The 112,475-nt window shown below is 56.4% G+C and carries 113 protein-coding genes and 2 tRNA genes (2 of these 115 only partly in view); 44 read left to right on the forward strand and 71 right to left on the reverse strand.

From position 1 onward, the window contains the following. The 4 genes from pykF to LRM19_RS05050 form a co-directional block, all read right to left on the reverse strand. Positions 1-480, reverse strand: partial view of a pyruvate kinase PykF gene (pykF, locus tag LRM19_RS05040; RefSeq protein ID WP_115874849.1) — the start only. It extends 942 nt beyond the left edge of the window; only the first 480 of its 1,422 coding nucleotides appear in the window; it begins with the start codon at positions 478-480; the stop codon falls past the left edge of the window. A 7-nt stretch (positions 481-487) separates the two neighbouring features. Beyond that, complete coding sequence (ynhH, locus tag LRM19_RS21175) at positions 488-784, reverse strand: protein YnhH (protein WP_420889903.1); 297 nt, start codon at positions 782-784, stop codon at positions 488-490. 73 nt (positions 785-857) lie between these two features. After that, positions 858-2,003, reverse strand: coding sequence for a trans-sulfuration enzyme family protein (locus tag LRM19_RS05045; protein WP_127732769.1), 1,146 nt, complete (start codon positions 2,001-2,003; stop codon positions 858-860). An 11-nt stretch (positions 2,004-2,014) separates the two neighbouring features. Beyond that, positions 2,015-3,385, reverse strand: a complete 1,371-nt coding sequence (locus LRM19_RS05050; RefSeq protein ID WP_271367728.1) for a cystathionine beta-synthase — start codon at positions 3,383-3,385, stop codon at positions 2,015-2,017. 400 nt (positions 3,386-3,785) lie between these two features. Here LRM19_RS05050 and LRM19_RS05055 point away from each other — a divergent pair, with 400 nt between their 5' ends. The 4 genes from LRM19_RS05055 (at position 3,786) to fumD (ending at position 6,625) form a co-directional block, all read left to right on the forward strand. Next, entirely contained in the window at positions 3,786-4,808 is a 1,023-nt protein-coding gene (locus LRM19_RS05055; protein WP_045910313.1) for a methionine ABC transporter ATP-binding protein, read from the forward strand. Next, on the forward strand, positions 4,801-5,469 hold the full coding sequence (locus LRM19_RS05060) for a methionine ABC transporter permease (RefSeq protein WP_008500617.1): 669 nt from the start codon (positions 4,801-4,803) through the stop codon (positions 5,467-5,469). Before LRM19_RS05055 ends, LRM19_RS05060 begins: the two co-directional genes overlap by 8 nt. Positions 5,470-5,492: 23 nt before the next feature. Further along, entirely contained in the window at positions 5,493-6,305 is an 813-nt protein-coding gene (locus tag LRM19_RS05065; RefSeq protein ID WP_008500616.1) for a MetQ/NlpA family ABC transporter substrate-binding protein, read from the forward strand. Between the two features lie 110 nt (positions 6,306-6,415). Beyond that, positions 6,416-6,625, forward strand: coding sequence for a fumarate hydratase FumD (gene fumD, locus LRM19_RS05070; protein ID WP_008500615.1), 210 nt, complete (start codon positions 6,416-6,418; stop codon positions 6,623-6,625). Here the strand turns inward: fumD and LRM19_RS05075 are convergent. From LRM19_RS05075 to LRM19_RS05090, 4 genes are read right to left on the reverse strand one after another with little or no spacing between them, the layout of a single operon-like run. Beyond that, on the reverse strand, positions 6,606-7,292 hold the full coding sequence (locus LRM19_RS05075) for an amino acid ABC transporter permease (RefSeq protein ID WP_127730515.1): 687 nt from the start codon (positions 7,290-7,292) through the stop codon (positions 6,606-6,608). The two genes, fumD and LRM19_RS05075, sit on opposite strands and share 20 nt — an antisense overlap. After that, positions 7,276-8,052 (reverse strand): amino acid ABC transporter permease, encoded by a 777-nt coding sequence (locus LRM19_RS05080; protein ID WP_127730517.1) that lies wholly within the window; start codon positions 8,050-8,052, stop codon positions 7,276-7,278. Before LRM19_RS05080 ends, LRM19_RS05075 begins: the two co-directional genes overlap by 17 nt. Then, entirely contained in the window at positions 8,052-8,867 is an 816-nt protein-coding gene (locus LRM19_RS05085) for an amino acid ABC transporter ATP-binding protein (RefSeq protein WP_271367729.1), read from the reverse strand. The genes LRM19_RS05080 and LRM19_RS05085 overlap by 1 nt, the downstream gene beginning before the upstream one ends. Before the next feature lie 2 nt (positions 8,868-8,869). Beyond that, positions 8,870-9,700, reverse strand: coding sequence for an ABC transporter substrate-binding protein (locus LRM19_RS05090; protein ID WP_181899764.1), 831 nt, complete (start codon positions 9,698-9,700; stop codon positions 8,870-8,872). A 245-nt stretch (positions 9,701-9,945) separates the two neighbouring features. On the opposite strand from LRM19_RS05090, the gene LRM19_RS05095 reads away from it, so the two are divergent. Further along, a complete protein-coding gene (locus LRM19_RS05095) occupies positions 9,946-10,113 on the forward strand; it encodes a hypothetical protein (RefSeq protein ID WP_038419198.1) in 168 nt (55 codons plus the stop codon). A 92-nt stretch (positions 10,114-10,205) separates the two neighbouring features. On the opposite strand, the gene LRM19_RS05100 is transcribed toward LRM19_RS05095, so the two are convergent. Further along, a complete protein-coding gene (locus LRM19_RS05100) occupies positions 10,206-10,346 on the reverse strand; it encodes a hypothetical protein (protein WP_003857665.1) in 141 nt (46 codons plus the stop codon). 125 nt (positions 10,347-10,471) lie between these two features. On the opposite strand from LRM19_RS05100, the gene LRM19_RS05105 reads away from it, so the two are divergent. Next, positions 10,472-11,254, forward strand: coding sequence for an MBL fold metallo-hydrolase (locus LRM19_RS05105; RefSeq protein ID WP_271367730.1), 783 nt, complete (start codon positions 10,472-10,474; stop codon positions 11,252-11,254). A gap of 72 nt (positions 11,255-11,326) precedes the next feature. Further along, entirely contained in the window at positions 11,327-11,962 is a 636-nt protein-coding gene (locus LRM19_RS05110) for a carbonic anhydrase (RefSeq protein ID WP_109844381.1), read from the forward strand. Positions 11,963-11,990: 28 nt separating this feature from the next. On the opposite strand, the gene LRM19_RS05115 is transcribed toward LRM19_RS05110, so the two are convergent. The 4 genes from LRM19_RS05115 to mdtK all read right to left on the reverse strand — a co-directional run bounded on the left by LRM19_RS05115 (position 11,991) and on the right by mdtK (position 15,390). Next, the gene (locus tag LRM19_RS05115) at positions 11,991-13,586 is read right to left on the reverse strand and encodes an FAD-NAD(P)-binding protein (protein WP_271367731.1); all 1,596 of its coding nucleotides are present in this window, start codon (positions 13,584-13,586) and stop codon (positions 11,991-11,993) included. Between the two features lie 119 nt (positions 13,587-13,705). After that, positions 13,706-13,782, reverse strand: a tRNA-Val gene (locus tag LRM19_RS05120). Positions 13,783-13,786: 4 nt separating this feature from the next. After that, positions 13,787-13,863: transfer RNA gene (locus tag LRM19_RS05125), tRNA-Val, on the reverse strand. 153 nt (positions 13,864-14,016) lie between these two features. Beyond that, the gene (gene mdtK / locus LRM19_RS05130) at positions 14,017-15,390 is read right to left on the reverse strand and encodes an MdtK family multidrug efflux MATE transporter (protein WP_133294238.1); all 1,374 of its coding nucleotides are present in this window, start codon (positions 15,388-15,390) and stop codon (positions 14,017-14,019) included. Between the two features lie 225 nt (positions 15,391-15,615). On the opposite strand from mdtK, the gene LRM19_RS05135 reads away from it, so the two are divergent. Beyond that, positions 15,616-16,257: a riboflavin synthase subunit alpha gene (locus tag LRM19_RS05135; RefSeq protein WP_095442481.1), complete on the forward strand. Its 642-nt coding sequence runs from the start codon at positions 15,616-15,618 to the stop codon at positions 16,255-16,257. Positions 16,258-16,288: 31 nt separating this feature from the next. On the opposite strand, the gene cfa is transcribed toward LRM19_RS05135, so the two are convergent. Both cfa and punC read right to left on the reverse strand, forming a co-directional pair. Then, entirely contained in the window at positions 16,289-17,437 is a 1,149-nt protein-coding gene (cfa, locus tag LRM19_RS05140) for a cyclopropane fatty acyl phospholipid synthase (RefSeq protein WP_111965647.1), read from the reverse strand. Between the two features lie 298 nt (positions 17,438-17,735). Then, the gene (punC, locus tag LRM19_RS05145; protein ID WP_115874858.1) at positions 17,736-18,935 is read right to left on the reverse strand and encodes a purine nucleoside transporter PunC; all 1,200 of its coding nucleotides are present in this window, start codon (positions 18,933-18,935) and stop codon (positions 17,736-17,738) included. Positions 18,936-19,049: 114 nt separating this feature from the next. On the opposite strand from punC, the gene punR reads away from it, so the two are divergent. Further along, complete coding sequence (gene punR / locus LRM19_RS05150; RefSeq protein WP_133294241.1) at positions 19,050-19,961, forward strand: DNA-binding transcriptional activator PunR; 912 nt, start codon at positions 19,050-19,052, stop codon at positions 19,959-19,961. Between the two features lie 17 nt (positions 19,962-19,978). Here punR and purR read toward each other — a convergent pair whose 3' ends face one another. Then, positions 19,979-21,004, reverse strand: coding sequence for an HTH-type transcriptional repressor PurR (purR, locus tag LRM19_RS05155; protein WP_008500597.1), 1,026 nt, complete (start codon positions 21,002-21,004; stop codon positions 19,979-19,981). Between the two features lie 297 nt (positions 21,005-21,301). Between purR and cydH the strand changes: the two genes are divergently transcribed. After that, on the forward strand, positions 21,302-21,391 hold the full coding sequence (gene cydH, locus LRM19_RS05160; protein ID WP_008500596.1) for a cytochrome bd-I oxidase subunit CydH: 90 nt from the start codon (positions 21,302-21,304) through the stop codon (positions 21,389-21,391). 163 nt (positions 21,392-21,554) lie between these two features. Continuing rightward, the gene (locus tag LRM19_RS05165) at positions 21,555-22,721 is read left to right on the forward strand and encodes an MFS transporter (RefSeq protein ID WP_115874859.1); all 1,167 of its coding nucleotides are present in this window, start codon (positions 21,555-21,557) and stop codon (positions 22,719-22,721) included. Between the two features lie 38 nt (positions 22,722-22,759). Here LRM19_RS05165 and sodB read toward each other — a convergent pair whose 3' ends face one another. Together sodB and LRM19_RS05175 are read right to left on the reverse strand one after the other, a co-directional pair. Further along, positions 22,760-23,341 (reverse strand): superoxide dismutase [Fe], encoded by a 582-nt coding sequence (sodB, locus tag LRM19_RS05170; protein ID WP_149366746.1) that lies wholly within the window; start codon positions 23,339-23,341, stop codon positions 22,760-22,762. A 122-nt stretch (positions 23,342-23,463) separates the two neighbouring features. Further along, complete coding sequence (locus LRM19_RS05175) at positions 23,464-24,237, reverse strand: C40 family peptidase (RefSeq protein ID WP_271367732.1); 774 nt, start codon at positions 24,235-24,237, stop codon at positions 23,464-23,466. Between the two features lie 338 nt (positions 24,238-24,575). Here LRM19_RS05175 and grxD point away from each other — a divergent pair, with 338 nt between their 5' ends. Then, entirely contained in the window at positions 24,576-24,923 is a 348-nt protein-coding gene (gene grxD, locus LRM19_RS05180; protein ID WP_003832760.1) for a monothiol glutaredoxin 4, read from the forward strand. A 44-nt stretch (positions 24,924-24,967) separates the two neighbouring features. Here grxD and rnt read toward each other — a convergent pair whose 3' ends face one another. From rnt to eptA, 5 genes are all read right to left on the reverse strand, one after another. After that, positions 24,968-25,618: a ribonuclease T gene (rnt, locus tag LRM19_RS05185; RefSeq protein WP_061098432.1), complete on the reverse strand. Its 651-nt coding sequence runs from the start codon at positions 25,616-25,618 to the stop codon at positions 24,968-24,970. Between the two features lie 95 nt (positions 25,619-25,713). Next, positions 25,714-26,121 carry a lactoylglutathione lyase gene (gene gloA, locus LRM19_RS05190; protein ID WP_008500591.1) on the reverse strand — a complete coding sequence of 136 codons (408 nt, stop codon included), beginning with the start codon at positions 26,119-26,121 and terminating at the stop codon, positions 25,714-25,716. Positions 26,122-26,221: 100 nt separating this feature from the next. Next, complete coding sequence (locus tag LRM19_RS05195; RefSeq protein WP_115874861.1) at positions 26,222-27,319, reverse strand: alkene reductase; 1,098 nt, start codon at positions 27,317-27,319, stop codon at positions 26,222-26,224. 54 nt (positions 27,320-27,373) lie between these two features. Then, positions 27,374-27,973, reverse strand: coding sequence for a TetR/AcrR family transcriptional regulator (locus LRM19_RS05200; RefSeq protein ID WP_111965654.1), 600 nt, complete (start codon positions 27,971-27,973; stop codon positions 27,374-27,376). 41 nt (positions 27,974-28,014) lie between these two features. Further along, entirely contained in the window at positions 28,015-29,640 is a 1,626-nt protein-coding gene (gene eptA, locus LRM19_RS05205; RefSeq protein WP_271367733.1) for a phosphoethanolamine transferase EptA, read from the reverse strand. Between the two features lie 149 nt (positions 29,641-29,789). Between eptA and LRM19_RS05210 the strand changes: the two genes are divergently transcribed. The 3 genes from LRM19_RS05210 (at position 29,790) to sodC (ending at position 31,573) form a co-directional block, all read left to right on the forward strand. After that, positions 29,790-30,029, forward strand: a complete 240-nt coding sequence (locus LRM19_RS05210; RefSeq protein WP_008500587.1) for a DUF1289 domain-containing protein — start codon at positions 29,790-29,792, stop codon at positions 30,027-30,029. A gap of 48 nt (positions 30,030-30,077) precedes the next feature. Further along, complete coding sequence (locus LRM19_RS05215) at positions 30,078-30,974, forward strand: aldo/keto reductase (RefSeq protein ID WP_032638255.1); 897 nt, start codon at positions 30,078-30,080, stop codon at positions 30,972-30,974. Between the two features lie 80 nt (positions 30,975-31,054). After that, positions 31,055-31,573 carry a superoxide dismutase [Cu-Zn] SodC gene (gene sodC / locus LRM19_RS05220; RefSeq protein WP_115874864.1) on the forward strand — a complete coding sequence of 173 codons (519 nt, stop codon included), beginning with the start codon at positions 31,055-31,057 and terminating at the stop codon, positions 31,571-31,573. Here the strand turns inward: sodC and LRM19_RS05225 are convergent. Genes LRM19_RS05225 through LRM19_RS05235 form a run of 3 tightly spaced genes read right to left on the reverse strand, consistent with a single transcriptional unit; the run spans position 31,552 to position 34,684 of the window. Further along, a complete protein-coding gene (locus LRM19_RS05225; protein ID WP_271367734.1) occupies positions 31,552-33,585 on the reverse strand; it encodes an FUSC family protein in 2,034 nt (677 codons plus the stop codon). The genes sodC and LRM19_RS05225 overlap by 22 nt on opposite strands. Beyond that, positions 33,585-34,445 (reverse strand): efflux RND transporter periplasmic adaptor subunit, encoded by an 861-nt coding sequence (locus tag LRM19_RS05230; protein WP_271367735.1) that lies wholly within the window; start codon positions 34,443-34,445, stop codon positions 33,585-33,587. Before LRM19_RS05230 ends, LRM19_RS05225 begins: the two co-directional genes overlap by 1 nt. A gap of 2 nt (positions 34,446-34,447) precedes the next feature. Then, the gene (locus LRM19_RS05235; protein WP_111965660.1) at positions 34,448-34,684 is read right to left on the reverse strand and encodes a DUF1656 domain-containing protein; all 237 of its coding nucleotides are present in this window, start codon (positions 34,682-34,684) and stop codon (positions 34,448-34,450) included. A gap of 186 nt (positions 34,685-34,870) precedes the next feature. Here LRM19_RS05235 and slyA point away from each other — a divergent pair, with 186 nt between their 5' ends. After that, positions 34,871-35,311: a transcriptional regulator SlyA gene (gene slyA / locus LRM19_RS05240; RefSeq protein ID WP_111965661.1), complete on the forward strand. Its 441-nt coding sequence runs from the start codon at positions 34,871-34,873 to the stop codon at positions 35,309-35,311. A gap of 35 nt (positions 35,312-35,346) precedes the next feature. Here the strand turns inward: slyA and LRM19_RS05245 are convergent, their stop codons facing one another. Further along, entirely contained in the window at positions 35,347-36,708 is a 1,362-nt protein-coding gene (locus tag LRM19_RS05245; protein WP_271367736.1) for a sensor domain-containing diguanylate cyclase, read from the reverse strand. 198 nt (positions 36,709-36,906) lie between these two features. Further along, positions 36,907-37,374: an outer membrane lipoprotein SlyB gene (slyB, locus tag LRM19_RS05250; protein ID WP_271367737.1), complete on the reverse strand. Its 468-nt coding sequence runs from the start codon at positions 37,372-37,374 to the stop codon at positions 36,907-36,909. Positions 37,375-37,628: 254 nt separating this feature from the next. On the opposite strand from slyB, the gene anmK reads away from it, so the two are divergent. From anmK to pdxY, 5 genes are all read left to right on the forward strand, one after another. Next, the gene (anmK, locus tag LRM19_RS05255) at positions 37,629-38,753 is read left to right on the forward strand and encodes an anhydro-N-acetylmuramic acid kinase (protein WP_111965663.1); all 1,125 of its coding nucleotides are present in this window, start codon (positions 37,629-37,631) and stop codon (positions 38,751-38,753) included. Positions 38,754-38,846: 93 nt separating this feature from the next. Continuing rightward, entirely contained in the window at positions 38,847-39,170 is a 324-nt protein-coding gene (mliC, locus tag LRM19_RS05260; protein ID WP_023335447.1) for a C-type lysozyme inhibitor, read from the forward strand. 57 nt (positions 39,171-39,227) lie between these two features. Further along, on the forward strand, positions 39,228-39,884 hold the full coding sequence (pdxH, locus tag LRM19_RS05265; RefSeq protein WP_111965664.1) for a pyridoxamine 5'-phosphate oxidase: 657 nt from the start codon (positions 39,228-39,230) through the stop codon (positions 39,882-39,884). Between the two features lie 126 nt (positions 39,885-40,010). Beyond that, positions 40,011-41,285 (forward strand): tyrosine--tRNA ligase, encoded by a 1,275-nt coding sequence (gene tyrS / locus LRM19_RS05270; RefSeq protein WP_080327312.1) that lies wholly within the window; start codon positions 40,011-40,013, stop codon positions 41,283-41,285. Positions 41,286-41,351: 66 nt separating this feature from the next. Further along, entirely contained in the window at positions 41,352-42,212 is an 861-nt protein-coding gene (gene pdxY / locus LRM19_RS05275) for a pyridoxal kinase PdxY (RefSeq protein ID WP_271367738.1), read from the forward strand. Positions 42,213-42,299: 87 nt separating this feature from the next. On the opposite strand, the gene gstA is transcribed toward pdxY, so the two are convergent. From gstA to blr, 12 genes are all read right to left on the reverse strand, one after another. Then, positions 42,300-42,905: a glutathione transferase GstA gene (gene gstA / locus LRM19_RS05280; protein WP_223581976.1), complete on the reverse strand. Its 606-nt coding sequence runs from the start codon at positions 42,903-42,905 to the stop codon at positions 42,300-42,302. 105 nt (positions 42,906-43,010) lie between these two features. Beyond that, a complete protein-coding gene (gene dtpA / locus LRM19_RS05285; RefSeq protein ID WP_063409046.1) occupies positions 43,011-44,519 on the reverse strand; it encodes a dipeptide/tripeptide permease DtpA in 1,509 nt (502 codons plus the stop codon). Positions 44,520-45,110: 591 nt separating this feature from the next. Further along, positions 45,111-45,746 carry an endonuclease III gene (nth, locus tag LRM19_RS05290; protein ID WP_008500570.1) on the reverse strand — a complete coding sequence of 212 codons (636 nt, stop codon included), beginning with the start codon at positions 45,744-45,746 and terminating at the stop codon, positions 45,111-45,113. Next, a complete protein-coding gene (locus tag LRM19_RS05295; protein ID WP_023617347.1) occupies positions 45,743-46,429 on the reverse strand; it encodes an electron transport complex subunit E in 687 nt (228 codons plus the stop codon). Before LRM19_RS05295 ends, nth begins: the two co-directional genes overlap by 4 nt. A 2-nt stretch (positions 46,430-46,431) precedes the next feature. Then, complete coding sequence (rsxG, locus tag LRM19_RS05300) at positions 46,432-47,052, reverse strand: electron transport complex subunit RsxG (protein WP_271367739.1); 621 nt, start codon at positions 47,050-47,052, stop codon at positions 46,432-46,434. A 10-nt stretch (positions 47,053-47,062) separates the two neighbouring features. After that, positions 47,063-48,115, reverse strand: a complete 1,053-nt coding sequence (rsxD, locus tag LRM19_RS05305; RefSeq protein ID WP_111965669.1) for an electron transport complex subunit RsxD — start codon at positions 48,113-48,115, stop codon at positions 47,063-47,065. After that, the gene (gene rsxC, locus LRM19_RS05310) at positions 48,116-50,137 is read right to left on the reverse strand and encodes an electron transport complex subunit RsxC (protein ID WP_271367740.1); all 2,022 of its coding nucleotides are present in this window, start codon (positions 50,135-50,137) and stop codon (positions 48,116-48,118) included. It abuts the gene before it with no gap. Further along, positions 50,130-50,708: an electron transport complex subunit RsxB gene (rsxB, locus tag LRM19_RS05315; RefSeq protein ID WP_149366757.1), complete on the reverse strand. Its 579-nt coding sequence runs from the start codon at positions 50,706-50,708 to the stop codon at positions 50,130-50,132. Before rsxB ends, rsxC begins: the two co-directional genes overlap by 8 nt. Further along, the gene (gene rsxA / locus LRM19_RS05320; RefSeq protein WP_063438368.1) at positions 50,708-51,289 is read right to left on the reverse strand and encodes an electron transport complex subunit RsxA; all 582 of its coding nucleotides are present in this window, start codon (positions 51,287-51,289) and stop codon (positions 50,708-50,710) included. The genes rsxB and rsxA overlap by 1 nt, the downstream gene beginning before the upstream one ends. A gap of 76 nt (positions 51,290-51,365) precedes the next feature. Continuing rightward, the gene (locus LRM19_RS05325) at positions 51,366-51,806 is read right to left on the reverse strand and encodes a DUF2569 domain-containing protein (protein ID WP_111965671.1); all 441 of its coding nucleotides are present in this window, start codon (positions 51,804-51,806) and stop codon (positions 51,366-51,368) included. Positions 51,807-51,892: 86 nt separating this feature from the next. Next, positions 51,893-52,108 carry a transcription modulator YdgT gene (gene ydgT, locus LRM19_RS05330; RefSeq protein WP_013096896.1) on the reverse strand — a complete coding sequence of 72 codons (216 nt, stop codon included), beginning with the start codon at positions 52,106-52,108 and terminating at the stop codon, positions 51,893-51,895. Between the two features lie 231 nt (positions 52,109-52,339). Beyond that, positions 52,340-52,465 carry a division septum protein Blr gene (blr, locus tag LRM19_RS05335; protein WP_168112406.1) on the reverse strand — a complete coding sequence of 42 codons (126 nt, stop codon included), beginning with the start codon at positions 52,463-52,465 and terminating at the stop codon, positions 52,340-52,342. 243 nt (positions 52,466-52,708) lie between these two features. Between blr and LRM19_RS05340 the strand changes: the two genes are divergently transcribed. After that, a complete protein-coding gene (locus LRM19_RS05340) occupies positions 52,709-53,749 on the forward strand; it encodes an oxidoreductase (protein WP_271367741.1) in 1,041 nt (346 codons plus the stop codon). Between the two features lie 52 nt (positions 53,750-53,801). Here LRM19_RS05340 and add read toward each other — a convergent pair whose 3' ends face one another. From add to malX, 3 genes are all read right to left on the reverse strand, one after another. Beyond that, a complete protein-coding gene (add, locus tag LRM19_RS05345) occupies positions 53,802-54,803 on the reverse strand; it encodes an adenosine deaminase (protein ID WP_127730541.1) in 1,002 nt (333 codons plus the stop codon). Positions 54,804-54,899: 96 nt separating this feature from the next. Further along, entirely contained in the window at positions 54,900-56,072 is a 1,173-nt protein-coding gene (locus LRM19_RS05350) for a MalY/PatB family protein (RefSeq protein WP_271367742.1), read from the reverse strand. A gap of 48 nt (positions 56,073-56,120) precedes the next feature. Continuing rightward, positions 56,121-57,713: a maltose/glucose-specific PTS transporter subunit IIBC gene (gene malX, locus LRM19_RS05355; protein ID WP_133294255.1), complete on the reverse strand. Its 1,593-nt coding sequence runs from the start codon at positions 57,711-57,713 to the stop codon at positions 56,121-56,123. A 178-nt stretch (positions 57,714-57,891) separates the two neighbouring features. Here malX and LRM19_RS05360 point away from each other — a divergent pair, with 178 nt between their 5' ends. Next, positions 57,892-58,920 (forward strand): Mal regulon transcriptional regulator MalI, encoded by a 1,029-nt coding sequence (locus LRM19_RS05360; RefSeq protein ID WP_271367743.1) that lies wholly within the window; start codon positions 57,892-57,894, stop codon positions 58,918-58,920. A 2-nt stretch (positions 58,921-58,922) separates the two neighbouring features. Here the strand turns inward: LRM19_RS05360 and LRM19_RS05365 are convergent, their stop codons facing one another. Next, on the reverse strand, positions 58,923-59,819 hold the full coding sequence (locus LRM19_RS05365; RefSeq protein WP_271367744.1) for a LysR family transcriptional regulator: 897 nt from the start codon (positions 59,817-59,819) through the stop codon (positions 58,923-58,925). Positions 59,820-59,927: 108 nt separating this feature from the next. On the opposite strand from LRM19_RS05365, the gene LRM19_RS05370 reads away from it, so the two are divergent. Together LRM19_RS05370 and LRM19_RS05375 are read left to right on the forward strand one after the other, a co-directional pair. Continuing rightward, positions 59,928-60,908, forward strand: a complete 981-nt coding sequence (locus tag LRM19_RS05370; protein ID WP_271367745.1) for an MBL fold metallo-hydrolase — start codon at positions 59,928-59,930, stop codon at positions 60,906-60,908. A gap of 15 nt (positions 60,909-60,923) precedes the next feature. Continuing rightward, a complete protein-coding gene (locus LRM19_RS05375; protein WP_271367746.1) occupies positions 60,924-61,778 on the forward strand; it encodes an alpha/beta fold hydrolase in 855 nt (284 codons plus the stop codon). A 39-nt stretch (positions 61,779-61,817) separates the two neighbouring features. Here LRM19_RS05375 and LRM19_RS05380 read toward each other — a convergent pair whose 3' ends face one another. Together LRM19_RS05380 and manA are read right to left on the reverse strand one after the other, a co-directional pair. Continuing rightward, complete coding sequence (locus LRM19_RS05380; protein WP_271367747.1) at positions 61,818-63,332, reverse strand: YdgA family protein; 1,515 nt, start codon at positions 63,330-63,332, stop codon at positions 61,818-61,820. Positions 63,333-63,430: 98 nt separating this feature from the next. Continuing rightward, positions 63,431-64,606, reverse strand: a complete 1,176-nt coding sequence (manA, locus tag LRM19_RS05385) for a mannose-6-phosphate isomerase (protein ID WP_127730547.1) — start codon at positions 64,604-64,606, stop codon at positions 63,431-63,433. Between the two features lie 199 nt (positions 64,607-64,805). Here manA and fumA point away from each other — a divergent pair, with 199 nt between their 5' ends. Further along, a complete protein-coding gene (gene fumA, locus LRM19_RS05390; RefSeq protein WP_024909338.1) occupies positions 64,806-66,452 on the forward strand; it encodes a class I fumarate hydratase FumA in 1,647 nt (548 codons plus the stop codon). Between the two features lie 182 nt (positions 66,453-66,634). After that, entirely contained in the window at positions 66,635-68,029 is a 1,395-nt protein-coding gene (gene fumC, locus LRM19_RS05395; RefSeq protein WP_271367748.1) for a class II fumarate hydratase, read from the forward strand. Here fumC and tus read toward each other — a convergent pair whose 3' ends face one another. The 7 genes from tus to ydgH form a co-directional block, all read right to left on the reverse strand. Next, on the reverse strand, positions 68,030-68,959 hold the full coding sequence (gene tus, locus LRM19_RS05400; protein ID WP_127730550.1) for a DNA replication terminus site-binding protein: 930 nt from the start codon (positions 68,957-68,959) through the stop codon (positions 68,030-68,032). A gap of 73 nt (positions 68,960-69,032) precedes the next feature. Beyond that, positions 69,033-70,331, reverse strand: a complete 1,299-nt coding sequence (gene rstB / locus LRM19_RS05405) for a two-component system sensor histidine kinase RstB (protein WP_045910344.1) — start codon at positions 70,329-70,331, stop codon at positions 69,033-69,035. A 75-nt stretch (positions 70,332-70,406) separates the two neighbouring features. Further along, positions 70,407-70,667 (reverse strand): hypothetical protein, encoded by a 261-nt coding sequence (locus LRM19_RS05410; protein ID WP_271367749.1) that lies wholly within the window; start codon positions 70,665-70,667, stop codon positions 70,407-70,409. Positions 70,668-70,904: 237 nt separating this feature from the next. Further along, on the reverse strand, positions 70,905-71,621 hold the full coding sequence (rstA, locus tag LRM19_RS05415) for a two-component system response regulator RstA (RefSeq protein ID WP_021241154.1): 717 nt from the start codon (positions 71,619-71,621) through the stop codon (positions 70,905-70,907). Between the two features lie 110 nt (positions 71,622-71,731). Then, positions 71,732-72,454 carry a dihydromonapterin reductase gene (folM, locus tag LRM19_RS05420; protein WP_111965687.1) on the reverse strand — a complete coding sequence of 241 codons (723 nt, stop codon included), beginning with the start codon at positions 72,452-72,454 and terminating at the stop codon, positions 71,732-71,734. 39 nt (positions 72,455-72,493) lie between these two features. After that, complete coding sequence (locus LRM19_RS05425) at positions 72,494-73,876, reverse strand: amino acid permease (protein ID WP_115874886.1); 1,383 nt, start codon at positions 73,874-73,876, stop codon at positions 72,494-72,496. Between the two features lie 185 nt (positions 73,877-74,061). Then, positions 74,062-75,006 (reverse strand): DUF1471 family protein YdgH, encoded by a 945-nt coding sequence (ydgH, locus tag LRM19_RS05430; protein WP_271367750.1) that lies wholly within the window; start codon positions 75,004-75,006, stop codon positions 74,062-74,064. 534 nt (positions 75,007-75,540) lie between these two features. On the opposite strand from ydgH, the gene pntA reads away from it, so the two are divergent. Beyond that, entirely contained in the window at positions 75,541-77,070 is a 1,530-nt protein-coding gene (gene pntA / locus LRM19_RS05435) for a Re/Si-specific NAD(P)(+) transhydrogenase subunit alpha (protein ID WP_133294265.1), read from the forward strand. A gap of 10 nt (positions 77,071-77,080) precedes the next feature. Then, positions 77,081-78,469, forward strand: a complete 1,389-nt coding sequence (pntB, locus tag LRM19_RS05440) for a Re/Si-specific NAD(P)(+) transhydrogenase subunit beta (RefSeq protein WP_032668239.1) — start codon at positions 77,081-77,083, stop codon at positions 78,467-78,469. Positions 78,470-78,532: 63 nt separating this feature from the next. Here pntB and uspE read toward each other — a convergent pair whose 3' ends face one another. The 7 genes from uspE to LRM19_RS05475 form a co-directional block, all read right to left on the reverse strand. Beyond that, entirely contained in the window at positions 78,533-79,483 is a 951-nt protein-coding gene (gene uspE / locus LRM19_RS05445) for a universal stress protein UspE (protein ID WP_032640084.1), read from the reverse strand. 109 nt (positions 79,484-79,592) lie between these two features. After that, positions 79,593-79,775 carry a hypothetical protein gene (locus tag LRM19_RS05450; protein WP_014883604.1) on the reverse strand — a complete coding sequence of 61 codons (183 nt, stop codon included), beginning with the start codon at positions 79,773-79,775 and terminating at the stop codon, positions 79,593-79,595. A gap of 147 nt (positions 79,776-79,922) precedes the next feature. Beyond that, a complete protein-coding gene (gene fnr / locus LRM19_RS05455) occupies positions 79,923-80,675 on the reverse strand; it encodes a fumarate/nitrate reduction transcriptional regulator Fnr (RefSeq protein ID WP_006174991.1) in 753 nt (250 codons plus the stop codon). A 183-nt stretch (positions 80,676-80,858) separates the two neighbouring features. Next, a complete protein-coding gene (gene ogt / locus LRM19_RS05460) occupies positions 80,859-81,374 on the reverse strand; it encodes a methylated-DNA--[protein]-cysteine S-methyltransferase (RefSeq protein ID WP_115874888.1) in 516 nt (171 codons plus the stop codon). 10 nt (positions 81,375-81,384) lie between these two features. Then, positions 81,385-82,911, reverse strand: coding sequence for a p-aminobenzoyl-glutamate transporter (gene abgT / locus LRM19_RS05465; RefSeq protein ID WP_271367751.1), 1,527 nt, complete (start codon positions 82,909-82,911; stop codon positions 81,385-81,387). Positions 82,912-82,952: 41 nt separating this feature from the next. Continuing rightward, complete coding sequence (locus LRM19_RS05470) at positions 82,953-84,398, reverse strand: M20 family metallopeptidase (protein WP_271367752.1); 1,446 nt, start codon at positions 84,396-84,398, stop codon at positions 82,953-82,955. Continuing rightward, complete coding sequence (locus tag LRM19_RS05475; protein ID WP_271367753.1) at positions 84,398-85,708, reverse strand: M20 family metallo-hydrolase; 1,311 nt, start codon at positions 85,706-85,708, stop codon at positions 84,398-84,400. The genes LRM19_RS05470 and LRM19_RS05475 overlap by 1 nt, the downstream gene beginning before the upstream one ends. 175 nt (positions 85,709-85,883) lie before the next feature. On the opposite strand from LRM19_RS05475, the gene LRM19_RS05480 reads away from it, so the two are divergent. Beyond that, complete coding sequence (locus LRM19_RS05480) at positions 85,884-86,795, forward strand: LysR family transcriptional regulator (RefSeq protein WP_111965698.1); 912 nt, start codon at positions 85,884-85,886, stop codon at positions 86,793-86,795. Positions 86,796-87,151: 356 nt separating this feature from the next. Then, entirely contained in the window at positions 87,152-87,715 is a 564-nt protein-coding gene (gene smrA / locus LRM19_RS05485) for a DNA endonuclease SmrA (RefSeq protein ID WP_271367754.1), read from the forward strand. A gap of 27 nt (positions 87,716-87,742) precedes the next feature. Here the strand turns inward: smrA and tcp are convergent, their stop codons facing one another. After that, positions 87,743-89,404 (reverse strand): methyl-accepting chemotaxis citrate transducer, encoded by a 1,662-nt coding sequence (gene tcp, locus LRM19_RS05490; protein WP_111965700.1) that lies wholly within the window; start codon positions 89,402-89,404, stop codon positions 87,743-87,745. Between the two features lie 144 nt (positions 89,405-89,548). Between tcp and LRM19_RS05495 the strand changes: the two genes are divergently transcribed. The 3 genes from LRM19_RS05495 (at position 89,549) to umuC (ending at position 92,255) form a co-directional block, all read left to right on the forward strand. After that, positions 89,549-90,415 (forward strand): aldo/keto reductase family oxidoreductase, encoded by an 867-nt coding sequence (locus LRM19_RS05495; protein ID WP_271367755.1) that lies wholly within the window; start codon positions 89,549-89,551, stop codon positions 90,413-90,415. A 159-nt stretch (positions 90,416-90,574) separates the two neighbouring features. Continuing rightward, positions 90,575-91,009, forward strand: coding sequence for a translesion error-prone DNA polymerase V autoproteolytic subunit (umuD, locus tag LRM19_RS05500; RefSeq protein ID WP_271367756.1), 435 nt, complete (start codon positions 90,575-90,577; stop codon positions 91,007-91,009). Continuing rightward, positions 90,993-92,255, forward strand: a complete 1,263-nt coding sequence (umuC, locus tag LRM19_RS05505) for a translesion error-prone DNA polymerase V subunit UmuC (RefSeq protein WP_111965703.1) — start codon at positions 90,993-90,995, stop codon at positions 92,253-92,255. Before umuD ends, umuC begins: the two co-directional genes overlap by 17 nt. 12 nt (positions 92,256-92,267) lie before the next feature. On the opposite strand, the gene LRM19_RS05510 is transcribed toward umuC, so the two are convergent. Next, on the reverse strand, positions 92,268-92,537 hold the full coding sequence (locus tag LRM19_RS05510) for a hypothetical protein (RefSeq protein WP_271367757.1): 270 nt from the start codon (positions 92,535-92,537) through the stop codon (positions 92,268-92,270). Between the two features lie 82 nt (positions 92,538-92,619). Further along, complete coding sequence (locus LRM19_RS05515) at positions 92,620-93,507, reverse strand: LysR family transcriptional regulator (protein ID WP_271367758.1); 888 nt, start codon at positions 93,505-93,507, stop codon at positions 92,620-92,622. Positions 93,508-93,604: 97 nt separating this feature from the next. On the opposite strand from LRM19_RS05515, the gene LRM19_RS05520 reads away from it, so the two are divergent. Next, a complete protein-coding gene (locus LRM19_RS05520; protein ID WP_271367759.1) occupies positions 93,605-94,660 on the forward strand; it encodes an SDR family oxidoreductase in 1,056 nt (351 codons plus the stop codon). Between the two features lie 40 nt (positions 94,661-94,700). Here LRM19_RS05520 and LRM19_RS05525 read toward each other — a convergent pair whose 3' ends face one another. After that, a complete protein-coding gene (locus LRM19_RS05525; protein ID WP_271367760.1) occupies positions 94,701-95,681 on the reverse strand; it encodes an NAD(P)H-dependent flavin oxidoreductase in 981 nt (326 codons plus the stop codon). A 135-nt stretch (positions 95,682-95,816) separates the two neighbouring features. Between LRM19_RS05525 and LRM19_RS05530 the strand changes: the two genes are divergently transcribed. Next, positions 95,817-96,701, forward strand: coding sequence for a LysR family transcriptional regulator (locus LRM19_RS05530; protein WP_271367761.1), 885 nt, complete (start codon positions 95,817-95,819; stop codon positions 96,699-96,701). Here the strand turns inward: LRM19_RS05530 and LRM19_RS05535 are convergent. Continuing rightward, positions 96,673-98,127, reverse strand: a complete 1,455-nt coding sequence (locus LRM19_RS05535) for an aminotransferase-like domain-containing protein (protein WP_271367762.1) — start codon at positions 98,125-98,127, stop codon at positions 96,673-96,675. The genes LRM19_RS05530 and LRM19_RS05535 overlap by 29 nt on opposite strands. Positions 98,128-98,223: 96 nt before the next feature. Here LRM19_RS05535 and LRM19_RS05540 point away from each other — a divergent pair, with 96 nt between their 5' ends. Then, a complete protein-coding gene (locus LRM19_RS05540) occupies positions 98,224-98,991 on the forward strand; it encodes an arylamine N-acetyltransferase family protein (protein ID WP_271367763.1) in 768 nt (255 codons plus the stop codon). Between the two features lie 22 nt (positions 98,992-99,013). On the opposite strand, the gene LRM19_RS05545 is transcribed toward LRM19_RS05540, so the two are convergent. From LRM19_RS05545 to LRM19_RS05560, 4 genes are all read right to left on the reverse strand, one after another. Further along, positions 99,014-102,091, reverse strand: a complete 3,078-nt coding sequence (locus LRM19_RS05545; protein ID WP_271367764.1) for an efflux RND transporter permease subunit — start codon at positions 102,089-102,091, stop codon at positions 99,014-99,016. After that, positions 102,088-103,236 (reverse strand): efflux RND transporter periplasmic adaptor subunit, encoded by a 1,149-nt coding sequence (locus LRM19_RS05550; protein ID WP_271367765.1) that lies wholly within the window; start codon positions 103,234-103,236, stop codon positions 102,088-102,090. Before LRM19_RS05550 ends, LRM19_RS05545 begins: the two co-directional genes overlap by 4 nt. A gap of 78 nt (positions 103,237-103,314) precedes the next feature. Continuing rightward, on the reverse strand, positions 103,315-104,511 hold the full coding sequence (locus tag LRM19_RS05555; RefSeq protein WP_271367766.1) for a sensor histidine kinase: 1,197 nt from the start codon (positions 104,509-104,511) through the stop codon (positions 103,315-103,317). Continuing rightward, positions 104,508-105,203 carry a response regulator gene (locus tag LRM19_RS05560; RefSeq protein WP_271367767.1) on the reverse strand — a complete coding sequence of 232 codons (696 nt, stop codon included), beginning with the start codon at positions 105,201-105,203 and terminating at the stop codon, positions 104,508-104,510. Before LRM19_RS05560 ends, LRM19_RS05555 begins: the two co-directional genes overlap by 4 nt. A gap of 123 nt (positions 105,204-105,326) precedes the next feature. Between LRM19_RS05560 and LRM19_RS05565 the strand changes: the two genes are divergently transcribed. Next, positions 105,327-106,112: a MipA/OmpV family protein gene (locus LRM19_RS05565; RefSeq protein WP_271367768.1), complete on the forward strand. Its 786-nt coding sequence runs from the start codon at positions 105,327-105,329 to the stop codon at positions 106,110-106,112. Positions 106,113-106,149: 37 nt separating this feature from the next. Here the strand turns inward: LRM19_RS05565 and yajD are convergent, their stop codons facing one another. Next, positions 106,150-106,497, reverse strand: a complete 348-nt coding sequence (gene yajD, locus LRM19_RS05570; RefSeq protein ID WP_023617218.1) for an HNH nuclease YajD — start codon at positions 106,495-106,497, stop codon at positions 106,150-106,152. A 178-nt stretch (positions 106,498-106,675) separates the two neighbouring features. On the opposite strand from yajD, the gene LRM19_RS05575 reads away from it, so the two are divergent. Further along, positions 106,676-107,701, forward strand: a complete 1,026-nt coding sequence (locus LRM19_RS05575; RefSeq protein ID WP_008500518.1) for an LLM class flavin-dependent oxidoreductase — start codon at positions 106,676-106,678, stop codon at positions 107,699-107,701. 25 nt (positions 107,702-107,726) lie between these two features. Further along, positions 107,727-108,674, forward strand: a complete 948-nt coding sequence (locus tag LRM19_RS05580) for a zinc-dependent alcohol dehydrogenase family protein (RefSeq protein ID WP_271367769.1) — start codon at positions 107,727-107,729, stop codon at positions 108,672-108,674. Between the two features lie 3 nt (positions 108,675-108,677). Here LRM19_RS05580 and LRM19_RS05585 read toward each other — a convergent pair whose 3' ends face one another. After that, on the reverse strand, positions 108,678-109,712 hold the full coding sequence (locus tag LRM19_RS05585; protein WP_111965717.1) for an AI-2E family transporter: 1,035 nt from the start codon (positions 109,710-109,712) through the stop codon (positions 108,678-108,680). Positions 109,713-109,845: 133 nt separating this feature from the next. On the opposite strand from LRM19_RS05585, the gene LRM19_RS21180 reads away from it, so the two are divergent. The 4 genes from LRM19_RS21180 to LRM19_RS05600 all read left to right on the forward strand — a co-directional run. Continuing rightward, a complete protein-coding gene (locus tag LRM19_RS21180) occupies positions 109,846-110,016 on the forward strand; it encodes a protein YdgV (RefSeq protein ID WP_085930315.1) in 171 nt (56 codons plus the stop codon). 117 nt (positions 110,017-110,133) lie between these two features. Beyond that, positions 110,134-110,496: a multidrug/spermidine efflux SMR transporter subunit MdtJ gene (gene mdtJ / locus LRM19_RS05590; RefSeq protein ID WP_029739354.1), complete on the forward strand. Its 363-nt coding sequence runs from the start codon at positions 110,134-110,136 to the stop codon at positions 110,494-110,496. Then, positions 110,483-110,812 carry a multidrug/spermidine efflux SMR transporter subunit MdtI gene (gene mdtI / locus LRM19_RS05595; protein ID WP_045910373.1) on the forward strand — a complete coding sequence of 110 codons (330 nt, stop codon included), beginning with the start codon at positions 110,483-110,485 and terminating at the stop codon, positions 110,810-110,812. The genes mdtJ and mdtI overlap by 14 nt, the downstream gene beginning before the upstream one ends. Positions 110,813-110,895: 83 nt before the next feature. Further along, positions 110,896-112,475, forward strand: the 5' portion of a protein-coding gene (locus tag LRM19_RS05600; protein WP_271367770.1) for a bifunctional diguanylate cyclase/phosphodiesterase. The gene runs 583 nt beyond the window's last position; only the first 1,580 of its 2,163 coding nucleotides appear in the window; it begins with the start codon at positions 110,896-110,898; its stop codon lies beyond the right edge, outside the window.

The following is a 112,475-nucleotide window of genomic DNA, read 5'->3' on the forward strand; positions in this document are numbered from 1 at the left end:
CAGGTTAACGCCTTTGTTTTCGCCCAGGTCGCCGTTGTTTAGCACTTTACAGATAACCTTGTTGCCTTCGATCGCGGTGACTTCCATACCGATCAGACCATCGTCTACCAGCACGGTGTTACCGACGGACAGGTCGTTGGTGAAGCCTTCATAGGTCACTGCAACGATTTCGCTGTTGCCGACAACGGATTTGTCGGTGGTGAAGGTGAAGGTCTGGCCTGCTTTCAGAGAGACATCGTTACCGCCTTCCAGTTTGATAGTACGGATTTCTGGACCTTTGGTATCCAGCAGGATCGCGGCTTTTTTACCGGTCTTGCTCATCACGTTGCGCAAGTTCTGGATACGCTGACCGTGTTCTGCGTAGTCACCGTGGGAGAAGTTCAGACGCATCACGTTCATGCCGGCATCCAGCATTTTGCTCAGCATCTCTTCAGATTCGGTTTTCGGGCCGATAGTACAAACAATTTTCGTCTTTTTCATGACAGTCTTAGTCTTTAAGTTGGGAAGGATATGGAAATCTCGCTCCGGGGGCGCACCGCCGCGGAGTCAAACCTGTGTTGCAAAAGAGTATATGACACGCACTAAGGATAGGAGACATCAAATGAGCGTGCAGAAGAAAGTGTGCCTGAGTGACAGCCCAACGAAGGAGAGGAGAAGTTGTACGTTGTTTTTTGTATTCCAAGCGCTGAAACCATTCACCAGGGATTAGGCGCGCATTATACGCTGATTTGAAGATAAAAGGAAAATGGAAACGGTGTTTCAGAAATAATCTGTGCAGTTTCACATAATATTGTTATCAATGCGTTAAGCCATGATGACAACTTGTGGCGGCAGGTGAGGGACCTGCCGCATTTTGCTTATTTTTGCAGCGCCTGGCTGAGGTCGGCAATCAGGTCTTTGGGATCTTCAATCCCGACTGACAGGCGGATCAGCTGCGGCACAATGCCGTTTGCCAGGCGTTGCTCGAGCGGAATCGACGCGTGGGTCATGCTGTAAGGCTGGCTCACCAGACTTTCCACGCCGCCCAGGCTCTCCGCGAGGGTGAACAACTTCAGGTTGCGAATCACCTCGGCGGCGCGTTGCGCATCGCCTTTTACCACGACGGAAATCATGCCACCGGGCAGGGCCATCTGGGTGCGGGCAAGCTGATATTGCGGATGCGACTCCAGGCCGGGATAGAACACCTTTTCGACCAGAGGGTGTTGCTCCAGCCATTGCGCAATCGCCAGCGCGTTGGTGCTGTGCTTTTCGACCCTCAGCGCGAGCGTGCGAATACCGCGCAGCGTCAGGAAACTGCTGAACGGATCCAGAACGCCGCCCACCGCGTTTTGCAGATAGCCCAGCTTGTCCGCCAGTTCCTTGTTATCCCCGACAATCGCCAGCCCGGCGACCACGTCAGAGTGGCCGTTAAGGTATTTGGTGGCGGAGTGCACCACGATATCGAAACCCGACTCCAGCGGACGGTGGATCACCGGCGACGCGAAGGTGTTATCCGCCACGCTGATGACGTTATGACGACGGGCGATTGCCGCGATGGCCGCCAGATCCGCCAGCTTCAGCAGCGGGTTGGTCGGCGTCTCGACCCACACCATTCGCGTATCCGGGCGGATGGCGGCCTCGAGCCCGGCGAGGTCGTCCGGTTTAACCCAGCTGACCTGCAGGCCGGTGCTGCGCTTGCGCACGTTTTCGATCAGGCGGTACGTCCCGCCGTAAACGTCATCAATGGCAACGATATGGCTGTCTTTATCCAGCAGTTCGAGCACCGTGGAGATGGCCGCCAGACCGGAGGCGAAGGCGTAGCCGCGCGCGCCGCCCTCCAGTTCGGCGATCGCGGTTTCCAGCGCGTGGCGGGTAGGGTTGCCGCTGCGCGAATACTCATAGCCGGTATGCTCGCCGGGTGACGGTTGCGCAAACGTCGAGGTGGCGTAAATCGGCGGCATGACGGCGCCGTGCTGGTCGTTGAACTCGCCGCTGTGGACGCTCAGGGTAGCCAGGTTTTTCATCATCTGTTCCTTTATTGCTGAAGACGGTTGCGCCAGGCGGTCAGAACGTCGCTGCGCGTAATCAGACCGAGAAAACGGTCGTTGTCATTAATGACGGCCACCAGGCCGCGGTCGAAGATGGCGTGCAGGGCGCTTTCCGGGGCGTGTTTATCAAGAAACTCCACCTGACGCGTCATGGCTGCCGTCACCGGCAGCGCGAAGCGATCGCCGTCGCCGCCGATATGCCGCAGGAGATCCCACTCGTCGATAATGCCGACCACCTTGCCGTTCTCCAGCACCGGCAGCTGGGAGATGTCATACAGACGCATGCGTGCCAGAACGGTGGAAAGCGTGTCGTCCGGGGCCGCGGTAACGGTGGCGCCTTCATCGTGGCGCAGGGCGATGTAGTCAGAGAGGTCGCCGGCCTGAGGACGCGTGATGAGCCCCTGCTGTCGCATCCAGTCGTCGTTGAACATCTTCGAGAGATATTTATTGCCGCTGTCGCAGGCGAAGGTCACCACGCGCTTCGGCGTGGTCTGCGCCTGGCAATACTTCAGCGCGGCCGCCAGCAGCGTGCCGCTGGAGGAACCCGCCAGAATGCCCTCCGTTTTCAGCAGCTCGCGCGCGGTGGTGAAGGCTTCGCGGTCGGTGATGCGCCAGGCGCGATTCACCCCTTCAATGTGGGCCAGCGGCGGAATAAAGTCTTCACCAATTCCCTCAACCAGCCAGGAGCCCGCGTCGTGGTAGCGTCCGGTTTCCACCTGGTCGGCCAGAACGGATCCGGCCGGGTCTGCCAGGACAAATTCAGTATGCGGAGAGTGCTCGGCGAACCACGCCTGCAGGCCGCCCAGCGTGCCGCCTGAGCCGACGCCCACGACGATGGCGTCGATCCGGCCGTCAAGCTGTTCATACAGTTCCGGCGCCGTGGTGGTGCGGTGCGCCAGCGGGTTGGCTTCGTTGTTGAACTGGTCGATGTAAAACGCGCCGGGCAGCTCACTGGCCAGGCGCTGGGCGTAATCCTGGTAATAGGCCGGGTGGCCCTTATTGACGTCGGAGCGGGTCAGCACCACCTGGGCACCCAGCGCGCGCAGGTGGAAAATCTTCTCGCGGCTCATTTTGTCCGGCACCACCAGAATCAGCGAGTAGCCTTTCTGGGCGGCGATCAGGGCCAGGCCGAGACCGGTATTGCCCGCCGTAGCCTCAATTATCGTGCCGCCAGGCTTCAGCCTACCGGTACGTTCCGCTTCGTTAATCATTGACAGCGCAACGCGATCCTTAATCGAACCGCCCGGGTTCTGGTTTTCCAGCTTCAGAAAGAGCGAGCAGGGACCGGTATCAAGCTTATGCAGCTGGATCAGCGGGGTACGACCAATCAGTTCGGTGACGGAGTGATAAATCGTCATGATGTTTTCCTTTCTGGATGTCATGACGGGATGATAGGGCGGTGAAATTTTCTCAATAAAGAACCATTCACTGCCGTTTAGAACAGAAAGGAATATAAATGCCATTTCTGGATGGCAGGACAGCAAGACGTAAAGTTGTCTGGATGTGAGGATGGCTATATCGGGATAAAATGCTGCAAAAATGACCGTTTTTTGCGCCCGTCCGCCAGCAGATATGCATCCGGCAGATAATCATTGCTGAAATTGGTCTAAATGCTTCCCACCCGGTAAATCCGCTGTTTATTTCGGAAAGTTATAACACATTCTTTTTTGTTCATTTAAAAGCGGGTAACGGCTGTTTACTATCGTTTGGACATCCATACTGCTAAACCGCCACGGGCGGCACGGATAATGAATAAGAATGATTGTACTGAGCAATATTTCGAAGGTTTTTGACAACGGAAAGGTGGCACTCACAGCCGTTGATAACGTCAATTTGACGATAGCACAGGGACAGATATACGGGATCATTGGTTACAGCGGCGCAGGTAAAAGTACGCTTATCCGCCTGCTCAACGGGCTGGAAAAACCGAGCAGCGGCAGCGTAACCATCAACGGGCAGAACATTTCTGCCGCAAAAGGTGAAGCGCTGCGCCAGGCGCGTCTGAAGATCAGCATGGTGTTTCAGCACTTTAACCTGCTGTGGTCGCGCACGGTCAGCGAGAATATTGCGTTCTCGATGCAAATTGCCGGCGTACCGAAAGCCGAAATTAAGGCCCGCGTGGCCGAGCTTATTGAACTCGTTGGCCTGAAAGGCCGCGAGCATGCCTATCCGTCGCAGCTGAGCGGTGGTCAAAAGCAGCGCGTGGGTATTGCGCGTGCGCTGGCTAATCGCCCGGATGTGCTGCTCTGCGATGAAGCCACCTCCGCGCTTGACCCGCAGACCACCGATCAGATCCTCGATCTGCTGCTGGATATTAACCGCCGCTTTAAGCTGACCATCGTGCTCATCACGCACGAGATGCACGTGGTGCGCAAAATCTGCGACCGCGTGGCGGTAATGGAGAACGGTAAGGTGGTGGAAGAGGGAGACGTGCTGAGCGTCTTTACCCATCCGCAGCAGCCGATTACGCAGCAGTTTGTGCGTCAGGTGAGCCAGTACGCTGAAGAAGAAACGTTCAATACCGAACTGGCAAACGATCTGGAAGGGACGGTCATCAGGCTGACCTTTACCGGGCACAGCACGCATAAGCCGATTGTGGGCGAACTGACGCTGCGCTACGGCCTGCCGTTTAACATCCTGCACGGAAAAATGACCCAAACCGCTCACGGCGTGTTTGGTCAACTCTGGGTGCACGTCGTGGCATCTGACGAACAACTGAACAATATCCTCGCCGACCTGCAGCACAGCGATATTGAAGGCGAGGTGATTAAACATGGCTGAGAATCTCTTTCCGCACCTCAAGTGGGATCAGCTCTGGGCGGCGACGCTTGAGACGCTGTACATGACCGCGCTGTCCGGCGTGGCGACCTTTGTGCTGGGCATCGTGCTGGGTCTGGCGCTGTTTTTAACCGCGCGCGGCGGTCTGTTCCATAACCGCACGGTCTACAGCGTGATTTCGATCGTGGTGAACGTGTTCCGCTCGATTCCGTTCATCATTTTGATTGTGCTGCTGATCCCGTTCACCAAGACCGTCGTCGGCACCATTCTTGGCGCCAACGCGGCGCTGCCGGCCCTGATAGTGGGTGCCGCACCGTTCTACGCACGCCTGGTGGAGATCGCCCTGCGTGAAGTGGATAAAGGCGTGATTGAAGCGACGCGCTCGATGGGCGCACGACTGAGCACGCTCGTGTTTCGGGTTTTACTGCCGGAATCATCACCCGCACTGGTATCAGGTATTACGGTGACGCTGATTGCGCTGGTGAGCTACAGCGCAATGGCGGGGGTGATTGGCGCCGGTGGTTTGGGAAATCTGGCTTATCTGGAAGGATTCCAGCGCAACCATGGTGACGTCACGCTGGTGGCAACGGTGACCATTCTGATCATCGTTTTCATTATCCAGTTCTGCGGCGATGTCATTACTTCACTGTTAGATAAACGCTAATAAATACACACAGGAACCACATCATGAAAAAGACACTGACACTGATCGCCGCAGCAACCCTGAGCGCCCTGAGCTTCGCCTCCTGGGCCGACACCCTGACCGTGGGTGCATCCAACACGCCGCATGCGGAAATTCTGGAGCAGGCAAAGCCGATTCTGGCGAAGCAGGGTATCGACCTGGAGATTAAACCGTTCCAGGACTACATTCTGCCGAATACCGCGCTGGCGGGTCATGACATCGACGCGAACTATTTCCAGCATATTCCTTACCTGAACAGCGTGCTGAAAGATCATGCGGGCGATAAGGACTACGATTTTGTCAGTGCGGGCGCGATCCACATTGAGCCAATCGGCATCTACTCCAAAAAATACAAGTCGCTGAAAGACCTGCCGGAAGGCGGCAAGATCATCATGCGTGACGCGGTTTCTGAAGAGGGCCGTATTCTTTCCATCTTCGAGAAAGAGGGCGTGATCAAGCTGAAGCCGGGCATCGATAAAGTGACCGCGCGCATCAGCGACATCGTCGAGAACCCGAAAAAGCTGAAGTTCACGCCTAACGTTGAAGCGTCTCTGCTGCCGCAGATGTACAACAACAACGAAGGCGATGCGGTGGTGATCAACGCCAACTACGCGATTGACGCCGGTCTGGATCCGGTTCACGACCCGATTGCGGTAGAGAGCGGTGAAAACAACCCGTACGCCAACATCATTACCGTACACCGCGGTGACGAGAAGAAGAAAGATATCGTCGCGCTGGTGAACGTGCTGCACTCGAAAGAGATTCAGGACTGGATCCGCACCAAGTACAAAGGCGCGGTTATTCCTGTAAACAACTAATTTACTGATTTTACTGATGAAGCCCGGCGAGTCTCTCGCCGGGCTTCTTTTTTGTATCCGGCTGGAGAATCATTTAAGCTCAACGTTTAAAAGGCAATGGAGTGATGACGATGGGTAACGTGACCAAAGATGAAGCGCTGTACCAGGAGATGTGCCGGGTGGTCGGAAAGGTGGTGCTCGAGATGCGTGATTTAGGGCAGGAGCCAAAGCATATTGTCATTGCCGGAGTCCTGCGTACCGCGCTGGCGAACCAGCGCGTTAAACGCAGTGAATTGACAACCGAAGCAATGGAAACGGTGGTTAAAGCGCTGGCCGGGTAAGGCGCCAGCGCTTCGCAAGCTGCTCGAGCGAGCAGCAGAGCAGGTAGTAAACCACGCCCGTAAAGATAAAAATGGCCGCCGGGTAGATTTGCACCCGGTTGTTGACCTGTCCCGCCACCGTGGTCAGTTCAGGGACGTTCACGATAAACGCCAGCGACGTATCCTTCAGCAGGCTGATAAAAATCCCCACCAGCGACGGCAGAATATTCCTCAGCGCCTGCGGCAGCAGCACGTGCAACAGGGTTTGTTGGGTGCTGAAGCCCTGAGACAGCGCGGCCTCGTACTGCCCGGTCGGCAGTGCGCTCAGCCCGGCCAGCACCGAGTGCATCACGGTGGCCGCCGTAAACCAGGCCAGTGCCAGCGTGACGGTCAGCGCCCCGGGCAGATCGCCCCCGGTGATGAGCGGCAGGAGATACCACATCCAGAAAATTACGAAGATGAGCGGGATACCGCGAATCAGCTCTGCCCATAAAAAGAGGACTTTTCGCACGAGCCCGGTAAAGCGCCAGGCCAGGCACGCGAGCAGTATCCCTCCGGGCAGAGCGATAACCGCAGCGCCTGCTGCCATCATTAACGAAAGCAGTACGCCTCCCGGTTCACCCGTTGCCGCGCGTCCCCACAGCAGATAATCGAGGTTATCGGTGATGACATTAAGTCCGGCAATCATGTTTTTCACTCCCTGCGATGACGACGTTCGGGCGTTTACGTTTCGCCTGTGGCCCAAGGCGTACCAGCACCATCCCCATGACCAGGCCGGTCAGCAGATAGAGCACGGTACCGAGGGTAAACGCCTCCAGCGCGTGCGCGTTATAGCTTTCGATCTGCCTGACCTGATAGGTGAGCTCGGCGAAGCCAATCCCGCTGGCGAGCGAGGAGAGCTTCATCAGATTGAGATACTGGCCCACAACGGGCTGCCAGGCGTTGGCCAGGCCCTGCGGCAGAAGGATGAAGCGAAACAAGCGCCACGCGGAGAATCCCTGGGCGAGCGCCGCCTCCCGCTGCCCGGCGGGCACGGAACGCAATCCTGCTTCCACCTCTTCGATTAAAAACGCCGAGGTAAAAACGCCCAGCCCCCAGGCAGAGCATAAAAATTCGGGCGTAAACCACCAGACGTCGCCGGGCAGAATCGACCAGCTGTGATCGGCGTTGACCGCTTCGCGAAACGCCTGTGGCAGCCCGTTCCAGGCGGCAAAATACCAGAACAGTAGCTGCACCAGCAGCGGGGTATTGCGAAAGAGTGATACCCAGCCGCTGACGATCGCTTTCCCGACGCGTCCCCCGGAAAGGCGCAGGAGCATAAAGAGCAGTGCGAGCAGGCTGGCCAGCACGATCCCCGCCAGCGTCACCCACAGGGTGGTGAGGAATCCGGAGAGTATCCACTGCAGAGGCTGCCCGGTCAGTACCCCCTGCCAGTCGAGCGCGGGCATTACAGATGCTCCTGATGCAGCGGGTTGAGCATCTTTTGCAGGAAGCGCTGCGCGCGCGGATGCGCTGGCTGGCTGAAAAACTGCGCCGGCGGCGCGGTTTCCAGAATTTGCCCGCCGTCGATAAAGACAATCCGGTCGGCAATTTCACGGGCAAACTGCATCTCATGGGTCACCACGATCATCGTGATCCCGCTGTGGGCGAGGGCTTTCATCACGTACAGCACTTCACCAATCATCTCCGGATCCAGCGCGGAGGTGGGTTCATCAAACAGAATGATTTGCGGTGAAGAGGCGAGGGCGCGGGCTATCGCCACGCGCTGCTGCTGCCCGCCGGAAAGCTCTGCCGGGTAATGGTGGGCCTTTTCCAGCATCCCGACTTTCTCCAGCAGGGCCAGCGCACGCTCCTGAGCAGGATGCGGCTTCCAGCCGTGAACGTGCTCCAGTGCCAGGGTGATGTTCTGGCTGGCGGTGAGATGGGCGTAAAGATTGAACTGCTGGAACACAAACCCCACGCGGCTTCGCAGCTGACGCAGCCCGGTACCGGAGAGCTTTCCGGTAGGCTTGTTGTCGACCAGAATCTCCCCGCCGCTCAGGGTTTCAAGCTGGTTGATAAGACGGATCAGGGTGGATTTACCGGAGCCTGAAGGGCCGAGGATGGCAACCACTTCACCGGGCGTGATGGTGAGGTTAATGTCGTTTAAAACCTGATGGTCACCGTAGCGTTTGTCCACATGACGAAACTCGACGCTGGCCTGTTCCAGATGTGAAAAATCCGCGGCACCGGCCGCGGAGTGTGAAAATAAACCTGAGAGCATAATTACCTGGCTTCTATTTTAAAGGCGCGCGGCTGTGGAGCAGGGGTGCCAGGACCAAACCAGACATCATAGATTTTTGCCGCCTGACCGGTCTTCTCGAGATTAACCAGTTCGTCGTTAACGGCCTTCAGCAGCGCCGTTTCACCTTTCTTCACCCCCACGCCAATCTCTTCTTTACTGAGCAGGTCGGGCAGGATTTTGAAATTGGCTTTGTCCGGCGCCTGCGCCAGCAGGCCGGCCAGAATGGTGCTGTCCTGGGTAATGGCCTGGACGTTGCCATTGCGCAGTGCGGTCAACGCCAGCGGGATGTCGTCATAAGAGAGGACGCGGGACTGCGGGAAACGCTGGTGCAGCGCCTGCTCGCCCGTCGTTCCTTTGACTGCGCCAATGCGCGCCCGGCTATAGTCATCAAGCTTGTCCGGTGATTTTGCCGGAACGAGGAACTGCTGGCCGGTAACGAAGTAAGGCGTAGAAAAATCAATGACCTGTGCGCGTTCCGGGGTGATGGTGATATCCGCCACGATCAGGTCGGCTTTGCCGGACTGCAGCAGCGGAATGCGGTTGGCCGGATTGGTGGCAACCAGTTCAAGCTTCACGCCGAGCGATTTTGCCAGCGCTTTGGCAAAGTCCACGTCATAACCCACGATCTCATGCGTTTTTGCATCAATCGAGCCAAACGGCGGGTTGGCGTCAAACGTGGCCACTTTCACCACCCCTGCTGCCTTAATATCCGCCAGCTGATCGGCCTGTGCCTGAGCTGAAAGCAGGCTCCCCGCCGCCAGTAATCCCAGAACCAGTGTCCGTTTGGTAAACCCTTTCATATTTGCTGCCATAGTCATTCGCCATCCCGTTGTTTTTGTTTTACCCCGTTACGCTCCCATAAGGGAAAGCTATCGCCAAATAAGAAATCGTTCTTTGCTATGAGCAAAAAAGCATTAGTGAACAAGGTGTTAATGAAGCGTGAAAAGGACGGGGTGCTATTTGCAGATCCTGCACATAGACAGTGGATTTTGGTATTTCCCCTGCACGGGATTTGGGTGCTTAACTGAGGTCAGACACGGCGAGAGAGGGTAAGACGATGAAAAAGTGGATCAGCACGTTACGGCGGTTTTTTGCGGCCCGGCCAGCGAATGCGGAGAACAGCGCGCAACGTGTTCTTGAGTCGATACTGCCTGTCGCCAGCCTGTATGGCGTAGACGTTGCCAACATTGACCCGGAGTGGTTCCATGATAAAACGTCACGCTGAACTGCGCCGCACGCGCGAAACCTACTGGAACGAGGTGTGCGTGACGTTTAACGAGTGAAATAAAAAAGCACCGGTTTCCCGGTGCTTTTTTATTAGATCTTGCAGGCGTCGCCGCAGTCATCGTCGGCGACAATCGCCTGCGCTTTTTTGTCTGCATCGTCCAGACGTTCCGCATTACGCTCTTCAGCTTCATCCAGACCGTTAAAGACTAAGTTATCGAGATCAATTTCCATGTTGCACCTGCTCTGTTCAGTTTTCGATACTGGCACAGTATAGGGCAAAAAAAGCCAGCAATGTACCTCGCAGCACATAAGGATAATCCCTGCCATACTCAGTGCTTTATCGCTGAGGAGAGCACATGATTACACTCTGTAAAACCTGTGGAACCGCCTACGATACGCAGCCGGACAGATGCCCGATTTGTGAGGATGAACGCCAGTATGTGCCCATCACGGGGCAGGCGTGGACCGATCTTGATACCGTCACCGCGGCGCACAGCAACAAATGGCAGCAGCTGGAGCCGCGATTATTCGGTATCAAAACGGTTCCTGCGTTTGCGATTAACCAGCGGGCGCTGCTCCTGCAAACGCCCCACGGCAATATCCTCTGGGACTGCATCGCCAACCTCGATCCCGCAACCCAAACCCTCATTACCGCCCTTGGCGGCATCAGCGCGATTGCGATTTCACACCCGCACTATTACACCACGATGCAGGAGTGGGCTGCGGCGTTTGACGCGCCGGTGTACCTGCACGCCAGCGACAAAGAGTGGGTCATGCGCGACAGCCCGGCCATTCATTTCTGGGAGGGGGATACGCTGGAGATTTTCCCGTCGGTTACCCTGCTGCGTCTGGGCGGGCATTTTGCCGGGGGAACGGTGCTGCACTGGCTGGAGGGGGGCGGGGTATTGCTGGTGGGCGATATTCTGCAGGTCACGCCGGGTAAAGACGCCGTCTCGTTTATGTGGAGCTACCCGAATTATCTCCCGCTGCCGGCCCGAACGGTGGCGTCGGTGGTGAGTCATCTCGAAGGCAAAACCTTTGAACGTCTTTACGGCGCGTTCGAAGGGCAGAACATCCTGGCCAGTGCGGACGAGATCGTGCAGCGGTCGGGCCAGAAATATATTGCTTGTCTGAAGTAAACCACGATGGGTAAACTTTACGAGTGTGATCTCGATCATGCCTAAACTAAAACAGATAAAAGAGACATTGCTATGCAACATATCATTGAAGGTTTTCTCAGCTTTCAAAAAGAGATTTTCCCGCAACGTAAAGAACTCTTCCGCAGTTTAGCGTCCAGCCAGAATCCCAAAGCGCTGTTCATCTCATGCTCCGACAGCCGTCTGGTCCCGGAACTGGTCACCCAGCAAGAGCCAGGACAACTCTTTGTCATTCGTAATGCTGGCAACATCGTGCCGCCGTTCGGACCGGAGCCTGGCGGCGTGTCCGCAACCATCGAATACGCCGTGGTGGCGCTGGGCGTCACGGATATCGTGATTTGTGGTCACTCCAACTGTGGCGCAATGAAGGCGATTGCCGATAACGCGAACCTGGAGCCGATGCCTGCGGTGTCACACTGGCTGCGCTATTCCGACGCGGCGAAAGCCGTGGTTGAGAAGAAAACCTGGGATAAGCCGATCGATAAGGTCAATGCGATGGTGCAGGAAAACGTGTTTGCGCAGCTGAGCAACATCAAGACCCATCCGTCCGTTGCGGTGGGCCTGCGTAATAACTCCATCCGACTGCACGGCTGGGTGTACGATATTGAAAGCGGCGAAATCCTCGCGCTGGATAAAGCGACGAAAAGTTTCGTTTCGCTGTCGGAAAACCCGGAAGTCTTCTTCGAGTAATTACCAACAGCAGGGCATGGAAGCCCTGTCAGATCTCAATATACGGTAACCTTCTCCGCGATCCCGACGCGGGTTTTTCAGCCGCCTTCGCCATCGCTTCTGCAATCTCTGCACATTCTGCCAGCCCCTGAACGAAGGGACGGTCGTGCATCAGCCACGGTATCGCGCCGAAGGCGATGCGTCCGCGCACGGTGTCAGGCGCTTTTAAGGTGTAATCCTCGCCGATATCGGGTATCCGATCTCCCGTTGCTTCCAGCTGTTTTCGCAGCGTCGGGAAGGGCAGATCTTTCGTTTTGAGCGGCTTTTGTCCGCGTGCGTCAATAAATACGTCGAAACGATAGACGGTCTCTTTTGTGGTTATCACCGTTCGATCGCTGCCAACGTCGAGCGTGTAGTCGTCACCGAGCGCGGCCACGCTGATGATGCCGGCTTCGCGAAGTGCGAGCAGCCTGCGGATAGACTGCGGAGGAATGGCGGCATAATTGTCGATAAATACCCGAGCCAGCCCCTGACTGAAGCGTTCACCGTCTTGCTCATCGAGATGGGGGACGATCTCCTGAACCACTTCATGCAGCCGAAGCACGGTATAGCGCCAGGCCACGGTACGGCGTTCCCGTTTGTTGCGTTCAACCTCGTTGAGATTCTCTTCCGCCCAGGTAAAGGGGCCGTGGCGTTTACGATCCTCAAACCAGGCCTCACGAATAGTGTCCGCATTCAGCGTATGCAGAGACATTTTCTCGCACCATGCCGGATCGGCAAGCTGAAGCTCTTTGACCATCAGGGCAAAAATGCGGTCAAGCAGGCCATCCGGTCCTTTGGCTATCTCGCTTTCCACCACGAATTCGGTCAAAACCGACAGCGGTTCGTAAGGAATAGGGCAGTAAAAATCGGCTTCCGGCAGAATGCCCGTCCGGGACATCAGCGTAATGTGTAACCCTTCGCTGCCGTTGTCGAGGATGAATTTACCGTCACGAAACTCACCGTGCTGCATCACCACCGCCATAGCCGCGTCGAGACCGCTCAACGAGGTGCCCATAATGCCCACGCGGCAAGGGGGAATGCGGGCATCCATCAGGCCGGACCACGGGCTTGGGAAGAACGTGCGCGTGGCTTCATCCTCGTCTGGCCAGACGTGGCCGGTGGCGATAACCGCCAGGTCGAATTTATCCGGTAGGGCACGGTCGTTGACCGAAATCGTCACGCCGGTTGTCGAAGGGGTGATGTCGGTGACCTTCGCTGATTCATGGATCTCAACCTGGAACCCCAGCTTTTTCGCCTCTTTTACGATTGATCGAAAGCTGTCGCGAAAATACTCCCCCAGCAGGATCCTCGGCAGGAACTGCCGATCGTGCAGGCTGGCTTTATCCACCTTAAAGCGTGCGAGATGGGCGTCGCTCTGTTCCTTGAGCCAGTCGAGGTAGGTCATAAAAATGGGCGGGATTTCAATGCTCGCAATGTTCGCCAGCATCAGCCGGGAATTATCGTCGTCGTTATAGGGCATACCCACGCCGGCTTCATCGGCCTGTTCGAAAACGGAAACGGAGAGCGGCGTGCTGTTCTTAAGCAGGTGATAAAAGGTGTAAATCCCTGTGGGGCCGGAGCCGATAATCGCGATCTTCTTCATCAACACGTTTCCTGTGTTTTTTTCCATAGGAAAAGCGTAGCAGGAGAACAATGAAGAAAATAAGGGATTAGGAAAATTCAGGATATCAGAAGAGGAGTTGCACCATTTCAGGACTGAAATGGTGCGTCCGAGTGGACTCGAACCACCGACCCCCACCATGTCAAGGTGGTGCTCTAACCAACTGAGCTACGGACGCAGAATGGTGCGTTCAATTGGACTCGAACCAACGACCCCCACCATGTCAAGGTGGTGCTCTAACCAACTGAGCTATGAACGCAACGTGTTGTCGGTGACAACGGGGACGAATATTAGCGGCACAGCATCGAGGTGGCAAGAGGGAAAATGCAATTTTCTCTCTGATTTCACGCGATTGCTGTATTACCGCGCAAAGTGAAGAGAAAGTAGCCGCCAGGCGGCGGCTACTGCGTCGTTAACGTGCAGCGCGTTGTAAAATGACCGTTGATGGCTGGCGCTGCAGGAAGCGCATGCGCATCATCATCATAATCGCCGCCGAGGTCAGGCCGATGATAAAGCCCATCCAGAACCCTGCCGGCCCCATGCGCTCAACCACCAGGTCGGTCAGGGCCAGAATATAGCCACACGGCAGACCCAGCACCCAGTAGGCGATGAAAGTGATAAAGAAGATGGAACGCGTATCTTTATAGCCGCGCAGCACGCCGCTGCCAATCACCTGAATGGAGTCAGAAATCTGGTAAATCGCGGCCAGCAGCATCAGGTGCGATGCCAGCGTGACGACTTCCGGATTGTCGTTATAGAGCAGGGCGATCTGCTCGCGTAATGCAACGGTAAAGAGCGCAGTACAGATCGCCATGCAGACGCCGACGCCCAGTCCGGTTCGGGCGGCCGTTTGCGCATCGAGCGTTGAGCCCTGGCCCAGGCGGAAGCCTACGCGAATCGTCACCGCCGCCGCCAGCGACATCGGCAGGACGAACATCAGGGAGCTAAAGTTCAGCGCGATCTGGTGCCCGGCGACGTTCACAATGCCCAGCGGGGAGACCAGCAGGGCGACCACGGCAAACAGGGTCACCTCAAAGAACAGCGCGAGGGCGATCGGCAGCCCTAACTGCACCAGACGCGTCATGATGTTCCAGTCCGGCATGCTGAATCTGTGCTCGTTACGAATATCGCGCATGGAGCGGGCGCGCTTCACGAAGGTAAGCATCGAGAAGAACATTACCCAGTAAACGGCGGCCGTCGCCACGCCGCAGCCGACGCCGCCCAGCTCCGGCATCCCGAAATGACCGTAAATAAAGATATAGTTAACGGGAATGTTGACCAGCAGCCCGATAAAGCCCATCACCATGCCGGGCTTGGTTTTCGCCAGGCCTTCACACTGGTTACGCGCCACCTGGAAGAAGAGGTAGCCAGGCGCACCCCAGAGCAGCGCGCGCAAATAACCCACGGCTTTGTCCGCCAGTGCCGGGTCAATATTATGCATAGCGCGAATGATATGGCCCGCGTTCCAGAGCACGACCATAATCAGCACCGAGACAAATCCTGCCAGCCAGAAGCCCTGGCGGACCTGATGGGCAATGCGCTCGCGGCGCCCCGAACCATTGAGCTGAGCGATAACAGGCGTGAGCGCGAGCAGCAGACCGTGGCCGAACAGGATGGCCGGAAGCCAGATTGACGTACCGATAGCTACGGCCGCCATGTCGGTGGCGCTGTAGCCACCCGCCATTACCGTATCCACAAATCCCATTGCGGTCTGGGCCACCTGCGCGACGATCACTGGTATAGCCAGTGCCAATAGCTGGCGCGCTTCATTCATGTACTTCTGCACGTGAACACCTTTATTTTGTAGTTATATGAGAGACTAAAAAAGCCGCCGAAACTGGCAGCAAGAAGAAAATGCAGGGGGGTGCCAGCTATTGTAGCGGGCTTTAGCTATTTATCTAGTGAAAAAATCGCCAGAAAATGCGCTCTGCTGGCAACCTGTTTTTCCAACTGTTATTGTGGAGGGATTAAACGGTGTCATCACCGTTCGGAAAAAACAGGAGTTGTAAGCATGTTTACTGGTATTGTGCAGGGCACTGCCAAAGTGGTGTCCATTGATGAAAAACCTAATTTCCGTACTCATGTTGTTGAGCTGCCGGAATATATGCTTGAGGGCATTGAAACCGGCGCGTCGATTGCCCATAACGGCTGCTGCCTGACCGTGACCGAAATTAACGGCAACCAGATTAGCTTTGATTTAATGAAAGAGACGCTGCGCATCACTAACCTGGGCGAGCTGGTGGTAGGCGATACCATCAACGTTGAGCGCGCGGCGAAGTTCAGCGATGAGATTGGCGGTCATCTTATGTCGGGGCACATCATGACCACCGCCGAAGTGGCGAAAATCGTGACCTCGGAAAATAACCGTCAAATCTGGTTTAAAATGCAGGACCCGTCATTAATGAAATACATCCTCTATAAAGGATTTATTGGCATTGACGGGATTAGCCTGACGGTAGGGGAAGTGACGCCAACGCGTTTTTGCGTGCATTTAATTCCTGAAACGCTGCAGCGCACCACGCTGGGCGCGAAAAAACTGGGGCATCGCGTGAATATCGAAATCGATCCGCAGACCCAGGCTGTGGTGGATACGGTTGAGCGCGTGCTGGCAGCAAAAGAAGCCGCAATAATAAAGACCGCCGAAGAAGAATAAAAAATAACCCCGGATATCCGGGGTTATTTTTTTAGCGTGCGACACGCAGTCCGTGTTCTATCCCACGGCTGAATACCACCTGCCAGAGCTGAATATCCCGTGCGCGAAACGCCCCCGCGCAGGCATTCAGATAATAGCTAAACATTCGTTTGAATCGTTCAGAATAGTTGTCCGCAATCTCTGGCCAGGCTTTCTGGAAACGTTCATGCCATGCCATTAAGGTGGTGTCGTAGTCCGCGCCAAAGTTATGCCAGTCTTCCATCACGAAATGGGGTTCACTGGCGTTGGCAATCTGGCGAACGGACGGTAAACAGCCATTCGGAAAGATGTATTTGTTGATCCACGGGTCAACGTTATTGTCGGTCCGCTTAGAGCCGATGGTGTGCAGCAGGAAGATGCCGTCCGGTTTCAGATTCCGGTCCACCACCTCAAAATAGGTATCGTAGTTTTTTGGCCCCACGTGCTCGAACATGCCGACGGAAACAATCCGGTCAAACTGTTCATTCAGGTCACGGTAGTCCTGCAGCCTGATATCCACATCGAGATCCTGGCAGCGCTCCCGCGCCATTTTTTGCTGTTCCGCTGAGATCGTCACGCCGACCACGCTGACGCCATAATGCTTCGCCATAAAATATGCCAGCCCACCCCAGCCGCAGCCGATATCCAGCACGCGCATGCCGGGCTGTAGCTGCAGCTTCTCGCTAATCAGACGCAGCTTCGCCTGCTGAGCCTCTTCAAGCGTCGAGGCCTCTTTCCAGTAGGCGCAGGAGTATTGCATGAAAGGGTCCAGCATACGGCTGAACAAATCATTGCCAAGATCGTAATGTTCTTTGCCAACGATCCACGCGCGTTTTTTACTCTGGAGATTGAAAAGTCGGGCAGAGGCGACGCGCAGGGTGTCTTTCAGGTTGCGAGGGAGTTGATTTTCAAGACCGGCACGCAACACGCTGGCGAAAAAGGTATCCAGACGCTCACACTCCCACCAGCCGTCCATGTAGCTTTCTCCCAGGCCTAACGACCCTTCCCGCAACACGCGTTTAAAAAAGTCGGGATGCTTAACCTGAGGATCGGATGGCGATGATCCATTGATAGTGATGCCTGCACGACCTAACAGTTCACTGACGATCCGGGACCAGTTATCGTCCGGAACGCTGACTTCTTCTATACACGATGAACTCATAGCTTCTCCATCACCCTACTGTGATCAGAACCTTAAAACAGCGTAGACGCTTTTTTTGGTTTGTGAGAAATCTCACGGTAAATACCGCGAGGCTAGTATCCGACGTAGAACAGAGGAAGGGAGATAACCCTTGCCGAAATGCCTTCCATGGTAAAACGGGAGCACTCCGGCTCCCGTTAACACTTAATATTTATCGTATTTAATCGAACCAAATTTAGTATAGGCTTCAAAATTTGGTGATTCAATAGAAAATTGTTAGCAACCTAATCACTGAAATATAACATGATTTCTGGCGCAATCAGGCATGCGAGGTTTCCACCTGAGCACCGTTATCCTGCTCACGCTGCGCGGAGGCCTGCATGCGATAGCCCAATACCGCCAGCGCTACGGTGAACAGCATCACGCTGGTGGTGGTCAAAAGCGGCGTAGCAATCAGCGCCGAGACCACCAGGCTTGCCAGGAAGCACAAACCCAGCTGCAGGGTGTTCTGCAGCGCGGCGGCGCGGCCTGTTGCCTGCGGGAATGGACGCAGCGCCTGCGCCACAACGATAGGGTAAATCGCCCCGTTCGCAATGGCCATCACGCAGAACGGGATCAAAATTTCGGCCAGACCGGCACCCGGAATAAAGCCAACGGCCCAGGTCCCGATGACGCTCAGCGCATACAGCACCAGCAGCCACGGCAGCATCTGCTGACCTTCCCATTTTTGCAGCGCCGCGCGACAGCCGTACCCGCCCACAAGGAACGCGATTGTCTGCGGAACATAGCTCAGGCCGATGGCTGCCGGGCTGTAGCCCATATCGTGCAGAATGAACGGCGAGCCGGTGAGCCATGCGAAGAAGCTTGCCGAGCAGGCGGCATAGATCAGGACATTCCCGCGATACGCTTTGGCGCTCAACAGTGAGGTGAAGGTAATCGGCTTCGCGTCGGCATGCGCCTCTTTTTTATGCGCAGGCTTGAGGGCAAACGCCGGCAGCATCAGCACCAGCGTGATGGCAAACAGCGTGGCAAAAATGGCCTGCCAGTCAAAGTGCGCGAGGATCCAGCTGCCCAGCAGCGGAGCCAGGGCAGGGGAGAGGCCCACCAGCGGCATAATGGTGGCGAAAATACGGTTTGTGCGGTTAGCCGGGTAGTAGTCGGTCACCAGCGCCTGCCAGGTCACGGCCGCGGCACAGACGCCCACGGCCTGAACGAAGCGCAGCACCAGCAGCCAGGTGGCGTCGCGTACCCATAACATCCCCAGGCAGCCCGCAGCAAAAATGGCCAGGCCCAGCAACAGTACCGGTTTACGACCAAAGCGATCCGAGAGCGGTCCCCACAGCAGCTGCGCGAAAGCAAAACCGGCGAGGAACAAACTCAGGCTAGCACTGATGGCGGCAGCGGGGGTTTGCAAATCTTCCTGCATCGCGGCAAAAGCCGGCAGGTACATATCGGTAGCCAAAAAGCCCAGCACGCTTAAGCCGCCGAGCCAGACTAAAAAACCGTTCCTGGGTTGCATTATTTTATTCTCCTGAGGAGGCAGGTATACATTGGCGCTGAGTGTAGGGAGTGCAAAGCCGCTTGTGAAACGCTAATATTTGGCGGGTGCATTCAAATTTTTTGCAGGCAGAAAATGTGGTCAGATTATTCTCTTGAAGTGGTCGATGCTGTCGCGCGTAACGGCAGCTTCAGCGGTGCGGCGCAGGAGCTGCACCGCGTCCCTTCGGCCATCAGCTACACGGTGCGTCAACTGGAGGAGTGGCTGGCGGTTCCGCTGTTTGAGCGGCGGCATCGTGACGTGGAATTGACGCCCGCTGGGGCGTGGTTTTTGAAGGAAGGGCGTTCTGTTATCAAAAAAATGCAGATCACCCGCGAACAGTGCCAGCAGATCGCCAACGGCTGGCGGGGACATCTTTCCATCGCGGTGGATAACATCGTGAAGCCGGAACGCACCCGACAGATGATTGTCGATTTCTATCGTCACTTCTCTGACGTCGAGCTGCGGGTCTCGCAGGAGGTGTTCAACGGCGTCTGGGATGCGCTGGCGGACGGCAGGGCGGAGATGGCGATTGGCGCGACGCAGGCGATTCCGGTCGGGGGACGTTACGCCTTTCGCGACATGGGTATGCTGAGCTGGAAATGCGTGGTGGCCAGCGATCATCCTCTGGCAGCGATGGAAGGTCCGCTTAGCGACGAAACGCTGCGCAACTGGCCCTCGCTGGTGCTGGAGGATACGTCCCGTTCATTGCCCAAGCGTATCACCTGGCTTCTGGACAACCAGCGGCGGGTGGTGGCTCCGGACTGGGAATCGTCGGCGACGTGCCTCAGTGCCGGACTGTGCGTCGCGATGGTGCCCGTTCATTTTGCGCGTCCGCGCATCGATACCGGCGAATGGGTTGAACTGACGCTGGAAAATCCGTTCCCGGACGCGGCCTGCTGCCTGACCTGGCAACAAAATGATGTCTCGCCCGCCATGGCCTGGCTGCTGGATTATCTGGGGGACAGCGAAACGCTGAACCGGGAATGGTTACGGGAGCCAGCGTAGCTGGCCCCGTAAAGGGATTAACGACGGTAGTCGCGGAACGGACCGTCCGCAACGGAACGGCGTTCAATCAGGCGCGGGTGAACTTCAATGGACTGCGACTCTTCGCGCTTGTTGACGATCCTGTCGAGCAGCATATTGAAGGCCGTTTCGCCCAGCGAATCTTTCGGCTGGTGAATGGTGGTCAGCGCTGGGGTGAAGAAGCGCGCGTTACGCACGTTGTCATACCCGATCACGGAAATATCCTGCGGTACGCGCAGACCCAGTTCATCGGCGGCGCAGAGCGCGCCCATGGCCATGATGTCACCCCCGCAGAAAACGGCGGTCGGACGGTGCGGCTGGGAAACGATCTGCTGCATTGCGCGGTAACCTGATTCCGGCTCAAAGTCGCCCTGCACGATCCAGTTTTCCGGCACGGTTATCAGCGCTTCTTCCATCGCTTTCATAAAACCGGCAAGACGGCCCGCCCCGGTGTTGCGCTCCAGCGGACCCGGGATCACGCCAATCTCGCGGTGACCGCGTTCGATCAGGTAACGGCCGGCCATGTAACCGCCTTCAAAGGCATTGTCGATAACGGAGTCGGTGAAATCCGCACGCGCTTCGCCCCAGTCCATAACGACCATGGGGATGTGGCGATACTCTTCGAGCATCGACAGCACGGATTCCGGATACTCGGAACACATTACCAGCAGGCCGTCAACGCGCTTCTGCGCCATCATCGACAGGTAGGCGCGCTGTTTTTCAATGCTGTTCCACGCGTTGCCCAGAATCAGGGTATAGCCTTTCTGGAAGCAGTTTTTCTCAACAGCTTCAATGATCTCGGCAAAATAGGCCGCTTCACTGCTGGTCGCCAGCAATCCAATGGACTTGGTGTGATTAACCTTGAGGCTACGTGCAACCGCGCTTGGCGAATAGTGCAGCTCCTTGATCGCTGCCCAGACGGCGTTGCGCGTCTCTTCCGCCACAAAGCGGGTTTTGTTAATTACATGTGATACGGTTGTAGTGGAAACGTTTGCGCGTTTTGCTACGTCTTTAATTGTTGCCATTAAATGTCACTCCAGACCATATCCTAAGCTCCTGAAAAACTTGAAGGTAAACGTTTGCCTTCTCTCACCCTTATCACGCAATCTTGAATTGCGGCACGCCGGGAAAACGACACGGGACGTCAGGAGGGGGTCAATGGCCGGTACGCTAATAAATTTAGCGTGGAATTTTGTCCTATCTTGATGAAAAGGGGAAGAGGTAAAGTGGTTATCAGTATAAATCCAGGAAGATTTTTGACGTAATCTGTGCAAAAATGAGCAAGCTCACTTTTCGTGTGGGGATTAAAAGGAGAAAAATTGATGAGTTCCGATCTTAAGTTTTCGCTGTTCACCACCGTTGTTGTGCTGGCTCTGATTGTTGCGGCCGGTCTGACGGCTGCGCTGCACTGATTTACGCGGAGGGAGAGCCTTCTCCCTCCCGACTCCCCGGATTGTTACTTCTCTGGCAAAAAACTTTTGCCATTTTGTTAACTTCTCATTTTTTGTGATTGATGTCATGCTTTCCGCTTCTTTGTTCTGTGTCACCACATGACACGGCATCCGGAGTTGACGCATGAAAATCAATTTTCCCCTACTGGCCCTGGCGATTGGCGCTTTTGGGATTGGCACCACTGAATTCTCCCCGATGGGGTTACTGCCCGTCATCGCCCGCGGCGTGGACGTCTCGATCCCTGCGGCTGGCATGTTGATCAGCGCCTACGCTATCGGCGTGATGGTGGGAGCGCCGCTGATGACGCTTCTCCTTTCTCATCGCGCGCGCCGCAATGCGCTGATTTTCCTGATGGCGATTTTCACCCTCGGCAATGTGCTTTCGGCCATTTCGCCGGACTACACCACGCTGATGCTGTCGCGTATTCTGACAAGCCTCAACCACGGCGCGTTCTTTGGGCTGGGGTCGGTCGTGGCGGCAAGCGTGGTGCCAAAACATAAGCAGGCGAGCGCCGTGGCCACCATGTTTATGGGTCTGACCATCGCTAACATCGGCGGTGTTCCTGCTGCAACCTGGCTGGGAGAAGCGATCGGCTGGCGTATGTCTTTCCTGGCGACGGCCGGGCTGGGCGTGGTCGCGATGGTGGCATTGTTCTTCTCCCTGCCGAAAGGCAGCGCAGGAGAACGTCCGGAAGTGCGTAAGGAGCTGGCGGTGCTGATGCGCCCGCAGGTGCTTTCCGCGCTGCTTACCACCGTTCTCGGGGCAGGGGCGATGTTTACCCTCTATACCTATATTTCACCGGTACTGCATGACATTACCCACGCAACGCCTCTCTTTGTGACCGCGATGCTGGTGCTGATTGGCGTGGGCTTCTCGATTGGCAACTATCTCGGCGGGAAATTTGCCGACCGTTCCGTGAGCGGGACGCTGAAGGGCTTCTTAACTCTGCTGATTGTCATCATGATTGCCATTCCGTGGCTGGCGCGTAACGAGTTTGGCGCCGCGATGGCGATGGTCGTCTGGGGTGCAGCAACGTTCGCCGTGGTGCCACCGCTGCAGATGCGCGTGATGCGTGTTGCGCATGAAGCGCCGGGCCTCTCATCCTCGGTCAATATCGGTGCCTTTAACCTGGGCAATGCGCTCGGTGCGGCGGCCGGTGGGGCCGTGATTTCAGGTGGTCTGGGATACAGCTTTGTGCCGGTGATGGGGGCAATCATTGCCGCGCTCGGCCTGCTGTTGGTGATGATGTCGGGGCGTAAACAGCCAGAAGCAGCCTGCGCTGCGGAATAAACCAAAAACGCAGAAGGGCGAACCCTTCTGCGTGTCTTTTACGCGGCGAAGTTCTTCGCCACAAAGTCCCAGTTAACCAGTGCCCAGAAGTGTTCCAGGTAGTTCGGGCGCGCGTTACGGTAATCGATGTAGTAAGCGTGTTCCCATACGTCCACGGTCATCAGCGGCTTCGCGCTGGAGGTCAGCGGGGTGCCCGCGTTAGAGGTGGATACGATAGCCAGTTTGCCATCCGCCTCTTTAACCAGCCACGTCCAGCCTGAACCGAAGTTCTTGATGGCGGCATCGGTGAATTTCGCCTTGAAGTCCGCGAAGCTGCCAAATGCGGCGTTGATGGCGTTAGCCAGTTCACCGACAGGTTCACCGCCGGCATTCGGCGCTAGGCAGTGCCAGTAGAAGGTGTGGTTCCACACCTGAGCGGCGTTGTTGAATACGCCACCCTCTGAGCTGCGGACGATCTCTTCCAGCGTTTTGCCTTCAAAATCGGTGCCCTTGATCAGGTTGTTCAGGTTGGTGACGTAAGTCTGGTGATGTTTGCCGTAGTGATATTCCAGGGTTTCCGCAGAAATGTGCGGGGCCAGGGCGTCTTTTGCATACGGTAGTGCAGGTAATTCGAACGACATTGCTTCTCTCCTTATTGTATTTTGCGTTGCCAATAACCACACAGATAACAAGGACAGGATAGCAAATTGAAAGGGTATGCAAAAGAGGAACTTACCCTGCCACGGGTGTGGCAGGGCAGGGGTTAGCGAATGGTTTTCGGCGTCATCACGCGACGCGCGCCGACGTAGTGGCGTACCCAGTAGTCTTCACTGAGAGAGGTGATCTGAATATCCTGACCGCTACGTGGAGACTGGATGAATTTTCCGTTGCCGACATAGACGCCGACGTGGTCAGCCGTGCCGCGACCCTGGGTGCGGAAGAACACCAGATCGCCATTTTCCAGCTCACCGCGGTCAACCGGTGAGGCATCGCGGAGGTGGTACATCTCATTGGCGGTACGAGGAATGCGGAACTTGACCAGATCTTTATAGGCGTAATAGACGAGGCCGCTGCAGTCAAAACCGGTACGCGGCGAAGTCCCACCCCAGTGATAAGGTTTACCAATCTGCCCCATCAGCTTATTCATTGCGGTTTTTTGCGCTTTCTGTACGCGCACTTTATGCACTTCCGCGATTTTCGTGACCTTCGTGCATTTCGCCTTATGGCCTTTACGCGTGATGCATTTTTCAGTAACGAGGTTAGCGGCGGTTTGCGAAGCTTTACTTTTGGCAGAGTGGGCAGTGCGGGAAGGTTTTGTTTTTGTTTTGCTGGAAGCGGTCCGTTTCGTCTGAGCCGGTGTTTTTTTCTTGTCGTTCTTAGCGGTGGTTTTTTTCTTACGTTCTGTGGCTTTCACCAGATGGTTTTTTTGTACAGCAGAATGCCGCGCCTGCTGAGAGGCGTTTGCCACTGGCGTGAAAGTGAGTGAAGTAAACAGTAAAGCACAGAGCGTGATCGAGATTTTATTTATCCGCGCCACTGGGCAGTCCCCTGATAAATGCAGGTCATCAATAATACCCGCGTGTGATTTACAAAGCCCGTCGATTCTAATCTATAAAAAGCCAGAAAGTTAATAGCATTTTTCAATCTACAATCGTGTTTCGTTAGCAAGTGCAAAAAAATTCATCGTTCTGTCGCACATTTGCCCGCTCCCTAAGCAAAACCCTGAATGCGGCAGGGGTAAACACCATTTGCAATGCAACTTTTCGTGACTCGGGGTAGAATGTATAAACGTGACAAAAATGTTATTTTCCGATGCCAGTCTGAACCGCTACAATGTCAGACGAATGCCGTAACAGAAGTTAAAGGAAGCAAGACATGAGCACCACTATTGAAAAAATCCAGCGCCAGATCGCTGAAAACCCGATTCTGCTGTATATGAAAGGTTCTCCGAAGCTGCCAAGCTGCGGCTTCTCCGCACAAGCGGTTCAGGCGCTGTCAGCCTGTGGTGAGCGTTTTGCTTACGTTGATATCCTGCAGAATCCGGACATCCGCGCTGAGCTGCCTAAGTACGCTAACTGGCCGACTTTCCCACAGCTGTGGGTTGACGGCGAACTGGTTGGCGGCTGCGATATCCTGATTGAAATGTATCAGCGCGGCGAACTGCAGCAGCTGATCAAAGAGACGGCGGCGAAGTATAAAACGGAAGAGCCGGACGCAGAGTAATTTTCTGCGCAAATAAAAAAGCGACCAGATAAGGTCGCTTTTTTTTATTCTTCGCTGTCACCCATCGGCAGCGGCCAGCCGCCAAGACGCTTCCAGCGGTTGACGATCTCACAGAACAGCTCTGCGGTGCGCTCCGTATCGTATAGAGCGGAGTGCGCCTGCGTTCCGTCGAACGGAATGCCAGCCGTAATGCAGGCTTTAGATAACACCGTTTGTCCCAGCGCCAGGCCGCTCAATGCGGCGGTGTCGAAGGTGACAAAAGGGTGGAAGGGGTTGCGTTTGAGCGACGCGCGCTCCGCGGCAGCCATGGTAAAGCTGTGATCGAAGGTGGCGTTATGGGCCACCATAATGGCGCGGCTGCAGTTGCTCTCTTTCATGCCTTTACGCACCATTTTAAAAATGGCGTGCAGCGCATCATATTCACTGACGGCACCGCGCAGCGGGTTATGCGGATCGATACCGTTAAACGCCAGCGCTTCCGGCTGTAAGTTTGCCCCTTCGAAAGGTTCAACGTGGAAATGCAGCGTGGTGTCCGGTGTAAGCCAGCCCTGTTCATCCATCTTCAGCGTGATGGCGGCAATTTCGAGCAGCGCATCGGTTTTAGCGTTAAATCCGGCTGTTTCTACATCAATGACAACGGGATAAAAACCACGAAAACGGTCGCACAGACCGCTAAATTGAGCGTTATCGGACATCAGGGTCTCTTACATGGGGAAAAAGCAGAGGGCATTATGGCAAATTTTGCGGGGTGATGCAGTAAAACTACGGGCGCACGTTGCGCCCTGAGGGATCAGTTGCCCAGACCGCGACCGGCGTCTTTGGCTTCAATCAGCTCGATTTTGTAACCGTCCGGATCTTCCACAAACGCAATCACGGTGGTGCCGCCTTTTACCGGGCCCGCTTCGCGCGTGACGTTACCGCCATTTTTGCGAATGCGTTCGCACGCATCGGCCGCGTTATCCACTTCCAGCGCGATATGGCCGTAGGCCGTGCCCAGCTCATAGCTGTCAACGCCCCAGTTGTAGGTCAGCTCGATCACTGCTTCATCCGTTTCCGGGCCGTAACCCACGAACGCCAGCGAGTATTTGTATTCCGGGTTTTCGCTGGTGCGCAGCAGCTTCATGCCCAGGACGTTAGTGTAGAAATCGATAGAACGTTGCAGGTCGCCAACGCGCAGCATGGTGTGAAGTAGGCGCATAATTTCCTCATTAACCAATGGAATAAAAAAGCTTTTTGATCAGAAACGATGTTTTAGTATAGCGGCGAACTGTCGCCGCTATCAATGAACAATGGCGAGATTACAGTGAAGGGTAGTCGGTGTAGCCTTCCGCGCCGCCGCCGTAGAAGCTTTCCGGACGCTGCGGGTTGAGCGCTGCTTTTTTCTGCAGACGAGCAACCAGATCCGGGTTGGCGATGTAGTCACGGCCAAACGCGACGGCATCAATCAGCCCTTTATTAATCAGATCTTCGGCTTTCTCCGGCGTATACGCCCCTGCACCGATGATCACTCCGTGGAAACGTTCGCGCACTTTCTGACGGAAAGCCTCAGTGTATGGCTTGCCGCCGGCCCAGTCCGGCTCGGACATGTGCAGATAAGCGATGCCACGTTTAGCCAGTTCTTCGATCAGGTACAGTGCATCGGCTTCTTCGTTCGGACCGTTGTCGACGTTCTGGAAAGAACCGATTGGGGAAACGCGGATCCCGATACGATCTGGGCTCCACTCCTGACATACGGCATCAACCACTTCCAGTACCAGGCGAGCGCGATTTTCGACGCTGCCGCCGTACTGGTCGGTGCGATGGTTAGACGACGGTGACAGGAACTGGTGCAGCAGGTAGCCGTGCGCGGAGTGCAGCTCAATCAGGTCAAAACCGGCTTCACGAGCGTTGGCCACTGCCTGGCGGAAGTCGTTAACGATACCCGGGATTTCATCCAGCTCCAGGGCACGTGGCATAGAGGTATCCACGCGGATCGCATTACCGTTTTCATCACGCAGGGAAGTGCGGGTATTTGCACTCAGGGCCGAAGCGGAGACCGGAGCCTGGCCGCCAGGCTGAATGCTGCTGTGAGAGATACGACCGGTATGCCACAGCTGGACCGCAATGCGACCCTCTTCAGCGTGAACGCCTGCGGTAATTTTCTGCCATGCGGCGATCTGTTCCGGGCTGTGAAGGCCCGGCGCGCCCGCATAACCCTTCGCCTGAGCAGAAATCTGTGTGGCTTCCGTAATGATCAGGCCAGAGCTTGCGCGCTGACGATAGTATTCGCCCATCAGGGGGGTGGGGATGTCACCCGGCTCAATGCTGCGCAGACGGGTCAGCGGAGCCATAAACACGCGGTTTGGCGCCGTGACGGCACCCACTTTCAATGGGGTAAACAGTTTTTCAGCTGACATAAAGACTCCTGAGTAGACCAGTCGACTAGTAATAAGGTAAATAAAAAGCGCCCGTTATACGCCTGGCGCAGTAATACTGTTTTTCACATGTGCCAGTGCGCTTTCCAGCGGCAGGGCACTGCGCGAAATTTTTGCCTGCAGGTTGGCTCCTAACCAGAGGGAGTAGAGCACCTGAGACTGCATTAAGGGGTCGCCGGAAAAGGCCAGCGTTTTTTCTTCGCGGCCTTTTTCCAGCGCCTGGGCCAGCAGGGCGATTACGCCGCGGGCACCCTTATCCATCGCCGAGCGCATATCTTCGGAAAGATCGCACACTTCGGCAGACAGTTTGACCGTCAGGCATCCGCTGATAATGCCCTGCTGACAGAACTGGTTCAGCGTTTCCTGATAGTAATTCAGAACACGATCCCGGTAGTTCCCCTCACCCGACGCAAAGTGGGTCGCCAGACGCTGGTGGTAGCCAGCATAATGACGCTCCAGCATCGCCACGCCAAAGGCCTCTTTGGACCGGAAGTAGTGATAAAACGACCCCTTCGGTACCTCAGCGGTTTTTAATAACTCGCTCAACCCCATACCGGTAAACCCGCGATGCATGCAAAGCTGCTCGCCGGTTGCCAGTAGATGTTCGCGGGTATCGTGTTCAGTATTTCTGCTCATGGCCGCACTCTAATAGACCGTTCGGTCTAATGCAAGCGAGTTTACTGACGACATGCACTCAGTATATCCAGCTGCGGTTGATAAACCGTTGATTTCACGTCCATCATACCCAATACGGTTGAGAACAAATTGTCCTGGGAAACCGCATTTTTTGCTGCCTGGTCACGCAAACACTGTCCGTTGATGCCAAAGTTTTTTGCATAATCCGGTGACAGCCAGAACATAAACGGAATATGCGTTTGCTGCTCCGGCGCCAGCATGTACGGCGTGCCGTGCAGATAAATACCGCTTTCACCCAGTGATTCACCGTGATCCGAAAGGTAAATCAGCGCGGTGTTCATGCTTGCCTGTCGCGCTTTCAGCGCATCAATGGTTTTGCTGACCATGCTGTCGGTATAGAGGATAGTGTTGTCATAGGTGTTTACCAGCGCCTGATGGTCGCAATCCTGAATTTCATTGGTGTCGCAGGTTGGGGTGAATTTCCGGAAATTGTCCGGGTAACGGCGATAGTACGCCGGTCCATGACTCCCCATCAGGTGGATAACCAGCACCGTATCTTGCTTCACGCCATCCAGCACGTTGTCCAGACGGTAGAAGTTCACGTCGTCAATACAGGATTTATCTTTGCAGAACTGATCCAGATTCCACTGCGTCATATCGGTATGGGGGATGCGATCGCAGGCACCTTTACACCCGCCATCGTTGTCGCGCCACAGCAGATTGATTCCCGCATGCTTCAGCACATCGAGCAGACCTTCCTGATGGTGTGCCAGGTCGGCATCGTACTTGCTGCGCGTCATGCCGGAGAACATGCACGGAACGGAAACCGCGGTTTCAGTGCCGCATGAGGAGGCCTGCGGGAAGTTAATCACATCCTGCTTTTTTAGCTCCGGGTTGGTTTCACGATCGTAACCGTTCAGGGAGTAGTTTGCCGCGCGAGACGCTTCGCCGACGACAAGCACCAGAACGGTTTTCTTTTGTTGACCGGAAATCAGTGGCCCTTTATGGGCATCTTCACCAATCCGCACCAGCGTCTGATCGCCGGCAAACCAGCGCATCTTGCTGTACTTCACCACGGCGCTGACATAGTTCGCCGGAGTGACCATTTTGACGATGCTTTTGTTATTGCGGAAAAGCGACGCGTAATCTTTATAAAACAGCGCGGCCACCAGGATAATCACCAGCAGAGCGCCGAGCATCGCGGCAACCCGCGTCAGCAGGGCATACCACCATTTCCCGGTACGAATGCGGGTAAGAGCCAGCACCACCGAGGGAACGAGGCCTGCGATAACAATCCACAGAATCATCTGCGGGGTCACCAGGGCGGTCGCTTCCTGAGAGTTGGTTTCGAAGACGTTCACAATCATATTCTGATCGATCACCGCGCCGTAGGTGTACATAAAATACGTCGCAGCGGCGCAACCGATGGTTAAAACAATCAGCAGCGGTTTACGGATATACGGGATATTAAGCAGGCTAAAGACAATCACCCAGCCGCAAAACAGCACCAGCGGTACGGAGGCGGCAAAGAGGAAGTCGTGCAGATGGACTGGGCCGATGATGGCCCAGCTGCGCTGGATAAACAGCCCGTTGATTAACGTAAAGAAGAGAGCACAACCCAGAGTAAATTTAATGTCGTTACAGTGTAACTTTTTGATTGACCACATCGATCGGTAAACCTGTTATTGTCATGATGGGCCGAGTATAGAGAGGGAAGATTAGTGAAACCTTAATGCCACAAATCTGTGATATAGGCCTTGCACGTGGCGCGTTTAGCGTCTTCACTGTAGGTGAGAGTGGCTATCTGGAGGTGAGTGTGGCAGAGCAGCTGGAGTTTTTCCCCATCCAGAGCCCGTGCCGGGGTATTTGTCAGGTGGATGAACGCGGATATTGCCGTGGATGCATGCGTACCCGTGACGAGCGTTTCAACTGGCAAAACTTTAGCGACACGCAAAAGCAGGAGGTACTACGCCTCTGTCGACAGCGCCTTCTGCGCAAAATACGCGCAAACAAAGCGGGTGAGACCGAAGAACCCCAGCAACCTTCACTTTTTTAACACGGTAATTGCGTATACTCATGACATCACGTCCTTGAGGAAAATGTTATGGTTCAGCGAATTACCCTTGCCCCCCAGGGGCCAGAATTCTCCCGTTTTGTGATGGGCTACTGGCGCCTGATGGACTGGAATATGTCTCCGCTCCAGCTGGCGAGCTTTATTGAAGAGCACCTCGATTTAGGCATCACCACGGTCGATCATGCTGATATTTACGGTGGCTACCAGTGCGAGGCCGCGTTCGGCGAGGCGCTTAAGCTGGTTCCGGCACTGCGCGATCGCATGGAAATTGTCACGAAGTGTGGGATCGCCACCACGGCAAAACCTGAACACGCCCTCGGTCATTACATCACCGACAGCGCGCATATCATCAAGAGCGCCGAGCAGTCGCTGGTCAATCTGGCGACCGATCGTATCGACCTGCTGTTAATCCACCGCCCCGACCCGCTGATGGATGCTGACGAGGTGGCCGAAGCTTTCCTGAACCTGCATCAGAGTGGGAAAGTGCGTCATTTCGGCGTTTCTAACTTTACCCCGGCGCAGTTTGCGCTTCTTCAGTCTCGTCTGCCGTTTACCCTGGCCACAAACCAGGTTGAGATCTCCCCGGTTCACCAGCCGCTGCTGCTGGATGGTACCCTCGATCAGCTACAACAGCTGCGCATTCGCCCGATGGCCTGGTCCTGCCTGGGGGGCGGACGCCTGTTTAATGATGATGAATTCCAGCCGCTGCGCAACGAGCTTGAGACGATCGCCCGCGAACTGAACGCGGAAAGCATCGAACAGGTGGTTTACGCGTGGATCCTGCGCCTGCCGTCAAAACCGCTGCCCATTATCGGTTCCGGCAAAATAGAACGCGTGCGTTCTGCACTGGCCGCTGAAGAGCTGCAGATGACCCGCCAGCAGTGGTTCCGCATCCGCAAAGCCGCTCTGGGTTACGACGTGCCATAAACCGCCAGAAGGTGACTTTCCGGTGAAATCTTTGCCCCTGGTATACACTTAAGGGGCAAAAAATAACCCGCGGAGGTCATATGAAGCGTTTTGCTCTGGCACTGATCACGCTGGTTGTTTGCGCAGGGGCGCAGGCAGCCAGCGATGAAGTGGAAATGAATCTCGTCACCCCACAAGGAGTGGGTCAGTCCATCGGAACGGTGAAAATCACGGAAACCGATAAAGGACTGGAGTTTGCCCCCAGCCTCAAAGCACTCCCGCCCGGTGAGCATGGTTTCCATGTTCATGCCAAAGGCAGCTGTCAGCCCGCTTTAAAAGAAGGTAAACCGTCGGCGGCGGAAGCGGCAGGGGGGCACCTCGATCCCCAGCATTCCGGTAAGCATGAAGGCCCGGATGGAATGGGGCATTTAGGCGATCTGCCCGTGCTGGTGGTCAATAACGACGGTAAAGCCACCGAACCCGTCGTCGCGCCGCGTCTGAAAAAGCTGGATGAGGTGAAAGGCAAAGCGCTGATGATCCATGTCGGCGGCGACAATATGTCCGATCGGCCTAAACCGCTTGGCGGCGGAGGGGCACGCTATGCGTGCGGCGTGATATGATCTCCAATCGTTCCCGGCGGTGGTGCCTGCTCCAGCTGCGACAGCGAGCAGTGCAGCCGCCAGATTATCGAGGCCAAATCACGGGCTGCGGGCAGATGATGCTGTGCAAGCGTATCGCAGATCCGCTGCAGTTCATTCAGCGTGGTTGCCAGCGGGCGCTGCTGAACACCGCGTTCGCTCATCACATCGCGCAGCAGGGATATGCAAACATCACGAACCTGCGATAGCGGGTCGGAACGCGTTTCCCACCCGCGAAGCTGCCAGACCACGTGCGAGCAGTTCAACAGCACCACGCCCCAGCGCAGCAGCCAGCGCCGGGAAAGTGCGTCCTGGCTGCTGTTCAGCTGGCTGACGTGATGATAAACCAGCGATTCATATTCGTTTTCACTCATGTGTGGTTTACGGCTGAGCTGGTCGACAAACCCTCTGCGTAACTCCCGGATATGCCTGCGGCTCTTGCGTGCATCGGAGCCGGGACGCAACACCGCGAATGCCAGCCACGCCAGCCCCACGCCAAGGATCTTTGCCAGGTTGTCATTGAGAAAGTCGGCGTAATCATAAACCGGCGGATTCGTTACGGAGATAAACGAGCCCATAAAGACAATCAGCTGTCCCCAGAGGCCCGCCAGCTTCGGCATCTGCAGCTTCAGAAGCTGCATGGTGGTCAACAGGGGAAACAGGAACAGCAGGAACTGCCAAAGATCGCTTATCTGCACCATCAGGCCAAATTTCACCACGAAGCTGAACAGCGATAGCAGCACCAGCGTGCGCAACAGGAGAGTCAGAGAGTTGAACGGCGATGCCGCGACGGAGTAAAGCACGCAGCTGATGGCGGCAAGCGTCAGGGCCGCCGTACCGGACTCCCACTGCGTGGTAATGCTCCATGCTCCCACCAGCATCAGCGCACAGAAGGTGCGAAAACCGCTCCACAACGCTTCAAGATAGTCGGTATGGCGTGCAAGTGCCGGGCTGCCGGGGACGTTGAACTCCGTCAATGGGGTCGCATTCTCGACGGCCATAATCCAGCGGCTGCTGCGCAGGTACAGACGGCAGAAGTAATTCAGGCGCTGCCAGAAGGCGCGATGGCGGTAGTCGTACTCATCAACAGGGGCGAGCGGGGCGATGATCTTCGCAACGGTGTAGATGTCCGCATCCGGGCGCGCAAGTGCCGCGAGCAGCGTTTCGATAACGGCACGGGTGTTATCCGGAGGCGTCGGCCAGTTGAGCAGCATCCGGCGCAGGCTGGATATGGCGCTGGTCATGCGCAGCTGCTGATGCAGCAAATAGTTAAGCAGGGTGTTCTGGCGGCGAAAGCGGTAGTGACTCCAGAACGCCTGAATACGCAACAGATTCATCGTCAGAATCTGTCCGATAACCTTTTCATGCGCGAGGCGGATATCGTCGCTGTTATCCGGTTGCCACAGCAGGCTCGCGTGTTCCAGTAGCCGGGTGTGCATGGTTTTTAGCGCAGTGATAAGCGTTGTGCCGTCGGATGTGCTGGGGAGGATCATCATCATAAAGCCGCCGCTGAGGATCCCGACAATCACTTCACAGACGCGCGCCTGGGCGATATTCCACAGCTCGGTGGTGTCGAGCACGTTAACTACCGGAAAGGCGATAATGGCGGCGGTATAGCCCGCCAGCTGAAAAGCGTAGGCGACGTTATTTGTAAAATGGGCGCAGGCCCAGGTACAGCCCCCCAGCCATGCCGCCATACTGAGCAGGAACAGCCACGGATCGTTCAGCGTATGCCCGGCGATAATTAACGCTGCGGTGGCGCCCAGCAGGCTGCCTGCGATACGGCCAAGGCTTTTACTGATCACCCCGCCCACCGTTGGGAAACTAACCACCGCCGCAGACGTCATCGCCCAGTAGGGCTCATCCAGGTTCAGGTAATAGGCGACGGTCAGCGCCAGACACATGGCAATGCCGTTACGTAGGGCGTAGCGCCACTGTGGGCGCGTCGCTTTCATCCACGGCGTGTTTTGCCAGGCGATCCCCTGCAGCTTCATTAACGGGTTCCGATGGAGACTGTGCAGGTGGTGCCGGACACCAGCGTAATGTCCTGCGGTAAACGGTCAAACTCCACGCGAACCGGAACGCGCTGGGCCAGACGTACCCAGGGCACGTTCGGCTTAATGTCCGGCACAAGACCTGAATCCGTTTCAACGCTTTGATCGTAAATGGCACGGCCAACGCTGGATACGTGACCCTGTAACCTCTTAGAGCCGCTGTAAAGCGTTATCGCGGCTGGCGAGCCCTCGCGAATATGCCGAAGCTTGGTCTCTTCGAAATAGCCCACGACGTAGAAGGAGTGACTGTCGACGAGGGCGAATATCGGTTGTCCCGTGGTGGCATAATTCCCCACGCGGGCGGAGAGGTTGGTCACCCATCCATCGACAGGTGCTGTAATCACGGTTTGGGTCAGCTGCCACTGCGCCTGCTTCAGCGTCGCCTCCGCCACGTTGACGTTAGCCTGCATTGCCTTCACGTTGATATTGGCGGTATCTAAGTCTTCCGCTGAGATGTAGTTTTGCGACAGGTGACGGCGGCGATTGGCCTCGTTGTTGGCCTTTGCCAGATCCGACTGGGCTTTTGCCAGCTGGGCCTGGGCGTTCAGAATCGCAATGTGGTACGGGGTATCGTCGATACGGAATAAAACGTCCCCCTTTTTGACAAACTGGTTATCCTTAACTAAAAGCGTTGTGATACTTCCCGACACCTGAGGAGTAATGCTGACCTGTTCAGCGCGAACTTTGCCGTCACGCGTCCAGGGCGACTGCATATAAAAATTCCACATCCACCACCCCGCAACCAGCGCGAGGGCAAGGACAAACAGGGTGGAAAAGTACTTTAGCGTTTTCAGGGACATATTCACCACACAGTCAAAACGGCAAGGCCCAGGCATACGGAAAGGGCAAACAGGGAAAGATCCATCAGCATGGGATGCCAGATTTCACCGGAGTACATCCAGTCGCGAAGCAGACGATGCGCGATGAGCCAGAGCAGAAAACCCACCAGAACGGCCTTAAACAGCGGAGGAAAATAGACTGACGCACCGAAGATCAGGTCCTGAAGGGGCAACCCCTCTGAGCGATGAAAAAACGTCACGGGCAGAAATCCTTTGCAGTGAACAGAATGCCGCGTTGGCTTGTCTTAGTATGATGAAGCATCACAATTCAGTGTAAGTCATACTTTTAAGTTCGATGAATGCAGTATTGCATTTGTTTTGGCAATACAAATGCTGCACACTATTCTAAAATCAGTATAATAACTTAGCAAGCTAATTATAAGGAGATGAAATTGGAATCGCCATTAGGTTCTGATCTGGCAAGGTTGGTACGCGTCTGGCGTGCTCTGATTGACCATCGCCTGAAACCTCTGGAACTCACACAGACGCATTGGGTCACGCTGCACAACATCCATCAGCTGCCGCCCGATCAGTCGCAAATTCAGCTGGCAAAAGCGATAGGGATTGAGCAACCGTCGCTGGTGCGCACGCTTGACCAGCTGGAAGAGAAGGGGTTGATCTCGCGGCAAACCTGCGCCAGCGATCGTCGCGCCAAGCGGATTAAACTCACCGAGAAAGCGGCGCCAATCATCACGGAAATGGAAGCCGTGATCACCAGGACGCGCGGTGAAATCCTGTCAGGCGTTTCACCCGCGGAGCTGGAAATGCTCATCAGCCTTATTGCTCGCCTTGAGCAAAACATCCATGAGCTGCATTCTCGCGACTAATAAACACGAAGGCCTTGCAGCAGCAAGGCCTTTTTTTATTTAAAGACGACCACACGATTACGTCCCGTCTCCTTCGCTTCATACATCGCTTTGTCGGCGTTTTCCACGCACGTTTCTGCGGCTATCGCGGGTGACGTCGCCGTATACACCCCCATGCTGATGGTGACTGGCTCCGGTAGTTGACCGCCGCTGCTGGTGTTATCGAAGCTGCTCAGATTTAACCGTATGCGCTCCGCCACCTGGTGCGCTGCTTCTGATGAGGTGTTGGCCAGCATCAGAACAAACTCCTCACCACCGATACGGGCCGCGATGTCCTGCGGGCGTACGGAATCCATCAGCAGGTTAGCGACAAACTGCAGGACTTTGTCGCCCTGAAGATGCCCGTAGGTGTCGTTGATACGCTTGAAGCGATCGAGATCGCTGACGATGACGGAAACAGGGCGGCTGGGTTTGGCGATATCCAGCGCCTGCTTTAATGTTTCATAAAAATAGCTGCGGTTATAAAGGCGCGTCAGCGGGTCGCGAATTGAGTTCTGGTACGACTGCTGATACTTGGCGTGCGAGTCGCGATACAGCCTGAAAACATCGTAGAGCAGAACAAAAATGAGCAGCAGCGTGGCGACAGTCTCAAATAAGCGGGCGCGATACCAGGAGATATCTTCGACATTTCCACCCGCTAACAGCATTGTGAGCGTGACGATATAGCAGACGCACAGAAAATTACCGCCCACCCAGAATAAGTTGCGTATGCGCGTAATAAACATCAGCGTTCCTAATGTCACCACCCAGAGTGCAATTAATGCAATATTAATGAAGTGGCTCCAGAGAACCATAAACTCACGGGTTTCATTATCCACCAGATCAATGGATAAAAATGAAGAGTGACTGGAATACATCCAGGCCAACCCTACTGCAAAGACGGTAAAGAGAAACTCGCCGCCCACAATAAGGATATGCGCCAGTCGTGAAAGAGGACAATTGCGCGTGGTATAGAGTATTGCCGAAACGATTATTAGCACCGCCATTAAAAGATGGCGGAACATATAGAAGATCATCGCATCGTTGTAGTTTACAGCGTTGAACTGATAGAGGTCCAGCCAGGCGGGAAAGCAGGACAACGTTCCGACCATCAGCGATGCCGCCCCGGCAAAGGCAAAAGCGATCGCTACCAGATACAACCGTTTTCGGTCACACCAGTATTTCATTGCCATAAAGAAGGCAATAAACAGGTTAAACACCAGCAAAAAAATGGTGAGCGTAGGGAACAAATGAGACGAGAAGCTAGGTACCCATTCGGCAATTTTCGAAAACAGGGCGTGTAATATGCCAATGACAACAATACAACCCAGACAGAACGAGGTATAACGACCCTTTACGGAACGATGATTAGAAAACATATACGTTTTTAATGGCTTTATAATGAATTAAGGTGAGGTAATTGCGAGAGTTTAATCAATTAGCCTGCTAAATACTTTGCGCAAAAACAATATATGATGTGGTTAAAAATTGGCGGGGTGAATTTATTTTGTAAATATATTTGTGGGAGTGATATATATTGTAAATGGATGTGGTCCGATGACCACATCCATTTTTAATTAACGTGGAGAAACGGTCACCTGGCTTCCGTTGCTTGCCAGAACGACGCGCTGGCCTGCAGAGAAGCGAGTGTTGCCTTGTTTCTGGACAACCATGATAGTGCTGCCATCGTCTTTACGAATTTCCAGCTCTACGCCCTGAGTTTTGTTCATTGCGCCCTGAACGCCCTGGCCAGCTACACCACCTGCAACGGCGCCTGCGGCCGTCGCCAGCGAGCGGCCAGTGCCACCGCCGACGGTATTGCCCAGGAAACCACCCAGGACGGCACCGCCGATTGCGCCCATCACGTTGTTTTCATCGCCACCCTGGATCTGTACAGGGCGTGCGTTAACAACGGTACCGTAAGTTACGTTCTGAACCTGTTTCGCTTCAGAAGCGCTGTAAACGTCGCCAGAGAGTGAATTGTCATTCACACAGCCAGCCAGAGTTAAACCAATCAGCGAAACGCCCAGTACACGTAAAATCATTTGAATCTCCTGTTCACCAAAAACGCCCGGTTGGGGCATCCGTTATGGCTAAATTATATGGCATAAGGGGCCATAGTTCATATCTTTGCACTAACAATAAGAAAATTGTACTTGAATTTGACTTAACGAGAGATAAACAGGAACCGCCCGCGTTACGCGTCTGACATTGTTAAAAAATATTATCGCCGGATGGCAAAGCTGCGCCGTTTATGGTTGAGTGGGTATCCTTAGCCCACGCAACGTAAGGAAAGCGCATGAAATCGGGTCGCTACATTGGTGTGATGTCAGGCACCAGTCTGGATGGGGTAGATGTCGTTCTGGCCGCCATTGACGAAAACATGGTGGCACAGCAGGCGAGCCTGACCTGGCCAATCCCCATTTCACTGAAAGAGGATATTCTGAGCATTTGTCAGGGGCAGCAGCTGACCCTCTCCCAGCTTGGACAGCTTGATGTTCGCCTGGGGGCGCTGTTTGCGGATGCGGTGTTGGCTTTAATGCAGAAAGAACATCTTCGCCCGCAGGATGTGGTGGCCATCGGGTGTCATGGACAAACGGTCTGGCATGAACCCGGAGGAGATGCCCCGCATACGCTGCAAATCGGTGATAACAACCAGATTGTGGCGAAGACGGGCGTGACGGTGGTTGGCGATTTCCGTCGTCGCGATATCGCCCTTGGCGGACAGGGCGCGCCGCTGGTGCCTGCGTTCCATCAGGCGCTACTGGCGCACCCTTCAGAACGTCGTATGGTGCTCAACATTGGTGGGATCGCCAATCTGTCGATGCTGATCCCGGGGCAGCCGGTGCGCGGCTACGATACCGGCCCGGGCAATATGCTGATGGATGCCTGGATATGGCGTCAGTGCGGTCAACCTTATGATAAAAACGCGGAGTGGGCGAGCGAGGGTAAGGTGATTATCCCGCTGCTGCAGTCCATGCTGAGCGACCCTTATTTTGCCTTACCGGCACCGAAAAGTACGGGGCGTGAATACTTCAACTTTGGCTGGCTTGAGCGCCAGCTGGCGTCATTCCCGGCGCTTGCACCGCAGGATGTCCAGGCGACGCTTGCCGAGCTCACGGCCGTGTCGATTTCCGAACAGGTGCTCCTCAGCGGCGGATGCGAACGCCTGCTGGTGTGCGGCGGGGGAAGCCGTAACCCGCTGGTGATGGCGCGTCTTGCGGGGCTACTGCCGGGTACCGAAGTGTCTACGACCGATGAGGCTGGCATCAGCGGGGATGACATGGAGGCGCTGGCTTTCGCCTGGCTTGCCTGGCGCACCATTGCCGGGCTGCCGGGTAATTTGCCGTCGGTAACCGGTGCTCGCGAGGCGAGCGTTCTTGGGGCGATTTTCCCGGCGAATCCGCGTCATAATCAGAGTTAACTGAAATTCAGCGCGGTGCGTCGCCGTTAGAATGGAACGAAACAGGAGGGCGGACATGCCCTCCAGGACCAGGAAAGTCTTCGGAATACGCCCATGAAAAAACTTCTTCTTATTGCCGCTCCTTTGTTGCTGTCAGGATGCAGCGTCTACAACCAGCTCCTTGAGCGCATGCAGACCGATACGCTGGAGTATCGCTGCGACGAAAAACCGCTGACCGTTAAGCTGAACAATCCACGCCAGGAAGCCAGTTTTGTTTACGACAATAAATTGCTTACGCTGAAGCAGGGCATGTCAGCCTCAGGCGCCCGCTACACCGACGGTATCTATGTCTTCTGGTCGAAAGGCGACAGCGCCACGGTCTACAAACGCGACCGCATTGTGCTGAACAATTGCCAGCTTGAAAATCCGAAGCGTTGAGATTTTTACAGGGGCGGCGCACAATAGCGCCACCCACTCTCAATGTCAGCTAACGCCATGTCAGATAACGACGAACTGCAGCAAATTGCGCATCTGCGCCGTGAATACACCAAAGGCGGCCTGCGTCGCCAGGATCTTCCCGCTGAACCCCTCGTACTTTTTGAACGCTGGCTGAAACAGGCCTGCGAAGCGAAGCTCGCCGACCCAACGGCCATGGTTGTCGCGACGGTGGATGAAAACGGTCAACCCTATCAGCGCATCGTATTGCTCAAGCATTATGACGAGAAAGGACTGGTGTTCTACACCAACCTTGGCAGCCGCAAAGCGCACCATCTGGAAAACAATCCGCGTATCAGCCTGCTGTTCCCGTGGCACATGCTGGAACGTCAGGTCATGGTGACCGGCAAAGCGGAACGTCTTTCGACGCTGGAAGTGGTGAAGTATTTCCACAGCCGCCCGCGTGACAGCCAGATTGGCGCCTGGGTATCAAAACAGTCGAGCCGCATTTCCGCCCGCGGCGTGCTGGAAAGTAAATTCCTGGAGCTGAAGCAGAAGTTCCAGCAGGGTGAAATCCCGCTGCCGAGCTTCTGGGGTGGTTTCCGCATCCCGATAGATCAGATTGAGTTCTGGCAGGGGGGCGAACATCGCCTGCACGACCGCTTTTTATACCAGCGCGAGAATGGCGGCTGGAAAATCGACAGACTGGCACCGTAATCCCCGAAATTTGTTGATTTAAGCGCTAGCGCACGCCGCGCTTGCGCTTTATTCTATGGGTCCTTTCGCATCAGGCGAAAAGTCGTGTACCGGCAAAGGTGCAGTCGTTTATACATGGAGAATTTGATGGCAAGCAGTAACTTGATTAAACAATTGCAAGAGCGGGGCCTCGTGGCCCAGGTGACGGACGAGGAAGCGTTAGCAGAGCGACTGGCGCAAGGCCCGATCGCGCTCTATTGCGGCTTCGATCCCACCGCTGACAGCTTGCATTTGGGGCATCTTGTTCCATTGTTATGCCTGAAACGCTTCCAGATGGCGGGCCATAAGCCTGTTGCCCTGGTGGGCGGCGCTACCGGTCTGATTGGTGACCCAAGCTTTAAAGCCGCTGAGCGTAAACTGAACACCGAAGATACCGTGCAAGAGTGGGTGGATAAGATCCGCAAACAGGTTGCGCCGTTCCTCGACTTCAACTGTGGCGATAACGCCGCGATTGCCGCGAACAACTACGACTGGTTTGGCAGCATGAACGTGCTGACCTTCCTGCGTGACATCGGCAAGCACTTCTCTGTTAACCAGATGATTAACAAAGAGGCCGTGAAGCAGCGTCTTAACCGTGACGACCAGGGTATCTCCTTTACCGAGTTCTCCTACAACCTGCTGCAGGGGTATGACTTTGCCTGCCTGAACAAACTGCACGGCGTTTCCCTGCAGATTGGCGGTTCTGACCAGTGGGGCAACATCACCTCCGGTATCGATCTGACCCGTCGTCTGCACCAGAACCAGGTGTTTGGTCTGACCGTTCCGCTGATTACCAAAGCAGACGGCACCAAATTTGGTAAGACTGAGGGCGGCGCGGTATGGCTCGATCCGAAGAAAACCAGTCCGTACAAATTCTACCAGTTCTGGATCAACACGGCGGATGCCGATGTTTATCGCTTCCTGAAGTTCTTCACCTTCATGGATATCGCAGAGATCAACGCGCTGGAAGAAGAAGATAAGAACAGCGGTAAAGCGCCACGCGCGCAGTACGTGCTGGCGGATGAAGTGACCAAACTGGTTCACGGTGAAGAAGGTCTGGCCGCGGCAAAACGCATTACCGCTAGCCTGTTTAACGGCACCCTGAGCGATCTGAGCGAAGCGGACTTTGAACAGCTGGCGCAGGACGGCGTGCCAATGGTTGAGATGGAGAAAGGGGCTGACCTGATGCAGGCGCTGGTGGACTCTGAACTGCAGCCTTCCCGCGGTCAGGCGCGTAAAACCATCGCGTCTAACGCGATCACCATCAACGGTGAGAAACAGGCCGACCCGGAATACACCTTCGTTGACGGCGATCGTCTGTATGGCCGTTACACCCTGCTGCGTCGCGGCAAGAAAAACTACTGCCTTGTCTGCTGGAAGTAATTAACAGTCTCCAGGGGCGTGGGAAACCACGCCCCTTTTGTTTTTTCAGGGTTTGGTAAGAAAATAATGAAGAACATCCTCGCCATTCAGTCCCACGTCGTTTTTGGACATGCTGGCAATAGCGCAGCGGAATTCCCGATGCGTCGCCTCGGCGCCAACGTCTGGCCCCTCAATACCGTCCAGTTTTCCAATCACACGCAGTACGGCAAATGGACCGGCTGCGTGATGCCGCCTTCGCACCTTACCGAGGTTGTGCAGGGCATTGCCGATATCGACCAGCTCAAGCGCTGTGATGCCGTACTGAGCGGTTATCTTGGTTCAGCGGAGCAGGGGGAGCATATCCTCGGCATCGTACGCCAGGTGAAAGCCGCAAATCCGTCGGCAAAATACTTCTGCGACCCGGTTATGGGTCATCCGGAAAAAGGCTGCATCGTGGCGCCAGGCGTTGCGGAGTTCCACGTCCGCCACGCTTTGCCCGCCAGCGATATCATTGCGCCAAACCTGGTAGAACTGGAGATCCTCTGCGAGCATCCGGTTAACAGCGTAGAAGAGGCAGTAACTGCATCTCGCGAGCTGATCGCGCAGGGGCCTGAGGTTGTGCTGGTAAAACATCTCGCACGCGCAGGGCTAAGTCAGGATCGCTTTGAGATGCTGCTGGTGACGAAAGACGATGCCTGGCACATCAGCCGTCCGCTGGTGGATTTTGGCAAACGCCAGCCGGTGGGCGTGGGGGATGTAACCAGCGGCCTGCTGCTGGTGAAATTACTTCAGGGGGCAACGCTGCGCGATGCGCTGGAGCATGTGACTGCGGCAGTATACGAAATTATGATGGCGACGAAAGAGATGCAGGAATATGAGCTGCAGGTGGTTGCGGCACAGGATCGTATCGCGAAGCCGGAGCACTATTTCAGCGCCACGCGGCTTTAAACGATACCGGGTGGCGCTGCGCGTGAGGGGCTGTGAATTTTGTAGGCCGGGTAAGCGCAGCGCCACCCGGCAACAGAGGCCGCTCGGTTAGTTCAACCCTTCCGCTTTCAGCGCCGCAGCCACCGCAGGACGCTCTGAAACGCGTTTCATATACGATGCAATGTGGTCTAACCCTTCCAGATTCAGCTTAACCGCACGAGCCCAGCGCAGCACGGTGAACAGATACGCATCGGCAATCGTGAAGCGCGACCCGCCAATCCACTGTTCGTCTTTCAGTGATTCGTTAACGTACTGCAGCTTTTTCTCAAGAAGCGCACGCAGGGTCGGCTTAAACTCTTCCGGCGTATCCGGGCGGAACAGGGGGGTAAACCCTTTGTGCAACTCGGTGGCAATGTAGTTCAGCCATTCCAGCGTCTTATAGCGAGAAATGGTACTGACCGGTGCCAGCAGCTGGCGATCGGGCACGCTATCGGCCAGGAACTGCATAATCGCCACGCCTTCGGTCAGCAGAGTACCGTCATCCAGCAGGAGCGCCGGAACTTGTCCTTTCGGGTTAATGGCAAGAAAGTCATCGCCATTTTCCAGGCGCTTTTTCATCAGATCAACGCCATCCAGCGTGAAATCTTTGCCGCTCTCGCGCAGGGTGATATGGGAAGCAAGAGAGCACGCGCCCGGTTTGTAGAACAGTTTCATCGGTAACTCCTTTTTGCTGAGGTTTCAGCTATGTTAGTGCGCGAACGGCTAAAAAAAAAGCCGCTAATGCATTAGCGGCTTCTGTTCAGTCGTTTCTCAATAATCTTACGCAGTAGCGGTTTTGGTCGCTTCAGCCGTCTTGTCGTCGTCCTGAGTCATACGATTCAGTTTCGGCGCGGTCAGCAGCATCAGCGCAGCGATCACCGCTGTCGCGATACCAATCTGCATGAACACGGTACCGTAGACGTTCAGGGAGACCAGTGGGTCAGTGACGTTTTCAGGCACAGCCATCAGGTTCGCAATTTTACCCGCAATGATTGCCGCACCGGCAGTGGTCAGGAACCAGCTACCCATAATGAAGCCCATCAGACGCTGCGGCACCAGCTGTGCAACCATCGCCAGACCCAGACCGGAGATCATCAGTTCGCCGATAGACTGCAGCGCGTAGCTCAGGATCAGCCAGTTAACGGAGACGATGCCTGCGTCAGTGGCAAACTTGGTACCCAGCGGCAGCACCAGGAACGCGCCTGAGCACAGTACCATACCGATTGCGAACTTGTGCGGCATTGGCAGACGGTCACCCATCTTGTTATAGATAGCGGCCAGAATCGGGCTACCAATCATGATCCAGAACGGGTTCAGCGCCTGATACTGCTCCGGCTCGAACGCGATGCCCAGAATAGAGTGCTCAACGTTACGAATGGCGAAGAAGTTCAGAGAGGTTGGCATCTGGCTGTACAGCACGAAGAAGATAATCGCTTCCAGCATCAGAATGAACGCCACAATCATCTTGCGGCGGGCAGCACCCTGCATGGCGAACGCTTCTTTCGCAAAGATAACCACGATACCCAGCGCAACTACGCCCAGAACGGCGCGAGCGATACCCTGGTTGTGCAGTAGCCAGGTGGCGATTGCCGCGAGGACAACAACGCCCACGATAGTCGCCAGCAGTTTGCCCATGTGTACAGGCTCGAAGTCAGGTTTTGAACCGTAGTCTTTCACCCAGCTGCGGCAGAACAGGAAGTTCACAACGGTGATCAGCATACCCACGAAGCTCAGCGCAAACGCCACGCTCCAGCCGAATTTCGCGGCGAGCCATGGGGTTGCCAGCATCGAGAAGAATGAACCGATGTTGATGGACATGTAGTACATGGTAAATGCACCGTCCAGACGCGGGTCATCTTTGCTGTAGCAGGTAGAGAGTAGGGAAGACGGGTTCGCTTTGAACAGACCGTTACCCACGGCGATCGTCGCCATACCCATATACACGACAGCGGCATCGTGCCCTGACCATGCCACCAGACCATAGCCAATTGCCAGTACAATAGCGCCCAGCATAATGACGCGCTTAGTACCCAGAACTTTATCACCCAGCCAGCCGCCGATAGCAACCAGACCATAGACAAGGGCACTGAAGGAGGAGAACAGCGTGATGGAATCAGCTTCAGACATACCCAGCTGTTTGACCAGGTAAACCGCCATGATCCCTTGCAGGCCGTAATAACCAAAACGCTCCCATAACTCGATAGAGAAGATGAGATAGAACGCTTTAGGCTGTTTAAAAGCGTTAAGACTCACGCTTTCATCTGTTGGTTTATTGTTTGCAGTAGACACATATACCTCTTTTTTTACATCCCATATTAACGGGGGTGTTCATAGCGTGATGGCCGTAGTCCATACGCCTTATAGTTATATTGGGAGGAGAAACGGCGGGTAATGTTCACTATCCTGCCCCATCTGGCAATACGTTTGTAATAATCTGTTACATATATCTGAAGTGGTATAATCGTCGGTTCATGCAAATGTTATTCAGCGTTAAATTTTATACGATGTGTAAAGGTAGTTTTTTCGACTGGCAGAGAGCCATCAGGACCGGTGTTTGGCGATATGTTCTGCTATTTGCCGCTTCTGGCAGTGATATAGCCCATATTCTGAAAAATAGATGGTCTTATCGTCGGCAAAAAAAGAAGAGTGTCTTGTCAGATAAAGGGTTTAGGTTGATTTTGAAAACAAAAATACAACATGAAGTTATCAGGGTGATCGCGATCACAGATGTATAGAAATTTTTGGCTATGAAAAAACTATTAACCTGTTTGAGCGTTAAACAACCGAAGAAGTGACAGGTGAGGGTAAACGAAAGGCGGACAAATAGCGGGCAAAAGAAGGGCTTCTGGTAGCCCTTCTTTTGGTAAGGGATTGTGACATTCAGGGATACACTTTTTCTTTGTATTCGCAGAGATCTTCAATAATACAGGAGCCGCAGCGAGGCTTACGGGCAATACACGTGTAACGACCGTGCAGAATCAGCCAGTGATGGCAATCAACCTTAAACTCAGCCGGAACCACTTTAAGCAGCTTCTCTTCGACCTGCTCGACATTTTTCCCCGGCGCGAAGTTGGTCCGGTTAGAGACGCGAAATATATGCGTATCTACGGCAATCGTGGGCCAGCCAAACGCGGTGTTGAGCACCACGTTGGCAGTCTTACGCCCCACGCCCGGTAAGGCTTCCAGCGCGGCGCGATCTTCCGGTACTTCGCCTCCATGCTGTTCCAGCAGGATCCGGCAGGTCTTAATGACGTTCTCGGCTTTGCTGTTAAACAGGCCGATGGTTTTGATATACGACTTCACGCCTTCCACGCCCAGCTCCAGCATGGCCTTCGGCGTATTGGCGACCGGATAGAGCAGGGCGGTGGCTTTATTGACGCTCACATCGGTAGCCTGTGCAGAGAGCAACACCGCGATCAGCAGCTCAAACGGGGAGGTAAAATTCAGCTCCGTCGTCGGGTGCGGGTTCTCGTCCCGCAGACGGGTCAGGATCGCAATCCGCTTTTCTTTATTCATGAAGCCTTCTCGGGTGTCCCTTCCAGAACGCTGCGCTCAGCCGCGCGGCGCTTACGTTTCTCATCAATCAGGTATTTTATCGCCAGCATCATGCCAAGGCCAATAAACGCGCCGGGCGGCAGCATCGCCAGCAGGAACGGCGTATCGGTGTGGAACACTTCAACGCGCAGGGCTTTGGCCCAGCCGCCCAGCAGGGCATCTGCGCCGTCGAACAGCGTACCGTTGCCGAGGATTTCGCGCAGAGAGCCCAGCACGAACATGGCGCAGGTGGCGCCCATGCCTATGGAAAAACCGTCCAGCGCCGACATGGCGGGGCTATTTTTCACCGCGAACGCTTCCGCACGCCCAACGACGATACAGTTGGTGACGATAAGAGGAATAAAGATCCCGAGCGACTGGTACAGGCCGAACGCGTAGGCGTTAATCAGCATCTGAACAATACTGACCACCGACGCAATGATCATGACGTAAATCGGAATACGAATTTCCGACGGCGTCCAGCGTCGCAGGGCAGAGATGGAGAGGTTGGTCAGGGTCAATACTAGCGTGGTTGCCAGACCCAGACCGAGCGCGTTGGTGGCGGTGGATGTCACCGCCAGCAGGGGGCACATGCCCAGAAGCTGTACCAGCGCGGAGTTGTTCTTCCACAACCCCTGGACAATAACCTCTTTAACCTGGCTCATGATTACTCCCCACAGGCCGGAAGATTGTTGATTTGCGCGGGCAGCGTTTCAGCGTACAGCCCGGCTCGTTTTACGGCGTTTACCACGGCGCGCGGCGTGATGGTCGCGCCGGTGAACTGGTCGAACTCGCCGCCGTCTTTCTTCACCGCAAACGCGGTGTCACCTTCGCCATGGATAACTTTCCCGGCGAAGTGCAAAATCCAGTCGCTCAGACGGGTTTCAATTTTATCGCCAAGACCCGGCGTTTCATGGTGTTCCGTCACGCGGGTGCCCAGTATGGTGCCGGAGAAATCGCTGCCCACGAGCAGCTGAATGGCGCCGGAATAGCCGTCAGGCGCCGTCGCTTCCATCACCGCGCCAACCGGTTTATCCCCTTTGCGGGCGATAAAGAGGCGGTGCGGGCCTTTCCCTAGCTGCGGCGCGTCTACCACAAAGCAGCTTTTTTGCAGATCGTTATCGTAGAAATCGGACGGGATCACCTGATCGAACAGCGCCTTTTGCTGCTTCGAGGCCTGTTCTTCGATGGTCGTTTTGGTCAGCGCATTAACCAGTGCCGTCAGCCCCGTCAGCACCGCGGCGAAGACAGCCAGCGTGACGCCGTGTTTTTGCATCGTTTTTAACATGGCGAAACCCCTAGCGATGGCCATACACGCGAGGGCGCGTGTAGTAGTCGATGAGCGGAACGGTAATGTTGGCAAGCAGGACGGCAAAGGCCACGCCGTCCGGGTACCCGCCAAAGCTGCGGATGAGCCAGACCAGCAGGCCCGCCAGCGCGCCGAAGATCAGGCGGCCGCGGTTAGTCGTTGACGCCGTCACCGGATCCGTCAGGATAAAGAAGGCTCCTAACATGGTGGCACCGGAGAGCAAATGCATCTGCGGGCTGGCCAGTGATTCAGGAGAGAATACCCATCCCAGCGTGGCGCAGACCGCCAGCGTCACGAGGAAGCTGACCGGAATATGCCAGCGGATGGCTTTCTGCTGCAGCAGGAACAGGCCGCCCAGCAGATACGCCAGGTTGACCCACTGCCAGCCCGCGCCCGCCAGCATGCCGCTGTAGATCGCGGACTTCATGATCTGCTCAACGCTGTGCCCGGCATGCAGGGATGTTTTAAAGGTATCGAGAGGCGTCGCCTGGCTGATACCGTCCACGCCCATGCGCAGGGCGTTCATATCCGCACCGAGTGCCGTATGGCCGGTAAAGATGACGTGCAGGGCATCCATAAAGCCCGGAACCGTGGCCGCAATCTCGTGCGGTGGCAGCCAGCTGGTCATCTGCACCGGGAAGGAGATCAGCAGCACCACGTAGCCAATCATCGCCGGGTTAAACGGGTTATGACCGAGCCCGCCGTACAGCTGTTTGGCAATGATCACCGCAAACACGGTGCCGAGCACTACCATCCACCACGGGGCAAACGGCGGAATACTGATGGCGAGAAGCAGGCCGGTCAGCAGCGCGGAGTTGTCGGCAAGAATACGGGAGACAGCCGCCTTGCGCAGCTTAAGCACAAGGGCTTCCGCCGCTAAGGCGCTGGCACAGCCCAGGATTATCTGGAACAGGGTTCCCCAGCCGAAAAACCAGCACTGAGCGGCAATGCCCGGCAGCGCCGCCAGGCAGACCAGCATCATAATGCGCGACGTCTGGCGCTGATTGTGGGTGTAAGGGGAGCTTGCGATTCTGAAAACCATTTAATCCTCGTTAACTGCTTGCTGTGCGGCTTTCTTCGCCTGAACGCGCGCGATGGCGGCGGCCACGGCGGCTTTGCGCGGGTCATCGTTGGCGGCCTGCGGCTGCTCTTCCTGCTGCGCCGCCTTACGGGCTTTAGCCCGGGCAATCGCCGCTTCGACGGCGGCTTTACGCGGGTCGACCGGTGCTTCTGTTTCTGCAGCTGGCGTCTGCTGCGCCGCCTTGCGCGCTTTGGCCCGGGCAATCGCCGCTTCGACGGCCGCTTTGCGAGGGTCGACCGCTTCCTGCTCAACCACCACGTTCTGCTCGCCGGCTTTGCGCGCTTTGGCGCGGGCTATTGCCGCTTCAACTGCGGCTTTGCGCGGGTCAACCTCGGCATCCGTCTGGACCGTTTGCGCTTTTTCAGCCTGACGGGCGCGAGCCTGGGCTTTGCGAGCTTCACGCGCCGCGATGGCTTCACTGTTGTCAGGCTTCTCGCCGGCCGGGATCACCACAGGCTGCGCCGCTGTCGCTTTTTTCTCACGAACGCGCGCCAGTGCGGCGTTAATGGCATCCTGATCTTTCTCGCCGGGCTGAACCGCGGCCTGCTTATGGCGCTCCTGACGGGCGATTTTTTCGCGCTCCAGTCGCGCCTGGCGCGCTTCGAAACGTGCCTTAGCTTCCGCGGCGCGTTTTTCTTCCATGGAGATAGCATAAATCTCAGCCTTCTCCTGGCGGAAATACTGCACCAGCGGGATGTTGCTTGGGCAGACCCAGGCGCAGGCGCCGCATTCGATGCAGTCGGCCAGGTTATGGGCTTTTGCCTTGTCGTGCAGCTGCCCTTTGCTGTACCAGTACAGCTGTTGCGGCAGCAGATCCGCCGGGCAGGCATCGGCGCAGGCGCTGCAGCGGATGCAGCCTTTCTCTTCCTGCTCTTCGCCCATCTCGGTCGGGGAAGGGGCGAGCAGACAGTTGGTAATTTTCACTACAGGCACATCGAGCCACGGCAGGGTAAAGCCCATCAGCGGGCCTCCCATGATCACCATCTGGTCGCTGCCCGGGCAAAACTCAGCCTGCTCCAGCAGGTGACGCACCGGCGTACCCAGACGTGCCCAGACGTTGCCCGGACGAGAGACCGATTCCCCGGTCAGCGTTACCACGCGCTCGGTCAGCGGCTCGCCGTCGATCACCGCGCGCTTCACGGCGTACGCGGTGCCGACGTTCTGCATCAGCACGCCGATATCCGAAGAGCGTCCGCCGTGCGGCACCTGCTTACCGGTAAGGATTTGCGTCAGCTGTTTAGCACCGCCAGAGGGGTACTTGGTCGGGATGACGCGCAGGCTGATATCGTGGCTACCGGCCAGCACGGCGCGCAGCATCGAGATAGCCTGCGGTTTATTGTCTTCGATACCGATCAGCACTTCCCGCGGCTGCAGAATGTGCGCCAGGATGCGGATGCCTTCCACCACCTGGGCGGCGCAGTCCTGCATCAGACGATCGTCAGCGGTAATGTACGGTTCGCATTCGGCGGCGTTGATAATCAGCGTCTGAATATTATCGCCACCGCCGCGCAGCTTGACGCCTGTCGGGAAGCCTGCGCCGCCGAGGCCGGCAACGCCGAACTGATGAATACGTTCGATGAGTGCTTCGCGGCTCTGGCTGCGGTAATCGCTCCAGCCATCACGGTCGATCCAGCGGTCTTCACCGTCGGCTTCAATAATCACGCTCAGCTCTGAAAGCGCTGACGGATGGGCCACCGTATGGGGTGCGATGGCGACCACCTTACCGGAGGTGGGAGCGTGCACCGGCAGCATACGTCCGCGGCCAAAGGTCAGCGGCTGACCGCGAAGGACCGTATCGCCTTCTTTGACGCACAGCTCACCCTCAGCGCCGATGTGCTGCTTGAGCGGCATAACGAAACGGGTGGCCAGCGGAATTTGACGCAGCGGCGTGCCGTTAGACTGGGTTTTCATCTCCGGTGGGTGAATACCCCCGTCAAAATCCCAAATCTTCTCTTTTCTGAAAGCAGAAAATAACTTAAGCATGTTGTTCCACAGGAATATTGCGAACCGGAATGGTTTGAAGATCCCACTTCCAGCTTTCGGTAGTCGTTTCAACCGGGCGCAGCTCGATACATTGCGTCGGGCAGGGTGCTACGCAGAGGTTACAGCCGGTGCACAGGTCCGCCACCACGGTGTGCATGGCGCGCGTTGCGCCAACAATGGCGTCGACCGGGCAGGCCTGAATACATTTGGTGCAGCCGATGCAGTTCGCTTCGTCGATCACGGCCAGCGCGCGGACCGGCTCCAGCACCTCCGCATCGCCATCAACGGGCTGCGGATCAACGTTAAGCAGGGCCGCAATTTTCAACATCACCGCTTCGCCGCCGGGCGCACAGCGGTTAATTTTTTCACCCTGAATGCCTACCGCTTCCGCGTAGGGACGGCAGCCCGGGTAGCCGCACTGCCCGCACTGGCTTTGCGGCAGGAGCTCATCAATTTTCTCAACAACAGGATCGTCCTCTACCGCGAAGCGGCGGGAGGCGTAACCCAGGATAAGGCCAAACACCAACCCCAGAACGCTAATAGAGGCGATGGCAATCCAGATAGCACTCATTACAACTTCACCAGACCACTAAAGCCCATAAAGGCCAGAGACATTAAACCTGCGGTCACCAGCGCAATCGCGTTACCGCGGAAGGGGGCGGGGATATCCGCTGCCGCCAGACGCTCGCGAATCGACGCGAACAGAACCATAACAAATGAGAAACCGACTGCAGCGGAAAAACCGTACAGCGCCGACTGCATAAAGTTATGGCCAAGGTTGATATTCAGCAGCGCCACGCCGAGAACGGCGCAGTTGGTAGTGATCAGCGGCAGGAAGATACCCAGCAGGCGATAGAGCGCCGGGCTGGTTTTGCGCACCACCATTTCGGTAAATTGCACTACCACCGCGATAACCAGAATAAAGGCCAGCGTACGGAGATAGGTTAACCCCAGCGGAATGAGGATCCAGGTATCAATCCACCACGCGCAGATGGACGCCAGCGTCATGACGAAGGTCGTCGCCAGCCCCATGCCCATTGCCGTTTCCAGCTTTTTGGAAACGCCCATAAACGGACACAGGCCAAGGAACTTCACCAGAACGAAGTTGTTAACCAGCACGGTGCCGACAAAGAGCAGTAAGTAATCGGTCATTATTTAGCCTGAAATAAAAAAGCCGCCTATTATCGGACAAACACACGCAGGCGACAACAGGTTATCTGTAGGGTTATTACGGGTTCACGAAGGTGTTTTTCACCCGTCTCGAACGCTTGAAGTAGGGTACCAGCAGCGCCGCGGCCAGCAACGGGAAAAGCAGCTGACGAACGGCCAGCGCGTCTGAAACGGGCGAAAAAGCAAATGCCTTCACCGCCAGCAGGACCGAAACAAGCAGCCAGATAATGTAGTGCTTAGGCACATTCTTACGGCGCTTAAAGAAGGCGATGGTCAGCCACAGCGTGTAGTACCACATCCCGATCGCGAAAACGAATGACACAAACCACAAAGCAATATTCAGCACGTTTTGCGACATCAGGGTCTGGATGGCGTGAGGGGTAATCAGTGCGGTGGTATAAAGCAGCAGCGCAAGTGATGCGCTTAATAAGGCAACCAGCAGCCATGCCAGTGGGGCGATTAACCAGCCTCCAATGCGTTCTCCAGGCGTTGCGGTCATGAACTCTCCCATAATCTGCGCGAAATGTTGTACAGCCAGTTGGCAGGGCGGAGAGTATATAACATTTCGCGCGGATGGCTACTTTCTTATAAAACGTAGCGCCATACGGACTTAGGCACTTCACCTACGTTGAACAAACGACCGCCGGAAACCAGCTCCGCACGGCGATGGTCAGCGGCACGATACATATTAATGATGTCCTGATTATCAGACAGGGTGTAGTTCAGATGGTCAAACAGTTTTTCCAGGCTCTCAAGCGAATTGATCTTGCGAAATTTTAATAAATAGTCCTGAACTGTCATATTAATAAGTTTCCATATAAAAGTGAGTAATACCAGTTAAGGTAATTCGTTCGAATAATAAACGGATTAATAAAGACGTAAACAGCCCACTCAGGTAACGCGACGAAATTAGGAGTTTTCTTTGCTGAAATTCAGGCATCAGACGATGCCTGGAAGAGAAGGTTAACCGTGTTCACCAGGGCTGGCAATAAGTAACTGACATATTATGTCACTCTTTATTGCGGTAACCGGTTACTTGGGCTGGGCGACTGTGACAGGCTCCGGCGGCTGGTAGTTATCGATATGGCTGGCAACGCCCAGCAAAATGACCGAAACCCCAAGGACAATCCATCCCGCTAATTCAATGATTCGATTAATAATTGACGTCATGATTCGTAGTTGTACTTTATCCTTAAATACAGGGTGCAAATGTTACAGCGACGTTTCCCCGGCCGCAAGCGCTTTGGGAACGGTTCCCTTAAACAAAATCAGTAGGTTAATACTATGTAACAAAAACAACCCGTACGACCTGCTATTTTAAGTCATATGGCACATTATTAATCTGTGGTAATGCCAGGCTAGCCAGTGTGAAATAAGAACGTCATAAAAGAGGATGGCACTATGAGTGATAATATCCGCGTTGGGCTTATCGGCTACGGGTATGCAAGCAAAACGTTTCATGCGCCTCTGATAGCCGGGACGCCGGGGATGGCGCTGGCAGCGGTATCCAGCAGCGATGCCGCTAAAGTCCATACAGACTGGCCTTCCGTGCCGGTTGTCTCTGAGCCAAAACACCTTTTCAACGATCCGAGTATTGATTTAATCGTTATCCCCACGCCGAACGACACCCACTTTCCACTGGCAAAGGCCGCGCTGGAAGCCGGCAAGCACGTGGTTGTCGATAAGCCCTTTACCGTTACGTTGTCTCAGGCGCGCGAGTTGGATGCGCTGGCAAAGAGTCTGGGCAGGTTGCTGTCGGTGTTCCATAACCGCCGCTGGGACAGCGACTTTTTAACGGTAAAAAGGCTTCTCAGTGAGGGCACATTAGGGGAGATCCTCTTTTTTGAATCGCACTTTGACCGCTTCCGTCCGCAGGTACGAAACCGCTGGCGCGAGCAGGCCGGTCCGGGCAGCGGCATCTGGTACGATTTAGCCCCGCATCTGCTGGATCAGGCCGTCAATCTTTTTGGTCTGCCGGTGAGCATGACGGTCGATCTGGCCCAGCTCAGGCCCGGAGCACAGACGACCGATTACTTCCACGCGGTGCTGAGTTACCCGCAGCGGCGGATTGTGCTCCACGGTACGATGGTCGCGGCCGCGGAATCGGCCCGCTATATTATGCACGGCACGCGCGGGAGCTACGTGAAGTTTGGTCTCGATCCGCAGGAAGACCGGCTGAAAAGCGGTGAACGTTTACCGCAGGAAGACTGGGGCTATGATATGCGCGACGGCGTAGTGACGCGGGTGGAAGGCGAGGAGCTGGTCGAGGAGACCTTTCTGACGATACCGGGTAACTATCCGGCCTATTATGCGGGCATCCGCGATGCGCTGAACGGTACGGGCGAAAATCCGGTTCCGGCCAGCCAGGCGATACAGATTATGGAGCTGATTGAGCTGGGTATTGAATCTGCCAAACATCGCGCGACGCTCTGTCTGGCATAATTTTAAATATTTTAGTAGGCCGGGTAAGCGTTAGCGCCACCCGGCAGCGGAGTTAACCGCGAGCCACTTTATCTTTCAGCGCCTGCTTCTCTGCAGGCGTCAGGAAGGCACTCTCCAGCCCGTTGATCTGCGCCTGACGGATCTGCTCGCGGCTCAGACCCGCCTGCGGTGCGGCGATGTTGTACTCATGGATGATATCCACGCCCTGTACCGCCGGATCGTCAGTGTTCAGAGAGGCCAGCACGCCGTGCTCAAGGAACGTTTTCAGCGGGTGCTGCGCCAGCGTTGCCACGGTGCTGGTCTGAATGTTAGACGTCAGGCACGACTCAATACCGATACGCTGCTCCGCCAGGAAATCCATCAGCGCGCGATCTTCGACCGCCTTCACGCCGTGACCGATACGCTCGGCGCCCAGCTCGCGGATGGCCTGCCAGATGCTTTCCGGGCCAGCCGCTTCACCCGCATGCACGGTAATGTGCCAGCCGGCATCGCGCGCGCGGTTGAAGTGGGAGAGGAACAGGCTGCCCGGGAAGCCCAGCTCGTCACCGGCGAGATCGACGGCGGTGATGGCATCGCGATGGGCCAGCAGCGCCTCCAGCTCCTGCAGGCAGGCGGCTTCACCGAACGTACGGCTCATGATGCCGATCAGGCGAGCCTGAACGTCGAAGGTTTTACATCCTTCGCGCACGCCTTCAATGACGGCTTCCACGACGCCTGCAACGGGCAGGCTGTGGGTCATTGCCATATAGCCCGGCGAGAAGCGCAGCTCGACGTAGTGCAGGCCGTTGCGGGCGGCATCTTCGATGTTCTCAAACGCCACGCGGCGGCAGGCCTCCAGCGACGCCAGCATCTTCACACCCCAGTCGAGTTTGCTCAGGAAGCTGACCAGGTCCGGTTCATTAGAGGTCACCTGTACGTGAGGGATCAGGGACTCAAGGGTCTGAGCGGGAAGCGTTAAATTGAACTGGCGGCCAAGATCGAGGATAGTTTGGGCACGAATGTTACCGTCAAGGTGACGATGAATATCAGTTAAAGGCAGGCGTGTATCAATCATGGTCGCACTCTTTTCTGGTTGAAGTGCGCCATATTATAAAAACAAAACGGGGTAAAAAGCTATTTGCGCAAGGGAATATTCCGTTGCGCAAATTGATTACAGGAGCGTATTAATACCGGCAATCAGGCGTTGAACCCCTTGCTCAAGCTTGCTTCGCGGGCAGCCCGCATTCAGGCGTACGAAGCCATTTCCCTCTTTTCCATAGGTATATCCCGGCATGATGGCGACTTTTTGCTGCTCGATCAGCACTTTTTGCAGCGCCCGATCGTCAATGTTCAGCGGGCGCAGATCGATCCAGGCCAGATAGGTCGCTTCCGGCGGCTGCCAGTTCAGTTTCGGAAAAGCGTGGTTTACTTCCTGCGCGATATACGACAAATTTGCTTCGAGATAACCCCGCAGGGCATCCAGCCACGGCTCCCCCTGCTGATAGGCGGCGATATGCGCCGTCAGCGCCAGCACGGAAGGGGAAGAGAGCCCGTCCCGTCCTTTTAGCGCGCTGAGATAACCGTTACGGCTCTCTTCATCGCCAACCATGCCGTAAGCGCCCGTCAGCGCTGGAATATTGAAGCTTTTCGAGCCGGAGGTGAGAAGCGCCCATTTCCCGCGCGCCACCGCGATCCACGGCGTGTGACGATGCTCTCCCCACACCATATCCATATGAATTTCATCGCTGATCACCGCCACGTCATAGCGTGCGCACAGTTCCGCCATGTGCGTCAGCTCATCCCGCGTCCAGACCTTGCCGGTCGGATTCTGCGGGCTGCACAGCAGCAAAATTTTGTTTTCCGGTTTCGCCAGCGCCGCTTCGAGGGCCGCCATATTGCCCTGCCAGCCTGCTGCCTGCTTTTCCATCTCAACCGCCACAACACGACGCGCGTTACCCTCTATGGCCTTATAAAACGCATCGTATGCCGGGGTGTGTACCACCACGCCGTCGCCGGGGTTTGACCAGAGACGAATCAGCTCTGACACCATGTAGATAACGGAAGGACCATAAACGACGGTTTCCGTATCAATCTGGCTGTTAAAGCGCTGCTGGAACCAGTGCGCGACGGCGGCGAGAAACTCATCGTTTTTCCAGCGGCTATAGCCAAACACGCCGTGATGAATGCGCTGATGCAGCGCGTCGATTATGCAGGGGGCGGTGGCGAAATCCATATCCGAGATGGTGAAGGGCAGCAGATCGTCCGCGCCAAAGCGGTCGGCGACGTAGTCCCACTGCGTACACCAGGTGCCGTGTCGATCCACGACGGTGGAGAAATCAAACATGTTTTAATCCTTAACGTAAAACCCCCTCATGGAGAGGGGGCTGAGGCATCAGGCTTCTACTGTTCGCATCAGGGTAGCCAGCTCATCTTTCACTGACTGTACCTGCGGGCCGATAACCACCTGCAAATTGTGCTGATTTAACTGTACCACGCCGATGGCCCGGTTGGCTTTCAGGGCGTTGGTGTCCACTTTTGACATATCCGCCACCGACAAACGCAGGCGGGTAATGCAGTTATCCAGCGAGGTAATGTTATCCGCACCGCCCAGCGCTGCCAGAATTGCCGGGGTGTTATAGCCGGATTTGCCCACGGTACCGGCTACCGCCTGCTCAACGCTGGTGGCCGTATCGGTATCGCGGCCAGGCGTTTTCAGGTTAAAGCGGGTGATGGCGAAGCGGAAGATGCCGTAGTACACCACGAACCAGATCGCCGCCACGACTGGCACCAGATACCACTTGGTGGAGAGGCCGTGCAGGATCCCGAACACTACGAAGTCAATCACGTTGCCGTCGGTGTTGCCGATGGTAACGCCCAGCACCGCCATCACGGTAAAGCCCAGACCGGTCAGCACAGCGTGAATCAGATACAGCACCGGCGCAACGAACAGGAACAGGAACTCGATAGGCTCGGTGGTCCCGCCCACGACGCAGGCGATCACGCCGGAAATCAGCAGGCCTTTAATTTTATGACGGTTTTCCGGGCGCGCGCAGTGGTACATCGCCAGTGCGGCACCCGGCAGGCCGCCGAGGAAGGCCGGCATTTTACCCTGAGACAGGAAGCGGGTTGCGCTCTCGGAGAAGCCGTGGGTGGTCGGGCAGCTCAGCTGCGCCTGGAAGATGGTCAGCGCGCCGCTCACATCGTGACCGCACACCTCCATGGTGCCGCCCGCTTCGGTGAAGCGAATCAGAGCCACCAGGATGTGCTGCAGGCCAAACGGCAGGAGCAGACGCTCGCCGGTGCCGAAGATCATCGGACCAAAATCTCCCGCGCCGTTGATGATGCGGCCAATACCGTTAATGCCCATCGCAAAGACCGGCCAGATCAGCGGAATGATCAAACCAAACAGACCCATGACCACCAGGGTCACAATCGGCACAAAGCGGGTACCGCCGAAGAAGGCCAGGGCATCCGGCAGACGAATATTGTGGAAGCGCTCGTGAAGCATCCAGATAATCACGCCCGCGATCACTGCACCGAGGATCCCGGTATCAATAGACTGGATACCGATCACGCTTTGAATGTTGTTAGCTTTCAGCACGGCAGCGTCGGTTGTCGGCAGAATGCCTTTCGCGGTCAGCCAGAAGTTAACCGCCAGGTTCATCACCGCGTAACCCACAAAACCGGCAAACGCCGCGACGCCTTTGTTCTCGCGGGCCAGGCCCAGCGGGATAGCGATACAGAACATCACGGGCAGGAAACTAAATGCAAAGGAGCCGACTTTACTCATCCAGATAAAGATCGCCTGCAGCACGGGGGTGCCGAGGAACGGGATCAGCGTAATGACGTCTTTACTGCTGAGTGAACTGCCGATCCCCAGCATGATCCCGCAGAACGAGAGAAGTGCCACGGGCAGCATAAAGGTTTTACCCAGTTGCTGGAAAAATTCCCACAGCGATATTTTTTGTGCTGCTTTCGCCGTCATAAAACGACTCCTTTATTGTTAAAATCAGTTTGTCTGCCTCAATGCTGCGAGAAGATAAAACGTTTTATCAAAGTTTAGTGCGCGCTAAATCACATTCTCAGGCTTTGACTGGTAGTATAAAGATAACGTATTGATAAAACGTTTTACCGATCTCATTTTCAGGGAGTCACGCCAACACATGGCCGTAGCGAAAAAAGTCACCATTAACGATGTCGCGCTGGCGGCGGGGGTTTCCGTCAGCACCGTTTCTCTGGTACTGAGCGGAAAAGGGCGCATCTCTCCCGCGACCGGTCAGCGGGTGAACGAGGCGGTTGAACAGTTGGGCTTTGTGCGTAACCGCCAGGCGTCGGCGCTGCGCGGGGGGCAAAGCGGGGTGATTGGCCTGATCGTTCGTGACCTGACGTCACCTTTCTATGCGGAGTTGACGGCCGGGTTAACCGAAGCGCTTGAAGCGCAGGGGCGGATGGTCTTTCTGCTTCACGGCGGCCGCGAAGCCGAACAGCTGCTTTCCCGGCTCGATATGCTGCTGAACCAGGGGGTGGACGGGGTGATCGTCGCAGGGGCGTCGGGCGTGGGCAGCGAGCTGTGCGAGCGTGCCGCCGAAAAAGGCGTGCCGCTGGTGTTTGCCTCGCGCGCCAGCTACCTCGACGAAGCCGATACGCTGCGTCCGGATAACATGCAGGCCGCGCAAATGCTGACCGAGCATCTTATTCGTCGCGGTCATCAGCGCATTGCCTGGCTGGGCGGGAAAAGCTCGTCCCTGACCCGCGCCGAGCGGGTCGGCGGCTACTGTGCGACGCTGATTAAATACGGCCTGCCGTTCCACAGCGAGTGGGTCGTGGAGTGTGAGTCCAGCCAGAAGATGGCGGCGGAAGCGATAGGCGCGCTGCTGCGAAGCAGCCCGACGATCAGCGCCGTGATTTGCTATAACGATGTGATCGCTATGGGGGCCTGGTTTGGCCTGATCCGCGCCGGGCGTCAGAGCGGCGAGGGCGGGGTGGAAACCTTCTTCGGCCACCAGGTGGCGCTGGGGGCGTTCGCCGACGTCGGTGAAAACGCGCTGGACGATCTGCCGATCGTCTGGGCCACTACCCCCGCGCGGGAGATGGGTTACACCCTGGCGGACAGAATCATGCAGCGTATCGAAAATACGGATGTGCAGGCCGGGCACCAGATTGTGGCGGCGCGCCTGGTGCCGGTAAAATAGTATCAGGTGAGTTGCGTTAGCGGATTGAGCAACAGTTCGGCTTCCAGTGCCTCCACAAATTTTCGTACTTTTGCCGGGATCAGCCTGGAGGTCGGATAAACCGCCCAAACGGCCAGCGATTCCGGCCGGACATCCTCCAGGACGATCCGCTCGAGTTTACCCTCTCTGAAGGCCGGTTCTACGTACCAGCGAGATAAATTGGCGATGCCCAACCCTCCAAGGCAGGCTTCGAAAATTGCCTCAACAGAGTTCGCGGAGAATCGACCCGACACCTTTTGCCTGTAGCGCTGCTCGCCCTGTTCGAATGACCAGTGGACGGTATCTGACGTGGTCAGACAGCTATGTGCCGCCAGATCGTTAAACGATTTTGGATAGCCATTTGCGGCAAGATACGCCGCGCTGGCGCAGAGATCCCGTGGGTTGTGACACAGGCGATGGGCAACTAATCGGTTGTCTCGCAGCGGCGCAATGCGTAACGCCACGTCTATGCCTTTACCGACAATATCCACCTGTTCGTCAGTGGCGAGTAAATCGACCTGCAGGGCGTGATGTTGCTGCATAAACCGGGTCAGCATGGGAGCAACGATCTTACGGCCAAACCCTGCTGAGGCGGTAATGCGCAGGCGTCCGGTAAGATGCGTCCCCTCGGGAAACAGATCGGCCAGCGCATTATTTTTATCTTCCAGCAGCGCCTGCGCATGGGGTAAAAAAACGTCCCCATCGCTGGTGGGTGAGAGGGAACGCGTGGTGCGGTGCACCAGCCTGACCCCCAGTTCCGCCTCAAGATTATTAAGAGACCGTGATGCCGCCATGGCGCTCACAGAGAGCCGACGCGCGGCGCCCGCCAGGCTACCCGCCTTGACGGCTTCGACAAACACTTCAACGTCTTCCAGCTTCATTGTATCGCTTTTCGTTATGCTGACCTATCAAAGTACATGTCTACATTATTAATCGTTACGCTGCCATAGTCTCTTCACAACCTGAAAAAATATCAGTCTGGAGTGAAGATGAAAAAGTTGAAAACGGTTCTGGCATTCAGCGGCCTGCTCTTTGCAAGCACATCGTGGGCAGATGCCCCCGCGCAGGTGAAACAGCAGGTCCCGGGGTATTATCGTCTGGCGGTCGGGGAATATGAGGTGACGGCGCTTTTCGACGGCTATAACGATCTTTCGCCTGCCTTGCTACACGGGCTCTCAGGTGACAAGGTTCGCGAACTGTTGGCTCAACACAAAATTGATGCAGAACGCATGCCTACTGCCTTCAACGCCTTCCTGGTGAATACCGGTAAACACCTGGTGATGATTGACAGCGGAGGAGGCCACTGCATGTCGGAAACGGCCGGCCAGCTGGTCAGCAATATAAACGCATCAGGGTATCGTCCTGAGCAGGTCGATACCATTTTCCTGACCCACCTGCATCTTGACCACGTGTGCGGCCTGAGCGATGCAGACGGTAAGGCGCTGTTCCCCAATGCCACCGTCTACGTACCGCAGGGGGAGGCCGACTACTGGCTTGACCCTGCAAAAGAAGCGAGCGCTCCGGCTAACGCGAAGGAGTATTTCGCTATCGCCAGGAATGCTCTTTCTGCGTATAAAGCCGCCGGGCATCTTAAAACCTTCGTCCCGCCAGCTTCGCCGATCCCGGAAGTCCAGACGACCTATGCCACTGGTCATACGCCTGGCAGTACCGTTTATCGCTTTGCGTCGCAGGGTACGGCTATCAACTTCATTGGGGATTTGATTCATGCGCCTGCCGTCCAGTTCCCGCACCCTGAAGTGTCTATTCGCTTCGATGTCGATCCGAAAAAAGCCATCTCGTCCCGGACGCAGGAATTTAACGCGCTGGCGAAAGACGGTGAGTGGATGGCCGCAGCGCATTTGCCTTTCCCCGGTATCGGGCATATCACTGCCGGGCGGCAGGGCTTTAGCTGGAACCCGGTAAATTACGGTCCTTATCAACGTGCGGCCAACGTGCCTCTGCTGAAATAATATGAGGTTATGAACATGAGAAGTTACACTGTAACGGCAAACGGTATCCGTCAGTATGTGGTCGAAGAGGGTGAAGGCGCACCGGTTATTCTCCTGCATGGTTTCCCTGAAACAAACTATGCCTGGCGCTACCAGATACCTGTATTGTCCCGGCACTACCGAGTGATTGCGCCGGATTTACGCGGGTATGGCGAAACGGATAAACCTGCTTCTGGCTATGATAAACGCAACATGGCGCGGGACATCCGGGAACTGATGCGTGTGCTTGGCTTACAGAAAGTGGTACTGGTGGGGCACGATCGCGGCGCGCGCGTCGCGACGCGGTTTGCAAAAGATTACCCTGAACTGGTGGATCGACTGGTGGTGATGGATAACGTGCCAACGCGTATTGTGGCGCGCGATCTTAATGCTTCGATTGCGCGTGCCTACTGGTTCTTTCTGTTTCATCTTGTGCCAGACCTGCCGGAAGCGCTGATTGCGGGTCGGGAGCATATCTGGCTGCGCCATTTTTTCTCGGACTGGACCTACGATCCGTCTACCATCAGCGGCGAGGCGTTTGATACCTATGTTCGGGCGTATCAGGCACCGGGGGCCGTGCGAGGCGCTATGGCTGACTATCGCGCCAACGCAGAGGATATTGCGCAGGATATGGCAGACGCTGAGGTGAAAATCACCTGCCCGGTAATGTCGCTGTGGGGTAATGATTTTCATGCGGTCGGCAAGCTTTTCGATATGGAAAGCGTCTGGGCCGAAATGGCGGAGAACCTGCGGGCGCATGGTATCGATGAGTGCGGCCACCTTCCGCAGGAGGAGCAGCCAGAGAAAGTAAACGCGCTTCTGCTGGATTTCCTGGCGGGATGGAAAAGCTAGCGGGCAATAAAAAACCCCTCATGCGAGGGGTTTTGACGTTTACTGCTGCGGTGCCGCCGGTTCAGCCGGTTCCGGCATCCCCAGAGCAGGCATACCAAACATGCCGACGAAGTCTTCCAGCGGCATTTTGTCGCCGTTGAGCGTGACCTGTCCGTTGGCGTACTGCAGGCTGGTGGAAATCGCGTTGTTGTCCACCTTCGTGATGCGGAACATCTGACCCATTGCCGCCAGACCTTTCACCTGCTGGTTCGCCAGCTTGCCGGCGTCTTCATCGCCGTAGCCTTCCAGCTTCGCAATCTGGGTCATGAACTCGGTTGCCATATCCATCGGAATGGTCAGCTTGCTGTCGAGCGACTTCACGCTGCGATCCACTTCCTGCGCCAGCGTCTGCGGTTCACCCGTTGCGGTGGCCGGATCTTTCAGGAACAGCGACAGGTTGAAGCTGGTTTCGCCTTTGCTGTTTTTCCAGCTCAGCGGCGCAACGGTGACCACCGGCTCACCTTTCAGCAGGATCGGCAGGTTGTTGAACAGCACCGCCATCGCCTGCTGCTGGTAGACTTCCGGGTTTTGCTGCAGTGCGGCATCGGTCAGCAGCGCCTGGCTCTCTTTGCTGTATTTCTGGCTAAACTCGTGCCACGCCTGACCGTCGATATTGCCGATCTTCAGCGACAGTTTGCCGGTGCCCAGATCCTGATTCTGCACTTTCAGGCTCTTCAGCGTGTAATCCAGCTGGGTATTGATGCTCTTACCATCTTTAGAAACGTCGGATTTTCCGTTGACGTGCATGCCTTCCAGCACGGCCATCTCTTTTCCTTCAACAGCAATGGCGACTTTGTCGAGAGACAGTTTCTGATCGCCGATACGCTCCTGGAAATCGGTCATGCGGCTGTTACCGTCGGCTTTCAGGTTATTGAAGGTGAGCTGAACTTTTTGGTTATATTCGTTAACGGCATTGACCAGGCCGCTTTCCGCTTCACCCGTCAGGGAGAACACGTTTCCATCGCGGTCAGCATCGAGTTTGAAGTGACCGCCGCTGAAGGCGACTTTCTCATTCTCTTTCTCGTAGTTCAGCGCTTTCAGAGCAATATCGGAACTCGTGTCACCGGAATAGCTAATGCGGGTATTAATGTCGAAAGGCGATTCATTCTTCGCCAGGTCAAAAAGCGGTTTGGTGACGTCATTATTCACCAGCACGGTATGGACGGACGCCATCGACGGGATCAGGTTAAAGGACTTCAGCTGCGCCAGCGGCAGGGGACCGTGGCTCACCACCTCGTCCAGCACCACGCTCTGGCCCGGTTTCAGCCAGCCGTTTGCAGCACCGGCAACCGGCTTCACTACCAGCTGCATGCGGCTGGTAAACACGCCGCGGTGATAGTTCTGGTAGCTCAGCTCAAGGCCCGCCTCCGGCGCGCTGCGCTTAATCTCTCCGTTAGCCTGCGCCACCATCTCAGCCAGACGGCCTTCCAGCTGTTTCCCGGTAAACCAGGAAGCACCCGTCCAGACCACGCCTAACGCTACAATCACTCCAACCGCTACGACCGATTTTTTCATTGCGACTATCCCTAAAATGAAACCAGGCGGTAAAACCGCCTGGAGATATTAAGCCTGCAACTAGCTTAGCAAGAGTTGTTAAAAAATTCAGTAAGTGGTTAAAGCTTATTGAAAACGCGCGCCAGGCGACCGGTGCCGCTTACGCTAACCGGAGACTCATTGGCTGCAACGAAGGCTGACTCACCGGGCTTAAGCACCAGACGCTGTTCGCCTTTGTGCAGCGTCGCTTCGCCTTCCACGCAGAACAGGATCGCCGCGCTCTCCTGCGCGATGGTGGTTTCGGCCTGGCTCAGGTCGTGCAGGGAAAAGGCAAAATCTTCAACCGGAATCGGGAAGTCCAGCTCTGCGCCGTTTTTCACCGGCTGAGTCAGCAGCTCCGCGGCAGGTTTCGCCACGAACTTCACGTTGGCTACCAGCTCAGGGATGTCGATGTATTTCGGCGTCAGGCCCGCGCGCAGCACGTTATCGGAGTTGGCCATCACCTCCAGCGCCACGCCCTGAAGGTAGGCGTGCGGGGTTTCCGCGAAGAGGAACATCGCTTCACCCGGATTGAGCTTCACCACGTTCAGCAGCAGAGGGGAGAACAGGCCGCTGTCGTCAGGATAGAACTGCGCAATAAGGCGGATGGTCTCCCACGGTTCACCTTGCTGGCTGTCCAGGGCGGCTTTCAGCACCGCCAGGGCGTGGGTTTTCTCTTCATCCTGCATATTCAGCAGGCTGGCAAACAGCTGGCTCAGCGCATCGGCGTTCGGGTTTTCAAGGAAATGCGCGATGGCTTTATGGGCACCCGCGACCGGCTGCAGCAGGGAGATAATTTCTGAAAACTCGCGGAACGCGTTCATCGCCAGGAACGGCGTCAGCGCGAACACCAGTTCCGGCTTGTGGTTAGGATCTTTGTAATTACGCTCGGCAGCATCTAATGGAATACCCGCCGCGTTCTCTTTCGCAAACCCGATTTCTGAGGCTTTCTTGTTCGGGTGAACCTGGATGGAGAGCGGCTGGTCAGCGCACAAAACTTTAAACAGGAACGGCAGTTCGCCAAAGCGCTGAGCGACTTTGTCACCCAGCAGCGCGGCTTTATCGGCATTAATCACGTCTCGCAGGCTGCGTACCTGGCCGCTGGCGTCTTCAATTTTTGAGCTGCTCTTCGGGTGCGCACCCATCCACAGTTCCGCCATCGGCAGGTTGTTCGGGTTCGCGATACCGTAGAGATCCGTTAACGCAGTTTTACTTCCCCAGGCGTAGTTTTGCACTGAGTTAATGAGTTTTTGCATTATCAAGCCCTGATTCAATTGTGGAATTAACTCCGGGTATTAAAGCAATAAACCTCATGGAAGTAACCTGTGGATGTAAAAAGTCGTACTAGTCTCAGTTTTTGTTAAAAAATTGTGTAGGATAAGCTGACTCGCTTTTAAGCCGGGCAGCGGAACATCTGCCCTGAATAAACAGACCGAAGCAGTAAGTGAGAGACCAATGTCGAATAAACCCTTCCATTATCAGGATCCTTTCCCCCTCAGTAAGGATCAGACCGAGTATTACCTGTTAACCCGCGATCACGTCTCCGTCTCTGAATTTGAAGGACAAGAGATCCTCAAGGTGGATCCGCAGGCGCTGACGCTGCTGGCGCAGCACGCTTTCCACGACGCCTCGTTTATGCTCCGTCCTGCGCATCAGCAGCAGGTGGCCGATATTCTGAGCGACCCGGAAGCCAGCGAAAACGATAAGTACGTTGCCCTGCAGTTCCTGCGTAACTCTGATATCGCGGCGAAAGGCATTCTGCCAACCTGTCAGGATACCGGCACGGCGATCATCGTCGGTAAAAAAGGGCAGCGCGTCTGGACCGGCGGCGGTGACGAAGCGGCGCTGGCACACGGCGTTTATAACACCTACACCGAAGACAACCTGCGCTATTCGCAAAACGCGGCGCTGGACATGTATAAAGAGGTCAACACCGGCACCAACCTGCCTGCACAGATTGACCTCTACAGCGTCGATGGGGATGAGTACAAATTCCTCTGTATCGCCAAAGGCGGCGGTTCGGCCAACAAAACCTATCTCTATCAGGAAACCAAAGCGCTGCTCACCCCGGGTAAGCTGAAGAACTACCTGGTTGAGAAGATGCGCACCCTCGGTACCGCGGCGTGCCCGCCGTACCATATCGCGTTTGTGATTGGCGGCACGTCGGCTGAAAGCACGCTGAAGACCGTGAAGCTGGCCTCAACCAAATACTACGACGGCCTGCCAACCGAAGGTAACGAGCACGGCCAGGCGTTCCGCGACGTTCAGCTTGAGCAGGAGCTTCTGGAAGAAGCGCGTAACCTGGGTCTTGGCGCGCAGTTTGGCGGCAAATACTTTGCCCACGACGTGCGCGTGATCCGTCTGCCACGTCACGGTGCTTCCTGTCCGGTCGGGATGGGCGTCTCCTGCTCTGCGGATCGCAACATCAAGGCGAAGATCAACCGCGAAGGCGTGTGGATCGAAAAACTGGAAAACAACCCGGGCAAATACATTCCGGAAGAGCTGCGCAAAGCGGGCGAGGGGGAAGCGGTCCGCGTTGACCTGAACCGTCCGATGAAAGAGATTCTGGCGCAGCTTTCGCAGTATCCGGTCTCGACCCGTCTCTCCCTGAACGGCACGATTATCGTGGGCCGCGACATCGCGCACGCGAAGCTGAAAGAGCGCCTGGACAACGGCGAAGGGCTGCCGCAGTACATTAAAGATCACCCGATCTACTACGCGGGCCCGGCGAAAACGCCTGAAGGCTACGCCTCTGGCTCGTTAGGCCCAACCACGGCGGGCCGTATGGACTCGTACGTTGACCAGCTGCAGGCCAACGGCGGCAGCATGATCATGCTCGCGAAAGGCAACCGCAGCCAGCAGGTGACGGACGCCTGCCACAAGCACGGCGGCTTCTACCTCGGCAGCATCGGCGGCCCGGCTGCGGTTCTGGCGCAGGGCAGCATCAAGAGCCTGGAGTGCGTGGAATACCCGGAACTGGGTATGGAAGCGATCTGGAAAATTGAGGTGGAAGATTTCCCGGCGTTCATCCTCGTGGATGACAAAGGCAACGACTTCTTCAAGCAGATCCAGTCGTCCCAGTGTTCGGCGTGTGTGAAGTAAATCTGTAAATTGCCGGGTGGCGCTGACGCTTACCCGGCCTGGATTTTCGTAGGTCGGGTAAGGCGCAGCCGACACCCGACATCAAAAAGAGCGCACAAAGCGCCATAACGTTTCTCAGAAGTCATCAATACTTATCCCTTAAGCATGTGAGCTATCCCTCTTTTGTTATCAAGGAGAAAGTAATGACCACGGTACGCCATGAGAAAGACTCGATGGGCGCCATCGACGTCCCGGCCGACAAGCTATGGGGCGCGCAAACCCAGCGTTCGCTGGAGCATTTCCGTATCTCGACTGAAAAAATGCCCGTCTCGCTGATTCAGGCGCTGGCGCTCACCAAACGCGCGGCCGCGAAAGTGAACCAGGATTTAGGCCTGCTGACGGCAGACAAAGCGACCGCCATCATCAACGCCGCCGACGAAGTGCTGGCGGGCAAGCATCCCGATGAATTTCCCCTCGCTATCTGGCAGACCGGTTCCGGCACCCAGAGCAACATGAACATGAACGAAGTGCTGGCGAACCGGGCAAGCGAACTGCTGGGCGGCCTGCGCGGCATGGAGCGCAAGGTTCACCCGAACGATGACGTCAACAAAAGCCAGAGTTCCAACGACGTCTTCCCGACGGCCATGCACGTGGCGGCGGTGATTGCTATCCGCGAGCAGCTTATCCCGCAGCTCAACGTCCTGAAGTCTACGCTCAACGAGAAGGCGCAGGCCTTCCGCGACATCGTCAAAATTGGCCGTACGCACCTGCAGGACGCCACGCCGCTGACGCTCGGCCAGGAGATTTCCGGCTGGGTGGCGATGCTGGAACACAACCTGAAGCATATTGAGAACAGCCTGCCGCATCTGGCGGAGCTGGCGCTCGGCGGGACGGCGGTTGGGACCGGGTTGAACACCCATCCGGAGTATGCGGTACGCGTGGCGGAGGAGCTGGCAAACATCACCGGGCAGCCGTTCGTCACGGCGCCCAACAAGTTCGAGGCGCTGGCGACCTGCGATGCGCTGGTCCACACCCACGGCGCGCTGAAAGGGCTGGCGGCATCGCTGATGAAAATCGCCAACGACGTGCGCTGGCTGGCCTCGGGCCCGCGCTGCGGCATCGGTGAAATCAGCATTCCGGAAAACGAGCCGGGCAGCTCCATCATGCCGGGTAAAGTCAACCCGACCCAGTGCGAGGCCATGACCATGCTCTGCTGCCAGGTATTGGGCAACGACGTGGCCGTCAACCTGGGCGGTGCGTCCGGCAACTTCGAGCTGAACGTCTATCGCCCGATGGTGATCCACAACGTTCTGCAATCGATTCGTCTGCTGGCGGACGGCATGGAGAGCTTTAACGAACACTGCGCGGTGGGGATCGAGCCAAACCGCGAGCGCATCAGCCAGCTGTTGAACGAATCGCTGATGCTGGTGACCGCGCTCAATACCCATATTGGCTACGACAAAGCCGCCGAGATCGCCAAAAAAGCGCATAAGGAGGGGCTGACGCTGAAAGACTCCGCCCTGGCGCTGGGCTATCTGACGGAGGCGGAGTTCGATGCCTGGGTACGTCCCGAGGCGATGGTTGGCAGCCTGAAATAATCAACTCGCTACGTACAGGTGCAGCCGCGGAATAATCAGCTGAAGCGGCTGCGCCTGAGGTCGGTAACGGTGCTGGACATTTTCAGCATCGTAATTCAGCAATTCACCAATATCCGGCACGATAGCCCCCCGATCGTCATCATAGAGCGCAATCAGCGGCGTTGGGCAGGCATACTGCACCTGTTTTTGCTGGCCGGAATACCAGACGCGGGCGATAGGCTGAACCTTCACCGGGCGCTTAATTTTGAGGCGCGTATCCGCCGGCAGCGAGGCGATGCTGTGGTACTCCTGTTCGAGGCGCTCAATCCACTGCTCACGCGACCACGGCGCGACGGTGCGCGGCGTCTTCAGGCTCTTTTCCAGCTGCGCCAGAATTTCATCCCGGGTGAAGTTTTTAATGATGTGCTTATTCGCCCAGCCGAAGCGCAGCGTGGCGGGATGACGCAGTACCGTCAGCGTGCGATAGGCATTCAGGGTAATTAACCCCGGAAGCTGACGGTGCACCCACTCAAACCGGGCGGCGGGGGCCAGGCCCGACTCTTCGGTAACGATTTTCTCAAATACCGCTTTCAGGCTGTTTATATGGGTAATCTGGCTTTCCAGCGCGTCGCGCGCTGCGGCATCGGTTTGCAGGCAGATCACGCCGGGCAGCCGCACCGCCGCTTTGCTGCTGCGCTGTTCAGACTGCTGCTGGATAAAAAAATGGCGATAGTGCTTCATCGCCAGCTCCAGTGCGGCCTTGCCGATGTGCTGCTTCACGTCGATGGTGTCCAGCGGATCGTGCTCGGCTCCTTTGACCACCTCGGGCAGGGTAAATACGCGCGCGGCCAGCAGGCGGCAGGTCTGCAAACGTTCTGTCAGGGTTAGCAGCTCGTGTTCTATTTCCCGGAACGTGCTGTTCAGCCGTTCGATGAGATCGTAGGTCGCCATAAATACTCTCATTAGTTACAACATACTTATCATATAGCACAGCACGCCGGGTCAGGCCAGCGTGCGCTTGAAGTCAGGCAGGGACGGGAAGGGCGATGTTATGGTACACTGGCCAGCTAAAGCAGAAGCGCGCGCCGCCGAGCTCGCTCTCCTCGCAATGCACCGTACCGCCCATGGCCTGGGCGATAGAGTAGACAATGGCCAGCCCCAGGCCACATCCTCCGGTGGCGCGATCGCGGCTGGGATCGAGGCGGACAAACGGTTCAAACACGGTTTCGCGTGCCTCCGGGGCAATCCCCGGTCCGTCATCCTCTACCGTCAGGCTGGCCTGGTTTCCCTGCAAATCCAGCCCAATCTGCAGCGTACTTTCGCTGTAGCGCATGGCGTTGTTCATCAGGTTGTCCAGCACGCGCTCCATCAGGCGCATATCAAGCGCGCCGTAATCACCCGGCGTGACGCGCGTCAACAGCGTGCGCTGCGGGTTTACGCTCTGAACATCGTCAATATGGGTTTGCAGCCACGCGGGCAGATCCGGCGTGCTGAGGTTCAGTTCGTTTTGCGGGCGATCGAGGCGCGCATAGGTCAGAAGCTCCTCAATCAGCGCTTCGAGCTGGCCAATATCGCGGTTCAGAGCCTGAGACTCCGCTTCCGTCAGATTCTCGCTCATCTCCAGACGATAGCGCAGGCGCACCAGCGGCGTGCGCAGCTCATGTGCAATCCCGTCGATCAGCTGTTTCTTACTGGCTATCAGGGCATTAATGTTATCGGCCATCTGGTTAAAGGCCACGCCAAGGCGTTCAAAGCTGGAACCGCTGTCGAAGTGAATACGTTCGGTGAAATGCCCTTCGCCAAAACGCTGCGCGGCGGACTCCAGCTTCAGCATGTCCTGCCAGTGTGGGCGCATCCAGATAAAGACCGGAAAAGCGAGCGAAATGGCGATAAAGGCCATCAGCGCCATGTCCAGCAGGCGCATCTGGTGCAGATAATAGAGATAGGGCACCGGCCCGACGGCAAGCACGTAATGGCTGCGAGGAATACGCTGGATAAAGGTGTATTTCTCATCCAGCGCGACGATGTCCCCGTCGCGCAGACGCTGCATGGCGGGCGGGTCCAGATCGAAATCTTTCAACGGCTCGATGCGTAAATCGAATGACAGATTCAGATCCAGCTCTTTCAGGGTTTTCGCCCAGTCGTGTGGCGGGATCTCTCTTAGCTCGCTGCGCATCAGATAGAGCGAGCTTTTCATCAGATCGTCCAGCGACTGCCTGCCCGCACGTTCGGCGGTAAATTTATAAACCAGCCCGACCAGCATGGTCATCACCAGGAAGCAGACAAACAGTAAAAGATAAAACTGCACAAACAGCTTTTTCATTGGATCTCACCGCAAAAACGCTATGTGCAGAATATACATGAAAACCCTTCGAGTTTTTCACGTCTGTCGAGCGTGTTATATGGCTTTCGCGCTGTTTTTTACCTTGGCGATGAGTTTTTCGGTCATCGCCAGTCCTTCAGCAATATGCGTATCAATCACATCCGTCCCGTATTCGCTGATGAGGTCCAGCAGTATTTCGTAAGACTGGATGAGTTCCAGCAGGTCAAAGAGCGCTTTTTGATCGGTTCGTGAGGGGGTGACGTGGGTAAGGGTTGCCTGATTAACAATCCACTCAAGATTGGTTTTTATCGCTTCTACCTGACCGTAGCTATACATATGTCATGGGCTTAAATCCTCATTTCAAGATTTATTGGAGAGATGTCGTGAAAGCTTCACGGCGAAAATGAGTAAAACGATCGCAAGAGCGGGGCGAGCTGAAGAAAGGAGAGTCGAGAAGGTAATTATGGAATAGTTCGCGTGCTTAGCAAGTAAATTGTTGCGCAAACGTAAAAATAAACGTGCGAAAGAGAAGGCATCGTCGCGCAATGCCTTCATTTCTGTCAGGTTATCTTCTCAGGTTTCCCACGCATGTGGGGCAAACAGATAACCCTTATTACGCACGGTTTTAATGCGGTAGGGCTCGGTGGCGTTATCCTGCAGTTTTTTGCGCAGACGCGAAATCGCCACGTCAACGCTGCGGTCCATTCCGTCATAGCTCACGCCACGCAGGTTTTTCAGCAGCGCGTCACGGTCCATAATCTGTCCGGCATGCGTTGCCAGCTCCCACAGCAGGTCAAAATCTGCGGTAGAAAGGGCGATAAGTTCGCCAGAGAGCAGCACCTGACGATTAATCGGATCAATAGACAGCGTCCCGAAGCGCATCGCTTTGTGCGGCGTCAGAGACGGCGCCGGTGCTTCGCGTTCGATACTGGCGTGCTGGCGTAAATGGAGGCGCAGGCGAGCAAGCAGGACGGCAGGCGGTGTGGTTTTCAGAATGTAGTCATTGGCACCCATCTCCAGCGACAAAATGTGGTTCATATCGCTGTCCAGCGAGGTGAGCAGGACAATAGGGCCCTCCCACCGGGCGCGCAGGTCACGGCAGAGCGTCATGCCGTCTTTGCCTGGCAACATGATATCCAGCAGCACCAGATCCGGGTTTTCACGGACGACCACCTCTTCGGCACGATCGCCGCGAGGTTCAACAATGACGTCCATATCATGTTTACCCAGATAGGCGGCGATCAGCTGCCCGACTTCGGGTTCGTCTTCAACATAAACAATCTTATTCATACAGCGTCTGTTTTCGTGAAAAAAGCCAACATACACCGCGAAACCTTAACCTTCCATTAATCTTTCTAAATTAACGCCGGTTCCGTAATTCTGGCTGTTATTCGCTTTCACTAGCGCAGCGGACGGCCACCGTCCACGGCAAAGGTTCTGCCGGTGACGTAGCAGCTGGTGAGCAGGTAATCCACGAGGTCGATGACCTCTTTCTCGCCGGGGGCGATTTTCATGAGCGACTTATTCAGCGCCTGCTGGCGATACTCTGCATCATCGTTTTCGTTAAACAAAATCATCGCCGGGGCGATGGCGTTCACCTTCACCTCCGGGGCGAGCTTGCGGGCAAACGAGCGGGTCATGTTATCCAGCGCGGCTTTACTGGCCGCGTAGGCGATGTGCTTGTCGCTGCCGCGCTCCACTACATAATCGGTGAAATGAATGATGTCGCCCGCAGCGTGCCCGTGGCCGCGCAGCAGGTCCTGCAGAGCGTGGTTAAGCAGATAAGGGGCATTGACGTGGATCTGCAGCATGGAGGAGAGCGTTTCGCTAAGTGACGTACCGGGTTTTTCGGCACGCCATGCGCTGGCGTTATGGATCACGGCGCGCAGACCCGTCGTGGTGGCTTTTACCGTTTCCGCGAAAGCCAGAATGCCTTCATCGGTTGAAAAATCAGCCTGAATGCAGACCGCCCCCGCTTTGCGTAACCCTTCAATCGACGGGTATTCCGTACGGTAGCTGACAATGACCGGATGGCGAAGGTTGAGAAAGTGATGGGCGAGGGCGAGGCCGATACGGCGGCCTCCACCGGTAATCAGTATTGGGCGAAGCGGTGCATTTCCCATCGTATTCTCCTTTACAGTTCAACAATGGGAAAGGCGATGCTATCCCATTAACATCCAGGTTGCCGGTAGGGCAGCAACCAGTAACAGTCCAATCAATGCCATCTCACGGCGTTTCAGCGCGTTCTCCAGCTGATGCGTGCGGCGGGCATAGATAAACACCAGCAGACCCGGTGCGTACAGCACTACCGACAGTAGCAGATGCATAGGACCGGAAGCATACAACAACCACAGGCCGTAAATACAGGCTCCGACACCCACAACATAATGCGCCGGGCGTGTGGCAATTTTTAACAGATACGCACCCACTAAGAAATAGGGTACCAGAATCATCTCCGAGGCGATGGTCAGCAGGGTGTTATAGTCTGAACCTGTGAGCCAGATCAGCACCAGACAGACCTGAACGCTGATGTTGGTCAGCCAGAGCGATGCCGACGGCGCGCTGTTTTGGTTTTGACGGGCGAACAGGCGTGGAAACGCTTTGTGCGTCGCGGCCAGGAAAGGCACTTCAGCCGCCATGATGGTCCAGCTCAGGTACGCGCCGCAGACGGAGATGATAAGGCCAGCCGCAATCACCACGTCGCCCCAGGGGCCGAGCATTTTCACCATCAGCCCTGCCATTGACGGGTTACGCATTTCAGCCAGTTCAGGACGCGCCACCACGCCCAGCGACAGCAGCGTTACCAGCAGATAGACCCCGAGCGCAGCGAGTACGGCCAGCAGCGTGGCGCGGCCCACATCGCGTTTATTTCGGGCTCGGGCAGAAACCACGACCGCGCCTTCTACACCGATGAACACCCACAGGGTAATCAGCATCGTGTTTTTCACCTGCTCCCAGACGGGGACGCCCAGCGCAACGCCGCTGAAATCAAGCTTAAACACGTCCATACGGAACGCAATGAAGGCCAGAACGATAAACAGGCCGAGCGGAACCAGCTTCGCGAGCGTCGCTACCAGGTTGATGCTGGCGGCCGTTTGTACGCCACGTAACACCAGCCAGTGGACGAACCACAATAACACCGAGGCACCCACAATAGACTGCCATGTATTTCCGTCGCCAAAGAGGCGCAGCTCAGGCGTGTCGGTAAAGAAACTGAGCGCCGAGAAGACGATTACCAGATAGGAGACGTTGGCGATAACGGCACACAGCCAGTATCCCCACGCGGAACAGAAGCCAATCAGCTCGCCGAAACCTTCACGCGCATAGGTGAAAATACCGCCGTCCAGATCCGGGCGAATGCGGGTGAGCAGCAGCATAGCGAAGGCCAGCAGCAATATTCCGACACCCGTAATGCCCCAGCCAATGATGAGCGCAGAAGGGCTCGCGACTGCCGCCATATTTTGCGGCAAACTGAATACGCCCGCACCCAGCATTGAGCTTAAAACGAGTGCAGTCAGAGCACTCAGGCCAAGTTTCTTTTCCATTGGCTTCCTGTTATGAAAGGTCAAAATCCAGAATAATTATTTCGCTCAGGCGCATAAAAATGGTGGATCACACTAAGGCGCGGGATTTTACGGAGTGTAACGAAAGCATGCAATGACGTGAGGCAGAAAATCAAAAAAAGTAACAAAAAAGGCGGCATTGCGCCGCCTTTCGTAAACGACTTTTGTTACTTGTACAGATCGGCGCTGATGGTCACGTTGTTACCACGTTCCTGCCACTGGCGGGTGATGTGGTAGTACTTCGCCCCTTTCTTCGCCGCACGCTTCGCGACCTGGTAAGAGACTTCCGTCATGTTGCCGTAGTTGCCGGTAAATTTGATGCTGTCGAACGGCACCATCTGCGCAGCAGTGGCGTTGTTCAACTCTTCAATTTTGGTACCGTCCGGCAGCGTAACGGAGTAACGGCCACCTTTCGTGGACTGCGTTTCAAAGAAACGACCCACTTCAGCGCTTGGGGCCGCCGTCGTTGCGATGCCTGGAATTTCAACTTTCTTCGCGGCTTCGCCACCTTTCGCTATCGCCGCGCGACCCGCTTCTGAATTCGCCGGGATGGCATCCGGGCTTTGCAGAACACGTTTTTTCGCATCTTTTTTATAGATGAACGCGGTAATGCGCTGGTTGCCACCCTGGTTAGCATCGACCTGACGCACGATGTAGAAAGAATAAGCTCCTTTCTCTTTCGCGGCTTTGGTGATGGCATCGTTCACTTCAGGCTGGCTGCGGTAAAAGCCCTGAACGGTGACGGTGTCGTAGGGTTCCAGCTCAATCGCCTGATCTTTCGGCAGTTCAACAACACCGTTGATCACGCGGTTTTTCGGTGCGTCAGCTTTTGGCGCATTGTCTTTGAATAGCGCGATGGTCACGCGCAGGTTACCGCTGTTGCCGTAATCGGACTGGTCAACGACATAAAACGAGGCCGCCCCGTTTTTATCAGCAGCTTTTGATGCAGCGGCGACGGCGTCGCCAATAGAATTATAACGACCCACAATGACCGTATGGTCAAAAGGTTTTAACGCTGCCGCTTGCTCCGGCGTTAACTCTGTTGCGGCATTCGCAGACAGGGCGGTCGCGGAAAGAAGTGCGGACGCCAGGAGTGTGTTCTTAAGCTTCATAAAAATGATCCTTCGCCTTGCGCAAACCATGTACTGGTATTGTTGTTAATTTGAGACGGTCCCGATTATTGCATTTAAAACCCGTCGCTGTCTGCGCCATTTTTCACTGCCTGTGCTCACTGAATCACCTTATTCGATAACATTTAGTGATATGTTGAAAAAACACGCGTTTGACAAGTAAAACTGATAAAGCATATGACTTTTACAAGTTAATTTAATGTTAATAAGTTGTTCTCTTACGGCGCTATATCATGTTTTTACCGCTTCGCTTGCGCGATTTATCGGTTCCGGCGATGAATTTAAGGTAAATATCACTGTCAGTGACGCCGATCGCTTATTTTTCACAGATAAAGTAAGAAATAGTGTTTTCTGGCGGTAGATCACGGGCGCTATTTTCAGTAGGTTATAGACAGTTTGTTACGTTTTATTTTCCGGGGTTAATCATATCTCGTCGCTTGCGCGATGGTGAAAATTGATACAAACCGCGGGCATTTATCGATAAACCATCATCAAGAACCGATGGAAGGGAAAACTATGCGTATTGGGGTACCAAAAGAACGGTTAGCCAATGAAACCCGCGTAGCGGCAACACCGAAAACGGTGGAGCAACTGCTTAAGCTGGGTTTTACGGTCGCGGTTGAAAGCGGCGCGGGCAAACTGGCGAGTTTCGATGACGAGGCCTTTATCCAGGCTGGCGCGGAAGTGGTCGACGGTGCTGACGTCTGGCAGTCGCAGGTGATTCTGAAGGTCAACGCACCGGAAGAGGGTGAGATTGCGCTGCTGAATCCGGGGACAACCCTGGTGAGCTTCATCTGGCCTGCGCAAAACCCGGAGCTAATGGAGAAGCTGGCGGCCCGTGGCGTGACCGTAATGGCGATGGACTCCGTGCCGCGCATTTCGCGCGCGCAGTCGCTGGATGCCTTAAGCTCCATGGCAAACATTGCTGGCTACCGCGCCATTGTTGAAGCAGCCCACGAATTTGGTCGCTTCTTTACCGGTCAAATCACCGCCGCGGGTAAAGTCCCTCCGGCGAAAGTCATGGTGATTGGCGCGGGCGTGGCGGGCCTTGCTGCAATCGGTGCGGCAAATAGCCTGGGCGCTATCGTACGTGCCTTTGACACCCGTCCTGAGGTAAAGGAACAGGTTCAGAGTATGGGGGCCGAATTCCTTGAGCTGGACTTCAAGGAAGAAGCCGGCAGCGGCGACGGTTACGCGAAGGTGATGTCCGAAGCCTTTATCAAAGCCGAAATGGAACTCTTCGCCGCTCAGGCGAAAGATGTCGACATTATTGTCACCACCGCGCTTATCCCGGGTAAACCTGCGCCGAAGCTGATTACCCGTGAGATGGTTGATTCCATGAAGCCGGGCAGCGTGATTGTCGACCTGGCCGCCCAAAACGGCGGTAACTGTGAATATACCGTACCGAATCAGGTGACCACGACCGCTAACGGCGTGAAGGTGATCGGCTATACCGATCTGCCGGGCCGTCTTCCAACGCAGTCTTCTCAGCTGTACGGCACCAACCTCGTCAACCTGCTTAAGCTGCTCTGCAAAGAGAAAGACGGCAACGTCACCGTTGATTTCGACGATGTGGTGGTGCGCGGTGTGACCGTGGTCCGTGAAGGTGAAATTACCTGGCCTGCGCCGCCTATTCAGGTTTCTGCTCAGCCTCAGGCGGCACCAAAAGCGGCGCCTGAGCCAAAAGAATCTGCTAAACCGGCTTCACCGTGGCGTAAATACGCGATCATGGCGCTGGTGATTATTCTGTTCGGCTGGCTGGCTGACGTCGCGCCAAAAGAGTTCCTCGGTCATTTTACCGTCTTCGCGCTCTCCTGCGTCGTAGGCTACTACGTGGTCTGGAACGTCTCCCATGCGCTGCACACGCCGCTGATGTCGGTAACCAACGCCATCTCCGGGATCATCGTGGTGGGGGCGTTACTGCAGATAGGTCACGGCGGCTGGATCAGCTTCCTGAGCTTTATCGCGGTGCTGATCGCCAGTATCAATATTTTCGGTGGTTTCACCGTGACTCAGCGCATGCTGAAAATGTTTCGTAAAGGCTAAGGGGTAGCATATGTCTGGAGGATTAGTGACAGCCGCATACATTGTTGCTGCAATCCTGTTTATTTTCAGTCTGGCGGGGCTTTCCAAACACGAAACGTCTCAGCAGGGGAATAACTTTGGTATCGCCGGGATGGCGATTGCGTTGATTGCCACCATCTTCGGGCCGGATACCGGCAACGTAGCGTGGATCCTGGTGGCGATGATCATCGGCGGCGCGATTGGTATTCGTCTGGCAAAACGCGTTGAAATGACCGAGATGCCGGAGCTGGTTGCCATTCTGCACAGCTTTGTGGGTCTGGCCGCGGTGCTGGTGGGCTTCAACAGCTATTTGTATCACGAACCGGGTCTGGAACCGATACTGGTCAACATCCACCTGACTGAAGTGTTCCTGGGCATCTTCATCGGTGCGGTGACCTTCACCGGCTCCATTGTTGCGTTTGGTAAACTGCGCGGAAAGATCTCCTCTAAACCGCTGATGCTGCCAAACCGTCATAAGCTGAACCTGGCGGCGCTGGTAGTGTCATTTGTTCTGCTGGTGGTCTTCGTGCGTACCGAAAGCGTCGGTCTGCAGGTGCTGGCGTTGCTGGTAATGACCATCATCGCGCTGGCATTTGGCTGGCACCTGGTGGCGTCCATCGGTGGTGCGGATATGCCGGTAGTTGTCTCGATGCTGAACTCCTACTCCGGTTGGGCGGCAGCGGCGGCAGGCTTTATGCTGAGCAACGACCTGCTGATCGTCACCGGTGCGCTGGTGGGTTCTTCCGGTGCGATCCTGTCTTATATAATGTGTAAGGCGATGAACCGTTCGTTCATCAGCGTAATCGCCGGTGGTTTCGGGACAGATGGATCTTCTTCCAGTGCTGATGAAGAAGTGGGTGAGCACCGTGAAATTTCTGCGGAAGATACCGCAGACATGCTGAAAAACTCGCATTCCGTGATCATCACTCCCGGCTACGGCATGGCGGTGGCGCAAGCGCAGTATCCGGTTGCGGAAATCACCGAGAAGCTGCGCGCGCGGGGCATCAAGGTTCGCTTTGGTATTCACCCGGTGGCAGGGCGTCTGCCGGGCCACATGAACGTGCTGCTGGCGGAAGCGAAAGTACCTTACGACATCGTGCTGGAAATGGATGAGATCAACGATGATTTCGCCGACACCGACACCGTGCTGGTCATTGGTGCCAACGATACCGTTAACCCTGCTGCACAGGACGATCCGGGTAGCCCAATCGCCGGTATGCCGGTTCTGGAAGTGTGGAAGGCGCAGAACGTAATCGTCTTCAAACGTTCTATGAATACCGGTTATGCCGGGGTGCAGAACCCGCTGTTCTTCAAAGAGAATACCCACATGCTGTTTGGCGATGCTAAAGCCAGCGTGGATGCGATTCTGAAAGCGCTGTAAGTTACGCTGAAACGAAAAAACCGCCGAATTTGGCGGTTTTTTTATTGTCGGGCGGCGCAGGTGTTAATCGTCTTCCGGATCGTCCAGCTCAACCGGCGTCTGGTACTCATCCGGCTTAATGACCAGCAGGTCGCAGCGCAGATGGTCGATCACCTGTTCAGCGGTATTGCCGAGGAAGGCGGCAGAAATACCGGTCCGGCCGATAGTACCCAGCACCACAATCCCCGCCTGCAGGTGTTCCGCCAGGTCCGGGATCACCTCTTCAGGCAACCCTTTTTCCACGTGGGTCATTTTCTCATCAATGCTGAATTTCTGGCGCAGCGCTTTCATGGCCAGCAGATGCTGACCGCGGATCGCGTCGTTGTACACGCTCGGGTCAAATTCAGGTAGCTCAATGGCAATGTTAATAGGGGTGACCGGATAGGCACCTACCAGGTGCACTTCAGTATGATTGACCTGGTCGGCAAGCTGGATGGTCTCCTTCACCAGCTTCTCGTTCAGGGAGTTGTGGTAATCCTCTTCGCTAGCGAGGTTTACCGCCACAACGGCTTTCCCGCCTTCAGGCCACGGCTGGTCTTTCACCATCCAGACCGGGCAAGGGCATTTGCGCAGCAGGTGCCAGTCGGTCGGGGTGAAGATCACGGATTCCAGCTTGTCGTGCTGGTGCGCCATCTTCAGCAGCAGATCGTGCCCACCGGCGACAACTTCCTGGATGATGGCTTCGAAAGGTCGGTTGTGCCAGACCACTTTAATATCAATGGGAACACCCGCTTCCAGGTAATACTTCGCCTGTTCTCGGATCCACGCGGTACGCTGGCTGATGACGCCCTGACGCATAGCGGTTCGCTCGTCAGGCGACAGAAGGGTGGTCATCTCATACGAGAAGTCATAGATCGGCAAAAACGCTTTGATTTTGCCACCAATCCGTTGATGTAAATACACAGCACGTCGTAATGCCGGCTGATCGTCCTGGTTCGGATCGATAGCTACCAGCATGTTTTGATACTTGGCCATACAGGTCTCCTTACTACTGTCACCACAGTCTGTAATTAAAAGAGTAACCTATATATCCTGAATGAAACAGAGGGGAGGTTTTGCCAGATCAATATTTCATGAAAATTTATCAGAGGAAAAGTACCGTGGTCGTCACCGCGATAAACGCAATAAACAGCAGCACCATCACTGCTATCGCAAAGGTCGTGGAGTCCTGGACGTAGGTTTTTTCTTCCCCCTTCATTGGGCCGACAAGCATGATCCAGATGAAGATAAAGGTCACTGAGGCAATCACGACTGAAACGAAAAACAAACTTTCTCTCAATTCATAACCTCAACGAGAACCTTTCGGGCGCTGTGTGGGGGTGTGCTACGGTGAAAAGGTCAGATAAATGACGGGGTAATATGCCAGACCAATGAATCAGGAAAATTTATCGGTCTGGCAGTATACGTATGGCGTTTACGCCACGTTACGGGCGTGCCCGGCAAGAACGGCCAGCGCTTCACCGTTTTCGATAGTGATGTATTTACCCTTAACGGCCAGCATCCCGCTTTTCTGGAAACGACCCAGCAGACGGCTGATGGTTTCCACGGTCAGACCCAGGTAGTTGCCGATATCGCCACGCGTCATCGTCAGACGGAATTCACGCGGCGAGAAGCCACGCTCGGCGAAGCGGCGGGAGAGGTTGTAGATAAACGCGGCCAGGCGCTCTTCGGCATTCTTTTTAGAAAGCAGCAGGATCATGTCCTGATCGCCTTTGATCTCACCGCTCATCAGACGCATCATCTGCTGACGCAGGTTAGGCATCTTGCCGGACAGATCGTCCAGGGTTTCAAACGGAATTTCGCAAACCATCGAGGTTTCGAGTGCCTGAGCAAAGCTCGGGTGGTGGCCCGTACCGATGGCATCAAAGCCTACCAGGTCACCCGCCAGATGGAAGCCGGTGATCTGCTCATCGCCCTGTTCGGTGATGGTGTAGCTCTTGATGGTGCCAGAACGGATAGCATAGAGCGATTTCAGTTCGTCTCCCGCTTTAAACAGCGTCTGCCCTTTCTGAATAGGCTTCTTACGCTCGATAATATTATCAAGCTGATCGAGTTCATGCTCATTCAGGGTAAACGGGATACAGAGCTGGCTGATGCTGCAATCCTGGCAATGGATAGCACAACCGCCAGACTGAATGCGTCGTATAATTCGCTTTTCCGGGATCATAGGTTTGCTCAAGCCTTAATTGATATTGGTCAATTTTAACATCTTTTTGGTAAGTACGTAAGCCTGACAAACCCTCAATAAGGACAAGAGACGACAATGCGTCGCCATCTTCTTGAAATTCCACAGCTTGATTATGGATTTTTAGCCTAACCGGTAGAAAATTAAGCACAAAAAGCCTGGGAACTAGAGCAAGAGATACCCTTCGTGACGCAGCAACCACTCTTTTCGCTGCACGCCACCGGCATAGCCTGTCATGGTACCGTTGCGGCCAATGACGCGATGGCAGGGCACCACTATGCTGACCGGGTTAGAGCCGTTAGCGGCACCCACCGCGCGTGCAGCGCCTGCGCGACCTAACTGCTCCGCGAGCTGGCCGTAATGCATGACCTGCCCGCACGGAATCGACCGCAGCGCCTGCCACACTTCGCGCTGAAAAGGCGTGCCAGCCGTGGCGGTCGGCAGAGTATCAATGATGCTGAGATCGCCTTCGAAGTACGCCGCAAGCTTGTCGCTCAGTCCACCCGGATTGGTGGCGCTGATACGTTCATAACCCTGCAGGCGGTAATGAATATTGAGCAGCTCTTCCATGCGGTCGCTGTGCTCTTCCCACTCAACGGCGCGCAGGCAAAACTGCTCGTCCGCGATCACCCACAGCGGCCCAAGCGGCGTCGCAATCTTATCTTCGAGTAATCTCAGCATCCTCATTCCTTTAGTTTAGCCTCGGGTATATTCCCGGCCCAATCGGCAGGCCGACAAGATACCACGCCACCAGCATCACCAGCCATACCCCTAAAAAGATAAGTGGGTAGGGTAAAACCAGCGAATAGTAGGTACCCAGTTTGGCCTCGGGTTTATAGCGCTGGAGGAAGCCTAAAAACAGCGGAACAAACGGCGAAACCGGTGCCAGCGGTATCACCGAGGAGTCCGCGATACGGAACAGGATCTGGGCAAACGCCGGGTGAAAACCCAGCATCATAAACATCGGCACGAAGATCGGGGCCAGAATCGACCAGATGGCGGAGCCGCTGGCGATAAACATGCACAGCAGGGATGACAGCAGCGCCAGGCCGACAAACGCCGGTACGCCGCTTAGCCCGGCAGCCTCCAGCGCGTCGGTCAGGCCCACGGCCATAAACTTGCCCATGTTGCTCCAGTTAAACATCGCCACAAACTGGGCCAGCGGGAACACCATCACGATAAAACCCGCCATCTCCTTCATCGGCTCGATCATCAGCTGCGGCAGATCGCCCTGGCGGCGGATTTTACCGGTGGCGATACCGTAGGCGAGCGAGACGACAAAGAAAAACAGAATAATCAGCGGCACGATGCCCTGGATAAACGGCGAAGGCAGGACCGTATGTTTAACCGGATCGCGCAGTATGCCGTTTTCCGGCACCACCATCAGCGCCACCGCGGCGATAAAGGCCAGCGAGACAATCCCCGCCACGCGCAGGCCAAAGCGCTGCTCTTTGCTCAGGGTTTCCAGCTTTTCATCACTGCGGCCTTCCCATTTGCCCAGGCGCGGCTCGACGATCTTATCGGTAATCAGCCCGCCGACAATCGTCAGGACAATGACCGAGCTTGCCATAAAGTACCAGTTGTCGATCACGCTGACGTGCATGGCCGCATCAATGGTTTTCGCCGCCTCCGTACTGATGCCCGAGAGCAGCACGTCGGTGGTGACGATCAGCAGGTTGGCAGTGAATCCACAGCCCACGCCCGCAATCGCCGACAGCAGGCCCGCCACGGGGTGGCGCCCGACGGCGAGGAAGATCAGCGCCCCCATCGGCGGCATGATCACCAGCGCGGCGTCGGAGGAGATATGGCTAAAGAAGGCGATAAACAGCACCATGTAGCTGGCGTGCCGCGCGCTGACGTGAGAAGCCATCTTTACCATCAATGCGGGCAGCAGGCCCACGCGTTCGGCCAGTCCGGCACCCAGCACCAGCGCCAGAATGGCGCCCAGCGGGGCGAAGCCGCTGAAGTTTTTAATCACGTTGGGTAAAAACCAGTGCAGCCCCTCAACGCTGAGCAGGTTTTTCACCGCCACCAGGCTGCCGTCGGCCGGACTGCGCACGCTGACGTCAAAGGCGGAGAGCACGGCAGTGGCGACCATCAAAATCACAATCAGATAGATAAACAGCAGGAAAGGGTGCGGCACTTTATTGCCGATCCTTTCAACCCAGCCATAGAGCTTACCGGATGGGGAATGCGAAGGTATGGATGACATACTCATGGGCGTTCCTCGGGAGTGTTGTTGTGTTGTGTTATGTTTTTTTATTTTAAAGGTGACGGTGTCACGCCCTGTGGGATCGGACACGCGTACGGTTTTTCTTGTATTTGCTGTTCAAACTCTTCACGGCATTTTTTCAGCAGCGATGCGTCCTGCAGCAGATTGAGCGCGGTTGCGCCCATCACTTTTCCGGCCAGCAGCATGCCTTTGTGGGCAATAGAGGTTCGCCCCTGAGACACCAGCTGCCAGGTGTGCAGCGGCGTGCCGACGGTAAAGCAGGGGCTGAAGCACTGGGCCACCGGCATTTTCCAGCTGACGTCGCCCACGTCGGTTGAACCCGCCAGCACGTTGTCGGTGACGGCGTAAGGCGCGACTTCATCTACCAGCAGCGTCGCCTGATGACGACGGGCAAAGGCTTTACCCGCGTCGCCACCCGTGGCGGCAATATTTTTCAGGCTGTTTTGCAGATCGTTGGGCGTCAGCGTGGCGCGGATCTCGCGGGCAAATTTTCGCTCTTCTTCGGTCCACTGCGGCGTGCCGTAGTGCTGCAGGGCGCGATACATCGCCGCCTCGAGCGTGCGGTTCGGCAGGTAGCTTGAGCAGGCTTTATCAAAGCGACACTCGACGGTGGTTTCGGTCATCATCGCCGCGCCCTGGGCAATTTTCTCGATGCGTTCGTAGATCTGCTGCGCATCGGCCATCTCCGGGGCGCGGATCAGGTACAGCACTTCGGCCTGCGCCTGTACCACGTTGGGGGAAATCCCGCCGGTGTCGGTGATGGCGTAATGGACGCGCGCTTTCTCAATGATGTGTTCGTTGAGGAAGTTGGTGCCGGTGGTCATCAGCGTCACGGCGTCCAGAGCGCTGCGTCCCAAATGGGGGGAGTTGGCCGCGTGCGCCGCCACGCCGTGAAAACGCCAGGCGGCCTGAATATTCGCCAGCGTGCTGACGTTAAACATCCCGGCAAAGGCTTCCGGGTGCCAGGTGACGGCGGCATCGACGTCATCAAATAGCCCTTCGCGCACCATAAAGGTTTTCCCGGAGCCGCCTTCCTCACCGGGACAGCCGTAGAAACGCACCGTTCCGCTGCCGCCGTGCTGCTCCAGCCAGCTTTTCACCGCCACCGCGCCCGCAAGCGCCGCGGTGCCTAAGAGGTTATGTCCGCAGCCGTGGCCGTTAGCCCCCGGCGTGGCGGTTTGCGCGGTCGCGCAGTGTGCCTGCTGGCTTAACCCGGCCAGCGCGTCGTACTCGCCCAGCAGGGCGATAACCGGTTTTCCGCTGCCGAAGCTGGCGATAAAGGCATTTGGAATACCGCCTGCCTCGCGGGTCAGCGTGAAGCCTTCTGCTTCCAGCTCGCTGGCCAGCCGTTCGGCGGACCAGAACTCTTCAAAGCGGGTTTCGGGACGATCCCAGATCGCGTCGGCAATATCGGTTAACGTCCGACATCGCGTATCGATCGCATCGGCAATAAAAGCGTAGTTCTCCTGCATTACACACCTCGCGTCCACGGGAAATTGAGCGCAGTTCGCGCCAGCGTTTCGATGGCGACAGGCATCACCTGCTCATCGAAGTCGAATTTTTCGTTGTGATGTCCGGCGCTCAAATCCGTGCCAAACACCATATAGGACGCCATGCCGCCGTTCTGCTGCACGCGTGCCATCATCAGCGTGGCGTCTTCGGAACCCGCTGGCGCTTTCACCTTATCGATGGCGTGAACAACCCCGGAAACCCGGCTCGCCTGTTCGCGCAGATAATCAACCCAGGCCGGCGTCGGCGCGCTGGAGGTGGCTGCCCCCATCAGGCGCATCTCCGCGCTCACGCCGTAGAGCGCCGCCGCGCCGGTAATCACCGCCTGCGCGCGTTCAAAGACATACTGATTAATCGCTTCGCTTTCGCCGCGGGTTTCAACCTTCATCAGGGCATTCGCGGGGACCACGTTGCGCCCGCTGCCCGCCTGCATCACCCCGACGTTCACCCGGGATGCGCCGTCGCTGTGCGGGGCGATGCTGTGCAGGGCGAGGGCGGCCTGCGCGGCGGCGAGCAGGGCGTTACGACCGTCCTCCGGCTTACCGCCCGCGTGCGCGGCCACGCCGGTGAAGCTCACGTCGAACTTGGTGGTGGCCATAAAGTTATCGCTGCCGCAGATTACCGTCCCGGCAGGTACGCCGGTGCCAATGTGAATGGCTGTGAAATAGTCCACGTCATCCAGCGCCCCGGCGGCAACCATGGCGCGCGCGCCGCGCGTTCCTTCTTCGGCAGGCTGGAAGATCAGCTTGATGGTGCCGTTGAGCCGGGCTTCATTCTGCTTAAGCACCTGTGCCAGTCCCAGACCAATCGTGGTGTGGCCGTCGTGCGCGCAGGCGTGCATCATGCCCGGATTGCAGGAGGCAAACCCGTCGCGGAACGGGCGATGGCTGTCGTCAAGCGCTTCGCTTAAATCAAGGGCGTCCATGTCGACGCGAAATGCCAGGGTTGAGCCCGGGCGGCCGGTATTCAGGGTGGCGACAATGCCGGTGAACCCGCCTTCAAACGGCGCCAGCCATTTCTCAGGCGCGCCCTGCGCCCGCGCGCGGGCAAACTCTCGCGCCAGGGTTGTGTCATCGGGTAACCCCATCCGGCTTTCGGCATCGACTACGTCGCGGCCCATCGCCAGTGCGTAACCCAGCGAGTCCAGTATTTCCGCGACTTTCGCGGCGGTACGAAACTCTACCCAGCCGGATTCCGCAAAATGGTGAAAATCGCGACGCCACGCGCTCAGCTGCGGCGTTAACGTCTGGATGTACTGCGCCAGTGTGTCCATATCTGTTCCTGTCATCATTAAAATATGTGAACTGCTTCACGCTGTGATAGTTTTTACTTATCACTAACCGATTTTTCACAGTTTTAACCGTTCAGGAATTACCCTCGCACATCCCTTTCCATTAAAGTAGATGACAGTTTCTTTACTCTGATAAACAACGGTTATCGGTCGGGCTATGACATTCCAGATTAAATTTCATCAAATCCGGGCGTTTGTTGAGGTTGCGCGTCAGGGCAGCATTCGCGGTGCCAGCAGGACGCTGAATCTTTCGCAACCGGCGCTGACCAAATCCATCAAAGAGCTGGAGGAGGGCATGGCGGCGCAGCTTTTCGTGCGCAGGAGTAAGGGCGTCGCGTTGACCGAATGCGGTGAGGGCTTTTACCAGCGCGCCCGGTTGATTCTGGAAGAGCTGCGTGCCGCGCAGGATGACATCCGTCAGCGGCAGGGTGAGCTGGCCGGGCAGATCAACATCGGAATGGGAGCCAGCGTTTCGCGCACGCTTATGCCCGCCGTTATCACACGCTTCCATGCGCAGCATCCGCAGGTCAAGGTGCGGATAATGGAAGGGCAGCTGGTGTCGATGATCAATGAATTACGCCAGGGCGAGCTGGACTTCACCATTAACACCTATTATCAGGGACCTTACGACCAGGAATTTACGTTTGAAAAACTCTTCGAGAAGCCGTTTGCGGTATTTTGTCGCGAAGGGCATCCGGCAACGGGGGCAACGTCGATTAATGAACTTCTGCATTATAACTGGACAATGCCGACGCCGCGGGGAAGTTATTATAAGCAGTTAGAAGAGGTATTTAGCCATCGCTCGCAAATACCGCGAATTGGTGTGGTCTGCGAAACATTTTCTTCCTGTATTAGCCTGGTCGCGCAAAGTGATTTTTTAAGCATATTGCCGCAGGAGTTAGGCTGTGACCCGCTTCTGGCGCACCGCCTGGTCATGCTGCCGGTTGTCGAATCGCTTCCCAAAGCAGCATATTATTTAATTCAGCGCCGTGATTCACGTCAGACGCCCCTTGCTGAATCATTAATTACGCAATTCAGGAGAGAAGCGAGGAAAATAATCGTGGCGTGAAAGTGAGATAATAAAAAAACAGGATCTGCCCGACATCAGACAGATCCTCCAGTACACACAGCAGTGCGTCCTTTCGCCAATCCTGAGTATTATATCCATGAAGCAGGTATATTTAGGTATAACACCTTTTCCGCAAAATGGAAGGGTGTTGAGTGTTTGATTTTACGAAAATTTAACACAAATCACTTATTTCATTCTTGCTGAAATTTTAGTTAAGTCTGATTTAAATCCATTTTATAAATACTATATATATTCATCAGGTTAATATTTATGGCCCACGGCGGCCTGTAACGGTGATTGAGGCCTGTCTCTGGCGCAGGTATAGTACCGTCCTCAGTTGTAGCCGGAGGATATCCATGAACCCTGACGACAAATCCTTTTTTCTTGACGCCATGGAAGATGTCCAGCCGCTGAAGCGTGGCCCGGATATTCACTGGCAGCCCAGCCGCAATACGCGGACGCGCCAGGAGGTGGATAGCGAACAGCTGGATAACTTCCTTACGCTGGATTTTCTTGACCTACTTCCCCTGGAAGAGCCGCTGGCGTTCCAGCGCGAAGGGGTACAGCAGGGCGTTATTGATAAGCTGCACTCGGGTAAATATGCCCGCCAGGCCAGCTTAAACCTCCTGCGTCAGCCTGCCGAACGCTGCCGTCAGATGCTCTATTCTTTTATTCGCCAGGCCGGACGAGACGGGTTACGCAATCTGATTATCATTCACGGGAAAGGGCGCGAGCAAAACTCGCATCCCAATGTGGTGCGCAGCTATCTGGCACGCTGGTTAACCGAGTTCGAGGAAGTGCAGGCCTTCTGCGTGGCGCTGCCGCATCACGGCGGCAGCGGGGCATGCTACGTTTCACTGCGTAAATCCGATGAAGCAAAACAGGAGAACTGGGAGCGACACGCCAAGCGCAGCCGCTAGCGGGCGATATTCTCGCCCGCCTGAAACTCAGAAGGTTTCCCAGTTGCTGTCGGTGGAGGCGTTTGCGGTTGCCGGGCGCAACAGCTGGGGCGTTTTCACGCTGGCCGGGCGCGGGGCTACCGCTTTTTCTTTGCCGTTCAGACGAAACGCGGCTACCGCCTGGCGCAGCTGCTCGGACTGATCTTCCAGCGCCGCCGCCGCCGTGGCGGATTCCTGCACCAGCGCGGCGTTTTGTTGCGTCACGCTGTCCATCTGCGAAACGGCCAGGCTCACCTGCTCAATACCGCGGCTCTGCTCGTCAGAGGCAGAGGAAATCTCGCCCATGATATCGGTCACGCGGGTAACGGCGGCGACGATTTCCTTCATGGTGGTGCCCGCCTCGCTGACCTGCTCAGAACCGGTATTCACCCGGCTGACGGAGTTCTCGATAAGCCCTTTGATCTCTTTCGCCGCCTGCGCGCTGCGGCTCGCCAGGGTACGGACTTCACCTGCAACGACCGCAAAACCACGGCCCTGTTCCCCGGCGCGTGCCGCTTCCACCGCGGCGTTTAGCGCCAGAATATTGGTCTGGAACGCGATGCTGTCGATCACGCCGGTAATATGCGCAATTTGCTGCGAACTGTCGGCGATTTCGTTCATGGTGCGAACCACGTTATCCACGACGTGACCGCCGCGCGCGGCCGTTTCAGAGGCGTTTTTCGCCAGCAGCGTGGCCTGACGGGCGTTATCGGAGTTCTGCTTAACCGTCGCGGTCAGCTCTTCCATGCTGGCAGCGGTCTCTTCGAGCGAGGCGGCCTGCTGTTCGGTGCGAGCGGAAAGATCGTTGCTCCCTGCGGCAATTTCACCTGCGCCGGTGTAGATGGAATCCGTACTTCCCCGTACGGCGCTGACGGTGGTCACCAGCGACTGCTGCATCTCATGCAGGCCGGCGGCCAGCTGACCCATCTCATTGCGACCCGAGATAGCGATCTCCTGCGTCAGGTCGCCCCCTGCAATGGCGCGAATATGGTTCATAATGGAGTGGAGTGGTTTTAACAGCAGGTGCTGTAACCCCTGCCAGATGACCACCAGAACCGCGATCACGGCCAGCAGAATAGCCGCCAGCGTCCACTGCATCTGCGTGAAGCTGCTCTGGTTCTCTTCGGTTGCCGCCTTCAGCAGGGTATTGTTTTCGGCGCGCCAGCGGTTATAGACCGCTTCCATCTCGTCCTGTGCCTGCTGGGCGTCCAGATCGCCATAGGCCTGATAGTTGTCGGCGCGCAGATACTCAATTGATAAACGCATGACTTCGTGCATCTGGTTCCAGGATTTCTGCATCTCGTCGGTCAATGCCGCCTCCTGGCCCTTAACCTGCGGCAGTTTCTGCCACTCTTTGTTATAGGCTTCGGCTTTTGCCAGCGAGTCGCCTGCGGTGCCCAGCAGTTTATTGATCGCCGCAAGGGAAGCCGGGTCACGCTGGTTTTTCAGGTAGCGGATCGCCACGCGGGTGACGGTTACGCGCGTTTTCACCAGCGTGTTCACGCTGTCGCTCAGGCTTTCCTGCTGGGCGTTGAGCACGCCGGAATTCTGGAAGTTATGGCGATCGTTGCTGACGGCAGAGTAGAACAACCCTCCCGTGACAACTTGCAGCAGACAGAATATGGTGAGGGCAAAGATAATTCCGGTAATCACGTGCAGATTTTTCAGCATAGCGGTCGTCCGTTAGAAAGGATGCAGAGGTACACCAATACTATCGTCGTATAGAATTTAAACTTTAATTTAACTCGCGCTTAACTAAGGGCTCCGGTGAGGAACCTGTTGTAAATCCGGATCATTTTTATGAGGAAGGTTAACATGAGCAGCATTGATAAAAGCGGGACGTACGCGCTCGGGACGCGGATGGTGAAACGACTGGGCTACGGTGCGATGCAGCTCGCCGGGCCGGGCGTCTTTGGCCCACCGAAGGATAAGCAGGCCGCGCTGGACGTGCTGCGCGAAGCGGTGGCGGCGGGGGTGAACCACATTGATACCAGTGATTTTTATGGTCCTCATATCACGAATCAGCTGATCCGAGAGGCGCTTCATCCTTACCGGGACGATCTGACGATCGTCACCAAGATTGGCGCCCGTCGCAACGACAAAGGCGCCTGGCTGCCGGCCTTTTCCGCACAGGAACTGACGCAGGCGGTGCATGACAACCTGCGTAATCTGCAGCTGGACGTGCTGGACGTGGTGAATCTGCGGATCATGTTTAGCGCACACGGGCCTGCGGAAGGGTCGATTGCTGAACCGCTCTCCACCCTGGCAGAATTACAGCAGCAGGGGCTGGTGCGGCATATTGGCCTGAGCAACGTCACGGCCACCCAGGTTGCAGAAGCGCAGAAGATGGTGCCGGTGGTGTGCGTGCAGAACATGTACAACATTGTGAACCGGGGTGACGATGCGCTGGTGGATCTGCTTGCGCAGCAGGGGATTGCGTATGTGCCGTTCTTCCCGCTGGGCGGCTTTACGCCGCTGCAATCGTCCGGGCTGAAGGCTGTCGCGGATTCACTGGGCGTCACGGCAATGCAGGTTGCGCTGGCATGGTTGCTGCAGCGTTCTCCGAATATCCTGCTGATCCCGGGCACCTCTTCCGTGGCGCATCTGCGGCAAAACCTCGCGGCGGGAGAACTGCAGCTGCCGCCTGCCGCGCTGGAAACATTGAATACGCTGATGGACTGATCGTCACAGGCGCAAAGCCCGACATGTGCTTCCGGGCTTTGCGCGTTTTAAATCTTCTGACACTTCAACGCGTTTGGGTTCGCTTCCGGAAATGACCTTGATCCTTGTCCATAATCCGTAATACTGTATTTATATACAGTATTCGGCGAGAAAGGCATTATGGACACTCTCTTTTCTTATCAACCAAAACAACTCATTGAATTACCTTTGTTTTTAGAACGTGTTGCCTGTGGGTTCCCCAGCCCGGCACAGGATTACGTGGAGGATCGTCTCGATCTTAACCGGCTGGCAGTAAGGCACCCCAGTGCGACCTATTTTATCAAGGTGAGTGGCGACTCCATGATTGGCGCGGGGATCGGCGACGGCGATCTGCTGGTGGTTGACCGCTCGTTAAATGCCGAACACGGAGATATCGTCGTGGCGTCGGTCGCCGGTGAGTTTACGGTGAAGGAGCTACAGACGCGCCCGGTTCTGAGGTTGTTGCCACATAATGTCCGCTATCAGCCGATTACCTTTCAGTCCGAAGAGGAGCTGCAGATCTTCGGCGTCGTCACCCACACGCTTAAAACGCATAAACATGTTCGCGCTGGTTGATGTGAACAGCTTCTACGCCTCCTGCGAGCGGGTCTTCCGCCCCGATCTGGAGGGGAAGCCCATCGTGGTGGTTTCCAATAACGACGGCTGCATTATTTCACTGTCGCGGGAGGCAAAGCAGTTCGGCATAAAAATGGGGGAGCCGTATTTTAAATTCAAAGAAAAGCTATATCCGTCAAAAGTTTACGTCTTTAGCTCGAACTATGCGCTGTATGCCGATCTCAGCAGTCGGGTAATGCAGACGCTGACCGATCTCGCCCCGGCCATAGAGATTTACTCCATTGATGAGGCGTTCGTGAACGTTTCAGGGGTCAGTCACTGCCTGTCACTGGAAGCGTTTGGTCACCAGATGCGCTCGCAGGTCTTTAAAAATACGGGCTTAACCGTTGGCGTCGGTATTGCCCCGACCAAAACGCTGGCGAAGCTGGCCAACTATGCGGCGAAACGGTGGTCCGGCACCGGCGGCGTGGTCGATCTCTCAGGCCGCGAGCGGCAGCGTAAACTGCTGGAGAAGGTTCCGGTAGAGGAGGTGTGGGGGGTAGGCCGACGCATCACGAAAAAGCTCAACGCGATGGGGATCACCACGGCGCTGGAGCTGGCGGAGGCCTCCTCGTGGGTCATTCGCAAACATTTTAACGTGGTGCTGGAGCGTACGGCCCGCGAGCTTCGCGGTGAGCCCTGCCTTGACCTGGAGGAGTTCACCCCCACGAAGCAGCAAATTATCTGTAGCCGTTCGTTTGGACACCGTATTACGCAGTACGAGGAAATGCACCAGGCGATTTGCGCCTACGCGGAACGCGCCGCAGAGAAACTGCGCGGCGAGCATCAATACTGTCGTTTTATCAGCGTGTTTGTGCGCACCAGCCCGCATGCGGACAACGAAATTTATTACGGCAATCAGGCTTCGGTCACCCTGATGACGCCCACCAATGACTCGCGCGATATCATCCGCGCCGCCACGGAAGCGCTGGGGCGGATATGGCTCGACGGGTATCGCTATATGAAGGCCGGGGTCATGCTGGCGGACTTTTTCAGCAGCGGTGTCGCCCAGCTTAACCTGTTTGACGATAATCGCCTGCGCGCCAACAGCGCGGCGCTGATGGAAACGATCGACAGCCTGAATCATTCCGGCAAAGGGAAGATATGGTTTGCCGGGCAGGGCATTGAGAAACCGTGGGCGATGAAGCGGGAAATGTTGTCACCGGCCTATACAACGCGGTACGCCGATTTGCCGGTGGCGAGGTAGAGTATCGTTGCGTTATTTCTTTTGAATCAACCAGGTTGCCGCAGCCGCCAGCACGCCGATCAGCGGCATTTCGCCCGCACCGGCCAGGAAGTTATGACGATCGATCTCGTTATTTTTACGGATATCGGCAAGGCGGGTAAGCGCCTCTTTTTCATCCGCGGCGCCGATCTCCTCGAACTGTTTTTCGAACCCCTGGGCGATGAGCTGTGCAGCCGCATCGGTGTTTGCGCTTTCGATTGCTATGAGGTTTGGGCCTTTTTGGAAAAAACAGTACTCCGGCATAAGTGCTCCAGAAAAAGGGGATACGGTAAAAATACTCTATTCCTGGCGGTTGAAAAATGCACGTAATTTACGGGGGGAATCATCAGCATTTCTTTATTATTTCAGGCAGTAACTGCTCAATCACGCTGACGACCTTTCTGACGCGCTGCGGAATAAAGCGGGCATCAGGATAAACGGCATAGAGGAAGCGATCGGGTAACCGCCAGTCGGGCAGCACCGGTACCAGCGTGCCCACCTGCAGCGCTCTGGCCACGAGCGGTCGCTGCATGCCGCCGATACCCATGCCGGATTCCAGCGCCTGCAGCAGCGCGTCGCTGGTGTTGGCACGGAAAACGGTATTCACGTTGACCTCGACCGTTTCCTCGTCAGAAATCAGGCGCAGGGGGGCATCCAGTGGAATGCCGCTGAACCGCACGTGTGGGAGCGTCGCCAGCGCGCTGACGGCGTGTACCGCCTGAAAATCGGGAGCGGCAAACAGCGCCGCCTCAATACGCCCCAGCACGCGAGCCGCATGCGCCTGCGGAGGCTCGCTGCCCAGCCGTATCGCGATATCCACGCCCTCCGTCACCAGATCGGCAAGGCGGTCATCGAGAGAAATCATCAGCTGCAGTTCGGGATGCAGGCGCTGCTGCGCCAGCAGATGCGGTAAAAAGATCTGGCCCAGGCCGCTCGGTAACTGGACATGGACGCGTCCCTGAACGCTATGATCGGCAGGATGTAAACGCCTCTCCGCTTCCCCCATGGCGTCCAGCACAAGCTGCATATCACGCCGGTAACGTTCACCCTGTTCGGTCAGCTTCATCGTACGCGTCGTTCGGTGCAGCAATACCACACCAAGCGCTTCCTCAAGCGCCGCGATCTGTTGACTGACGGCGGACTGCTTAATCCCGGTCTGACGGGCGGCCGCTGAGAACGAGCCTGCTTCAGCGACGCGTAGAAAGGTAGAAATGGCGGTGAGCTTGTTATTCATTTAATGATTCTGCTTATAAGTGCCATCGATTTCAGGGAGTATTTGCAGAAAAAATAATATATCACACTGTGGCTGTCACCCTTTACGGAAAAACACCATGAGTAAGAGGCAGCAACACAACGTCGCCCTGGTCGCGGGCGCCAGCGGCATTGTCGGCAGGCAGCTGGTCAACACGCTCCTGAACCATCAGTGGGAGGTGATTGGCCTCAGCCGTCATGCCGGGTCGCATCCTGACGGCATTCCGATGGTCAAGGTCGATTTACTGGATGAACAGGACAGCGCCCGGGCGCTGCGCTCCCTGAACGGTGTCACCCACATCTTTTACAGCGCCTGGGCGAACGCGGCGAACTGGACGGACATGGTTGAGCCGAACGTCACCATGCTGCGCAATCTGGTCAGCACCCTCGAAACAGCGGCACCTTTGCAGACGATAAGCCTGATGCAGGGGTACAAGGTCTACGGCGCGCATCTGGGGCCGTTTAAAACCCCGGCGCGGGAAAGCGATCCCGGCGTGCCGGGGGCCGAGTTTAACGCCGCACAGCTCACGTGGCTCAGCCAGTTTCAGCGGGGAAAACGCTGGCACTGGAATGCCATCAGGCCGGGCGTGGTGGGGAGCGCGGTGCCGGGCAATGCCATGAACCTTGCGCTGAGCATCGCCCTGTACGCCTCCCTGTGCAAGGCGTTGGGTTTACCGCTGCGTTTTCCCGGTTCAGAACAGACCTGGCACAGCATTGTGGATCATACCGACGCCGGGCTGCTGGCCGAGGCCACGCTGTGGGCCGCCGCGTCACCTGCGGCACAGAATCAGATCTTCAACGTAAACAATAGCGATATCTGGCGCTGGAGCGAGCTGTGGCCGCGCATCGCACGCTGGTTTGAACTGGACTCTGCGCCGCCGGTGAGGCTGTCATTTCATCAGCTGTTTAACGACTATCGCGGCGTATGGCGCGAACTTGCCGAAGAGCGGCTGGTGGAAGCGGATATTCTGCAGCTGAGCGACGGGCGGTTTGCCGATTTTGTCTTTAGCTGGGATTACGACATGTTCGGTGACGGGAGCAAGCTGCGCAGGGCGGGTTTTACGCAAATGCAGGCGACCGATGAGATGTTTTTCCGCCTGTTTGCGCAGCTGAGAGCCGCGCGGATTATTCCCTGAGAACACAGGGCGTCCTGATAACCGTCAGGACGCCAGGGGCTTACTCAACCGCTAACATATTGACGATCTCGGCCACGCTTTTCACGCTGTGGATGTTCCCAATCCCCGTGCCGAGCGCGATATAGCCTTCATCGGTGTTATCTTCCAGCATGCCCAGGCGCAGGCCCCGTAATCCTCCCATCGCCTTGCCCAGCGCTTCGTTGCTTGCGCCTGCTTTATCCATCGCCGCCAGTTTTTCCGCCAGCTTGCCGGGTAGAGAGCGGTAGTAATGGGGCAGGGTCCGGAAAAGCAGCAGGTCCAGGCCGTTGGCGGCAACAATTTTCTCTTTGACTCCCTGCGGCACGCGGCTTTCTTCGCTGCTGATAAAGACCGAACCGGCAAACACGCCTTCAGCGCCTAACGCATGCGCCGCTCTGGCGGTGCGATTATCGGTAATGCCGCCCGCGGCCATCACCGGGATATGCTTCACGGCATCGGCAATCAGCGGCACGATGGAAAAGGTGCCAAGCACCGTTGCGGGCAATGTTCCGCCCTCGTCAAAACCGGTGGCGACGATAATGTCTGCCCCCATTTCTTCTGCGAGACGGGTGTTTTCCGGCGTTGGGTTGATGTCGCGGTAGATAATGGCAATACCCGCCTCTTTTAACTCACTAAACAGCGCGGGAATAATGCTGCCTTCCCCATAGCCCGTATACACCACGACTCTGACGCCTTCCTCTTTTACCACCTGAAGAATAGGCCCTGTCCAGACATCATTAACGGCGGTAGGGATCAGGTTCACACCAAACGGTTTTTCGGTCAGCCGTTTGGTTTTTCGAATTTCTTCACGCATTTTTTCGGCGGTCTCTTCCGGCGTGGAGACCGCGGTATCGGCGGTTAACCCAGCGTTGGGCCCCAGCACGCCGAGCCCTCCGGCATTGCTGACCGCAGCGACTAAACGGGCGTCAGTAAGCCAGGATAATGGTCCCTGAATAACAGGTTTTTCGATACCCAGGATCTGACAAATACGGTTATTTTTCATAGCAGACTCTCCCTTACGTTTGAATGGGGAAGAGTGTAGGGCGCACTATTGTTAGGAAAAATAGCCAAAAATATTCATCACTGGTATAAAATTAATAACAATCACCTTATCCTGCTCGCGGCAAAAACATCCCTTATGCAAATAAACCTCTTTGAATCTATTCGAATTTTTATTGAAATTGTCGAGTCAGGCAGTCTTACCCAGGCGGCGGAGAATCTGCAGGTCCATCGCCCGGCGGTCACCAAAGCGCTGCAGCTTCTTGAGCAACACAGCGGCACGCGGCTCCTGCAGCGCACCACGCGTCGGATTAGCCTGACGCCGGATGGAGAAGCCTTTTATCGTCGGAGTAAGCCTCTGCTGGCGCAGGCGGACGAATTACTGGAGTCGTTTGGTACGGATCGGGCAATACATGGCCAGCTTAGAGTCGATATGCCGGTCTCGTATGCAACGCTGCGGGTGATACCCAATCTGCCTGACTTTTATCGTCAGCATCCCGGGATCGACATCATTCTGAGCAGCTCTGACCGCCGTCGGGATATGCTGCGGGATGGACTGGACTGCGTGCTGCGGGTGGGTGAGCTGGAGGACGGCGATTATATTGCGCGTAAAATCGGGAATATCAAAATCACGACCTGCGCCAGCCCGGCCTGGCTGGCAAAACACGGTACGCCAGAAACGCCGGATGATTTACGCAAGCATCAGGCCATCAACTGGATTAATAACCGCAGCAGACACATTCATCCGTGGACGTTTACCACGCCAGAAGGCATCGCGGAGATTACCCTGCCCGGTAAGCTTGTCGTGGATAACTCCGAGGCCTACATCGCGGCAGGCCTGGCCGGGCTGGGGTTAATGCAGGGGATGAATCTTTTTCTCCAGCCTTACATAGACCGCGGTCTTCTGGTTGAAGTCTTGCCAGGCTATCGCTCGCCGGACCGCAAGCTGTCACTGCTCTATCCACACCGTCACCTCTCCCGCAAGGTGCGGGTTTTTACCGAGTGGCTGGAGAGTCTTGTGTGAAAACGGCCAGCTCGTGGCACAGCGCACCAATTTGTTCCACGGCGTTCAGCAGGCGGGGCGTGGGTTCGTTTGCGCAGTTCAGCCGCAGAAAGTGCGTTAATTCGGCGGCAGGGGAAAACAGGGGACCGGGGCTGACGCCTATACCCAGCGCCAGCGCGCGACGATGCACCTCCAGCGCGTTGACCTGCTGAGGCAGTTCTACCCACAGCAGGAAACCGGCAGCGGGCACGTTAACGCATGTACCGGGTGGAAAGCTCGCCTTGACCTGTGCCACGACGGCGCGAACGCCCTCTGCTATCCGCCGCTTCAGCCGCCGCAGGTGACGATCGTAGTCGCCGCTCGCCAGGACGTCGCTCGTCGCCGCTTCCAGCAGCGGCGCACCGGCCCAGTCTCCGGCCATGCGGGCCTGCAAGACCTGCGGGGAGTAGCGTCCGGCGGCAATCCAGCCGATTCGCCATCCCGGCGCAAGCGTTTTAGACAGGGAGCTGCAGTAGATCACATTTCCGTTCTGGTCGAATGCCTTGCAGGCCGGAGGGCGTTGCCCCTCGCCGACCAGGTCACCGTAAACGTCGTCCTCAATCAGAGGAATACCGGCTTCTTCAAGCAGAGAAACCAGTTCCTGCTTGCGCGCGACGGGCATGCTGGCACCCAACGGGTTTTGCACGGTGGGCGAGGCCAGAACGGCCGCGGGGCGGTGGCAGCGGATGGCGTCCGCCAGCGGTTCCAGCAGCAGGCCTTCTGCAGGGTCGGTGGGGACCGCTAAGGCCTTCAGGCCTAAATCCTCCAGCAGCAGGAGCGTACCAAAGTAGGCGGGCTGCTCAATCGCCACCACATCTCCCGGCTGGCATACGGCCCGCAGGGCCAGGCGCAGCGCCTGCGTCGCGCCTGCGGTGATAATGAGATCGTCCGCGCTGAAACGGGCTCCCCACTGCGCAGAGCGCGCGGCAATTTTACTTCGCAAATCCCGCCTTCCCGGAGGCAGGCTGTAGCTCTGTCCATGTGCGTCCAGACGACGGCCCGCAGAGTGTAACGCCCGCTGCAGCGCATCTCCCGGCAGCCACGCGGGATCGGGCAGGGCGGCGCCCAGCGGGATCAGCCGGGCTTCTGCACTGCTGAACAGCGACCGGGCCACGGCGGACATCGTGACGGGGACCGGGCCGGGTGAGGAACGCGCGGGCTCCACGCGCGGAGGGAGGCTGGTCTGGCGGATGTAATAGCCTGAACGCGGACGCGCAACGATCAGCCCTTCAGCCTCAAGGCAGCGAAGGGCCTCCAGCGCCGTCGGAAGGCTAACGCGCTCGCGTTCGGCCAGTTTGCGCGCGGAGATCATCCTGTCACCGGCGCGCAGCGCGCCGGACGTAATGGTAAGACGCAGCATATCCGCAATACGGCGATAGTGAGGAGAGGAGTGGTACGGCGCAGACATGGATAACTGTTCAGGCTAATTTTTGATGAAACTGACTATACAGCCAATGATGTGTGCCATCTATAGTGTCCGGCATGTTCAGGACAAGGAGGCAGTATGCACAGCGATAATTTCAACATCTCTACCTATTTCAAGCGCATAAACTACACCGGACCGGCGGCTGCCGATACGGCCACCCTGCATGCGCTGATGCGCCATCAGCTCTTTTCCGTTCCCTTTGAGAATCTGGACGTGCAGGCGGGCAAAATTGTCTCGCTGGCGCCAGACGAGATTGCCGATAAGGTGTTAAAGAAAGGGCGCGGCGGCTACTGCTATGAGGTTAACGGGCTTTTTGCGATGGCGCTGGAGGCGTTAGGGATACCTTACCGTTTTGTGGCGGCGCGCCCGATGTTCTACCCCGCGCGGCGACCGAAAACCCATATGGCGCTCATCGCCGAGGTGGAGAGCCGCCAGTGGCTTTGCGATCTCGGGTTCGGCAGCTACGGCATCCGCGCGCCAATGGCGCTGGACACGCTTGACGTGGAAATCACCCAGGATTTCGACACGTTTCGCCTGAGCCGCAGCGCAGAGGGAGAGTATTTGCTTGAGGCGAAGGTTGAGGGAGAGTGGGCCCGGCAGTACGGCTTTGATCTCACCCCTCAGGAATGGATTGACTTCGTTCCGGCCAACTACCTTAACTCCACGCACCCGGATGCCATCTTTGTGCAGAAGCGGGTGGTGGTCCAGCACAGCCCGGAGGGACGCCAGATTTTACTGGGCGATATGCTGAAAACCATTACGGTGAACGGCACTGAAACGCGGAAACTGGCGGAGGATGAAATCCGCCATGTCCTGAAAGACCGTTTTGCGCTAACCGCTGCGTAATCTGCCGGTGAACGGTAGGGCCTCAGCGCGGTCCGTCTTCTGCGGCTTTGCGCTGAGCTCCCCGCTGTAACAGCAGGCTAAACGACGCGGGTAACACGGTCAGCGTCACCAGCGTCGCAGCCAGCAGCCCGCCGATAATGGCATAGGCCATTGGGCCCCAGAAAACCTGGTGAGAGATCGGGATCATGCCCAGAATGGCGGCGCAGGCGGTCAGACAGATGGGTCTGGCCCGGTGCTCCGCCGCTGCCATAATTGCGGCATCATTTGCCATCCCCTGAGCTAGATTGCTGTCAACCTCGCTAATCAATATCACCGCGTTACGTACGATCATCCCCGCGAGGGCGATGACGCCCAGCAGCGCGACAAACCCCATCGGCGTGCCGCCGGGCAGCATAGCCAGCACGATCCCCGGTAAACCAAACGGGGCCATCAGGAGCGCCAGCAGCATCCGGGAATATCGCCGCAGCTGAAGCATCAGCAGCAACAGCATGATGACCAGCGTTACCGGAAGAACGGTAAAGACGGAGCTGTTCCCCTTGTCCGATTCGGCAACCGCGCCGCCTTCTTCAATGCTGTAACCTGCGGGCAGGCTCGCGCGCAGTTTATCGACCGCCGGACGCAGCGCGGCTGAAACTGCTTCAGCCCTCAGTCCCGGGGCGAGGTCGGTTTGCACCGTGATAAAGGGCACACGCTGCCGACGCCAGATGACCGGATCGTCCACGCCCCAAACCGGCGTTGCGACGGCGCTGAGCGGAATTTTTTTACCGTCATTCCCCTGAATCGTGAGTGAGGAGAGGGTGGCGGTGCTCTGGCGCGCGCTGTCCTCGGCCCTGAGCACCACGTCGACAAGGCGGTCGTTATCTCTGATGGACGTGACGACGCTGCCGGACCAGACGGTATTCAGCGTGCGGGCGAGGCTTTCTGACGATATTCCCGCCGCTCTGGCCGCCGTCTGATTCACCTTAAGGGTGATGACCCTCTCCGGCTCTCCGGCCGTCTGGTTAACGTCGCGTGAGAACGAAGACCGGCCAATCGCGTCCGTGAGACGGTTCGCGAGGGCCCGGACCTGCAGATAATCCGGCCCGCTCACCCGGTATTTGATGGGCCAGCCGACGGGAGGCCCCAGCTCAAGGGGCGACACGCGGGTGATGATGTCGCTAAATTGCGTCGCCAGGATCGTGTTGAGCTGTGCGTGCAGACGATCCCGCGCCGCAAGATCCTTCGCGACCACAACCATCTGGGCGATATTTTCATTTTCCAGCAGCACGTCCATCGGCAGGTAAAAACGGATGGCGCCTGAGCCAACGTACGTCGAAAAGCGATCGATATTGCTGTTGTCGGCCAGCGCCTTTTCCAGCTTTTCCACCTCTCTGAGCGTTTCCGGCTGCGACGCGTTTGCCGGAAGCGTCAGGCTGACCAGCAGCTCGGGCCGGTCCGAGGCGGGGAAAAACTCGCCCTGCATAAACGTCGTGCCGTACGCTGACAGCCCCAGCGCGGAAAGGGCGAGCAGCACGGTAGCGACTCGGTGACGCAATGCCAGGCGTAAAAGCCGTCCGTACCCGCGCGCGATCCTTCCGGGTTCTGCCGCGTGATGTCTGACTGTTTCCGGCAGCAGCCACGTGCCCGTTAGCGGGGAAAACAGGATCGCGACGGCCCAGGAGCAGAGCAGGGCAATGAGCACCACCGCAAAGAGGGAAAAACAGTATTCACCGGCGCTGGAGGCCGCAAAACCAACGGGAATAAAACCGGCAATCATTACCAGAGTCCCGGTGAGCATCGGGAAGGCCGTCGTTTTGAATGCATAGGTGGCCGCGTGCCGACGGGAATCCCCCGCTTCCAGCCGGGAGACCATCGTTTCGACGGCGATCATGGCGTCATCCACCAGCAGGCCCAGGGCGATGATCAGCGCCCCGAGCGAGATACGCTGAAGGCCAATACCTGCAAGCATCATGCCGGCAAACGTCATGGCGAGCACCAGCGGAATAGCCGTCGCCACCACCAGTCCGGCCCGTAAGCCCAGCGAGACAAATGAAACCGCCAGCACGATAACAACGGCTTCGATAAGCACCCGGATAAAACCGCTTACCGCGTCACTCACCACCGCGGACTGATCGGCAACTTTCACCATCTCGATACCGTGCGGCAGCCCGGCGCTGAGGGCCGCCATTTTTGCGTTCAGCGCAGCGCCGAAACGAAGCATGTTGCCTGTTGGCGCCATCGACACCGCCAGCCCGATAGCCGGCTTGCCGTTCACCCGGTAGGCCGGAGCCGGTGGCTCGGCGATTTCGCGGGTGACGGTGGCAATATCGGTCAGCGGAATATAGCGATTGTTAACGTGCAGCGTGACGGCGCGTAAGCTCTCTTCGGTGGTGAGCGCTCCGCTGACCTTGATCGCCATGTTCTCTTTTTCGGTACGCATCGTTCCTGCCGGAACAACCGCATTTTGCGACCGGAGGGCGTCGGCAACTTCCTGAATATCGAGCCCCATCCCGGCCAGGCGCGCCGGAGAAAAGGCGAGAACCCACTGCTCCTGTTGTTCGCCCAGCAGGGTGGTTTTGCCTATATCCGGCAGGGACATGAGCTCGCGCCGTATTGTCTCTGCGCGATCCCGCACCTCCCGCAGCGTGAAGCCTTCGGGAATAAAGGCGTAAATTGTGCCGAACGTGTCGTCAAACTCGTCGTCCACGGCAGGACCCTGCACCCCTTCGGGCAGGGACGGCGCGATATCCTGCATTTTTTTGCGAACCTGATACCAGATATCGGGCACGCTTTGCGGGGGCGTATCGTCACGGAGGTTGACGTGGATAACGGTGCGCCCGGCACGGGTTTCACTTTCGAGATAGTCCAGCCAGGGCGTTTCCTGCAGCTTTTTTTCAAGCGTATCGGTCAGCAGGCGGGTGGTATCCGTCACGGAGGCTCCCGGCCACTGCGCGGAGACGACGGCCGTTTTAATGGTGAACGCCGGATCTTCGTTACGCGGCAGCTTCTCATAGCAGAACACGCCCATCGCAATCACCAGCAGCATGAAAAAGCTGACCATCTGCTGGTTCTTCAGCGCCCAGGCGGAGAGGTTAAATTTGGCTTCCGCTCCGGTACTCATGGCTGAACCTCCCCTGGCACCACCGGCTCGCCGGATCGTAATGTGCTCACGCCCGCCGTAATCACCCTGTCGCCGGGCTCAAGGCCGGAGGCAATCATGACGGAGGAGGCCGTATAGCTCGCGGGCACTACCGCGCGCAGCTGCGCCTGCGACCGCGGGGTAATGACAAAAACGGCCGGTTTGTCGCCGACGCGGGTCAGCGCCGACGCGGGAAGGGTGTACCCGTGCGGGGATGATGATGGCAACGTAACGGTGACGCTGGCGCCCAGCGCCATGGCCTCCGGCGGGTTTTGCAGGGTGGCTCTGACGCGCCATGTGCGGGTCTGAGGATCGGCCTGCGGGGTAATATCCCGCAGTACGGCAGAGGCCTGTACCGACGGGTCGCTGAGGAGGGAAACCCGCAATTCTGTCTTATTCAGAGGCGGGATCGCATCCGGAGTAGCAATATCAAACGCCACGTCGCGGGCTTCCCCGGTCGCCAGCGTCAGCACGGACTGGCCGTCGCTGACAACCTGCCCCGCTGAGGCGCTCACGGCCGTGATGACGCCCGCTTGCGGCGCGATCAGGCGCGTCCAGCCGAGGCTTTCGCGAGCATTTCGCCACGCGGCCTCGCTGCTTTTTAAGCGCGCGCGGGCGACAAGCCAGTCAGCCCGGGCGCTGTCGAGCTGCGTGCGGGCGATAGCACCCGTTGGCATAAGCTTTTGCATTCGACTAACGTTAAGCGCGGCGACCTGGGCAGAGGCTTTGGCGCTTTCATAGTCGGCCGCGGCGCTGTCGAGCTGGTTTTGCCCGGTCGTATTATCAAGCGTGGCCAGCAGCTGTCCGGCAGTGACCCGGTCGCCAATATCAACGCTACGCGTCAGTATCCGGCCTCCGGTACGAAAGCTCAGGGTCGTTTCATCATGGGCATGGATCTCACCGGTTCTTTCCAGCGCGGGAGGGGATTGGGTGGAGCCAACGACGACGTAGCGTACCTTACGCACTGGGTCAGGTTTGTTTTCGTGTTTATCACCGCAGCCGGTCAGCGGAAAAATCGCCAGCGCAAGCAGGGCCAGGGGAAGAAAATGCAGCCAGGAAAGGGTGCGCGCCACGCCGTACAAATGATGCAGGCAGTGGCGGAGGGAGAGAAAAAATTCGTCTGACATAACGCCGCTCCATAAAGGGAATGGCGTTATTAAATGCGCGCTACATCGAGAAAGATTCGACGTTCTGTCAAGGCTGTATCAAGAGTGGAAATTTTCATTACCGGACGGGTGCCAGGGCAATACGATGCGTACGGCGAGGCCGCCAGTTTCGGATAATGACGCGCTAATCTCACCCCCATGCGCCTCGCAAATTGCCCGGGCGATGGACAATCCGAGGCCGCTACCGCCGGAATGCCGCGCGCGGGACTGCTCCTCGCGGCTAAAGCGTTTAAACATTTCCGGTAAAAACTGGGGCGAAACGCCCGGCCCGTCATCGGTAAAGTCGAGAGTGTAACGCCCGCTGGCGTAACGCAGCGCCACATCAAGATGTCCGCCCTCGCGCCCGTAACGTAGCGCATTTTCCATGAGGATGGTAACAACCTGTCCCATACGGAACGCGTCGCCTCTGAAGGGACTGGTGCGCGGGTTACGCAGCGTTATCCGGAAATGATGCGCATCAGCCTGGGGCATGATCCAGGCAGCCCGCTCCTGAATCAGCTCATCCAGACAGAACGGCTGGTTCTCCAGCACAAGGTTACCTGCGTCGGCGAGCGAGAGAAGGTGGAGCTCATCGGTGAGTCGGTTGAGATGCTGAAGCTGTTTCATCACCATGCCCAGCTGTGCCGGGCTGGCATCAAACACGCCGTCTAACATGCCCTGCAGACGCCCGATGGCGGCCGTCAGGGGCGAGCGCAGCTCGTGCGCCATCGCGACGTGCGAGGCGCGGAGCTCTTTTTCATAGCGGGCGAGTTGCCCCGTCATGGAGTTAAAGTCGGTCGCAAAGCTGACCATTTCCGCTGGCGCATCCTTGATGAGCTCTGCCTGACGGCCAAACTGCCCGTCGGCGACATCCTTTGCCGCATCGCGAAGGCGGCTGAACTGCAGTGCCAGCGGTCGGGCGTGTTTGAGCCCCATCACCACGATAAACGGGATCATCACCAGCACCAGCAGGGCCACCGTAACCCAGTCCGCAGAGGCGATGGATGGCGTGGAATAACTCAGCCCCCACCAGGTATCCACAATCGAGTGGAAGCGGGCCGGATCGGCCTGTGGGTTCTGGCTGAGCGTCAGAAATTCCTGCCGGACCGCCGGTGGCATCCTGCCCATGATCCAGTAGTTCTGGACCGCATAGCGCAGCCACATGCAGGTGGCAATGACGATCACGCTGCCGATAGCCAGCGCCAGGATGCGCGCGCAAATCCAGCGCCACAGAGAGGAGTGCCGGTTTTTTATCATGGCTGTCTGAACCTGTAACCCACGCCGCGAACGTTGATCAGCACGCCGGAGATGCCCACCGCTTCGAGTTTTCTACGCAGGTTATAAATATGGGTGTCGACAACGCGCTCCAGCGCCTCGCTTTCCGGCAAACAGTGTTCCAGTAAATACTGGCGGGAAAACGGGTGTGCAGGCGAGCGCAGCAGCGTTGCCAGAAGCGAGAATTCCGTTGGCGTAAGATCGAGCATCACGGGCGCGTCGCCGCCGTTATCCACGCTCGCCACAATGGCGGCGACATCCACCGCCAGCGTTTGCCAGCGAAGGATCTCTTCGTCAGCCTCTTTTTTACTGCTGCGCCGCAGCACCGCCTGCACCCGCGCCACCACTTCGCCCGGATGATAAGGCTTCACAACGTAATCATCGGCACCGTAACGCAGGGCGCCAATGCGATCGGGAGTATCCCCCATGGCCGTAACCATAATCACCGGCACATCGCTTTTACGACGCAGGCCAGCCAGCACTTCGGTGCCGTTAAGCCCCGGCAGCATCACGTCCAGCAGAATGAGGTCTGGCTTCCACCGCTGCGCCATATCCAGCCCGGAATGACCGTCCCCGGTAATGGTCACGTCGTAATTTTCCCGCCGTAAATAGGCTTCGAGCACGCCGGCCGCATCGGCGTCATCTTCAATAATCAGCACTCTTCTGGACAACATCCGTTCACCTTGACCATTTCTTAACACTATCCCGACGATTCATTGATTCAGCCAAATCATACTGCGCCAACATTGTGTGGCCGTCCTGTATCAGGAGACGCCAGCGTCTGTATGGAGAGCAGTATGATAGCGATAAATAAAGTCCTGTATATGTCCGTCCCGCTTCTGATGGCCGTGGCTTCCGGCGCGCAGGCGGATGATGGCACCGCTTCCGATTCCCTAACCGTCGGGCTGGGAGGGCAATACGCCCCGCGTTACTCAGGCTCAGACAAGCAGGTGTGGCAGGTGGTTCCTGTGCTGCAGGGACGCAAAGGCGCTTTCTTCGTTGATGCGCAAAAAGGGGTGGGGTATGACCTGCAAAACGACAGCGGCTGGTATTTCGAACACACGCTGGGCTACGACTTCGGAAGGGCTGATAAAAATTCTGGCTGGCGTGAGGGTGCAAACAACCTGAAAGGGATGGGGGACATTGATGCCACCCTGAATACCGGCCTTGCCGTCGGCTGGGAGGCCGCGGCATGGCTGAGTATGGAAGGCAAAGCGACGCTGCCGTTAACCGACAGCCAGGGGGCAAGCTATCAGGCCTCCGTTACGCTGATCCCGGTACAAAATAACCAGGACACGATCGCCTTGCAGTCTGCGGCCCTGTTTGGCGACAGCCGTTACCTGAATACCTGGTATGGGGTCAGCGAGCAGCAGAGCCGCCGCACCGGCTATCGCCGCTATGCTGCGCCGGGTGGATTTTACGGCGTCGACACCAGCCTGACCTGGAGCCATCAGTTCGATGCCCACTGGGGGACGGTCCTGAGCGCGGACTATACCTGGCTTGGCGACCATGCAAATGACAGCCCGATAGTGCTGCGGCGTAATGAGGGGTCTGCAACCGCCGCTATCACCTGGACATTCTAAATTCGTGGATCACGATGTGAGCGAGGGGGCGAGAGGATTACTTCTTCTTATCCATCATCGCCTTTAAATCGGCAAACGGGTTAAACGTGGCGACGCCCACGTCTTTTTGCGCGTCTTCCCCGGCGACCACGGTGGTGCCGTACCGATCCGCTTCGGTGTATTTCGAATGCTCGTGATCGTGGCAAAACAGGCACAACAGCTCCCAGTTGCTGCCATCTTCCGGGTTGTTGGTATGGTCGTGATCGATATGGTGAACCGTGAGTTCGCGAAGATTGGAATAGACAAACTCGCGCGAGCAGCGTCCACACACCCATGGATAGATTTTTAATGCTTTTTCGCGATAGCCGCTTTCCAGCCGCGCGTAGTTTTTGGGGATCAAAGCCATTGCCGGTTTTACCTGCCATGAAAAGAGTGGGGAAGATTATATCCCATTATGGGGCGGAATGAAGAACCACGCTATTCTGTCAATTTATTTGATGCTTTCCGTTAAATAAACGGCATTTATTCTTATCGGGTAATGCGTAAAGTGGACAGAACGCAACGTATTATCAGGAAAAATGGTTATGAAAAAGATCGGATTTTTATCCTTTGGTCACTGGACGCCTTCGCCACAGTCGGGCACGCGCTCGGCGGCAGACACGCTGCTGCAGTCCATTGATTTAGCCGTGGCGGCTGAGGAGCTGGGGGCAGACGGCGCCTATTTCCGCGTGCACCACTTCGCCCGACAGCTTAGCTCGCCGTTCCCTCTGCTGGCCGCTATTGGTGCAAAAACGAAAACCATCGAAATCGGCACCGGCGTGATCGACATGCGTTACGAAAACCCGATGTACATGGCCGAGGATGCGGGCGCGGCGGATTTGATTTCCGGCGGTCGCCTGCAGCTCGGCATCAGCCGCGGCTCCCCGGAGCAGGTTATTGATGGCTGGCGTCATTTCGGCTATGTCCCGCAGGAAGGGGAAAACGAGTCGGACATGGCGCGCCGTCATACCGAGGTGCTGCTTGAGGTGCTGCGTGGGGAAGGGTTTGCCAAACCGAACCCGCAGCCAATGTTCCCGAATCCGCCGGGGCTGCTGCGCCTGGAGCCGTATTCTGAAGGGCTGCGCGAGCGTATCTGGTGGGGCGCAGGTTCCAATGCGACGGCCGTATGGGCCGCAAAGCTTGGAATGAACCTGCAAAGCTCAACGCTGAAGGACGATGAAACCGGTGAGCCGTTCCATATTCAGCAGGCAAAACAGATCCGCGCGTACCGTCAGGCCTGGAAAGACGCAGGGCATACGCGCGAGCCGCGGGTGTCGGTCAGCCGCAGTATTTTTGCGCTGATGGACGACCGTGACCGGATGTATTTCGGTGCCAGCCGCAACGACAGCGATAGCGTGGGTTACCTCGATGAGAAAACGCGCGCCATCTTCGGGCGCAGCTATGCCGCGGAGCCGGACAAGCTGGTTGAACAGCTGAAAAAGGACGAGGCAATTGCCGAAGCCGATACGCTCTTACTGACCGTACCGAACCAGCTGGGTGTGGATTATAATGCGCACGTGATTGAGTCTATTCTCAAGCATGTCGCACCGGCAATGGGCTGGCGCGAGTAGTTCCGCTATCAGCCTTGAGATCGTAATGGAAAATCTGGCCCTCTGGTATCGCCGTTTTGGCGAGCCAGAAACCGTTCTGCAACCTGAAACCACGCCCCCGGGCGCGCTTGCGCCGGGACAGCTCCGCGTGCGGATGCTGTTTTCTCCGGTGAACGCGTCCGATCTTATTCCCATCACCGGCGCCTATCGCCACCGAACCCCGTTACCGGCGATCGCGGGGTATGAAGGTGTTGGGGTTGTCATCGAGGCGCCCGCCTCGTTTAAGCATCTGGTGGGTCAGCGCGTCCTGCCGCTGCGCGGTCAGGGAACCTGGCAGCGCTATGTTGATTGCCCGGCAGAGTATGCGATACCCGTTCCGGACACCGTCGACGCACAGCTGGCCGCGCGGGCCTATATCAACCCGCTGGCGGCGCAGATGATGCTGACCCGCTACCCGCCTCGTGGAAAGCGGGTCTTGCTCACGGCTGCCGGATCGGATTGCGCCATTCTGCTGGGGCAGTGGGCGCGTCAGGCGGGGGCGGAAGCGGTGTATGGCATTCACCGTTCTGCCGTGCATGCTGAACGGCTGGAAGCGATGGGCATCACGCCTGTCGCGCAGCATGACGCAAACAGAATCGGCATCGTCGCCGCCCGTAGCGATATCGTCTACGATGCCATCGGCGGACCGCTTGCGGAAGCGATCCTCAGCGTGATGCCCGAGCAGGGCATGTTTGTCTGCTACGGGCTGCTCTCCGGGCAAGCCTTTACACAGCGGCGGCCTGCGCCGCGCGTGGCGTGGTTCCATATCCGAAACGGTCTGGATGCGCTCGGCGTTGAGGCGTGGCGCGCGGAGTTCGAGCGCATCTGGCTGAGGTTGCCTGGCAGTGAGTACAGCGACGTTACGGTGTACCCGCTGGCGGAGTGGCAGAGGGCGCTCAGCGCTTATCGTGAAGGTGGAAGGACCCGCAAGCCCCTCCTGTCGATGGAGGACTGAGCGCTATTTATGGCTCATATCGCTCAGCAGCACGGCGATACTTTGCCCGCCTGCCGTCTGTTCCAGACCAATCTTGACGATAATGGTTAGCGGGACGGAGAGCAGCATCCCAACGGGCCCGAGCAGCCAGCCCCAGAATATCAGGGACAAAAAGACCACCAGCGTGGAGAGCCCCAGGCCGCGACCCATCATGCGTGGCTCAAGAATGTTACCGAACACAAGATTGATGACCAGGTATCCGGCAAGCAGGATCAGCGCGTCATAAAGCCCGCTGAAAACCAGCACCTGGAGGATAGGGGGGATCGCCGCCAGCACGGAGCCAATGTTGGGAATGTAGTTGAGCGCAAACGCCAGCAACCCCCAGACAAATGCAAAGCGAACGTCCAGCGCCAGAAGCATCAACCAGACGACAACGCCCGTCACCAGGCTAATGGCGGTTTTCAGCACCAGATAGCGGGAAACGCTGTCCAGCGCGCGTTGAATCGCCCCCATTCCTTCGACCGGACGGACCATCATCTGCTGCAGCTTTGCTGGCAGCTGCGGCACCTCCAGCAGCATGAAAACCACCGTTAAAAACAGCAGGAAAATGGAGGTCATGGCATTGGAAAGCTGCGCCAGCAGGCTGGTGACGATCGTCATCGCCGCGTTGGGGTCGATATATTTCAGCAGTTCTTCCACCGAGACTTCGATACCCGCCCGCTGCAGCCAGGGTTCTAGCTGCAGCAGGGGGATAGCCAGCGAAGAGCGGTATTTTGGCAGCGTTCGCGCCAGTTCATTGAGCGAGGTACCCAGATAAGCCACCAGCAGTACCATCGCCACAATAATGATGCTGATAAGCAGCGTGATGGCCAGCACGCGCGGAATGCGTAGCCGCGTCATGCGCTGCACCAGCGGGTTGAGGATCACCGCAATAAACAGGGCCAGAATAAAGGGCACAATAATGTCGGCGGCGAAGCGCACGCCTGTCAATATGATCACCAGCATGCCCAGCATGATGACAATTTTTAACCCGTTCAGGGTAATGATGGGTTTAGCCATGGTGACTCCGAAATTTTCTTTATATTTATAATAAAGGTGAAAGGCTTTGCAATAAACTAACCAAAATCAAACGGAGTGGGTAAAGAATTGCAAAGACTTTGAGTAAAATCCTGGCTTATGGTACAAATTCGGTGTGTTTAACTACCGAGGACAATTTTCATCCGCAAAGACGAGAAGCAACAACGCGGATAATTGTAATTTTATGGACAATATGTTCAGGACGTACTCTTCAAACAATACTGCTGTATACTCCACTTCTTTCTGCCTGCTTTCTGGTGAGCAACACTGGCGCACCGCACTATAGTCATTTCTTCTGCCTGAGCTGGCGCTAAGCGCTTAGCTGTCTGATTTCAATTCGTATTTTTGGGTTTGCTGCACGCAGCGGGCCACGATGGATTATATTCTCAAGCAGGAGAAAAACATGTTTTACTGGATTTTATTAGCGCTGGCTATTATCGCTGAAATTACCGGCACGCTGTCTATGAAGTGGGCAAGCGTCAGCGATGGCAACACCGGTTTTATTTTGATGCTGGTGATGATTTCACTGTCTTATATTTTCCTCTCGTTTGCAGTGAAAAAAATTGCGCTGGGCGTCGCGTATGCCCTGTGGGAGGGGATCGGTATTTTGTTGATTACGCTGTTCAGCGTGCTGATATTTGACGAAACATTAACAACAATGAAGGTCGCCGGTTTAACGACGCTGGTCGCGGGTATTGTGCTGATTAAGTCCGGTACCCGTAAACCTGGCAAACAGCAGAAGGAGCAGAACCATGCAACAGTTTGAGTGGGTTCATGCGGCCTGGCTGGGGTTCGCCATCGTGCTTGAGATCCTGGCGAACGTTCTGCTGAAATTCTCCGATGGTTTTCGTCGTAAATTCTACGGCCTGATGTCAATTGCGGCGGTTCTGGGGGCGTTCAGCGCGCTGTCCCAGGCGGTAAAAGGTATCGATCTTTCGGTCGCCTATGCGTTGTGGGGCGGTTTTGGTATCGCCGCCACGCTGGCTGCAGGCTGGGTGCTCTTCGGCCAGCGCTTAAATAACAAGGGCTGGATGGGGCTCATCCTGCTTCTTGCCGGCATGATCATGATAAAACTCGCCTGACGGTCATAAAGCCATCCTTTACAGGCAGCGAAATTCGCTGCCTGTATTACGCTTAGAAAAGCAAAACATGAAGAGGATGGCTGATGTATCGCACATTAAGCTGGCGCAATATTCCCAATGCGAGAACGTTGTTTGCCATGGTCTTTATGGCGGGCATCGGCTTAATCATTTCCGTCGTCGCACTCCTCTATCTTTCCCTGAATCTTATCAGCACCAAAACCAATGAAATTGATGAACACCGCACGGCGCTTTCCGTGCAGGGGGCTATTCAGACATCGGTTAACCGCGTCTCATCTCTGGTGCTTGACAACGCCGTCTGGGACGATGCTGTGCGGGAAGCCTACCGTCCCACGCTTAATACCGACTGGCTCTACGACACCTGGGGCACCGGCTTTAAAATTAATAACCTCTATGACGGCACCTTCGTGCTGGATGAACATTTCAACGTCCTCTGGGGATCGTTTAAAAGTCAGCCTTTTCAGGAGACGAATCTCGATTTTTTCGGTAAGGGGCTGAAAGCCCTTATTGCTCAGCACGCGCGCGTCTTATCAGGCGATAAAAATATCTATGCCGGGATCAGCAAAACGCGAAGCGGCGTTGCCTTTGTGGGCATTGGGCTGATTCGCCCAATGGTCGGAAGATTACAGGTTACCGACGGAACGCGCCGCTATCTGGTGATTACCCGTCATCTGAACGCCAGAATCTTATCCGACCTGGGGGCGACCTTTCAGATCGATAACCTTCACTTTACGCCCGATAAAGTTAACGAGATGAGTATGCCGCTGCGCAGTTCGGCTGGGGAGCTGCTGGGCTATCTGAACTGGCAGGCGCGGCTTCCGGGGGCGCAGGCCGCCCGGGCGGCATCCTCTGATATCACGCAGATTGTTGTGCTGGCATCGGCCCTGATCCTGCTCTTTATTCTGGTGAGCAGCGTGGGGCTGTACAAGCTTGCGCGAGGAGAAAGCCAGGCACGTCTGGTGGCCAGAACGGACTGGTTAAGCCATCTGCCGAACCGGCGAGCGCTTATCGAGGCGCTGGATCGGGTGAGCTTACGCGGAGATATCGACGTCAAAAGCGTGGTGTTTATCGATCTGGATGGTTTTAAAGATGTGAATGATATCTACGGCCACAGCGTGGGGGACGATCTCATCGTAGCGATTGCGAAAACGCTGAGTGAACGGGTGCCGCCGGGCGGGATGCTGGCCCGCATGGGCGGGGATGAGTTTGCCATGACAATCGGCGGTGATGATGCAGAGGCCCGAGCCACCGCCTTTGCCGTTTCGGTGCTGGATTTCCTCGCCACCCCGGTTCAGCTGGGGGAACGCACGATCCATATCGGGGCCAGCATCGGTATCGCCAGCGGAACTCTGATTGAATGCACCAGCTCAGAACTGTTTCGCCGCGCCGATATTGCCATGTATCACGCCAAAATGAGTGGGAAAGGGCGGATTACCCACTACGATGCGGAGCTGAACAGCGTCCGGGAACGCAAGCTGGCGATTGAAAATCAGATCCGTAGCGGTCTGGAGCGCGATGAGTTTGAGGTCTGGTATCAGCCGATCGTTGACGCCCGCACTCAGACAATGAGCAGCGTCGAAGCGTTGGTCCGCTGGCCGCGTCGCCCGGAAGGGCCGCTGGGCCCGGATACCTTCATCGCCATCGC

Origin of the sequence: Enterobacter sp. PI-10 (genome assembly GCF_027947695.1) — a bacterium.
In the GTDB taxonomy this organism is placed as follows: domain Bacteria; phylum Pseudomonadota; class Gammaproteobacteria; order Enterobacterales; family Enterobacteriaceae; genus Enterobacter; species Enterobacter vonholyi.

Bases quoted from the DNA above. Each gene is read 5' to 3' on its own strand.
- fumC (WP_271367748.1), top strand. From the start codon at position 66,635: ATGACCACGGTACGCCATGAGAAAGACTCGATGGGCGCCATCGACGTC.
- LRM19_RS05495 (WP_271367755.1), top strand. From the start codon at position 89,549: ATGAGCAGCATTGATAAAAGCGGGACGTACGCGCTCGGGACGCGGATG.
- rstA (WP_021241154.1), bottom strand. From the start codon at position 71,621: ATGAATAAGATTGTTTATGTTGAAGACGAACCCGAAGTCGGGCAGCTG.
- LRM19_RS05110 (WP_109844381.1), top strand. From the start codon at position 11,327: ATGCAACATATCATTGAAGGTTTTCTCAGCTTTCAAAAAGAGATTTTC.
- LRM19_RS05580 (WP_271367769.1), top strand. From the start codon at position 107,727: ATGGAAAATCTGGCCCTCTGGTATCGCCGTTTTGGCGAGCCAGAAACC.
- ogt (WP_115874888.1), bottom strand. From the start codon at position 81,374: ATGCTGAGATTACTCGAAGATAAGATTGCGACGCCGCTTGGGCCGCTG.
- slyA (WP_111965661.1), top strand. From the start codon at position 34,871: ATGAAATTGGAATCGCCATTAGGTTCTGATCTGGCAAGGTTGGTACGC.
- LRM19_RS05475 (WP_271367753.1), bottom strand. From the start codon at position 85,708: ATGGACACACTGGCGCAGTACATCCAGACGTTAACGCCGCAGCTGAGC.
- LRM19_RS05350 (WP_271367742.1), bottom strand. From the start codon at position 56,072: ATGTTTGATTTCTCCACCGTCGTGGATCGACACGGCACCTGGTGTACG.
- LRM19_RS05480 (WP_111965698.1), top strand. From the start codon at position 85,884: ATGACATTCCAGATTAAATTTCATCAAATCCGGGCGTTTGTTGAGGTT.
- slyB (WP_271367737.1), bottom strand. From the start codon at position 37,374: ATGATTTTACGTGTACTGGGCGTTTCGCTGATTGGTTTAACTCTGGCT.
- LRM19_RS05550 (WP_271367765.1), bottom strand. From the start codon at position 103,236: ATGTCAGACGAATTTTTTCTCTCCCTCCGCCACTGCCTGCATCATTTG.
- umuC (WP_111965703.1), top strand. From the start codon at position 90,993: ATGTTCGCGCTGGTTGATGTGAACAGCTTCTACGCCTCCTGCGAGCGG.
- LRM19_RS05195 (WP_115874861.1), bottom strand. From the start codon at position 27,319: ATGTCAGCTGAAAAACTGTTTACCCCATTGAAAGTGGGTGCCGTCACG.
- fnr (WP_006174991.1), bottom strand. From the start codon at position 80,675: ATGATCCCGGAAAAGCGAATTATACGACGCATTCAGTCTGGCGGTTGT.
- LRM19_RS05085 (WP_271367729.1), bottom strand. From the start codon at position 8,867: ATGCTCTCAGGTTTATTTTCACACTCCGCGGCCGGTGCCGCGGATTTT.
- LRM19_RS05095 (WP_038419198.1), top strand. From the start codon at position 9,946: ATGAAAAAGTGGATCAGCACGTTACGGCGGTTTTTTGCGGCCCGGCCA.
- rsxB (WP_149366757.1), bottom strand. From the start codon at position 50,708: ATGAGTGCTATCTGGATTGCCATCGCCTCTATTAGCGTTCTGGGGTTG.
- eptA (WP_271367733.1), bottom strand. From the start codon at position 29,640: ATGTGGTCAATCAAAAAGTTACACTGTAACGACATTAAATTTACTCTG.
- pdxY (WP_271367738.1), top strand. From the start codon at position 41,352: ATGAAGAACATCCTCGCCATTCAGTCCCACGTCGTTTTTGGACATGCT.
- tyrS (WP_080327312.1), top strand. From the start codon at position 40,011: ATGGCAAGCAGTAACTTGATTAAACAATTGCAAGAGCGGGGCCTCGTG.
- folM (WP_111965687.1), bottom strand. From the start codon at position 72,454: ATGGGAAATGCACCGCTTCGCCCAATACTGATTACCGGTGGAGGCCGC.
- LRM19_RS05380 (WP_271367747.1), bottom strand. From the start codon at position 63,332: ATGAAAAAATCGGTCGTAGCGGTTGGAGTGATTGTAGCGTTAGGCGTG.
- LRM19_RS05520 (WP_271367759.1), top strand. From the start codon at position 93,605: ATGAGTAAGAGGCAGCAACACAACGTCGCCCTGGTCGCGGGCGCCAGC.
- smrA (WP_271367754.1), top strand. From the start codon at position 87,152: ATGAACCCTGACGACAAATCCTTTTTTCTTGACGCCATGGAAGATGTC.
- LRM19_RS05535 (WP_271367762.1), bottom strand. From the start codon at position 98,127: ATGTCTGCGCCGTACCACTCCTCTCCTCACTATCGCCGTATTGCGGAT.
- cfa (WP_111965647.1), bottom strand. From the start codon at position 17,437: ATGAGTTCATCGTGTATAGAAGAAGTCAGCGTTCCGGACGATAACTGG.
- add (WP_127730541.1), bottom strand. From the start codon at position 54,803: ATGATTGATACACGCCTGCCTTTAACTGATATTCATCGTCACCTTGAC.
- purR (WP_008500597.1), bottom strand. From the start codon at position 21,004: ATGGCAACAATTAAAGACGTAGCAAAACGCGCAAACGTTTCCACTACA.
- manA (WP_127730547.1), bottom strand. From the start codon at position 64,606: ATGCAAAAACTCATTAACTCAGTGCAAAACTACGCCTGGGGAAGTAAA.
- LRM19_RS05075 (WP_127730515.1), bottom strand. From the start codon at position 7,292: ATGATTGCCGGACTTAATGTCATCACCGATAACCTCGATTATCTGCTG.
- malX (WP_133294255.1), bottom strand. From the start codon at position 57,713: ATGACGGCGAAAGCAGCACAAAAAATATCGCTGTGGGAATTTTTCCAG.
- fumD (WP_008500615.1), top strand. From the start codon at position 6,416: ATGGGTAACGTGACCAAAGATGAAGCGCTGTACCAGGAGATGTGCCGG.
- gloA (WP_008500591.1), bottom strand. From the start codon at position 26,121: ATGCGCCTACTTCACACCATGCTGCGCGTTGGCGACCTGCAACGTTCT.
- nth (WP_008500570.1), bottom strand. From the start codon at position 45,746: ATGAATAAAGAAAAGCGGATTGCGATCCTGACCCGTCTGCGGGACGAG.
- LRM19_RS05135 (WP_095442481.1), top strand. From the start codon at position 15,616: ATGTTTACTGGTATTGTGCAGGGCACTGCCAAAGTGGTGTCCATTGAT.
- LRM19_RS05540 (WP_271367763.1), top strand. From the start codon at position 98,224: ATGCACAGCGATAATTTCAACATCTCTACCTATTTCAAGCGCATAAAC.
- LRM19_RS05100 (WP_003857665.1), bottom strand. From the start codon at position 10,346: ATGGAAATTGATCTCGATAACTTAGTCTTTAACGGTCTGGATGAAGCT.
- LRM19_RS05065 (WP_008500616.1), top strand. From the start codon at position 5,493: ATGAAAAAGACACTGACACTGATCGCCGCAGCAACCCTGAGCGCCCTG.
- rsxA (WP_063438368.1), bottom strand. From the start codon at position 51,289: ATGACCGATTACTTACTGCTCTTTGTCGGCACCGTGCTGGTTAACAAC.
- LRM19_RS05410 (WP_271367749.1), bottom strand. From the start codon at position 70,667: ATGTATAGCTACGGTCAGGTAGAAGCGATAAAAACCAATCTTGAGTGG.
- cydH (WP_008500596.1), top strand. From the start codon at position 21,302: ATGAGTTCCGATCTTAAGTTTTCGCTGTTCACCACCGTTGTTGTGCTG.
- LRM19_RS05530 (WP_271367761.1), top strand. From the start codon at position 95,817: ATGCAAATAAACCTCTTTGAATCTATTCGAATTTTTATTGAAATTGTC.
- rsxD (WP_111965669.1), bottom strand. From the start codon at position 48,115: ATGGTTTTCAGAATCGCAAGCTCCCCTTACACCCACAATCAGCGCCAG.
- LRM19_RS05215 (WP_032638255.1), top strand. From the start codon at position 30,078: ATGGTTCAGCGAATTACCCTTGCCCCCCAGGGGCCAGAATTCTCCCGT.
- LRM19_RS05225 (WP_271367734.1), bottom strand. From the start codon at position 33,585: ATGAAGCTGCAGGGGATCGCCTGGCAAAACACGCCGTGGATGAAAGCG.
- LRM19_RS05165 (WP_115874859.1), top strand. From the start codon at position 21,555: ATGAAAATCAATTTTCCCCTACTGGCCCTGGCGATTGGCGCTTTTGGG.
- LRM19_RS05575 (WP_008500518.1), top strand. From the start codon at position 106,676: ATGAAAAAGATCGGATTTTTATCCTTTGGTCACTGGACGCCTTCGCCA.
- punR (WP_133294241.1), top strand. From the start codon at position 19,050: ATGTGGTCAGATTATTCTCTTGAAGTGGTCGATGCTGTCGCGCGTAAC.
- LRM19_RS05360 (WP_271367743.1), top strand. From the start codon at position 57,892: ATGGCCGTAGCGAAAAAAGTCACCATTAACGATGTCGCGCTGGCGGCG.
- punC (WP_115874858.1), bottom strand. From the start codon at position 18,935: ATGCAACCCAGGAACGGTTTTTTAGTCTGGCTCGGCGGCTTAAGCGTG.
- abgT (WP_271367751.1), bottom strand. From the start codon at position 82,911: ATGAGTATGTCATCCATACCTTCGCATTCCCCATCCGGTAAGCTCTAT.
- pntA (WP_133294265.1), top strand. From the start codon at position 75,541: ATGCGTATTGGGGTACCAAAAGAACGGTTAGCCAATGAAACCCGCGTA.
- LRM19_RS05370 (WP_271367745.1), top strand. From the start codon at position 59,928: ATGAAAAAGTTGAAAACGGTTCTGGCATTCAGCGGCCTGCTCTTTGCA.
- LRM19_RS05090 (WP_181899764.1), bottom strand. From the start codon at position 9,700: ATGGCAGCAAATATGAAAGGGTTTACCAAACGGACACTGGTTCTGGGA.
- LRM19_RS05365 (WP_271367744.1), bottom strand. From the start codon at position 59,819: ATGAAGCTGGAAGACGTTGAAGTGTTTGTCGAAGCCGTCAAGGCGGGT.
- rsxC (WP_271367740.1), bottom strand. From the start codon at position 50,137: ATGCTTAAGTTATTTTCTGCTTTCAGAAAAGAGAAGATTTGGGATTTT.
- LRM19_RS05555 (WP_271367766.1), bottom strand. From the start codon at position 104,511: ATGATAAAAAACCGGCACTCCTCTCTGTGGCGCTGGATTTGCGCGCGC.
- yajD (WP_023617218.1), bottom strand. From the start codon at position 106,497: ATGGCTTTGATCCCCAAAAACTACGCGCGGCTGGAAAGCGGCTATCGC.
- LRM19_RS05055 (WP_045910313.1), top strand. From the start codon at position 3,786: ATGATTGTACTGAGCAATATTTCGAAGGTTTTTGACAACGGAAAGGTG.
- gstA (WP_223581976.1), bottom strand. From the start codon at position 42,905: ATGAAACTGTTCTACAAACCGGGCGCGTGCTCTCTTGCTTCCCATATC.
- uspE (WP_032640084.1), bottom strand. From the start codon at position 79,483: ATGGCCAAGTATCAAAACATGCTGGTAGCTATCGATCCGAACCAGGAC.
- LRM19_RS05585 (WP_111965717.1), bottom strand. From the start codon at position 109,712: ATGGCTAAACCCATCATTACCCTGAACGGGTTAAAAATTGTCATCATG.
- LRM19_RS05470 (WP_271367752.1), bottom strand. From the start codon at position 84,398: ATGCAGGAGAACTACGCTTTTATTGCCGATGCGATCGATACGCGATGT.
- LRM19_RS05230 (WP_271367735.1), bottom strand. From the start codon at position 34,445: ATGTCCCTGAAAACGCTAAAGTACTTTTCCACCCTGTTTGTCCTTGCC.
- LRM19_RS05515 (WP_271367758.1), bottom strand. From the start codon at position 93,507: ATGAATAACAAGCTCACCGCCATTTCTACCTTTCTACGCGTCGCTGAA.
- LRM19_RS05295 (WP_023617347.1), bottom strand. From the start codon at position 46,429: ATGAGCCAGGTTAAAGAGGTTATTGTCCAGGGGTTGTGGAAGAACAAC.
- LRM19_RS05200 (WP_111965654.1), bottom strand. From the start codon at position 27,973: ATGAGCAGAAATACTGAACACGATACCCGCGAACATCTACTGGCAACC.
- anmK (WP_111965663.1), top strand. From the start codon at position 37,629: ATGAAATCGGGTCGCTACATTGGTGTGATGTCAGGCACCAGTCTGGAT.
- mdtJ (WP_029739354.1), top strand. From the start codon at position 110,134: ATGTTTTACTGGATTTTATTAGCGCTGGCTATTATCGCTGAAATTACC.
- LRM19_RS05080 (WP_127730517.1), bottom strand. From the start codon at position 8,052: ATGCCCGCGCTCGACTGGCAGGGGGTACTGACCGGGCAGCCTCTGCAG.
- grxD (WP_003832760.1), top strand. From the start codon at position 24,576: ATGAGCACCACTATTGAAAAAATCCAGCGCCAGATCGCTGAAAACCCG.
- LRM19_RS05325 (WP_111965671.1), bottom strand. From the start codon at position 51,806: ATGACCGCAACGCCTGGAGAACGCATTGGAGGCTGGTTAATCGCCCCA.
- LRM19_RS05105 (WP_271367730.1), top strand. From the start codon at position 10,472: ATGATTACACTCTGTAAAACCTGTGGAACCGCCTACGATACGCAGCCG.
- sodC (WP_115874864.1), top strand. From the start codon at position 31,055: ATGAAGCGTTTTGCTCTGGCACTGATCACGCTGGTTGTTTGCGCAGGG.
- sodB (WP_149366746.1), bottom strand. From the start codon at position 23,341: ATGTCGTTCGAATTACCTGCACTACCGTATGCAAAAGACGCCCTGGCC.
- LRM19_RS05115 (WP_271367731.1), bottom strand. From the start codon at position 13,586: ATGAAGAAGATCGCGATTATCGGCTCCGGCCCCACAGGGATTTACACC.
- fumA (WP_024909338.1), top strand. From the start codon at position 64,806: ATGTCGAATAAACCCTTCCATTATCAGGATCCTTTCCCCCTCAGTAAG.
- ydgT (WP_013096896.1), bottom strand. From the start codon at position 52,108: ATGACAGTTCAGGACTATTTATTAAAATTTCGCAAGATCAATTCGCTT.
- pdxH (WP_111965664.1), top strand. From the start codon at position 39,228: ATGTCAGATAACGACGAACTGCAGCAAATTGCGCATCTGCGCCGTGAA.
- rstB (WP_045910344.1), bottom strand. From the start codon at position 70,331: ATGAAAAAGCTGTTTGTGCAGTTTTATCTTTTACTGTTTGTCTGCTTC.
- LRM19_RS05375 (WP_271367746.1), top strand. From the start codon at position 60,924: ATGAGAAGTTACACTGTAACGGCAAACGGTATCCGTCAGTATGTGGTC.
- LRM19_RS05045 (WP_127732769.1), bottom strand. From the start codon at position 2,003: ATGAAAAACCTGGCTACCCTGAGCGTCCACAGCGGCGAGTTCAACGAC.
- LRM19_RS05340 (WP_271367741.1), top strand. From the start codon at position 52,709: ATGAGTGATAATATCCGCGTTGGGCTTATCGGCTACGGGTATGCAAGC.
- mliC (WP_023335447.1), top strand. From the start codon at position 38,847: ATGAAAAAACTTCTTCTTATTGCCGCTCCTTTGTTGCTGTCAGGATGC.
- rnt (WP_061098432.1), bottom strand. From the start codon at position 25,618: ATGTCCGATAACGCTCAATTTAGCGGTCTGTGCGACCGTTTTCGTGGT.
- pntB (WP_032668239.1), top strand. From the start codon at position 77,081: ATGTCTGGAGGATTAGTGACAGCCGCATACATTGTTGCTGCAATCCTG.
- LRM19_RS05425 (WP_115874886.1), bottom strand. From the start codon at position 73,876: ATGGAAAAGAAACTTGGCCTGAGTGCTCTGACTGCACTCGTTTTAAGC.
- LRM19_RS05060 (WP_008500617.1), top strand. From the start codon at position 4,801: ATGGCTGAGAATCTCTTTCCGCACCTCAAGTGGGATCAGCTCTGGGCG.
- tus (WP_127730550.1), bottom strand. From the start codon at position 68,959: ATGGCGACCTACGATCTCATCGAACGGCTGAACAGCACGTTCCGGGAA.
- LRM19_RS05565 (WP_271367768.1), top strand. From the start codon at position 105,327: ATGATAGCGATAAATAAAGTCCTGTATATGTCCGTCCCGCTTCTGATG.
- LRM19_RS05525 (WP_271367760.1), bottom strand. From the start codon at position 95,681: ATGAAAAATAACCGTATTTGTCAGATCCTGGGTATCGAAAAACCTGTT.
- LRM19_RS05510 (WP_271367757.1), bottom strand. From the start codon at position 92,537: ATGCCGGAGTACTGTTTTTTCCAAAAAGGCCCAAACCTCATAGCAATC.
- tcp (WP_111965700.1), bottom strand. From the start codon at position 89,404: ATGCTGAAAAATCTGCACGTGATTACCGGAATTATCTTTGCCCTCACC.
- rsxG (WP_271367739.1), bottom strand. From the start codon at position 47,052: ATGTTAAAAACGATGCAAAAACACGGCGTCACGCTGGCTGTCTTCGCC.
- LRM19_RS05545 (WP_271367764.1), bottom strand. From the start codon at position 102,091: ATGAGTACCGGAGCGGAAGCCAAATTTAACCTCTCCGCCTGGGCGCTG.
- LRM19_RS05560 (WP_271367767.1), bottom strand. From the start codon at position 105,203: ATGTTGTCCAGAAGAGTGCTGATTATTGAAGATGACGCCGATGCGGCC.
- LRM19_RS05050 (WP_271367728.1), bottom strand. From the start codon at position 3,385: ATGACGATTTATCACTCCGTCACCGAACTGATTGGTCGTACCCCGCTG.
- LRM19_RS05245 (WP_271367736.1), bottom strand. From the start codon at position 36,708: ATGTTTTCTAATCATCGTTCCGTAAAGGGTCGTTATACCTCGTTCTGT.
- ydgH (WP_271367750.1), bottom strand. From the start codon at position 75,006: ATGAAGCTTAAGAACACACTCCTGGCGTCCGCACTTCTTTCCGCGACC.
- umuD (WP_271367756.1), top strand. From the start codon at position 90,575: ATGGACACTCTCTTTTCTTATCAACCAAAACAACTCATTGAATTACCT.
- mdtI (WP_045910373.1), top strand. From the start codon at position 110,483: ATGCAACAGTTTGAGTGGGTTCATGCGGCCTGGCTGGGGTTCGCCATC.